This is a genomic window from Knoellia altitudinis, assembly GCF_042666355.1.
In the GTDB taxonomy this organism is placed as follows: domain Bacteria; phylum Actinomycetota; class Actinomycetes; order Actinomycetales; family Dermatophilaceae; genus Knoellia; species Knoellia altitudinis.
Genome location: NZ_JBHTDK010000001.1, coordinates 1373738 through 1486352, shown reverse-complemented (window position 1 = coordinate 1486352; position 112615 = coordinate 1373738). Strand labels below are relative to the sequence as shown.

The 112615-nt window shown below is 70.7% G+C and carries 111 protein-coding genes (2 of these 111 cut by a window edge); 71 read left to right on the top strand and 40 right to left on the bottom strand.

The genetic code is table 11. From position 1 onward, the window contains the following. Window positions 1–1197 carry the 5' portion of a cryptochrome/photolyase family protein gene (locus ACFQW8_RS07035; RefSeq protein ID WP_380086266.1) on the bottom strand. It extends 171 nt beyond the left edge of the window, so the window shows 1197 of its 1368 coding nt (coding positions 1–1197); the start codon lies at window positions 1195–1197; the stop codon falls past the left edge of the window. Then, on the bottom strand, window positions 1194–1538 hold the full coding sequence (locus tag ACFQW8_RS07030; protein WP_380086265.1) for a GatB/YqeY domain-containing protein: 345 nt from the start codon (window positions 1536–1538) through the stop codon (window positions 1194–1196). The genes ACFQW8_RS07035 and ACFQW8_RS07030 overlap by 4 nt, the downstream gene beginning before the upstream one ends. 108 nt (window positions 1539–1646) lie before the next feature. Between ACFQW8_RS07030 and ACFQW8_RS07025 the strand changes: the two genes are divergently transcribed. Next, window positions 1647–2102, top strand: a complete 456-nt coding sequence (locus tag ACFQW8_RS07025; protein ID WP_380086264.1) for an SRPBCC family protein — start codon at window positions 1647–1649, stop codon at window positions 2100–2102. 73 nt (window positions 2103–2175) lie between these two features. Here the strand turns inward: ACFQW8_RS07025 and ACFQW8_RS07020 are convergent, their stop codons facing one another. From ACFQW8_RS07020 to ACFQW8_RS07000, 5 genes are all read right to left on the bottom strand, one after another. Next, the gene (locus ACFQW8_RS07020) at window positions 2176–4398 is read right to left on the bottom strand and encodes a heavy metal translocating P-type ATPase (RefSeq protein ID WP_380088616.1); all 2223 of its coding nucleotides are present in this window, start codon (window positions 4396–4398) and stop codon (window positions 2176–2178) included. Window positions 4399–4423: 25 nt separating this feature from the next. Further along, a complete protein-coding gene (locus tag ACFQW8_RS07015; protein WP_380086263.1) occupies window positions 4424–5386 on the bottom strand; it encodes a hypothetical protein in 963 nt (320 codons plus the stop codon). Continuing rightward, window positions 5383–5595 carry a heavy-metal-associated domain-containing protein gene (locus ACFQW8_RS07010; RefSeq protein WP_380086262.1) on the bottom strand — a complete coding sequence of 71 codons (213 nt, stop codon included), beginning with the start codon at window positions 5593–5595 and terminating at the stop codon, window positions 5383–5385. The genes ACFQW8_RS07015 and ACFQW8_RS07010 overlap by 4 nt, the downstream gene beginning before the upstream one ends. A gap of 81 nt (window positions 5596–5676) precedes the next feature. Continuing rightward, window positions 5677–5985, bottom strand: coding sequence for a metal-sensitive transcriptional regulator (locus tag ACFQW8_RS07005; protein ID WP_380086261.1), 309 nt, complete (start codon window positions 5983–5985; stop codon window positions 5677–5679). 129 nt (window positions 5986–6114) lie between these two features. Continuing rightward, window positions 6115–7035 carry a pirin family protein gene (locus tag ACFQW8_RS07000; RefSeq protein WP_380086259.1) on the bottom strand — a complete coding sequence of 307 codons (921 nt, stop codon included), beginning with the start codon at window positions 7033–7035 and terminating at the stop codon, window positions 6115–6117. Window positions 7036–7045: 10 nt separating this feature from the next. On the opposite strand from ACFQW8_RS07000, the gene ACFQW8_RS06995 reads away from it, so the two are divergent. After that, window positions 7046–7360, top strand: coding sequence for a GNAT family N-acetyltransferase (locus ACFQW8_RS06995; RefSeq protein ID WP_380086258.1), 315 nt, complete (start codon window positions 7046–7048; stop codon window positions 7358–7360). 34 nt (window positions 7361–7394) lie between these two features. Here ACFQW8_RS06995 and ACFQW8_RS06990 read toward each other — a convergent pair whose 3' ends face one another. Beyond that, window positions 7395–7919: a GNAT family N-acetyltransferase gene (locus tag ACFQW8_RS06990; RefSeq protein ID WP_380086257.1), complete on the bottom strand. Its 525-nt coding sequence runs from the start codon at window positions 7917–7919 to the stop codon at window positions 7395–7397. 195 nt (window positions 7920–8114) lie between these two features. On the opposite strand from ACFQW8_RS06990, the gene ACFQW8_RS06985 reads away from it, so the two are divergent. Further along, a complete protein-coding gene (locus ACFQW8_RS06985) occupies window positions 8115–9317 on the top strand; it encodes a S1 family peptidase (RefSeq protein ID WP_380086256.1) in 1203 nt (400 codons plus the stop codon). Window positions 9318–9489: 172 nt separating this feature from the next. Here the strand turns inward: ACFQW8_RS06985 and ACFQW8_RS06980 are convergent, their stop codons facing one another. Continuing rightward, entirely contained in the window at window positions 9490–11214 is a 1725-nt protein-coding gene (locus ACFQW8_RS06980; protein WP_380086255.1) for an ABC-F family ATP-binding cassette domain-containing protein, read from the bottom strand. A 68-nt stretch (window positions 11215–11282) separates the two neighbouring features. Between ACFQW8_RS06980 and ACFQW8_RS06975 the strand changes: the two genes are divergently transcribed. Next, window positions 11283–12470 (top strand): acyl-CoA dehydrogenase family protein, encoded by a 1188-nt coding sequence (locus ACFQW8_RS06975; protein WP_380086254.1) that lies wholly within the window; start codon window positions 11283–11285, stop codon window positions 12468–12470. A gap of 72 nt (window positions 12471–12542) precedes the next feature. Continuing rightward, complete coding sequence (locus ACFQW8_RS06970) at window positions 12543–12911, top strand: tetratricopeptide repeat protein (RefSeq protein ID WP_380086253.1); 369 nt, start codon at window positions 12543–12545, stop codon at window positions 12909–12911. A gap of 94 nt (window positions 12912–13005) precedes the next feature. Here the strand turns inward: ACFQW8_RS06970 and ACFQW8_RS06965 are convergent, their stop codons facing one another. Continuing rightward, a complete protein-coding gene (locus ACFQW8_RS06965; protein ID WP_380086252.1) occupies window positions 13006–14076 on the bottom strand; it encodes a DUF6454 family protein in 1071 nt (356 codons plus the stop codon). A 228-nt stretch (window positions 14077–14304) separates the two neighbouring features. Between ACFQW8_RS06965 and ACFQW8_RS06960 the strand changes: the two genes are divergently transcribed. Further along, a complete protein-coding gene (locus ACFQW8_RS06960) occupies window positions 14305–14607 on the top strand; it encodes a hypothetical protein (protein WP_380086251.1) in 303 nt (100 codons plus the stop codon). A 143-nt stretch (window positions 14608–14750) separates the two neighbouring features. Here the strand turns inward: ACFQW8_RS06960 and ACFQW8_RS06955 are convergent, their stop codons facing one another. From ACFQW8_RS06955 to ACFQW8_RS06945, 3 genes are all read right to left on the bottom strand, one after another. Next, window positions 14751–15650, bottom strand: coding sequence for a MerR family transcriptional regulator (locus ACFQW8_RS06955; protein ID WP_380086250.1), 900 nt, complete (start codon window positions 15648–15650; stop codon window positions 14751–14753). A gap of 109 nt (window positions 15651–15759) precedes the next feature. Continuing rightward, window positions 15760–16359 carry a methylated-DNA--[protein]-cysteine S-methyltransferase gene (locus ACFQW8_RS06950; protein WP_380086249.1) on the bottom strand — a complete coding sequence of 200 codons (600 nt, stop codon included), beginning with the start codon at window positions 16357–16359 and terminating at the stop codon, window positions 15760–15762. Next, a complete protein-coding gene (locus ACFQW8_RS06945; RefSeq protein ID WP_380086248.1) occupies window positions 16356–16835 on the bottom strand; it encodes an RNA polymerase sigma factor in 480 nt (159 codons plus the stop codon). Before ACFQW8_RS06945 ends, ACFQW8_RS06950 begins: the two co-directional genes overlap by 4 nt. Before the next feature lie 76 nt (window positions 16836–16911). On the opposite strand from ACFQW8_RS06945, the gene ACFQW8_RS06940 reads away from it, so the two are divergent. From ACFQW8_RS06940 to ACFQW8_RS06920, 5 genes are all read left to right on the top strand, one after another. Beyond that, window positions 16912–17742 (top strand): glycerophosphodiester phosphodiesterase, encoded by an 831-nt coding sequence (locus ACFQW8_RS06940; RefSeq protein ID WP_380086247.1) that lies wholly within the window; start codon window positions 16912–16914, stop codon window positions 17740–17742. Between the two features lie 10 nt (window positions 17743–17752). Continuing rightward, window positions 17753–18274, top strand: a complete 522-nt coding sequence (locus ACFQW8_RS06935) for an ATP-binding protein (RefSeq protein WP_380086246.1) — start codon at window positions 17753–17755, stop codon at window positions 18272–18274. Between the two features lie 23 nt (window positions 18275–18297). Next, window positions 18298–19194, top strand: coding sequence for a DUF5926 family protein (locus ACFQW8_RS06930; RefSeq protein WP_380086245.1), 897 nt, complete (start codon window positions 18298–18300; stop codon window positions 19192–19194). A 118-nt stretch (window positions 19195–19312) separates the two neighbouring features. Further along, a complete protein-coding gene (locus tag ACFQW8_RS06925; RefSeq protein WP_380086244.1) occupies window positions 19313–20080 on the top strand; it encodes a glycosyltransferase in 768 nt (255 codons plus the stop codon). Between the two features lie 7 nt (window positions 20081–20087). Continuing rightward, complete coding sequence (locus ACFQW8_RS06920; protein WP_380086242.1) at window positions 20088–21536, top strand: hypothetical protein; 1449 nt, start codon at window positions 20088–20090, stop codon at window positions 21534–21536. Here the strand turns inward: ACFQW8_RS06920 and ACFQW8_RS06915 are convergent. After that, window positions 21475–23649, bottom strand: coding sequence for a hypothetical protein (locus ACFQW8_RS06915; RefSeq protein ID WP_380086241.1), 2175 nt, complete (start codon window positions 23647–23649; stop codon window positions 21475–21477). The genes ACFQW8_RS06920 and ACFQW8_RS06915 overlap by 62 nt on opposite strands. A gap of 98 nt (window positions 23650–23747) precedes the next feature. Between ACFQW8_RS06915 and ACFQW8_RS06910 the strand changes: the two genes are divergently transcribed. Beyond that, window positions 23748–25022 carry a glycosyltransferase 87 family protein gene (locus tag ACFQW8_RS06910; RefSeq protein ID WP_380086239.1) on the top strand — a complete coding sequence of 425 codons (1275 nt, stop codon included), beginning with the start codon at window positions 23748–23750 and terminating at the stop codon, window positions 25020–25022. A gap of 42 nt (window positions 25023–25064) precedes the next feature. On the opposite strand, the gene ACFQW8_RS06905 is transcribed toward ACFQW8_RS06910, so the two are convergent. Beyond that, complete coding sequence (locus ACFQW8_RS06905) at window positions 25065–25763, bottom strand: TMEM165/GDT1 family protein (RefSeq protein ID WP_380086238.1); 699 nt, start codon at window positions 25761–25763, stop codon at window positions 25065–25067. 19 nt (window positions 25764–25782) lie between these two features. Here ACFQW8_RS06905 and ACFQW8_RS06900 point away from each other — a divergent pair, with 19 nt between their 5' ends. Continuing rightward, window positions 25783–26196, top strand: a complete 414-nt coding sequence (locus ACFQW8_RS06900) for a DUF4446 family protein (protein ID WP_380086237.1) — start codon at window positions 25783–25785, stop codon at window positions 26194–26196. Continuing rightward, a complete protein-coding gene (gene pheA, locus ACFQW8_RS06895; RefSeq protein WP_380086236.1) occupies window positions 26193–27122 on the top strand; it encodes a prephenate dehydratase in 930 nt (309 codons plus the stop codon). Before ACFQW8_RS06900 ends, pheA begins: the two co-directional genes overlap by 4 nt. Before the next feature lie 109 nt (window positions 27123–27231). On the opposite strand, the gene ACFQW8_RS06890 is transcribed toward pheA, so the two are convergent. Both ACFQW8_RS06890 and ACFQW8_RS06885 read right to left on the bottom strand, forming a co-directional pair. Continuing rightward, the gene (locus ACFQW8_RS06890) at window positions 27232–28245 is read right to left on the bottom strand and encodes a 1-acyl-sn-glycerol-3-phosphate acyltransferase (RefSeq protein ID WP_380086235.1); all 1014 of its coding nucleotides are present in this window, start codon (window positions 28243–28245) and stop codon (window positions 27232–27234) included. A gap of 111 nt (window positions 28246–28356) precedes the next feature. Further along, a complete protein-coding gene (locus ACFQW8_RS06885; RefSeq protein ID WP_380086234.1) occupies window positions 28357–29169 on the bottom strand; it encodes a patatin-like phospholipase family protein in 813 nt (270 codons plus the stop codon). Window positions 29170–29223: 54 nt separating this feature from the next. Here ACFQW8_RS06885 and ACFQW8_RS06880 point away from each other — a divergent pair, with 54 nt between their 5' ends. Together ACFQW8_RS06880 and ACFQW8_RS06875 are read left to right on the top strand one after the other, a co-directional pair. Further along, entirely contained in the window at window positions 29224–30618 is a 1395-nt protein-coding gene (locus ACFQW8_RS06880; RefSeq protein WP_380086233.1) for an HAD-IB family hydrolase, read from the top strand. A 148-nt stretch (window positions 30619–30766) separates the two neighbouring features. After that, window positions 30767–34078, top strand: coding sequence for a DEAD/DEAH box helicase (locus ACFQW8_RS06875; RefSeq protein WP_380086232.1), 3312 nt, complete (start codon window positions 30767–30769; stop codon window positions 34076–34078). 27 nt (window positions 34079–34105) lie between these two features. On the opposite strand, the gene ACFQW8_RS06870 is transcribed toward ACFQW8_RS06875, so the two are convergent. Beyond that, window positions 34106–34786, bottom strand: coding sequence for a TetR/AcrR family transcriptional regulator C-terminal domain-containing protein (locus ACFQW8_RS06870; RefSeq protein WP_380086231.1), 681 nt, complete (start codon window positions 34784–34786; stop codon window positions 34106–34108). A 224-nt stretch (window positions 34787–35010) separates the two neighbouring features. On the opposite strand from ACFQW8_RS06870, the gene ACFQW8_RS06865 reads away from it, so the two are divergent. From ACFQW8_RS06865 to ACFQW8_RS06825, 9 genes are all read left to right on the top strand, one after another. Next, a complete protein-coding gene (locus ACFQW8_RS06865; RefSeq protein ID WP_380086230.1) occupies window positions 35011–35847 on the top strand; it encodes a mechanosensitive ion channel family protein in 837 nt (278 codons plus the stop codon). Between the two features lie 48 nt (window positions 35848–35895). Continuing rightward, window positions 35896–36723 (top strand): DUF2382 domain-containing protein, encoded by an 828-nt coding sequence (locus ACFQW8_RS06860; protein ID WP_380086229.1) that lies wholly within the window; start codon window positions 35896–35898, stop codon window positions 36721–36723. Window positions 36724–36819: 96 nt separating this feature from the next. Then, window positions 36820–37539, top strand: coding sequence for a hypothetical protein (locus tag ACFQW8_RS06855; protein ID WP_380086228.1), 720 nt, complete (start codon window positions 36820–36822; stop codon window positions 37537–37539). Window positions 37540–37553: 14 nt separating this feature from the next. Next, window positions 37554–37745: a hypothetical protein gene (locus tag ACFQW8_RS06850; protein WP_380086227.1), complete on the top strand. Its 192-nt coding sequence runs from the start codon at window positions 37554–37556 to the stop codon at window positions 37743–37745. A gap of 114 nt (window positions 37746–37859) precedes the next feature. Beyond that, on the top strand, window positions 37860–37994 hold the full coding sequence (locus ACFQW8_RS06845; RefSeq protein ID WP_380086226.1) for a hypothetical protein: 135 nt from the start codon (window positions 37860–37862) through the stop codon (window positions 37992–37994). Continuing rightward, on the top strand, window positions 37991–39037 hold the full coding sequence (locus ACFQW8_RS06840) for a lipase family alpha/beta hydrolase (RefSeq protein ID WP_380086224.1): 1047 nt from the start codon (window positions 37991–37993) through the stop codon (window positions 39035–39037). The genes ACFQW8_RS06845 and ACFQW8_RS06840 overlap by 4 nt, the downstream gene beginning before the upstream one ends. Beyond that, window positions 39034–40518 carry a glucose-6-phosphate dehydrogenase gene (gene zwf / locus ACFQW8_RS06835; protein WP_380086223.1) on the top strand — a complete coding sequence of 495 codons (1485 nt, stop codon included), beginning with the start codon at window positions 39034–39036 and terminating at the stop codon, window positions 40516–40518. Before ACFQW8_RS06840 ends, zwf begins: the two co-directional genes overlap by 4 nt. A 33-nt stretch (window positions 40519–40551) precedes the next feature. Continuing rightward, on the top strand, window positions 40552–42264 hold the full coding sequence (locus tag ACFQW8_RS06830) for an MFS transporter (protein ID WP_380086222.1): 1713 nt from the start codon (window positions 40552–40554) through the stop codon (window positions 42262–42264). 31 nt (window positions 42265–42295) lie between these two features. Then, complete coding sequence (locus tag ACFQW8_RS06825; protein ID WP_380086221.1) at window positions 42296–43018, top strand: DUF2652 domain-containing protein; 723 nt, start codon at window positions 42296–42298, stop codon at window positions 43016–43018. Here the strand turns inward: ACFQW8_RS06825 and ACFQW8_RS06820 are convergent. Beyond that, window positions 43005–44195: a diacylglycerol/lipid kinase family protein gene (locus tag ACFQW8_RS06820; protein ID WP_380086220.1), complete on the bottom strand. Its 1191-nt coding sequence runs from the start codon at window positions 44193–44195 to the stop codon at window positions 43005–43007. The two genes, ACFQW8_RS06825 and ACFQW8_RS06820, sit on opposite strands and share 14 nt — an antisense overlap. A 67-nt stretch (window positions 44196–44262) precedes the next feature. Between ACFQW8_RS06820 and ACFQW8_RS06815 the strand changes: the two genes are divergently transcribed. Then, window positions 44263–44784: a DinB family protein gene (locus ACFQW8_RS06815; RefSeq protein ID WP_380086219.1), complete on the top strand. Its 522-nt coding sequence runs from the start codon at window positions 44263–44265 to the stop codon at window positions 44782–44784. Further along, a complete protein-coding gene (locus ACFQW8_RS06810; protein ID WP_380086218.1) occupies window positions 44781–46109 on the top strand; it encodes a cation:proton antiporter domain-containing protein in 1329 nt (442 codons plus the stop codon). The genes ACFQW8_RS06815 and ACFQW8_RS06810 overlap by 4 nt, the downstream gene beginning before the upstream one ends. Before the next feature lie 21 nt (window positions 46110–46130). Here the strand turns inward: ACFQW8_RS06810 and ACFQW8_RS06805 are convergent, their stop codons facing one another. After that, the gene (locus ACFQW8_RS06805; RefSeq protein ID WP_380086217.1) at window positions 46131–46838 is read right to left on the bottom strand and encodes a DUF2510 domain-containing protein; all 708 of its coding nucleotides are present in this window, start codon (window positions 46836–46838) and stop codon (window positions 46131–46133) included. A 74-nt stretch (window positions 46839–46912) separates the two neighbouring features. On the opposite strand from ACFQW8_RS06805, the gene serS reads away from it, so the two are divergent. The 15 genes from serS to ACFQW8_RS06730 all read left to right on the top strand — a co-directional run bounded on the left by serS (window position 46913) and on the right by ACFQW8_RS06730 (window position 61111). After that, entirely contained in the window at window positions 46913–48181 is a 1269-nt protein-coding gene (gene serS, locus ACFQW8_RS06800) for a serine--tRNA ligase (protein WP_380086216.1), read from the top strand. Further along, the gene (locus ACFQW8_RS06795; protein WP_380088615.1) at window positions 48178–48609 is read left to right on the top strand and encodes a GNAT family N-acetyltransferase; all 432 of its coding nucleotides are present in this window, start codon (window positions 48178–48180) and stop codon (window positions 48607–48609) included. The genes serS and ACFQW8_RS06795 overlap by 4 nt, the downstream gene beginning before the upstream one ends. 83 nt (window positions 48610–48692) lie before the next feature. Then, entirely contained in the window at window positions 48693–50111 is a 1419-nt protein-coding gene (locus ACFQW8_RS06790; protein WP_380086215.1) for a sensor histidine kinase, read from the top strand. Next, window positions 50104–50826 (top strand): response regulator, encoded by a 723-nt coding sequence (locus ACFQW8_RS06785; RefSeq protein WP_380086214.1) that lies wholly within the window; start codon window positions 50104–50106, stop codon window positions 50824–50826. Before ACFQW8_RS06790 ends, ACFQW8_RS06785 begins: the two co-directional genes overlap by 8 nt. A gap of 34 nt (window positions 50827–50860) precedes the next feature. Continuing rightward, complete coding sequence (locus ACFQW8_RS06780; RefSeq protein ID WP_380086213.1) at window positions 50861–51766, top strand: ABC transporter ATP-binding protein; 906 nt, start codon at window positions 50861–50863, stop codon at window positions 51764–51766. Further along, entirely contained in the window at window positions 51763–52935 is a 1173-nt protein-coding gene (locus ACFQW8_RS06775; RefSeq protein WP_380086212.1) for an ABC transporter permease, read from the top strand. The genes ACFQW8_RS06780 and ACFQW8_RS06775 overlap by 4 nt, the downstream gene beginning before the upstream one ends. Window positions 52936–53087: 152 nt before the next feature. Continuing rightward, window positions 53088–54143, top strand: coding sequence for an iron-siderophore ABC transporter substrate-binding protein (locus ACFQW8_RS06770; RefSeq protein ID WP_380086211.1), 1056 nt, complete (start codon window positions 53088–53090; stop codon window positions 54141–54143). Between the two features lie 89 nt (window positions 54144–54232). After that, window positions 54233–55216, top strand: coding sequence for a FecCD family ABC transporter permease (locus ACFQW8_RS06765; protein ID WP_380086210.1), 984 nt, complete (start codon window positions 54233–54235; stop codon window positions 55214–55216). 7 nt (window positions 55217–55223) lie between these two features. Then, window positions 55224–56282: a FecCD family ABC transporter permease gene (locus ACFQW8_RS06760; RefSeq protein WP_380086209.1), complete on the top strand. Its 1059-nt coding sequence runs from the start codon at window positions 55224–55226 to the stop codon at window positions 56280–56282. Window positions 56283–56292: 10 nt separating this feature from the next. Further along, a complete protein-coding gene (locus tag ACFQW8_RS06755; RefSeq protein WP_380086208.1) occupies window positions 56293–57108 on the top strand; it encodes an ABC transporter ATP-binding protein in 816 nt (271 codons plus the stop codon). Continuing rightward, window positions 57105–57947 (top strand): siderophore-interacting protein, encoded by an 843-nt coding sequence (locus ACFQW8_RS06750; protein ID WP_380086207.1) that lies wholly within the window; start codon window positions 57105–57107, stop codon window positions 57945–57947. The genes ACFQW8_RS06755 and ACFQW8_RS06750 overlap by 4 nt, the downstream gene beginning before the upstream one ends. A 25-nt stretch (window positions 57948–57972) precedes the next feature. Beyond that, window positions 57973–58770 (top strand): HAD family hydrolase, encoded by a 798-nt coding sequence (locus tag ACFQW8_RS06745; protein WP_380086206.1) that lies wholly within the window; start codon window positions 57973–57975, stop codon window positions 58768–58770. After that, window positions 58767–59549 carry a DUF1206 domain-containing protein gene (locus ACFQW8_RS06740; RefSeq protein ID WP_380086205.1) on the top strand — a complete coding sequence of 261 codons (783 nt, stop codon included), beginning with the start codon at window positions 58767–58769 and terminating at the stop codon, window positions 59547–59549. The genes ACFQW8_RS06745 and ACFQW8_RS06740 overlap by 4 nt, the downstream gene beginning before the upstream one ends. Window positions 59550–59575: 26 nt before the next feature. After that, window positions 59576–60391, top strand: coding sequence for an RNA methyltransferase (locus ACFQW8_RS06735; protein WP_380086204.1), 816 nt, complete (start codon window positions 59576–59578; stop codon window positions 60389–60391). Window positions 60392–60475: 84 nt separating this feature from the next. Then, complete coding sequence (locus ACFQW8_RS06730; RefSeq protein ID WP_380086203.1) at window positions 60476–61111, top strand: VOC family protein; 636 nt, start codon at window positions 60476–60478, stop codon at window positions 61109–61111. A gap of 340 nt (window positions 61112–61451) precedes the next feature. Here the strand turns inward: ACFQW8_RS06730 and purB are convergent, their stop codons facing one another. Then, window positions 61452–62861, bottom strand: coding sequence for an adenylosuccinate lyase (gene purB, locus ACFQW8_RS06725; RefSeq protein ID WP_380086202.1), 1410 nt, complete (start codon window positions 62859–62861; stop codon window positions 61452–61454). A gap of 154 nt (window positions 62862–63015) precedes the next feature. On the opposite strand from purB, the gene ACFQW8_RS06720 reads away from it, so the two are divergent. Beyond that, window positions 63016–64425, top strand: coding sequence for a hypothetical protein (locus ACFQW8_RS06720; protein ID WP_380086201.1), 1410 nt, complete (start codon window positions 63016–63018; stop codon window positions 64423–64425). Window positions 64426–64434: 9 nt separating this feature from the next. Continuing rightward, the gene (locus ACFQW8_RS06715) at window positions 64435–64854 is read left to right on the top strand and encodes a hypothetical protein (RefSeq protein ID WP_380086200.1); all 420 of its coding nucleotides are present in this window, start codon (window positions 64435–64437) and stop codon (window positions 64852–64854) included. A gap of 12 nt (window positions 64855–64866) precedes the next feature. Here ACFQW8_RS06715 and ACFQW8_RS06710 read toward each other — a convergent pair whose 3' ends face one another. From ACFQW8_RS06710 to ACFQW8_RS06675, 8 genes are all read right to left on the bottom strand, one after another. Continuing rightward, the gene (locus tag ACFQW8_RS06710; protein ID WP_380086199.1) at window positions 64867–65148 is read right to left on the bottom strand and encodes a hypothetical protein; all 282 of its coding nucleotides are present in this window, start codon (window positions 65146–65148) and stop codon (window positions 64867–64869) included. Next, on the bottom strand, window positions 65139–66056 hold the full coding sequence (locus ACFQW8_RS06705; RefSeq protein WP_380086198.1) for a M56 family metallopeptidase: 918 nt from the start codon (window positions 66054–66056) through the stop codon (window positions 65139–65141). The genes ACFQW8_RS06710 and ACFQW8_RS06705 overlap by 10 nt, the downstream gene beginning before the upstream one ends. A gap of 13 nt (window positions 66057–66069) precedes the next feature. After that, window positions 66070–66414, bottom strand: a complete 345-nt coding sequence (locus ACFQW8_RS06700; RefSeq protein WP_380088613.1) for a BlaI/MecI/CopY family transcriptional regulator — start codon at window positions 66412–66414, stop codon at window positions 66070–66072. Window positions 66415–66487: 73 nt separating this feature from the next. After that, complete coding sequence (gene cydC / locus ACFQW8_RS06695) at window positions 66488–68101, bottom strand: thiol reductant ABC exporter subunit CydC (protein WP_380086197.1); 1614 nt, start codon at window positions 68099–68101, stop codon at window positions 66488–66490. Then, the gene (gene cydD, locus ACFQW8_RS06690) at window positions 68098–69684 is read right to left on the bottom strand and encodes a thiol reductant ABC exporter subunit CydD (RefSeq protein WP_380086196.1); all 1587 of its coding nucleotides are present in this window, start codon (window positions 69682–69684) and stop codon (window positions 68098–68100) included. Before cydD ends, cydC begins: the two co-directional genes overlap by 4 nt. A 17-nt stretch (window positions 69685–69701) precedes the next feature. Next, window positions 69702–70742 carry a cytochrome d ubiquinol oxidase subunit II gene (gene cydB, locus ACFQW8_RS06685; protein ID WP_380086195.1) on the bottom strand — a complete coding sequence of 347 codons (1041 nt, stop codon included), beginning with the start codon at window positions 70740–70742 and terminating at the stop codon, window positions 69702–69704. 13 nt (window positions 70743–70755) lie between these two features. Continuing rightward, window positions 70756–72228, bottom strand: coding sequence for a cytochrome ubiquinol oxidase subunit I (locus ACFQW8_RS06680; RefSeq protein WP_380086194.1), 1473 nt, complete (start codon window positions 72226–72228; stop codon window positions 70756–70758). Window positions 72229–72414: 186 nt separating this feature from the next. Continuing rightward, entirely contained in the window at window positions 72415–72804 is a 390-nt protein-coding gene (locus ACFQW8_RS06675; RefSeq protein WP_380086193.1) for a phage holin family protein, read from the bottom strand. Window positions 72805–72935: 131 nt separating this feature from the next. Between ACFQW8_RS06675 and hisC the strand changes: the two genes are divergently transcribed. Next, a complete protein-coding gene (gene hisC, locus ACFQW8_RS06670) occupies window positions 72936–74036 on the top strand; it encodes a histidinol-phosphate transaminase (protein ID WP_380086192.1) in 1101 nt (366 codons plus the stop codon). On the opposite strand, the gene ACFQW8_RS06665 is transcribed toward hisC, so the two are convergent. Continuing rightward, a complete protein-coding gene (locus tag ACFQW8_RS06665; RefSeq protein ID WP_380086191.1) occupies window positions 73946–74917 on the bottom strand; it encodes an EamA family transporter in 972 nt (323 codons plus the stop codon). The genes hisC and ACFQW8_RS06665 overlap by 91 nt on opposite strands. Before the next feature lie 72 nt (window positions 74918–74989). On the opposite strand from ACFQW8_RS06665, the gene ACFQW8_RS06660 reads away from it, so the two are divergent. Next, a complete protein-coding gene (locus ACFQW8_RS06660) occupies window positions 74990–75886 on the top strand; it encodes a LysR family transcriptional regulator (RefSeq protein ID WP_380086190.1) in 897 nt (298 codons plus the stop codon). 135 nt (window positions 75887–76021) lie between these two features. Continuing rightward, window positions 76022–79336, top strand: a complete 3315-nt coding sequence (locus tag ACFQW8_RS06655) for a S8 family serine peptidase (RefSeq protein WP_380086189.1) — start codon at window positions 76022–76024, stop codon at window positions 79334–79336. Between the two features lie 105 nt (window positions 79337–79441). On the opposite strand, the gene ACFQW8_RS06650 is transcribed toward ACFQW8_RS06655, so the two are convergent. After that, window positions 79442–80131 carry a hypothetical protein gene (locus ACFQW8_RS06650; RefSeq protein ID WP_380086188.1) on the bottom strand — a complete coding sequence of 230 codons (690 nt, stop codon included), beginning with the start codon at window positions 80129–80131 and terminating at the stop codon, window positions 79442–79444. A gap of 343 nt (window positions 80132–80474) precedes the next feature. On the opposite strand from ACFQW8_RS06650, the gene pdhA reads away from it, so the two are divergent. The 4 genes from pdhA to ACFQW8_RS06630 all read left to right on the top strand — a co-directional run bounded on the left by pdhA (window position 80475) and on the right by ACFQW8_RS06630 (window position 85380). Next, window positions 80475–81581, top strand: a complete 1107-nt coding sequence (gene pdhA, locus ACFQW8_RS06645; protein WP_380088611.1) for a pyruvate dehydrogenase (acetyl-transferring) E1 component subunit alpha — start codon at window positions 80475–80477, stop codon at window positions 81579–81581. Then, a complete protein-coding gene (locus ACFQW8_RS06640) occupies window positions 81578–82579 on the top strand; it encodes an alpha-ketoacid dehydrogenase subunit beta (protein WP_380086187.1) in 1002 nt (333 codons plus the stop codon). Before pdhA ends, ACFQW8_RS06640 begins: the two co-directional genes overlap by 4 nt. Window positions 82580–82598: 19 nt before the next feature. Then, window positions 82599–84089 (top strand): dihydrolipoamide acetyltransferase family protein, encoded by a 1491-nt coding sequence (locus ACFQW8_RS06635; RefSeq protein ID WP_380086186.1) that lies wholly within the window; start codon window positions 82599–82601, stop codon window positions 84087–84089. Between the two features lie 100 nt (window positions 84090–84189). Further along, on the top strand, window positions 84190–85380 hold the full coding sequence (locus ACFQW8_RS06630; RefSeq protein WP_380086185.1) for an MFS transporter: 1191 nt from the start codon (window positions 84190–84192) through the stop codon (window positions 85378–85380). Window positions 85381–85445: 65 nt separating this feature from the next. On the opposite strand, the gene ACFQW8_RS06625 is transcribed toward ACFQW8_RS06630, so the two are convergent. The 3 genes from ACFQW8_RS06625 to ACFQW8_RS06615 all read right to left on the bottom strand — a co-directional run bounded on the left by ACFQW8_RS06625 (window position 85446) and on the right by ACFQW8_RS06615 (window position 88504). Next, on the bottom strand, window positions 85446–87110 hold the full coding sequence (locus ACFQW8_RS06625; RefSeq protein WP_380086184.1) for an MDR family MFS transporter: 1665 nt from the start codon (window positions 87108–87110) through the stop codon (window positions 85446–85448). Continuing rightward, a complete protein-coding gene (locus ACFQW8_RS06620; RefSeq protein WP_380086183.1) occupies window positions 87107–87580 on the bottom strand; it encodes a MarR family winged helix-turn-helix transcriptional regulator in 474 nt (157 codons plus the stop codon). The genes ACFQW8_RS06625 and ACFQW8_RS06620 overlap by 4 nt, the downstream gene beginning before the upstream one ends. Before the next feature lie 75 nt (window positions 87581–87655). After that, entirely contained in the window at window positions 87656–88504 is an 849-nt protein-coding gene (locus ACFQW8_RS06615; protein WP_380086182.1) for a maleylpyruvate isomerase family mycothiol-dependent enzyme, read from the bottom strand. Between the two features lie 39 nt (window positions 88505–88543). Here ACFQW8_RS06615 and ACFQW8_RS06610 point away from each other — a divergent pair, with 39 nt between their 5' ends. From ACFQW8_RS06610 to idi, 5 genes are read left to right on the top strand one after another with little or no spacing between them, the layout of a single operon-like run. Then, window positions 88544–89347, top strand: coding sequence for a UbiA family prenyltransferase (locus ACFQW8_RS06610; RefSeq protein ID WP_380086181.1), 804 nt, complete (start codon window positions 88544–88546; stop codon window positions 89345–89347). Continuing rightward, entirely contained in the window at window positions 89344–90447 is a 1104-nt protein-coding gene (locus tag ACFQW8_RS06605; protein ID WP_380086180.1) for a type III polyketide synthase, read from the top strand. The genes ACFQW8_RS06610 and ACFQW8_RS06605 overlap by 4 nt, the downstream gene beginning before the upstream one ends. Window positions 90448–90452: 5 nt before the next feature. Next, complete coding sequence (locus ACFQW8_RS06600; RefSeq protein WP_380088610.1) at window positions 90453–90986, top strand: isoprenylcysteine carboxyl methyltransferase family protein; 534 nt, start codon at window positions 90453–90455, stop codon at window positions 90984–90986. Continuing rightward, a complete protein-coding gene (locus tag ACFQW8_RS06595) occupies window positions 90979–92013 on the top strand; it encodes an NAD(P)/FAD-dependent oxidoreductase (protein ID WP_380086179.1) in 1035 nt (344 codons plus the stop codon). Before ACFQW8_RS06600 ends, ACFQW8_RS06595 begins: the two co-directional genes overlap by 8 nt. Further along, window positions 92010–92579 carry an isopentenyl-diphosphate Delta-isomerase gene (gene idi, locus ACFQW8_RS06590; protein ID WP_380086178.1) on the top strand — a complete coding sequence of 190 codons (570 nt, stop codon included), beginning with the start codon at window positions 92010–92012 and terminating at the stop codon, window positions 92577–92579. Before ACFQW8_RS06595 ends, idi begins: the two co-directional genes overlap by 4 nt. Here the strand turns inward: idi and ACFQW8_RS06585 are convergent. Continuing rightward, window positions 92530–92958, bottom strand: a complete 429-nt coding sequence (locus ACFQW8_RS06585) for an SRPBCC family protein (RefSeq protein WP_380086177.1) — start codon at window positions 92956–92958, stop codon at window positions 92530–92532. The genes idi and ACFQW8_RS06585 overlap by 50 nt on opposite strands. 94 nt (window positions 92959–93052) lie before the next feature. On the opposite strand from ACFQW8_RS06585, the gene ACFQW8_RS06580 reads away from it, so the two are divergent. The 7 genes from ACFQW8_RS06580 (at window position 93053) to ACFQW8_RS06550 (ending at window position 99652) form a co-directional block, all read left to right on the top strand. Beyond that, on the top strand, window positions 93053–95089 hold the full coding sequence (locus tag ACFQW8_RS06580; RefSeq protein ID WP_380086176.1) for a cytochrome c oxidase assembly protein: 2037 nt from the start codon (window positions 93053–93055) through the stop codon (window positions 95087–95089). Continuing rightward, window positions 95089–95898 (top strand): carbon-nitrogen family hydrolase, encoded by an 810-nt coding sequence (locus tag ACFQW8_RS06575; RefSeq protein WP_380086175.1) that lies wholly within the window; start codon window positions 95089–95091, stop codon window positions 95896–95898. The genes ACFQW8_RS06580 and ACFQW8_RS06575 overlap by 1 nt, the downstream gene beginning before the upstream one ends. Before the next feature lie 116 nt (window positions 95899–96014). Beyond that, window positions 96015–96659 (top strand): fasciclin domain-containing protein, encoded by a 645-nt coding sequence (locus ACFQW8_RS06570; protein ID WP_380086174.1) that lies wholly within the window; start codon window positions 96015–96017, stop codon window positions 96657–96659. Window positions 96660–96679: 20 nt separating this feature from the next. Continuing rightward, window positions 96680–97492, top strand: a complete 813-nt coding sequence (locus tag ACFQW8_RS06565) for a DUF4397 domain-containing protein (protein WP_380086173.1) — start codon at window positions 96680–96682, stop codon at window positions 97490–97492. 190 nt (window positions 97493–97682) lie between these two features. Continuing rightward, the gene (locus ACFQW8_RS06560) at window positions 97683–98255 is read left to right on the top strand and encodes a class F sortase (protein WP_380086172.1); all 573 of its coding nucleotides are present in this window, start codon (window positions 97683–97685) and stop codon (window positions 98253–98255) included. A 30-nt stretch (window positions 98256–98285) separates the two neighbouring features. Beyond that, a complete protein-coding gene (locus ACFQW8_RS06555; RefSeq protein WP_380086171.1) occupies window positions 98286–98843 on the top strand; it encodes an RNA polymerase sigma factor in 558 nt (185 codons plus the stop codon). Beyond that, a complete protein-coding gene (locus ACFQW8_RS06550) occupies window positions 98840–99652 on the top strand; it encodes an anti-sigma factor (protein WP_380086170.1) in 813 nt (270 codons plus the stop codon). The genes ACFQW8_RS06555 and ACFQW8_RS06550 overlap by 4 nt, the downstream gene beginning before the upstream one ends. A gap of 5 nt (window positions 99653–99657) precedes the next feature. On the opposite strand, the gene ACFQW8_RS06545 is transcribed toward ACFQW8_RS06550, so the two are convergent. Then, window positions 99658–100068: an SAM-dependent methyltransferase gene (locus ACFQW8_RS06545; protein ID WP_380086169.1), complete on the bottom strand. Its 411-nt coding sequence runs from the start codon at window positions 100066–100068 to the stop codon at window positions 99658–99660. A gap of 3 nt (window positions 100069–100071) precedes the next feature. Then, window positions 100072–100875, bottom strand: a complete 804-nt coding sequence (locus ACFQW8_RS06540) for a PIG-L family deacetylase (RefSeq protein ID WP_380086168.1) — start codon at window positions 100873–100875, stop codon at window positions 100072–100074. Window positions 100876–101068: 193 nt separating this feature from the next. Between ACFQW8_RS06540 and ACFQW8_RS06535 the strand changes: the two genes are divergently transcribed. The 4 genes from ACFQW8_RS06535 to ACFQW8_RS06520 all read left to right on the top strand — a co-directional run bounded on the left by ACFQW8_RS06535 (window position 101069) and on the right by ACFQW8_RS06520 (window position 105294). Beyond that, window positions 101069–102517, top strand: a complete 1449-nt coding sequence (locus tag ACFQW8_RS06535) for a zinc-dependent metalloprotease family protein (protein ID WP_380086167.1) — start codon at window positions 101069–101071, stop codon at window positions 102515–102517. Between the two features lie 97 nt (window positions 102518–102614). Then, the gene (locus tag ACFQW8_RS06530; RefSeq protein ID WP_380086166.1) at window positions 102615–103997 is read left to right on the top strand and encodes an FAD-binding oxidoreductase; all 1383 of its coding nucleotides are present in this window, start codon (window positions 102615–102617) and stop codon (window positions 103995–103997) included. 104 nt (window positions 103998–104101) lie between these two features. Further along, entirely contained in the window at window positions 104102–104365 is a 264-nt protein-coding gene (locus tag ACFQW8_RS06525) for a DUF6458 family protein (RefSeq protein ID WP_380086165.1), read from the top strand. Between the two features lie 302 nt (window positions 104366–104667). Then, window positions 104668–105294 carry a hemerythrin domain-containing protein gene (locus tag ACFQW8_RS06520; RefSeq protein WP_380088608.1) on the top strand — a complete coding sequence of 209 codons (627 nt, stop codon included), beginning with the start codon at window positions 104668–104670 and terminating at the stop codon, window positions 105292–105294. 246 nt (window positions 105295–105540) lie between these two features. Here the strand turns inward: ACFQW8_RS06520 and ACFQW8_RS06515 are convergent, their stop codons facing one another. Continuing rightward, entirely contained in the window at window positions 105541–106218 is a 678-nt protein-coding gene (locus ACFQW8_RS06515; protein ID WP_380086164.1) for a response regulator, read from the bottom strand. After that, window positions 106215–107309, bottom strand: coding sequence for a sensor histidine kinase (locus tag ACFQW8_RS06510; RefSeq protein ID WP_380086163.1), 1095 nt, complete (start codon window positions 107307–107309; stop codon window positions 106215–106217). Before ACFQW8_RS06510 ends, ACFQW8_RS06515 begins: the two co-directional genes overlap by 4 nt. Window positions 107310–107465: 156 nt before the next feature. On the opposite strand from ACFQW8_RS06510, the gene ACFQW8_RS06505 reads away from it, so the two are divergent. Further along, window positions 107466–108047 carry a hypothetical protein gene (locus ACFQW8_RS06505; RefSeq protein WP_380086162.1) on the top strand — a complete coding sequence of 194 codons (582 nt, stop codon included), beginning with the start codon at window positions 107466–107468 and terminating at the stop codon, window positions 108045–108047. Between the two features lie 6 nt (window positions 108048–108053). On the opposite strand, the gene ACFQW8_RS06500 is transcribed toward ACFQW8_RS06505, so the two are convergent. After that, entirely contained in the window at window positions 108054–109925 is a 1872-nt protein-coding gene (locus ACFQW8_RS06500; RefSeq protein WP_380086161.1) for an acyl-CoA dehydrogenase, read from the bottom strand. A 177-nt stretch (window positions 109926–110102) separates the two neighbouring features. On the opposite strand from ACFQW8_RS06500, the gene ACFQW8_RS06495 reads away from it, so the two are divergent. The 3 genes from ACFQW8_RS06495 to ACFQW8_RS06485 form a co-directional block, all read left to right on the top strand. Further along, window positions 110103–110675 (top strand): hypothetical protein, encoded by a 573-nt coding sequence (locus ACFQW8_RS06495; RefSeq protein WP_380086160.1) that lies wholly within the window; start codon window positions 110103–110105, stop codon window positions 110673–110675. 192 nt (window positions 110676–110867) lie between these two features. Continuing rightward, complete coding sequence (locus tag ACFQW8_RS06490) at window positions 110868–111803, top strand: serine/threonine-protein kinase (RefSeq protein WP_380086159.1); 936 nt, start codon at window positions 110868–110870, stop codon at window positions 111801–111803. Window positions 111804–111880: 77 nt separating this feature from the next. Beyond that, window positions 111881–112615, top strand: the 5' portion of a protein-coding gene (locus tag ACFQW8_RS06485; protein WP_380086158.1) for an NAD(P)/FAD-dependent oxidoreductase. 507 nt of this gene lie beyond the right edge of the window; the window shows 735 of its 1242 coding nt (coding positions 1–735); it begins with the start codon at window positions 111881–111883; its stop codon lies beyond the right edge, outside the window.

Sequence of the window (112615 nt, the reverse complement as noted above, 5' to 3'; positions counted from 1 at the left end):
GCCGTCGGGGTCGAACTTCTCGCCCTGGGTCACGGGGTTGAAGACGCGGAAGTAGGGAGACGCGTCGGTCCCCGTCCCCGCGACCCACTGCCACCCGTGGTTGTTGGACGCGATGTCGCCGTCGATGAGGTGGTCGAGGAAGTGCCGCGCCCCGATCGGCCACCACACGTGCAGGTCCTTGGTGAAGAAGCTCGCGGTGATCATCCGGACCCGGTTGTGCATCCAGCCCTCTGCGAGCAGCTGGCGCATGCCGGCGTCGACGATCGGGTAGCCCGTCGTCCCTGTCCGCCACGCCTCGATCGCGTCGGTGGGCTCGTCATAGGCCATGCCCTTCAGGGCGTCCCGCAGGTCGTGCCATGCGCTGGACGGGTTGTGCCACAGCACATCGGCATAGAACTCGCGCCACCCGATCTCGGTGGCGTAGGTCTGCGCCCCCTCGCCACGACGACCTGCGAGGTCGGCGAGCAGGGTGCGTGGGTGGAGGACCCCCAGCTTGAGATAGGGGGAGAGCCGTGACGTCCCGTCCGTGCCGGGCACGTTCCGATCGGTCGCGTATGCCGTCAGCGCGTTCTCGAGGAACTCCCGCCACCGGGCGTGGGCACCCTTCTCTCCTGCCGGGGGAAGGTCGGGCAGGTCCGGGGCGTCGAGCGCGTCCCGGACCGCCCGGGTGGCCCTGTCGTCGTCGCCGGCGTGCCGAAGGGGCAGCTCGCCCGGGCGGGGTGCCGGCTCGGGCCAGCCGTGCGCCCGCCACGCCTTCGCGAACGGTGTGAAGACCTTGTATGCCGTGCCACTGCCGTTGAGCACGAGACCCGGCCCCACGGCATACGGGGTCCCCGTCTCGACCCACTCGACGCCGCCGGCCGCCAGGCTCTCGGCGACGGCCGCGTCCCGGCGGCGACCGAAGGGCGTCGTCTCACGGGTGACGTGGACCGACGTCGCGCCGACCCGGTCGGCGAGCTCGGGGACGACCCGGGCCGGGTCGCCCCAGAGCAGGGTCAGGGCGTCGTCGAACTCGGCACGCGTGGCCTCGAGCGTGGCAGCGAGCCAGGCGCGACGCGCCGGCCCGGCGTTGGTCCACAGTGCGGGGTCGATGACGTAGGCGACGACCAGGTCCCCGTCCGCCGCGTCACGGGCGGCGAGCAGGGCCGGGTGGTCGCTGCGGCGCAGGTCGCGGCGCAGCCACAGGAGCGAGGTCATGCCTCGATCGTGTCACCTCGGACCCCGAGGAACGCGTCGAGGACGGCGGCCTCGCGCCGGAGGTCTTCGGCCCGGTCGCGGTGTCCGTCCGCCTCGACCTCGGTCGAGGCCTCGCGGCGCTCCTCGACCTCGCGGTGCAGAAGCGCCCGCACGTCCTCGGGTGTGAGCTCACGACGTGCTGCCTCGGTCGCACCCGCTCCGATGGCGGCGCCTGCGATCGGCGAGTCGTCGGTGCCGAACGAGGCCGTCTCGACGTCATCAGTGGGGACGGCCTCGGCATTGTCGATGGCGCTGAGTGCCGAGCGCAGGGCCGAGACAGCGGCCGTGTCGCGACAGCGCATGGCTTCTTGAGGGTGGCGCGCATCGATGCGCGCACCTCGTGGACCGACGGGAGAGCAGTGGAGTCCGGCACCTGGCCATCGTGGTCGGGCGCGTGCTTCGATGAGGACATGGACAACGAGAAGCGTGTCGTCAGCGCCAGCCGGGACATCGCCGCCCCGGCCGAGGCCGTCTTCGAGCTCATCGCTGACCCACGGCGGCAGCCCGAGTGGGACGGCAACGACAACCTCGTCGAGATCATCAAGGGCGACCGCATCCGCGGCGTCGGTGAGGTCTTCGCGATGCGCACGACCAAGGGCAACCACCGCGACAACCTCGTCGTTGCCTTCGAGGAGGGGCGGCGCATCGCGTGGCGCCCCGGCAGCGAGGGCAAGGCGCCGGCGGGTCATGAGTGGCGCTGGGAGGTCGAGCCGCTCGCGGACGGTGGCTCACGGGTCACGCACACCTATGACTGGACGGAGCTCACCGACGAAGCCCGTGTGCCGCGTGCCCGGGCCACGCAGGAGCCGCAGCTGCGCGCGTCCCTCGACCGTCTGGCGACCCTCGCGGAGTCCCTCACCTCGTGACGCGGACATCGTGGATGTGCCCTGTTGCAACCGGGACGATCCACGATTTCCACGTCATGCACGGCGCGTCTGGTCACGCGTCGGCGCGAAAGCCCCTGAGCCGCAGGCTGTTGGTCACGACGAACACCGACGAGAGGGCCATCGCTGCCCCGGCGAGCATCGGGTTGAGCAGTCCGGCGGCAGCGAGCGGGATGGCCGCGACGTTGTAGCCGAACGCCCAGAACAGGTTGCCCTTGATCGTCGACAGGGTGCGGCGCGCGAGCCGGATCGCATCGGGCGCCACGCGCAGGTCGCCGCGCACCAGGGTGAGGTCGCTCGCCTCGATGGCGACGTCGGTGCCGGTGCCCATGGACATGCCGAGGTCGGCCGCGGCGAGGGCGGCGGCGTCGTTGACCCCGTCGCCGACCATGGCGACGACCTTGCCCTCGGCCTGGAACCGCTGGACGACCGCGGCCTTGTCGGCCGGCATGACGTCGGCGATGACGTGCTCGGGAGCGATGCCGACCTCGGCGGCGACGGTGCGAGCGGCCTCGCCGTTGTCGCCGGTGAGGAGGTAGGGCGTGAGACCCAGGTCGCGCAGTCGCGAGATCGCCTGTGCCGACGTGGTCTTCACCGCATCAGAGACGATGAGTATGCCGCGTGCCTGCCCGTCCCAGCCGATCACCACGGGCGTCGTGCCGTTCCGGCGGGCCTCCGCGAGGGCGGCCTCGATCTCCGGCCCGACGACGATCGACCAGTCGGTCAGGAGCTGCGGTCGGCCGATGACGGCCGCCTGGCCGTCCACCACCCCCTGGACGCCGAGCCCGTCGATGCTGGTGAAGCTCTCGACGCCGACGCGGGCGATGCCCCGGTCCTCACCGCCGGAGACGATGGCTCGGGCGATGGGGTGCTCGGAGCCGTGCTCGAGCGACGCGGCCACGCGCAGGACCTCGTCGCGGTCCTCGCCGGGTGCGGCGACGACCTCGCGCAGGGTCATCTGCCCGGTCGTCACCGTGCCCGTCTTGTCGAGAACGACCGTGTCGACCTGACGGGTCGACTCCAGCACCTCCGGGCCCTTGATGAGGATGCCCAGCTGGGCGCCGCGCCCCGTGCCGACCATGAGGGCGGTGGGCGTCGCGAGGCCGAGCGCGCAGGGGCAGGCGATGATGAGCACGGAGATCGCCGCGGTGAAGGCAGCCGTCCAACCGGACCCCGTGCCGAGCCAGAAGCCCATCGTGCCGATGGCGAGGGCGATGACGATCGGGACGAAGATCCCGGAGATGCGGTCGGCGAGGCGCTGCACCTGGGCCTTGCCGTTCTGGGCGTCCTCGACGAGCCGGGCCATCTGGGCGAGCTGGGTGTCGCCACCCACGCGGGTGGCGCGGACGAGGAGCCGCCCACCGGAGTTCACCGTGGCGCCGACGACGACGTCGCCGACCCCGACCTCGACCGGCACGGACTCACCCGTGAGCATCGACGCGTCCACGGCCGACGAACCCTCGACGACGACCCCGTCGGTCGCGACCTTCTCGCCGGGTCGCACGACGAACTCGTCACCCACTGCAAGGTCCCCCACAGGGATGCGAACCTCACTGCCGTCACGCAGGACGGCGACGTCCTTGGCGCCCATCTCGAGCAGGGCTCGAAGGGCAGCGCCCGACTGGCGCTTGGCCCGGGCCTCGGCATAGCGCCCGGCCAGCAGGAAGGTCGTCACCCCGGCCGCGGCCTCGAGATAGATGTTGCCGGCGCCGTCGGACCGCTCGATGGTGAACCGGAACGGGTGGGTCATGCCGGGGGTGCCCGCTGTCCCGAGGAACAGCGCATAGAGCGACCACCCGAAGGCGGCGAGGGTCCCGACCGAGATGAGGGTGTCCATCGTCGTCGCGCCGTGGCGCAGGTTGACCCAGGCGGCGCGGTGGAACGGCCAGGCGCCCCAGACGACGACCGGCGCGGCGAGGGCCAGGGAGGCCCACTGCCAGTAGGTGAACTGGAACGCCGGCACCATCGCCATGGCGACGACCGGCACCGTGAGCACCAGTGAGATGAGCAGCCGGTCGCGCAGGGCCCGCGTGGGATCGACGCGGTCGACGCCGGACGCGTCGCCGTTGACCTCGCCGGGAGCGGCAGGTGCGTCGGGCGCGGGAGGCAGGGTCGCGGCATACCCGGCCTGTCCGACGGTCTCGAGCAGCTGCTCAGGTGAGACGGTCTGGGGGAAGGCGACCCTGGCCTTCTCGGTGGAGTAGTTGACGGTCGCGACCACGCCGTCGAGCTTGTTGAGCTTGCGCTCGATCCGGTTGGCGCACGAGGCGCACGTCATGCCCGTGATGTCGAGCTCGATGCTCTCAGTGGGAGTGGCCACTCTGACCTCCTGCGCTGACGATGAAGGCAGCGGTGCGGACGACCCCGCCGTGCTGGAAGTCGAGGAAGAGGCGGTACGTCCCGGAGCTGGGCACGGCGGCGCCAAAGGTGATGTCGGGGCCGGGCTCCGTCGTGCCGTCGCCGGGGTGCCCCTCCGGGTGGACGTGCAGGTAGGCGAGGTCGCCGGTGCGCAGGGCGACGAGGTGACCATAGGCACCGAGGTAGGGGTCGAGGTCGGTGACCGGTCGGCCCGCGCTGCTCACCGAGAGGGTGAGCTCGGAGTCGGCCCCCGGCGTGAGCCCGCCTGCGAGAGTGACGGTGTAGCCGTCGACGGTGGCGGTGCGGACGTCCTTGGTCTGGGCGGCCACCGGCGCGTAGGCACCAGCGACGGACAGGTCGGCGCCGAGCGTCATCGGCTCGCCACCCCTGGGTGCGATGTCGGCGAAGACCCGCCACGTGCCCGGCGTCAGCGCGAGCGTCGTGCTCCAGGTGCCGTCGGCGGCCCGGGTCGGGTGGACGTGCTGGAAGCCGGAGAAGTCGCGGCGCACGGCGATGAGGTGCAGTTCCTTCTCGTGCTGCGGGGTGTATGCCGTGACCGGCTTGCCGTCCGGACCCTCCACGACGAAGTCGACGGGCGTCCGCGGACCGGCGGCGAGGTCGGAGTGGTGCAGGCGCAGGGTGTGGCCGTCCTGCGAGACCTGCAACCCGCCGGGCAGGTGGGCAGTGTGCTCGCCTTCGGCCGCGCCCTCCTCCTCGGTCGAGCCAGAGGGCGAGGCCTCGGGGCCGGCGCTGTGGCCGTGGCCCGCAGTGGCGCCGGGCACAGCGCTCGCGGGGGTCGTTTCGACCGGCCCGAAGAGGCGTCCGGCGCCGAGGGTGATGCCGAAGACCGCGACCAGCGCAGAGAGGAAGGCGATGACCCGCACCGGGGTGCTCAGGTCGCTCGTCATGCGAGGGCGTAGCCGGCTTCCTCGACGGCGACACGCACGGCGTCGTCCTCGAGCGGCGTGCTGCTCGTGATGGTGACGGATCCGGTGGCGAGGTCGACGGCGACGTCCTCGACGCCGGCGAGCTCGCTGACCTCCTCGGTGACGGAGGCGACGCAGTGGCCGCAGGTCATGCCGGTGACGGTGAAGGTCTGGGTGCTGCTGGAACTCATGGTGGCTCTCTTTCAACTTGCCGTGTGTGCCTGACGCCACGCGCTGGCGTGGGCTCAGGCACACAAGGCCGGGGGTTCAGGTCAGGACTTGACGAGGCGGGCGATGGCCTCGCTGGCCTCCTTGAGCTTGGCGTCGGCCTCGGGCCCGCCCTTGCGGGCGGCATCGGCGACGCAGTGGCTCATGTGCTCGTCGAGGAGTCCGAGGGCGACGGACTGCAGCGCCTTCGTCATCGCGGAGACCTGCGTGAGGATGTCGATGCAGTACTTCTCCTCCTCGACCATCCGCTGCAGACCGCGGGCCTGACCCTCGATGCGACGCAGCCGCTTGAGGTAGTCGTCCTTGTTGCCGCTCTCGATGTAGGCGTGCTGGTGGCTCTCGTGCTCCGTCATGCCTCGATACTATACCCCCCTTGGGTATCTGTCGAACCACGGTAGGGCAGGCCTGGGGCGGCGTCGCCGGTTGTGAAGCTCGACCCTCCCGGGCCGCCCAGGCCCTCAGGATCTCGCTGGCCTGACGCCTCAGTGGCGGCCGTCGCGGGTGCGACTGCGCAGGCGACCACCCGGCAGCTCCGGGGCGGGCAGCCAGCTGAGCCGGCCGGCATACCCGTCGACGTCGCCGAAGCGCTCAGAGCGCGACTGCCACTCATCCCGGAAGGCGACGATCTCGTCGTGGTCGCGCCCGATGAAGTTCCACCACATGACGATCGCCTCGTCGTAGGGCGTCCCACCGAGCAGCACCGCGCGGGTGGGCTCGTGGGCCACGACGGTCAGCTCGCTCCGCCCGGCGTCGACGACGCCGAGGTCGCCCCGTTCGAGTGCCTGGCCGTCGAACGTCACCCTCCCGGTGTCGATGAGCAGACCGTGCTCGTATGCCGGGTCCGCACCGAGCGTCCACGTCGCACCTTCGGCGAGCGTCACCTCGACCCCGAGCAGCGGGGTCCGGGTCGTGATCGGGGAGGTGTGTCCGGCGAGGGACCCGATGAAGACCCGGCCCTGGACCCCCTCGCCCAGCGGGACCACCGGAGCAGCGTGGTGCTGGAACTCACGGCCGAGGTCGCGGTCGGCCTCGGGCAGGACGACCCAGAGCTGGACGCCGTGCAGGGCCGTCGTCGAGGGCGTCGACACCTCGGAGTGCGCGATGCCGTGACCGCTCGTCATGAGGTTGACCTCCCCCGGCCGGACCATGGCGTGGACCCCGCCGGTGTCGCGGTGCTCGACCTCGCCCTCGAAGAGCCAGCTCACGGTCTGCAGCCCCGTGTGCGGGTGTGGCGGGACGTCCATGCCTCCGGTCGCCGCCACGTCGTCGGGCCCGTAGTGGTCGACGAAACACCAGGCCCCGACGAAGGAACGCTCGAGGTGGGGCAGCGTGCGCCTCACGGTCATGGACCGAGGGCCACCCAACGGGACCTCGCGTGGGCTGAGAACCTGGACATGCGTCATGATGACAAGCATGGCTGATGACGTCGTCGTGACGAACAACCCGGACGCAAAGCGCTACGAGGCCCACCTCGACGGGACCCTTGCGGGCTTCGCCGAGTACCAGCTCACCGACGAGCTCATCGTCTTCACGCACACCGAGGTGGACCCAGCGTTCGAGGGCAAGGGTGTGGGGTCAGCGCTCGCCCGCTACGCCCTCGACGAGGTGCGTGATGCCGGGACCCGCAAGGTGCTGCCGCTCTGCCCGTTCATCAAGGGCTGGATCCAGCGCCACCGCGACTACGTGCCGATCGTCTACGGCACCCGCCCGAGCACCGCCACCGACTGACGCGCCACCGTCGAGAGGGCCAGCAAAGGACGGCTCAGCCGGAGGGCGGTGGACCGTCGCCGCCGAGAGGCTTCTGGAACCACGCCACGTCGCGCCACTGCGCGTGCTTCCAGCCGATCCGCCGATAGGTGCCGACCGGCTCGAACCCCAGGGCCAGGTGCAGGGCCTCGCTCGCCTCGTTGGGCAGCGTCACGCCTCCGCACGCCATCCTCATCCCGAGCGACTCCATCCGAGCCAGCAGGGCGGCATACAGGGTCCGGCCCAGGCCGGCGCCGCGTGCCGTGACGTCGAGGTAGACGCTGACCTCGCACGAGTACCGGTATGCCGCACGAGCCTTGAACGGCCCACCGTAGGCGTACCCGAGGAGGGCGCCGTCCTGCTCGGCCACGAGCCAGGCGTGCCTATCCTGGGCTGCGGCGATGCGCGAGGCCATCTCCACGGCGTCCGGCGCGACCTCCTCGAACGTCGCCGTCGTGTGCTCGACGTAGTGCGCATAGATCGCCGCGCAGCCCCCGGCGTCGAGGGCCGTCGCGTCGCGCACGGTCAGCTCGGCTGTCATGGCCGACATCCTCGCCTGCCATCGTTTCGGGCACGTTGCCTGCGGTCACATCGGCGCTTGACGATGCATACACGCCCTTGACCAAGCCATGGGGCAATGGGAACGGGCCTCTGACCACCCTCAGGGCCACGCCTTCATAGCGTCGAGAGGGTCGGCGGAAACACCGCTCGGCGAACCACGACAGGAGATCCACGCATGTCTCGCAGACGTCTCACCGTCCTGGCCGGCACCCTCTCGGCCGCTGCTGCAGCAACCGCCCTCTGTGTCGCCCCCGCCGCGACCGCCGCGAGCTCCGCGAGCCCGGGACCGAGCACCGGTCCGCTCGCCGTCGACTCCGGCAGCTCCGTCGAGGAGATGTCGGCCCAGTGGCTCGCCGAGGAGAAGGGCCTGACCCTGGCGACCGCGCGGGAGCGCATCGCCGCCCAGGACAAGCAGAGCCAGAAGGCTGCCGCCCTCGAGAAGTCGCTCGGCGCCAAGGCCGTGGGCACGTGGCTCGACCAGGTCACCGGAGTGCTCCACGTCAACGTCACCGACGCAGCAGCTGCGTCGAAGGTGCGGGCGGCCGGTGCCACCGCCAAGGTCGTCGCCGCGGACAAGAGCGAGCTCGCCGCCTCCGAGAAGGCTGCCACGGCACGTGCCGGCAAGGACGTCATCTCGACCCACGTCGACCCGGTGAGCAACAAGGTCGTTCTCACGGTGCCGGCAGAGCGCGTCGCCGCGACCCGCGCCAAGATCGCCGACCCGTCGGTGACCGTCGAGGGCACGCAGGCGAAGGTCACCACCCAGGCCAACGTCTACGGCGGGCAGCAGATCGAGTTCAGCGGCTACGTCTGCTCGCTCGGCTTCAACGCCACCAAGTCCGGCGCGCCGGTCTTCATCACCGCCGGCCACTGCGCCGAGGGCAACCAGACCTTCACCCGCAACGGCACGACGCTCGGCACGACCCGCGGCTGGTCCTTCCCGGGCAACGACTACGCCTACTCCAGCCTCACCTCGAGCTGGACCGGCATCGGCGCGGTGGACATGTACAACGGCAGTGCCCGCGCCGTGACGGGATCGAGCAGCGCCACGGTCGGCGCCGCGGTCTGCAAGTCGGGCCGCACCACCGCCTGGACCTGCGGCTCGGTCCAGGCCAAGAACGTCACCGTGAACTACAACAACGGTGACGGCACCTACTCCACCGTCTCCGGCCTCACGAAGTCCAACACCTGCACCGAGGGTGGCGACTCGGGCGGCTCCTGGCTGGCCGGCAACCTCGCGCAGGGCGTGACGAGCGGCGGCGCCGGCTACGGCGTCAACGGGGTCTGCGGCCAGAAGGTCGGCCAGCCCAACGTGGCCTACTTCCAGCCGATCGGCGAGATCCTCTCGGCCTACGGCCTGGTCCTCAAGACGGCCTGACCTCGCACGAACCAACGACGCGCGTATGCCGTGTGCTCCCCTTGGGGGACCACACGGCATACGCGCGCCTGCTGCCCCATCACCCCCAACTTTCCCGCCCGGAGTGGGTTCTTCTCACCTCGCCTGACCGCCCCCATCAGGCGAGGTGAGCGCTTCCGAAGCGAAGTCGAGATCAGCGGGCGCGGCTGACCCGCGCCTCGTCCCACACCGGCTCGGGCGTCTCGACGACCCGGCCGTCGCTGCCGAAGACGAGGAAGCGGTCGAAGCCGCGGGCGAACCAGCGGTCGTGGGTCACCGCGAGCACCGTGCCCTCGAAGGCCGTGAGCGCCTGCTCGAGCGCCTCGGCCGAGTGCAGGTCGAGGTTGTCGGTGGGCTCGTCGAGGAGGAGCAGGGTCGCCCCGCTCAGCTCGAGCAGGAGGATCTGGAAGCGCGCCTGCTGCCCGCCCGAGAGGGAGTCGAAGGTCTGCTCGCCCTGGTGTGCCAGCTCGTAGCGGTCGAGGACTCGCGACGCCTCCTCGCGACCACGTCCGGTGCGGTGCTCGTCGCCCCGGTGCAGGATGTCGAGCAGGGTGCGTCCGCGCAGCTGGGGCGAGTCATGGGTCTGGGCGAACCAGCCGGGTCGGACCCGAGACCCCAGCCGCGCAGTTCCGTGGTGTCGCACCGTCTCCACGACGACGTCGCTGACCGGCTGGTGCTCCACGTCGGGGTCGCTTCCCCCGGCCGCGAGCAGCCTGAGGAAGTGTGACTTGCCGGACCCGTTCGAGCCGAGCACGGCCACGCGCTCGCCGAACCAGACCTCGAGGTCGAACGGCTGCATCAGGCTGTCGGCCGTGGGATCGACCTCCTGCGGGTTGCCCGGAGCGAGGAGCTCGACGCCGGTGCAGACGACGGCCCGCTTGGCCGTGCGCCCACCCCTGAGCCGCATCGTGACGTTCTGGGCGATGGCGACCTTCTCGGGTGGGCCGGCCTTGACGAACTTCGCGAGCCTGGTCTCGGCGGCGTGGAGCCGTGACGCGAGACCGTCGTTGAAGGCCGCCTTGGTGCGATACATGAGGACGAGCGCCTTGAGCTTGGCGTGCTCCTCGTCCCAACGTCGGCGCATCTCGTCGAGGCGGTCGTTGCGGTCGATCCGGGCCTGCTGCCACGTCTCGAAGGAGCCCGGGTGGGTCCACGACGTGGCCCCGTTGGCGCCGGGCTCGAGGGTGACGACCGCGGTGGCGACGCGGGACAGCAGCTCACGGTCGTGGCTGATGAAGAGCACCGTCTTGTCCGAGGCGATGCGCCGGTCCTCGAGCCAGCGCTTGGCCGGCACGTCGAGGTAGTTGTCCGGCTCGTCGAGGAGCAGGAGGTCGGCGGGACCGCTCAGCAGTGCCTCGAGCACCACGCGCTTCTGTTCGCCTCCCGACAGGGAGGTGACGGCGCGCCACTGGGCCCGCTCGAAGGGCATACCCAGGGCCTTGGTCGTGACGGTGTCCCAGACGGTCGTCTCGAAGTCGTATCCGCCCGCGTCGCCCCAGTCGGCCAGCGCCTGCGCGTAGGCCATCTGTGACGGCTCGTCGTCGACCTCCATGATCCGCAGCTCGGCGGCATCCACGGCCAGGGCGGTCTGGCGGATGCGTTCTGGCGCAACGGAGATGAGCAGGTCGCGCACCGTCGACTCGTCGCGGACCTTGCCGACGAACTGGTTCATCACGGCCAGCGTCCCGGACAGCGTGATCGCGCCCTCGTGGGCCGTGAGGTCGCCCGAGATGATCCGGGTCAGGGTCGTCTTGCCCGTGCCGTTGGGCCCGATGAGGGCGACCCGCTGACCCTCGCCGACGCGGAACTGGACGCCGTCGAGCAGGGGGCGTCCGTCGGGGAGCGTGAAGCCGACCTGGTTGACCTCGAGATGTGCCACGAGAGTCGAGTGTGAAGCCTGTATGCCGTCCGGCCAAGTGAGTTTGCCCGCGGGCTAGGTTGGTGGCCATGGCCACGCAGTCCCAGCACCCTCTCGACCTCTTCGACATCGACGGGCTGATCGGCGCTGACGACCGCGACATGCGCGACACCGTGCGGTCCTTCCTCGCCGCCGAGGTTCGCCCGCACGTGCCCGGCTGGTTCGAGGCCGCGTCGGTGCCGGTGCGTGAGCTGGCTCCCCGTCTGGGCGAGCTGGGCCTGCTCGGCATGCACCTCGAGGGGTACGGCTGCGCTGGGACGAGCGCCACGGCATACGGGCTGGCCTGTGCCGAGCTCGAGGCGGTCGACTCGGGAGTGCGGTCGCTGGTCTCGGTCCAGGGTTCGCTCGCGATGTTTGCCATCTGGCGGTTCGGCAGCGAGGAACAGAAGCAGGAGTGGCTGCCGCGGATGGCGGCGGGCGAGGTGATCGGGTGCTTCGGGCTGACCGAGCCGGACTTCGGCTCCAACCCGGCAGGCATGCGGACGCGTGCGCGGCGTGATGGCGAGGACTGGGTGCTCGACGGGTCGAAGACGTGGATCACCAACGGGTCCGTGGCCGACGTCGCCATCGTGTGGGCGCGCACGGACTCCAGTGATGGCGAGACGGTGCGGGGCTTCGTCGTGCCGACGTCGACCGCTGGATTCTCGGCGCCGGAGATCACGGGCAAGCTCTCGCTGCGTGCCTCGGTGACGTCCGAGCTCGTGCTCGACGGTGTGCGGCTGCCGTCGTCGGCGATGCTGCCGGAGGCCCGAGGGCTGTCCGGGCCGCTGTCGTGCCTGTCGGAGGCTCGCTTCGGCATCATCTTCGGTGCGCTCGGAGCGGCACGGGATGCGCTCGAGACCACGATCGCCTACACGTTGGACCGCGACATGTTCGACAAGAAGCTCGCGGGCTACCAGATCACCCAGACCAAGCTGGCCGACATGACGTTGGAGCTGGGCAAAGGCATGCTGCTCGCCCTGCACCTCGGCGCGCTCAAGGATGCCGGGACGCTGCGCCCCGAGCAGGTGTCCCTCGGCAAGCTGAACTCGTGCCGGGAGGCGATCGCCATCGCACGTGAGTGTCGAACCCTGTTGGGCGCCAACGGGATCAGCGGTGAGTACTCACCCATGCGTCACGCCAACAACCTCGAGTCGGTCCTCACCTACGAGGGCACGTCCGAGGTCCACCAGCTCGTCATCGGGCAGGCCCTCACCGGGCTGCCCGCATTCCGTTGATTCGCCCCGCTAGCGCTCTCTAGGTTGAGGCATAGACGAGGCTAGCGGTACACATCGACCCCAGGAGACACCATGAGTGAGGACTCGTTCGCGGCGGACTACGAAGCGGCGCGTGCGCGCTTCGGCGCGGGGGAGTATGCCGCCGCCGCGCCGCTCTTCGCAGCGCTCGTCGACCGCAGCGTGCTGGAGCCACCACTGCACGGCACCACCGAGCTGCGGCTCTATCTGGCGCGCTCCTACTACCACTCCGCCCAGCTCGCCCGCGCCGAGGAGATCCTGCGCGCGATGCTCGTGGACAACCCCGACGACCACTACGCGCTGCTGGTGCTCGGGCGGACGCTGCAGCGCCAGAGCCGTCACGAGGAGGCCAGGCCGCACCTGGCGATGGCCAAGCTGCTCGGCGGCTACGACATCGACGGTCCGGAGTTCCCCGACTCCTGACGAGCGCTCGAGGCGACCACCTCTTGCCGAACGACCCACCCAGAGGTGGTCGCCCCGCCAAGAAGTGGTCGCCTCGAGACCCGTGCCGTCCCCGTCACCTCAGCGGCGTGACGTCAGCCTCATAGGTGAGCAGCTGCGTGCCGGCGATCTCCTCGCCGTCATCGGGCGCGGCGAACAACGTGACGTGCGAGCCCGACGCGTCGAGGTCGACCGGGTTGCGCGTGACGACGTGCCCGGCAGTGGACCACAGCTGCACCGGCACCTCGTGCTCCAGCTGTCCCGTCCTCAACGACACCAGCGCGAGCCCACCGAGCTCATAGGGCGTCACCGCACCGGGCTGAGGCGGCAGCCCGGTCACGCCCGAGCAGATCGCGTGACCCACAGCCGCGTACTCGCAGTCCTGGTAGTCGAGCATGTGGTCCGGGTTGAGCCAGCGGTCGAGCTCGCGGCCCTTCGTCGTCCACTCGAAGAAGCGGCGTGAGCCCCAGGTGTTGCCGACCAGCTTGTTCGTCGACTGGTCGTGGACGATGCCGCCGATGTGGTCGTCCTCCTCGAACTCCTTGGTCACGGCCAGGGTGTCCCGGTCGATGCTGTAGATGATGGCGTGGCTGTTGGGCCGGTACTCGGCGACGGGCACCCAGACCTTCTCGTCATCGACGTCGATGCCACCGGGGTGATAGGCATCGCCTTCTCCGAGCACGATGTCCTTGAGCAGCGTGCCCTGACGGTCGAGGACGAAGAGGTGGCCGACGCCCTTGCCCGCTGAGCGGTCATATCCGTCGACCGGGCTGGGGTAGCGCACCGTCGGCTCGAGGATCTCGACCGACGAGAGGTAGATCCGGTCCTGTGTGACCTCGAGTCCCTGCGGATGATGCGTCTCGAAGCCCAGGTCGAGGGTCGCCGTCTTCTTCCAGGCCGTGCTGCGGGTGACGTTCTTGAGGGCTCCGATGACGTCCTCGTCTCGTGACGTCGTGCGAGTCACTGTGCGTATGCCGTCCTTCCCGGCCTTGTCGGCCTTGTCGGCTCCCGCCTTCGCGGCACCGTCACGCGTCGTCTGGGTCGGGGCAGACCGGTCGGCGGCCTGCGTCGTCATGACGCTGGCTGCGGGTGCGGCGACGAGCAGGGCGGCCGAGACGAGCCCGCCAACGAGCTGGGTCCTGCGCATGTCAGATCCTTCGGGAAGGGGTGGGTGAGGAGATCACACGCGACGGCGTGGTCACGCATGCCATGCCTAGCCGCCCAGCACCACCGACGGGTGAACGCCCCACGAACGATGGCGGGCGCGCTCGTGCAACCAACCTTGTACAAACCCTTGACAACCCGCAGATCGGGGAGTGTTCTGGTCTGCACGAGCCCCCGACCCCTCGGGGCCATGCAGATCACAGGAGAACTCATGATCAAGGTCGTCACCGCTGCCGCCGCCCTGGCGCTCGCCGCCACCGTCGCCGCGGCTCCAGCAGCAAGCGCCAAGCCCGACACCGGGTGCCAGCGCGCAGGTCTGGACACCCTCAAGGAGCTGGGCCTGCTCTCCACCGTCGCCCGCGACGGTCTCCCGATCAGTCTGGCCGTCGGCGCAGGAGTCGTCCCCCGCGCGGGGACGGACGTCGCCTCCCTGCCTGACCCCCTGCCCCTGAGCGTCGTCCTCGCTGACCACCGGGCGGGCGACAGCAGCCTCTTCGTCTACCCCTGGTGCTGACGCTTCGACACCCCTGAGACCTCCCTGAGAACCACCGCACCCGCACTCCTCGGCCCTCGGAGTGCGGGTGCGGTGTGTGTCGGCGCGGTGGCGCGGTGGGGTGACGCACCGACGCGCTGCTGCTCAGCTGGTGAGGCGGGCTGTCAGCTGGTGAGTCGTTGACCGCGCACGAGACCGTCCCGCAGCAGAGCGACACCAGCGGCGAGGTCGTGCCCGAGGTGCAGCGCGCCGGTGACGGAGTCCTGGTGACGGCCGCCGACAGCCACGACGATGCCGGGGGCATTCCGGGTCAGGCGGTCGACGACGGCCTGGGCGGAGACGATGTCGGCCATCCGCGGCACCGACAGCACGGCACCACCGGCGTGGCGGCCGCTGACGGCGAGCTCCCAGTCCTCGGCCGGCAGGTCGGCCCCCACGTAGGCCGTGGTGAGGCCGGCCTGGCGGGCCGCCACGCTGAACGCGAGCAGGCCGAGCTCGTGCCGCGCCCCGGACGGCAGGCCAAGCACGACGACCGGGCCGGTGGTGGCTCGCGGAGCCGCTTCGTACAGCCCGGCAAGCCGTCGTTGGATGGCATGGCTCACGAGGTGCTCGCCCGCGGCACTGAGGCGTCCGTCCGCCCACGCGGAACCGATTGCCGCCAGGACCGGCATGAGCCAGCTGCCGGCGGCCTCGGTGAAGTCGGCCGACCCGAGCCGCTGGGCCAGGATGGCGCTCACGCGCGGAGTGTCGAGGTCGCGGGCAGCGTCGAGGAGCTCGTCGAGTCCCGGTGGGGACTCGAGCTCGGCGCCCTGCGGGCCTCCCACGGGCGCACTGACGCCGCCCCCGGCCAGCCGGGACAGCGTCTCGGCCGCCGCCTCCTTGGCGGTCCAGCCGTCGTGGACGAGCGAGGCCATGATGGCCAGCGCCCGGACGTCGGCATCGGAGTAGAGGCGGTACTGACCCTCTGACCGACTCGGCGACACGACCCCGTAGCGGCGCTCCCACGCCCGCAACGTCGACAGACCGATGCCGGTCAGCTCCGCGGCCCGCTTGATCGTGTACATGGTCTGTCCACCCTAGGCCCGACACGGGCGTCCCGCTGGGCGGCTCCCCGAACCTGCCCTGTTCGGTGTCGTCCCCGGAGCCCGCACCGCCGGAAGCAGAGCACCGCGGTCAGCCCGCAGTGCGTCCGGACTCGAGCGTGAGGAGGTACTCCTTGGCAGCCGGCCCGCCGGCATACCCGCCGACGTTGCGGACGCCGCCCTCCACGGAACCGCTCGCGGGAAGCACGCGGTGGCACGGCACGAAGACGCACAGCGGGTTGGCGCCCAGGGCCGAGCCCACGGCACGCGACGCACGAGGTCGGTCGATCGCCGCTGCCAGGGCGCCATAGGTCGTCGACGAGCCGTAGCCCACCCGCGACGCCAGTGCCGACAGCACGGCGCGCTGGAACCCGCTCGCGAGAGCGAGGTCGACCGGCACGGAGAAGGCAGTCGCCCGCCCGTCGAGGTATGCCGCCAGCTCCCGGCGCGCCAGATCGAGTGGCTTCTCGTGGCGCAGGACCCGAGGCGACACGACGTCGGACAGCCGCTGCAGCCACAGCGACTCGTCGGCCTCGGACGCGACATACGCCGAGGTGACCAGTCGCCCGTCCGAACGCACCGCCAAGAGGAGGCGACCCACGGGGGTGTCCTCCACGGCATACGAGATGTCGGTCTCGGGGAGCACGGGAGGGTGCAGGTCCGGGGCGAAGGAATCAAAGGCAGTGCTCATCGAAGCTCCTCAAGGTCGAGGCGGAGGGTGGCCAGCGCGTCGGAGACGAGTCGGCGGCTCATCGCAGGGGTCGTTCCCAACGCGGCTGCGACGGCACGGTGGTCGAGGTCGGCGACGTACTTGAGCACGACCGCCTCGCGCTGCCGGGTGGGCAACCCACCGACGCGTGCCCACAACCCGTCGTCCGGTGCGGACGGGCCGGCGACGACCGGCGCCGCAGCGAGCACGGGTGGGTCCTCGTGCGCCACCGTCCGCCGACCCGCCCGGTGCGCGTCCATGGCGCACCGGTGGGTGATCGTCAGCAGCCAGCCGCGCAGGTTGCGCGTCGACGTGACCCGCGGATAGGCCGCGAGCGCCTGGGTCCACGCCTGCTGCGCGACGTCGTCGCCGAGGTTGGGTCCGGCCAGGGCGTGCGCGAGTCGGCCGACGTCGCGCCAGTGCGCGTCGACGAGGCTTTGGAACGGTGGCAGGCTCACGATCCTTCAACGGTATGCCGTGCCGTTCTGTGAGTCGCTGCTGTCACCGGTCGTGGGGCGCTGCCACGATGGACGCGTGGCCGTTCCGTACCTGGGGGAGAAGCGCGAGACCGACGGACGGCCCCGGGTGGTGGCCCACCGGGGGGCGAGCGCCCTGCAGCCCGAGCACACGCTGGCGGCCTACACGACCGCGTTCGACCTGGGCGTCGACGGCATCGAGTGCGACGTCCGGCTCACCGCCGACCACCACCTCGTGTGCGTCCACGACCGACGCGCCGACCGGACGAGCAACGGCAAGGGCGTCATCTCCACGCTCGAGCTCGCCCGGCTCGAGGAACTGGACTGGGCCAGCTGGAAGGCGCTCGACGACGGGACCGATCCCGAGGAGGCGGACAGCGACCCCGGCCGTGGCCGGATCCTCACCCTCCGTCGGCTCCTCGACTCACTCACGAGCCAGCGCCAGGAACTGCTCACGCTCATCGAGACCAAGCACCCCACCCGCTACGGCGGACTGGTGGAGCGGCAGCTCGTCACGGCGCTGCGTGACTTCGGGCTGACCAGCGGCGACCTGCCGCAGATGCCGCACGCCCGGGTCATGTCGTTCTCGCTGCTCGCCCTGGTGCGGATGCGTGGTCTCGCCCCGCGGGTCCCTCTCGTCTATCTCGTCGAGCAGTCGACGCCCCGGCTCTCGTGGGACGGGTCGCTGCCCGCGGGCGTCGACATCGTCGGCCTCGACATGCGCATCGTCCGGCGGACGCCTGCCCTCGTGCGCGCCCACCAGCGTCGGGGTCACGAGGTCTATGTCTGGACCGTCAACGACCCCGAGGACGTCGAGCGGTGCGCCGACCTGGGGGTCGACGTCATCATCAGCGATCGGCCTCGAGACGTGATGGCTCTGCTCGATTAGAGTGCCGAGCGTGACTTCACGGGACACCGACTCCGACTCCGACGAGACCTCGACGGGTGGCGACGTGACGCAGCCGCCCGCCGACGGGGTGGCGCTCGACGAGTTCGGGGGCGCCATCGGGCAGGGCCAGGTCCGCACCATCCGCGCGCCGTGGGGCCCGTCGACCGTCACGCGGGTCCGCAAGGCCGTGGTCGCCGACCTGCGCGCCCGCGACCTCGACGAGGACACCATCGACGAGTCCGAGATCGTCGTCTCCGAGCTCATGACCAACGCCATCCGACACGCCCGACCGCTCGCCGACGGATGCCTGCGCGTGCGCTGGAAGGTTCGCGGTGGGGTCGTCGAGGTCGAGGTCACCGATGGTGGTGGCGACACCGTCCCGGTCGCCGCACCTGCCGCGGTGTGGGTGTCGAGCGGGCGCGGTCTGCGCATCATTCGCTCGCTCGCCCACGAATGGGGTGTGGGCGAGGACAAGGGTGGCCAGACCGTCTGGGCCGCCATGGGCGGGCCGAGCCGGCGCCGCGCCACCTGAGCGCCCGGCTACTCTTCACACCCATGGGCAAGGCTTCGCGACGACGCAGGACCACCGACGACTCGGGCGCACCCGCGAAGCGGCAACGCTCCTCCGCCGTCCCCTATGTGAACCGTCCCTTCGAGGGGCTCCCACAGGAGACCGAGTGGGTGGCGATCCGCGAGATCCTCCCGGCCGCGACGGCGGCCGTGACCTTCGCCGACGGCAAGGCGCCCGAGGGCGCCGAGCAGGCGACCATCGCGACCGTCCTGCCGATGGCCTGGCCAGCCCTGCACCGCGCCGACGGCACCGTCATGGTCGGGACCCAGGCGGGCTCCTCGACCGGTGACCCCAGCCGCGACCTCGCCGCCCAGCTCATCGCCGGCGCCGCGGCCGAACCCGGCAGCGCCGTCCAGCACGTGCCCGCCGCGACCGCGGACACCCCGCGGCTCCAGGACGTCCTCGACCTCACGGCGCCGTTCGAGGTCGTCGTCCACGACGGCTTCGACTTCTGGGTCGACGGCCAGGAGCTCGACGAGGCCGGCCGCGCCTCGCTCGACAGCGCCAACGAGTCGGTCGTGCCGACCGTGCGCATGTCCGCGCTGACGTCGGCCTACTGGGTCCGCATCGGTGACCGCACCTACATCCGCCACGTGCTCGCCGAAGACGAGGACGTCGCCACAGACGCCCTCTCGCGGCTCCACGCCGCCGCGGAGTCAGGCCTGGGCGAGGGCACCCGCCTGCTCGGTGCGTTCCGGGCCTGCGGCCTGCTCGTCCCCGTCTTCGAGGTGCCTGCCGACACCGAACCCGCCGAGCACGAGGACGCCCTCAAGGCCTTCGGCGACCGGTATGCCGCCGCGCTCGCTTCCACGGATCCCCTCACCGCCGAGGAGCGTCGCGCGCGCTCCGGTCTCCTCAGCCGCCAGGTCACCCTGCGCTGATGGTTCACACCCTCGGCCTCGCGATCCACCCCCGACGGGAACCTCTCACTTCGCAGCACAGCCTCGACCAGGCGAACCGAGAGCAAGCCACTTCCGGCGGTCAAGGTGGGGCGAGCTGATGCGGACGGTCGCAGCGATCATCCCGTGCAAGGACGAGGCCGACCGCATCGCCGCGACCGTCGAGGCCGTCCTCCGGCTGGACGGGGTCGACCGGGTCGTCGTCGTCGATGACGGCAGCAGCGACACCACCGCTGCCGCTGCCCACGGCGCCGGTGCCGATGTCATCCGCCATGCCCGCAACGCCGGCAAGGCGGCGGCACTCGAGACGGGGGTGCGCCACCTCCGCGAGCTCGAGTCCGTCGGCGGCAGCGGAGCCCTGGACGCAGGCGACGCCCACTCGCCGCGCCACCTGCTCTTCGTCGACGGCGACCTCGAGGGGTCGGCGAGCAACCTGCACGTCCTGCTCCCGCCGGTGCTCCAGGGCCGCGCCGACATGACCATCGCGACTCTGCCGCCCCAGTCGACACGCGGTGGTGGCCGCGGCTTCGTCGTCCGTCTCGCCCGCGACGGCATCGAGCGCCTCACCGGGTGGACGGCCACGCAGCCGCTCTCCGGGATGCGCTGCCTCACGGCCGAGGCCTTCGACGCCGCGAGCCCGCTCGCGCCCGGGTGGGGTGTCGAGGTCGGTCTCACCGTCGACGTCCTCGGCGCCGGACTGCTCATCGAGGAGGTCCCCTGCGAGCTGCAGCACCGCGTCTCGGGCAAGGACTGGCGCGGTCAGCTGCATCGGGCGAAGCAGTACCGCGACGTCTGGCGGGCCCTCACCCGGCGCCGGGTGCGCAAGGCCCTCACCGAGCGTGCTCCCGGTGTCGCACACCGCTTCTGACGCGGGCGTGCCCACCACCGAGCGGGTGCGGCGCAGCCTGCTCCTTGCCTCCTTCACGCTGCTCCTCGTCGTCGGGCTGACCCTCCCGCACGCAGCAGCGCCCGACCTCGGAGCCCGTGGCTGGGCGCCCGGCACCCTGCTCCCGGTCACACTGAGCCCGGCGCTGGTCACGGCGACCCTGTGGACGGCATACACGCTCGGCGCAGCCGCCCTGGTGCTGGCCGTCACCGGTCACGGCGTCCGCGGGCGCGGCCTGCCCCGCCTCGTCGTGGGCGGTTTGGCAGTCGTCGCCGCCCTCACGACGCCGTTCGGCTCGGGCGACCACGTGAGCTATGCGGCATACGGTCGCATCCTCGCCCTCGGCGACAACCCCTGGCTGCGGTCGCCCAACACCTGGCGCGGCGGGACCGACCCGGTCGTCAGCCGGGTCGAGGCGCCCTGGACCGAGGAACCGAGTGTCTACGGGCCGTTCGCGTCGATCGTCCACGCGCTCACCTCGCTCGGCGGCGGGGACAACCTGCGCCAGACCGTGTGGCTGTGGCAGCTAGTCGTCATCGCGGCGTGGCTGACGGTGCGCTGGTGCCTGCGCCGGATGCTCCCCGGCCACGAAGGTCGGGTGGACGTCGTGTGGACGGCCAACCCGCTCGTCTTCTCCGTCGGTGTCCTCGGCGCGCACGTCGACCTGCTGGCCACGGCGCTGGTGGTGCTCGCGATCTGGGCGGCACACCGGTGGGCCGGCCTGCGAGGTGCTGCCCTCGCCGGCACCTTCGCGGCGCTCGCGCTGTCGTCGAAGTTCACGTATGCCGTGGTGCTGCTCGCGCTCCTCCTCGCCTTCCGGCAGCGGTGGTTCGCCCGCGCCGGCGTGCTGCTGGGGTCGGCCCTGGTCGTGGGCGGAGCCCTGCACGTGTGGGCCGGTCCGCACGTCTACGACCAGATCGGGCGGTCGTCGCGGGCGGTGGCGCTCGCGTCCCCGTGGCGCCTGCTCCTCGAGGCCACGGGTGGCGGCCCGACGGTGCGCTGGGTGATCTCGGTCCTTGCAGCCGTCGCGGCGATCGGGTTCGCCCTCTGCCTCGTGCGCCTCGTCCGACCGCACCGTGAGACCACCGTGGCGGCACGGGCGCTCGCCTGGGTCGTCGTCCTGACGGGGGCCTATGCACTGGCGGCGCCCTACTCGCTGCCCTGGTACGACGTCATCGTCTGGGCCGGACTGCCCGCTGTGTCCGTGGCGACGGCGGCCGTGGTCCACCTCGTCCTGCTCGCCCGGCTGTGGGTGATGACCATGGCCTACACGCCGGGACGCGTCCTCGGCATGACGCCCGCGGTCGAGGACGTGACGATGACCGTGCGGACGAACGTGGCGCCGGTCCTCCTGCTGGCCGTGTGGGTGTGGGTGCTCAGGAGCGGCGTGCGCGCCGGGTCCCGGCCACGGCCCGCAGGTCGTCCGCGAGGCTCCTGACGACGACGCTGACGATGAGGGGCACGGCGACGGTGGCACCCACGGCCGGGATCGCGGTGCCGGAGTCGTTGATGAGGAAACCGATCGTCAGGGTGATGACGAGGCCGATGAGCCCGGCGCGCAGGGTGGGTGCGGTCTCGGTGGACCTGCCGAGCCCGCGCGAACCCCAGGACGTGGGTCGGGCCAGGACATAGATGACGAAGAGGAGCGCGGCCGGCACGAGCAGCGTCAGGGGCGCGTTGCCGAGCAGGATGCTCCAGTTCTGCTCCGCCTTGCGGATGACGATGTCCTGGGCGTTGCCGTCGAGAATCGCCTGGATGAAGCGGCCGAGGTGGCTGCGGTCATCGGGCGAACGCAGCCAGTCGAGGAAGGCGATGCCGAAGAACAGCGCGGCCGACCCCAGGCCGATGAGGACGACCCGCTGCCAGGTCATCCGGAGGCCGAGGATCGACAGGATGAGATAGGTGATGCCGGGGATGAAGGCCGGTGGCCCGCCTCCGTCGGCGCCCCAGAACGGCGCGCCGTCGACGATGACGACGCACACGGCGATGATGAGGACCGCCAGGGCGGCCACCCGCGGCCGCCGGTGGCTCACGAGATAGCTCGACACCGCGGTGGCGAGCAGGATCGCGGACGTGGCGAAGAGCGCGAACGTCACGTTGCCCATGCCATAGAAGCGACCGGCGACGACCGGCTGCAGCCCCATGAGCGAGGACTGCTGGAGCCGCGACCCGGTGAGGATGTCGCCGGCGAGCACCGCCACCGTGACGGCCGAGACGAAGGCGAGCGGCCCGAGAGCCGAGCGTCCCCACGGACCGCGCAGTGCGGCATACGCGATGATCGCGACGAACAGTCCCACCGCACCGACGATCGACACCATCGGGACGGGGAAGCGCCACCAGGGCAGCAGGTTGGCGAGGAAGGTCGAGGCCGGCACGGACGCCGCGGCCACCGCGACCACGCGCACGATGCCGAGCACCCGGCGGCGGGTGTCGGGACCGCCGATCTTGCCCTTCCACACGAGGAGGACGAGCAGGTAGATGACGAGCTGTCCGTAGGCGAAGGTGTTGAAGAACGGTGGGACGAGGCTGTGCACCTCGTGGCTCGCGAGGTCGTAGTCGACGAGCTTCTGGAGCCGGTCGCGGGCGCGCTGCTCGGAGTTGTCGGGGGCCGGGTCGCTCGTCATCGTCGTGCCGCCGAGTCCGACCGGGACGGTGACGTCGGTGATCGACATGAGGGTGACGGGCAGGTCCTGCGCCTGGACGAGGCCGGGCTGGCGGGTCGACGGGGCGTTGAGCTGGCCCGGGCCGTAGTGAGGGCCGCGGGCGACCGCCAGCCGAAGGCGCTCGGTCGTGCCGGCGTCGGAGAGGCTGGCGACGATGAAGTCGGCGCCACCGGGCGCCGCCTCGATGACGGCGCCGATGCGCTGGTCGACCGCCGCGACCTGCTCGGCGCGCGTCCCGGAGACGGGCTGCTCGCCGGCGGCGATGTCGTCCGGGTCGCGCACGCTGCCCACGTCGACGATCGTCAGCGGGCACGTGTTCATGTCGACGAGGAGGTTGTCCTCGTCATAGGGCGAGTAACGGTCGGCCGTGCCCTCGGGCAGTGCGGCGGCGATGGCCGCACCCGGACCCACCGGCTTGATGCAGACCTCTGACTTCGCGGCGGCTTCGCCCAGCAGACCCAGCCTGCTGTCGAACTTGCGACCCTCGGTCGCCTGGGTCAAGGATGCCCAGCCCGGGATGACCCCGCCGGTCGGCTCGCCGATGGGGCTGCACGGCAGCTGCTTCGCCGGGCCCTCGCCCGTTCGTGGCGCGGCGGCGCGGTTGCCGGCCGACAGCCCGAGCCAGCCGTCGATCGGGCAGGTGTTCGTCTCGACCGAACGGATGGACATCGCCGCGCTGGAGCCGTCGCGCAGGAGCATCCACAGGTTGGGGGTGGCCCTCTCGGAGACGTCGGTCCACGTGATGCCGCCCGTGCCGATGAGGACCGTGGCCCCGAACGGGTCATCGGTCGCTGCCTCGGCCCGGGCCGAGGCGGGGGTCGCCAGAACGCTCAGGCCGAGCACTGTCGCGAGGACGGCGAGCAGGGCAGCGAGCGATCGACGGGACACCCGAGGGATCCTACGGGGAGGGGTTTGGCGGTGATGTGAGCAGCAGGTGAGGGGCGGGTGGAGGTCGGGCGCACCCGGCCTACGGTCACAATGGCCGGGTGAACCCGACGAGATTGATGCGCTGGCAGTGGCCCCTCGCCGTCGGTCTCATCGCGCTCGCGGCCCTGCCGGTCGTGCTGCGCTACCTCGTGTTCTGGCCGATGGACCAGTGGCAGGTCGACGTCGAGGTCTATCGCGACGCCGGTGTCTCGATCCTCACCGGCCGCCCGATCTATGCCGCGATGACGGAACCGCCGCAGCTGTTGCCGTTCACCTACCCCCCGTTCGCGGCGATCCTGGCCATGCCCTTGGCGTGGGTGCCCTTCGGCGTGGCCGGCTGGCTCTGGACCGCTGCCCAGGTCGCGGCCACGACCGCCATCGTCTGGTATGCCGGGTGGCGGCTCATCCATCGCGCGGGACCTTGGGTGCCCCTCGCGTCGGCGGCGCTGGTCGCGCCGATGCTGTGGCTGCACCCGGTCTCGGACGGCATCCGGTTCGGGCAGGTCAACGCGTTCATGGTGCTCGCCTGCCTCATGGACCTGCGGCGGCCACGACCCGGTCTGCTGAAGCGCGTGCCCCCGGGTGTGCTCGTCGGGCTGGCCATGTCGATCAAGCTGACGCCCGGGGTGTTCGTCATCCACTATCTCGTCAACCGACGGTGGCGTGAGGCGGCGACCGCTGTGGGCACCGCCGTCGGAGTGACGCTCGGGTCGTGGGTGCTGCTGCCGGAGGCGTCGTTCGCGTTCTGGGGTGGGGCGCTGCAGGACCCGGCCCGGCTCGGGCCGAACTTCGGGACCTCGAACCAGTCGATGCGCGGGTTCCTGCTGCGCGTCGGTCCCGAGGGTGGTGTGGGCACCGCGATCTGGTTGGTGCTCGTCGTCGTCGTGGGCGTCTTCGGGTTCCGGCTGGCTCGGCAGATGTGGCTGCGCGGCGACTCGATCGGTGAGGTCGCGGTCGTGGGGCTGCTCGCCTGCCTGTTGTCGCCGGTGGCCTGGATCCACCACTTCCACTGGGTCGTCGTCGTGGTCTTCGCGTTGCTGGGGGCCCAGCCGTGGAAGCGGTCGCGGGCCGGTGCCAGGTGGCGGTCGCGCCGCCTCGTGGCGGGGCTCGTCGTGTGGGCGTGGTTCCTGCTGCGGATGCCGTGGTGGGGCATCACCTATCTCGATCACCCCGAGTGGCCCGAGCTCCCGGGGCGGATCCTGCAGAACGCCGACGTCGCCGGAGGCGTGGTGGCCCTGGTGCTCCTCTGGTGGGTGGGCCGCGAGCCCGAGCGCGGGGCTCGCTCGGAGGTCCTTGCCGAGCCGACCACCTTTGCGCGAGCCGACCACCCATAGGTGGCTCCCTCACCAGGATGTGGTCGGCTCGCGCCTGCCAGGTCAGAGGATGCCGGTGATCTGGAGGACGCTGACGGCTGCCAGGACGAGGCAGACGGTGCCGCCGATGCGTCGGATCGTCGCCAGCCTGATCCGCTGGAGGAGGGTCCGGCCGAGCACGGCAGCCAGGCCCGACACCGCGGCGAGGGCGAGGAACGCACCGATGAACACCGACAGCGGGTCGTCGAACTTGGTGACCAGCGTCGCCGTGAGGATCTGGGACAGGTCACCCCACTCGGCGAGGAAGAGCACCGTGAAGCAGAAGGTCACGACCTTCCACCCCGCGAGCTGCCTGGCCGCGGACTTCGCGCCGAACTCCTCCTCGGCCTCGGCCTCCTCCTCGTCGGCCTTGCCCGCCCCGCGCAGCAGCAGCACCCCACCGACGAGGAACATCACCGCGGCGAAGATCTCGATCGGGCGCTTCGGCAGCTGCGACAGCACACCGCCGATGGCCACCGCGACGAAGGTCTGGACGAAGAACGCCGCGACGACACCGACCCACACGAGCAGCGGTCGGAACCGCGTCGACATCACCAGGGTGGCGATGAAGGTCTTGTCCGGCAGCTCGACGACGAAGATCGTCGCGAACACGATGGCGATGGTGGTGACGTCGATGCCCATGATGGCGACGAGCCTACGAGGGTGACCCGGGCACGCATCGGCCACCACCGCGGTGTGGACGGGCCCGCGGGTCGGGAGCACACGGCATACGCTGGCCGGCATGTTCGCGCCGACGGCCCTCGAGGTCCTGTTCCTCGTCGGCATGCCTCTGCTCGCCCTCGGGCTGGTCGCGGTCGTCGGTCGCCACGGCTCCCTGCGGCGCAGGGTCGAGGCGCTGGAGCGGGCACGGCCCGTGGGCGCCGGCGACCTCGAGGCCCTGCGCGCGGACATCGGCCAGGCGCTGCGGCACGTCGCGGTCGTGCGCTACGACGCGTTCGGTGACATGGGTGGGCGGCTGAGCTTCAGCGCGGCCATCGTCGACGACCGGGGCGACGGTGTCGTGCTCAGCTCGATCCATGCACGCGGCGAGTCCCGGACCTATGCCAAGGGCATCACCGGGGGCGGCTCCGACACGACCCTCACCCCCGAGGAGCAGCAGGCGCTCAGCGCGGCACGGACAGGACGGCAGAGATGAGTGCGACGCGCTACGGCTACCTCGGACCGGAGGGCACCTTCACCCAGATGGCGCTGCTGTCCTGGGCGGCGTCCCACGGAGGAGAGCAGGTGCCGTTCGGCTCGGTCGACTCGGCGCTCGATGCGCTGCGGCGCAGCGAGATCGACGCCGCCATGGTGCCGATCGAGAACTCCGTCGAGGGCGGGGTGTCGGCGACGCTGGACGCGCTGGCCTCGGGCGACCCGCTCGTCGTCATCGGTGAGGTCAACGTGCCGATCACCTTCGTGCTGGCCGCTCGTGCCGGTATGCCGCTCGAGGAGATCCGCGCTGTCGGCACCCACTCGCACGCCTGGGCCCAGGTCCGCGGCTGGATGGACGCCCGGCTCCCGGGGGCGGCCTACGTCCCGACCCTGTCCACGGCCGCTGCGGCCGCGGGCCTGGCCGGTGACGTCGAGCAGGGCTATGACGCTGCCGTGTGCGCGCCCGTCGCCGCGGCCAACCACGGGCTCACGGTGCTGGCCGACGACATCGGTGACCGTGCGGGTGCGGTGACCCGGTTCGTGCTCGTCGCCCGGCCGGGCGCGTTGCCCGAGCGGACCGGCGCCGACAAGACGACAGTCATGCTCTTCCAGCGCGACGACCGGGCGGGAGGGCTGCTCGAGCTGCTGGAGCAGTTCGCCGTGCGTGGCATCAACATGACGCGCCTGGAGTCACGTCCGACGAAGTCCACCCTCGGGTCCTACTGCTTCTCCATCGACTTCGAGGGCCACGTCCTCGACGAGCGCGTCGGCGAGGCACTCATGGGCCTGAAGCGGGTGTGTGCGGAGGTGCGCTTCCTCGGCTCCTACCCGCGCGAGGACGGCGCCCAGACCGAGGTCGCGCCCCTCACGGGTGACGAGGACTTCAGCGCCGCCCGCAACTGGCTCCACTCCCTCCGCCGCCCCTGACCACCCGTCCCGAAGTCACCCAATCGGACGGGTGGGGACGCGTTCGCCTCCCACTCTTTCGGCGGATTCCTGCGCGCCTGGTGACCGGACGCGAGCCGCTGAGGCTGGCTCAGCTCTGGCCCTCGACGGTCGTCACCCAATCGTCGATGGCCGACCACTCGTCGTTGATCCATGCCTCGATGGCCGCAGGTTCGTCGGGGACGTCGGCGGCGGCATACGTGCGCGTCTGGACGAGGAAGGGGCGGTCGGTGAACGGGATCGCCGCCCAGATCTCGCCCGGTGACGAGAGCCGACCGAACCCCGCATGCCCGACGATCATCACGTCCGCGTCGGGTCTGGCCTCCAACGACGCGACGACGCCACGGGTCTTGGGTGGGAGCGTGTTCCACAGCGAGATCGCGTGCCTGGCCCGCAGCTCCTGACCAGCCGCGCGCAGTCTTGAGATGAGGACGCGTCGGCGGTCCGGTGAGAAGTTCTGACCCTCGGGGAAGAGCAGCAGCACGTCGTCCGAGTCGAGGCCGGCGGCGAGCGCACGCACCCCCTGCACCCGGTCGTCGCCGGCGCCGCTGCGGGACGGCACGAAGTAGGAGCGCATCCTCGTGAGCAGCGTGTCGACGGTCGGATCCCACCGAAGCGCCTCTGCCAGAACGATCTTGGGCATGCGCCCGGCCGTGTGTCCGAGGAGCCAGGCCAGCGCCAGCGAGTCGCCCGGCCCGGCATGCCGCGCGAACGCGATGAGCGGCGCACCCTCGGTGCCGAAGTGCATGCGCCCGTCCAGCACGACCTCGAAGCCGGCCCACCGCTTTGCGAGGATCATCGCGCGGTTGAGGGCACCGAGGAAGACGGCCTCGTGGTCCTGCTCCCAGGTGGGGCTGTCGCCGTGGGGGTGCTTGAGCGACAGCCGCCAGCACTCCATGAGGACGCGCACGTCCACCCACACGAGCCCGACCCCGAGGCAGCTCACCCGGAACAGCCGCGCCCGCTTGTCGACGAACGAGTGGAACGCTCCGGCGACGATGACGGGCGCCGCGAGCCCGGTGAGCGCGGCGGCCCCGACCGGCCACGCGACGGCGAGGACGCGTCGCGCGAACAGCGGTGGTGCCGGGATTCCCACGAGACCCATGGCGTGAGCGTATGCCGTTCACGCACCGGCTCCGCCTCAGAACCTCTCGGTTCGCCTGACCGCGGCGATCAAGCGAAGTGAGAGCAACCCACTTCAGGCGGGAAAGGGAGGTCAGGGAGGGGACAGGTATGCCGTCGACGCGGCATACGCCTGCTCGGCACGCTCCCGCAGGCGCGAGGTGCGTCCGTAGCGCAACGCGACCGACGGCGTCTCGGGTGCCCCGCTGGGCAGCACGTGGACCTCGACGTCGTCGGGGATGCTCGCCATCTCATGGACGTAGCGGTGCCTGCGGGCGATCTCGAATGCCACGACGCCGACCTCCCACGGCCGGCGCGGTGGCGCCAACGGCTGCTCGACCCGACCGACCTGGAGGACGAAGACGCGGGTGGCTCCCAGTGCCAGCGCGCGCCCGACGGGGATCGAGTGCACCAACCCGCCGTCGAGGTAGTGCCGCCCGTCGATCTCCACTGCCGGGAAGAGCCCGGGCACGGTGCACGACGCGACGACGGGGTCGACGAGCTCGCCCGACGAGAACCACTGCGCGTCAGCGGTCTCGATGCACGCGGCCACGCACTGGAAGTCGACCTCGAGCTCCTCGAAGGTGTCGACCGGGAGGTGCTCGTCGACGATGGCCCGCAAGGGGGCGCTCGACAGGACGTGGGTCCGGAAGCGGGCGATGCGGGCCGCGGAACGCATGGGGTTGTCGAGGAAGATCCCGCTGGAACCGACCGCCTCCCACGCCTTGCCCAGGGCAACGACGCCCTCGACCGACGGGTCGGCAGCGATGAAGGCACCGTTGAGGGCGCCGATGCTCGTCCCCACGACGAGGTCGGGCTTGACTCCCTGCTCGACGAGGGCGCGCAGCATCCCGACCTGGGTCGTGCCGAGGACCCCGCCGCCGCCGAGCACGAATGCCGTCGTCATGACGCCCACCCTAGGGTCGGCGCCGGTGGGACCGGCCCGCCCTAGGGTGGGTCCATGCCCGGCGCAGCGTTCTTCGACCTCGACCGCACGCTGCTGCAGGGCGGCACCGGCCCCCACCTGTCGCAGGCGATGGTCGAGCTGGGCCTCGTGCCACGATCGCTCCCCGGCCAGGACCTGCTCTTCAAGGCGTTCGACCTCTTCGGCGAGAACCTGCCGTCGATCTTCCTCGCCCGGCAGGCCACCCTCGTCGCCCGCGGGAAGGGTTCGACGAGCTTCGACGAGGCCGCAGGCCGCGCCGCGGCGGTCATCGCGGAGCACGTCCACCCCTTCGCGCTGGCCCTCATCGAGCAGCACAAGGCCGAGGGGCGCCTCGCCGTCATGGCGACGACGACACCGACCCACCTCATCCAGCCGCTCGCCGACCGGCTCGGCTTCGACCACGTCATCGCCACCCGTTACAACACCAGGGACGACGGCACCTTCGACGGCTCGATCCGCGGTCCCTTCGTCTGGTCGACGGGCAAGCTCTCGGCAGTCAGGCACTTCGCGGCCAGGCACGACATCGACCTCACCGAGAGCTATGCCTACTCGGACTCGATCTTCGACGTGCCCCTCCTCGAGGCCGTCGGGCGGCCGGCAGCCGTCAACCCCGACCCCAGACTGAGTGTGTATGCCGTGGCTCGCCGTTGGCCGATCGTGCACTTCGACGTTTCGCCGGGTGTCCTCAAGGTCCCCGTCGTCGGGATCGAGCTGCAGAGGTTCGTGCTCGAGGTCCTGCGCTCGACGTTCTTTCCCTGTGCCCGCTTCGACCTGAGTGGCGTCGAGAACATCCCGCGCCACGGGCCGGTCATCCTCGTGGGCAACCACCGCAGCTACTTCGACGCGGTCGCCATGGCCAACGTCGTGCGGCGGTCCGGGCGGACGGCGCGGGTGCTCGGCAAGAAGGAGATGTTCGACGTCCCCGTGCTCGGGTCCTTCATCTCGGCCGCCGGTGGCATCCGGGTCGACCGTGGCGAGGGCGGCGCGGAGTCCTACGACATGGCCGCGCTGGCGCTCGAGGGCGGCGAGATGGTGGGGCTGCTGCCGCAGGGGACGATCCCGCGTGGCGCGGCCTTCTTCGACCCAGAGCTCAAGGGCCGGACCGGGGCCGCCCGCCTCGCGGCCGTGAGTCGGGCGCCGGTCATCCCCGTGGGGATGTGGGGCACCGAGAAGGTCTGGCCGCGGTCCTCGTCGATGCCCAACCTGCTCAACCTCTCGAACCCACCCAGGGTCACGATCCGCGTGGGCCCTCCGGTCGAGCTCAAGTATCGCTCGCCCGCCGCCGACACCAGGCGCATCATGTCGGCGATCTCCGAGCTGCTGCCCCCCGAGGCCCGAGAGCGCCGCGTCCCGACGGAGGACGAGCTGCGCGCCACCTATCCGGGTGGTCGGCTCCCCGACGAGTCCTGACCCCGGCCCCACTGAGCTCGTCCCCAGCGGGAGTCGTGTCCACATCAGGCGCCCGGACGCCAGGGAGAGCTGTGGATGACCGGCAGGGAATGTCCGCGGCACGGCATACCGTTGTCGTCCTGCGCGGACGAAGGAGGTGGGCAGCTCGATGACAGGCATGGAGCGGGAGGCGCACACCCTCGACGAGCTGTCCGACCGTGAGCTGGGCCGAGCCTTCGACCGGGCCACGCTCGGCCGCGCCGGCGACTACGCGCGTGCTGGTCGGGTCACGAGCATCATCGTCGGTGACGAGGGCACGAGGGCGGCGGCCAGGGTCATCGGCAACGGGCCCGGCATCTATCGCACCGAGGTGTCCCTCGCCCCCGATCCCCATGGTGAGCCGCTGCTCGAGAGCGACTGCACCTGCCCCGTGGGCTTCGCCTGCAAGCACGCCGCCGCCCTCGTCATCGCCCTGCGCACCCAGCGTCCGTGGCGCACCGACACCCCCTCGGGGTCGCAGCGGTCCACCTCGTGGCGCGACGCCCTCGGCGAGCTCCTCGACGTGCCCGAGCCCGAGCCCCAGACCGGCGTCGTCGGGCTGCTGCTCGACATGGAGACCCCACGCGGGCGGCCCTCTCCGTGGGAGGCGCGCTCGCGCACCCCGAGCATCCAGCTGCGCCCGATGATCCCCGGAGCGTCCCCGGGACGGTGGATCAAGACCGGCATCTCGTGGGAGGCCGTGGCGGGCGGCTACTACTCGTCCTACACCTTCCGCCTCGACGGTCCTCCCCTCGACGCCCTCACGGCCATCGCCGACGCCCATCGTCGCGGCAGTCGCATGGCGGGCTACGGCCGGGCGCCGGCGTCCATCCCGCTGGATCTCATGGGTCGCGGGTGGATCGACCTGCTCGCCCGGGCGCGCGACGCCGGAGTGGTGCTCCTGACCCACGCCAACAACGGTGGCGAGGTCCACCTCGAGCCCGACCAGGGGCACTTCGTGCTGGACCTCTCGCCCATCGAGGGCGGCGACGTGCGCGCGGTCCCCAGTCTCGACCTGCCCGAGGGGACGGGCGAGGTCGCCATCGTCGGTGACCCGCCGACCGGGTGGTTCCGCCAGGAGGGCCGCGACCTGCGCCTCGGTGGTTTCGGCGCCGACGTCGACGTGGCCGCGGCGCGAGTCGTCGAGCGCGGGCCGTTCACCATCCCCAGCGACGACTGGTCGAGCTTCGCCCTCGACAAGCTCGCCGTCCTCCAGCGGCGCGCGACGGTTCGCACCCACGGCGGGCTCACCCTCCCCGAGGTCGTGCCTCCGCGGCTGCACCTCCGCGTCCGCTTCGACGACAACCACATGGCTCACCTCGTCTGGTCCTTCGGCTACGGCCCGCGCGACACCCCGGTCATCGTGCCGCTCCACCGTGAGCCGTCGATCCATCGCGACCCCAGCGCCTTCCGCGACTCCGCCCGCGAGAGCGAGCTCGTGGGCGCGGTGCCAGGTCGCGACGAGCTGCCGGCCCTCTGGGATCTCACCCGCCAGGGATGGGTGCCACGAGAAGCGCTGTCCCTCAGCGGTTTTGACACGGTGGCCTTTGTCGAGCGGCTGCCCGAGATCAAGGCGCACGAGGACGTCGAGGTCGAGGTCATCGGGGAGCCGACGACCTACGCCGAGGTCACCGAGGCTCCCCGCATCGCCGTCGGCACCCAGCAGTCGAGCGAGGGCAACGACTGGTTCGACCTCCAGATCGCCGTCACCGTCGGCGGCCACGAGGTGCCGTTGTCCGACCTCGTCACCGCCCTCGCCCGCGACGAGGAGCGCATGCTCCTGCCCGACGGCGCCTGGTTCACCCTCGACCACCCCGAGCTCCATCGCCTCCGCTCCCTCGTCGAGGAGGCCAGGGCGCTGCAGGACAAGCAGACCGGCCCCTTGCGGCTGTCGGTCCTGCACGCCGGGCTCTGGGACGAGCTTGTGGAGATCGGGGTCGTCGAGGAGCAGTCCGACCGGTGGCAGCGGTCCGTGGACGCTTTGCTCGGAGTGGACGGTGTCGACGGCCCCGAGCCTGCCGAGGTGCCGAGCTCGCTCAAGGCGACCCTGCGGCCCTACCAGGAGGAGGGCTTCCGCTGGCTCTCGCTGCTCTGGGATCTCGGGCTCGGTGGCGTCCTCGCCGACGACATGGGACTCGGCAAGACCCTGCAGGTGGTCGCGATGGCCCTGCGCGCCAAAGAGCGTGGCGAGCTGACCGACCCGATGCTCATCGTCGCGCCCACGTCCGTCCTCGGCACGTGGGTCGACGAGGTGGCGAAGTTCGCGCCCGACCTCACCGTCGCCGTCCTCGACCGCACCCGCGGCAAGGCCCGGGTCCCGATGCTCGAGGCGATCTCGGGCGCCGACCTCGTCGTCACGACCTATGCCGTGGGGCGCATCGACGCCGAGGAGTTCCGGGCGGTCCCGTGGTCCGCGGCGGTCCTCGACGAGGCCCAGTTCGTCAAGAACCACCAGGCGAAGACGTATGCCGCGATGCGCCGCCTCCCGGCCCGTGTCACCTTTGCACTCACCGGCACCCCGCTCGAGAACTCGCTCATGGACCTCTGGTCGCTGCTGTCCATCGTCGCCCCGGGTCTGCACCCGAGGCCCCAGCTCTTCCGGGAGCAGTGGTCGAAGCCGATCGAGAACGGCTCCTCGCCCGAGCTGCTCGCCACGCTGCGCCGACGCATCCGCCCGCTCATGCTCCGGCGCACCAAGGAGGCCGTCGCATCCGACCTGCCGCCCAGGCAGGAGCAGATCCTCCACGTCGCGCTCCACCCCAGGCACCGGGCCATCTATGACCGCCACCTCGCGCGTGAGCGACAACGCCTGCTCGGCCTCATCGACGACCTCGACGGCAACCGGATCGCCATCCTGCGGGCCCTCACCGTCCTGCGCCAGATGGCCCTCGACCCCGCGCTGGTCGACTCCGAGGCCTACGGTGACGTCGCGCCGAGCGCCAAGGTCGAGGCCCTCGTCGAGCAGGTCGCCGAGCTCGCTGCCGAGGGGCACCGCGCCCTCGTCTTCAGCCAGTTCACCGGGTTCCTGTCGATCGTGCGAGCCCGGCTCGAGGAGGAGGGCATCGCCTACGCCTACCTCGACGGGTCCACGCGCAACCGCGGCGACGTCGTCAGGGAGTTCCGCGGGGGAGAGGCCCCGGTGTTCCTCATCTCGCTCAAGGCCGGTGGCTTCGGGCTCACGCTCACCGAGGCCGACTACGTCTTCGTCCTCGACCCGTGGTGGAACCCGGCCGCCGAGAACCAGGCGATCGACCGCGCCCACCGCATCGGGCAGACCCGGTCGGTCAACGTCTACCGCCTCGTCTCGACCGACACCATCGAGGAGAAGGTCGTCGCCCTCCAGGACAGGAAGCGCGACCTCTTCGCCCGGGTCGTCGACGACGGCGACCTGTTGTCGAGCGCCCTCACCGCTGACGACCTGCGCGGCCTGCTCGACCGCTGACAGCACTCGGTTCCGGAGGCGCGAACCTCACTGGCTGAGGGCGAGATCCATGCGTTCGAGCAGGGCCTCCAGGGCCTCTTCGAACTCGTCGTCCGTGTGGTCCTCGGACAGCTGGTCCCGCAGCCTTGCCACCGCTGGGTACCTGTCCACGTCCAGCTCGGCGTCAGCGTTCGGCAGGTCGGCGTCGCCCTCGTTCAACGGTTCCTCGACGGGTGCGGTGCTCGCGCCCTGAGCGGCGGACTCGAGGAGGAGATGGCCGAGCAGGAAGCTCGTGAAGGACCGGTAGGCGCTCACGGCCTGATCATCGGTGAAGCCACGCGACGTCAGCCCGTCGAGGAAGTCCTCGACGACGTGGAGACTGCGCAGTGGTGGTCTCAGCCATGGGGTCGCCGGGTGGCGGGTCGCGATCAGAGGGAAGGCGTTCGGGTGCTCGATCGCCAAGCGACGCACTTCGTGGGCCATCCACTGCAGGAAGGCCTGCCACCCGTCAGCCGGGTCCATGCGCCCGTCGGGGGCGACTCTCACCTCACCGACCAGCCGGTCGACGACTGCCTCGAGCAGGTCCTCCCGACCGTTGACGTACCGGTAGAGCGTCATCGCTTCGACTCCCAGGTCTCGCCCCAGGCGGCGCATCGTCAGCGACCCCGGACCGGTGGCGTCGATGATGACGACAGCCTGCTCGACGATGCGCTCTCGGTTCAGACGCACACGGCGCCCTTGCGCTTCGTCCTCGTCCAGTGTTCCTACCGTGCCCTGCTCTGCCATAGCACCCTCCGTACCCCCGTGGATTCGTCAAGCCTACGGGGCCTACGCCGTGCACGCACCAGCCGCAGGCGCGGCAACATCCCTGAAGCCAATCGGTTTTGTCCCACATCTGATGTGTAGTGTTCCCCGAGTCCACCAAAATTTACGTTGTAAATCGGAGCTCCTGAATGACTGACTCACTGGAAGACGCAGGGACTGACGCACTGCGGACCATCGCCGTGTTCCTCCCCAAGCTCGTCGTGTTCCTCCTCATCCTGATCATCGGCATGTTCGTCGCCAAGGCGATCGGCAAGGCGGTCGACAAGATCCTCGAGCGCGTCGGGTTCGATCGCGCCGTCGAGCGTGGTGGGGTCAAGAAGGCACTCGAAAAGAGCAAGTACGACGCCTCCGACATCGTCGGCAAGCTGGTGTACTACACCCTGCTGCTGTTCGTCCTGCAGCTGGCCTTCGGGGTCTTCGGTCCGAACCCGATCAGTGACCTGCTCACCGGCGTCATCGCGTTCCTGCCGAAGGCGATCGTCGCCATCATCATCGTCGTCGTTGCTGCCGCCATCGCCACAGCCGTGCGTGAGCTGCTGTCCAACACCTTGGGTGGACTCTCCTACGGCAAGACCCTGGCGAACATCGTGGCCTTCTTCATCATCGGTCTGGGTGTCATCGCGGCTCTCAACCAGGTGGGCATCGCCACCACGGTCACCCTGCCCGTCCTCATCGCCGTGCTCGGGACCATCAGCGGGATCCTGATCGTCGGTGTCGGCGGTGGACTCATCAAGCCCATGCAGCACCGCTGGGAGTCCTACCTGGTCAAGGCCGAGGGAGAGCTTCCCAAGGTCAAGGCCGAGGCAGCCAACACCCCCGGTGTCCGCGAACAGGCCGAGCAGGCCAAGAGCAAGGCCAAGCGCGAGTACGACGACTCCGGCTCGTCCGGGAGCACCTCCTCCACGCCCACCCAGGTCTTCGACCAGGGAACCGGCGAAGGCGGAAGCACCACCCCACGGCGCTGAGGTCTCAGGCGTCACCTCCCCCTGTTACACACCACGGAAGGAAGCATCATGAGCATCGACCAGAACAACATCAACGACGTCATCGGTCGGGACGTGCACGGTTCGGACGGCGAGAAGATCGGTCAGGTCGGCCAGGTCTACCTGGATGACGAGACCGGCAAGCCCGAGTGGGTGACCGTCATGACTGGCATGTTCGGCACCAAGGAGAGCTTCGTCCCGGTCGCGCAGGCGCAGTTCTCGGACGACGGACTCCGCGTCCCCTACGACAAGGGCACCGTGAAGGACGCACCCCGCGTCGACGCTGACCAGGGTCATCTTTCCCAGGACGAGGAAGCGGAGCTCTACCGCCACTACGGCCTGGACTACTCCGGGGACAGGTCGGACTCCGGACTTCCCGATCGCAACGACGGCGGCCGCGGCACCGACGTGGACGAGACCGTCGGTCACGACACGTCCGGCCCGACCACGGACGACGCCATGACGCGCTCGGAGGAGCAGCTCAAGGTGGGCACGGAGAAGCGTGAGACCGGTCGCGCGAGGTTGCGCAAGCACGTGGTGACCGAGGAGCAGACCGTCACGGTCCCGGTCACCCGCGAAGAGGTCACCATCGAGCGCGAGCCGATCACGGACGCCAACCGTGACGAGGCCATGGCCGGCCCGGACATCTCCGAGGAGGAGCACGAGGTCGTCCTGACCGAAGAGCGGCCCGTCGTGGAGAAGGAGACCGTCGCGGTCGAACGAGTCAAGCTCGGCAAGGAGACAGTCACCGACCAGGAGCAGGTCAGTGAGTCCGTCCGCAAGGAGCAGATCGACACCGACGGTGTCGAGGGCGACACGCCTGGCCAGTCCGACCGAGGCGACCAGGGCCGTCGCTGAACCGGCACACCCGTCCTGCCCGCAGCCAAGGTCTATCAAGGACCCACGGCTGCGGGCAGGACCCCAAGGCGCTCGAGCGCCCGGAAAGGAAAGCCCATGAGCACCAGTGCAGATGCCGACGGCGGGCGTGACCCGCGCCGTTCGCACGCAGGTGGGGACCGTGACCCACGCGAGCGCGCTGACCTGAGCGACAACGCCACAAGGCACATGAGCGATCGTGACCGCCATGGGGCCAGTACGGCCGAGACGGTGAGCCGACACGACGTCGTGAATGCCGAGAAGGAACAGTTCGGTGGGATCAAGATCGGGTCCGCCTTCTTCGGGTGGCTCACCGCCACCGGAACGGCCGTCCTCCTGACCGCCTTGTTGGCGGCCGCTGGGAGCGCCGTCGGGGTGGCCACCGGCACCGACGTCGACGAGGCCACCGACCAAGCCGCAAGTGACCCCACGACGGTCGGGCTGGTCGGCGGCATCATCCTGCTCGTCGTGCTGTTCATCGCCTATTACTGCGGCGGGTACGTAGCCGGGCGGATGGCCCGGTTCGACGGTGCCAAGCAAGGCATCGCCGTGTGGCTCTGGGCGCTGTTCATCGCGGTCGTCGTCGCCGTCGTGGGCACTGTGGCCGGCAGCGAGTTCAACGTGCTTGCCAACCTGAACAGCTTCCCCCGCATCCCCGTCGGGGAGGGTGACCTGTCCACCGCCGGCATCATTGCCGCCGTCGGTGTCGCGGTCACCAGCCTGGCCGGCGCCATCCTGGGCGGCCTTGCAGGGATGCGTTTCCACCGGAAGGTCGACAGGGTCGGACTCGGCGACTGACGAGCCGTAGCCCGATGGCTGCCCTTCCGGGCGTCATCGACATGCTCGCGAACCGTGGGGACGACGACGAGGCCGACCGGGCCCAGTCGGATCTGCCCGATCAGGTCGACACGGAGCAGCACTCCGACGAGCTGTCCGCGCTCGGCATCGACCCCAAGGACCTCTTCGGTGGAGCCGGCGGCATGGGCGCCAAGCTCGGACTCTAGGCGTCTCAAGCAGACCACGGGGTGGCACCCCTCCGAAAGAAGGGGTGCCGCTCACCGGGCCAACCGCAGGCTCGCGTACGAGAGCCAGCTGGACGGCATACGCATCTCCACGTCGTGCCGATGCAGCACGCGCTTGCGAAGTCCGACGTCCTCGACGAGTCCATCGAGCACAACGGGTCCGGGCTCTTCGCCTGCCCGCCCGGACTGGGCGACGGCGACGACTGGGGTGTGCAACTCTTCGGTCCATGACCGAGGAGCCGGATGCGCCGACCGCCGTCGAGGAGACGCTGATGCGTGGCGTGCGCCGGGTGGCAGGTGTTGCCGACAGCCTCGTCCACCACCCCGTCCCCAACAGCGCGCGCGCCTTCGTCAACGCCTTCATCGGCGACCGGCTCGACACCTCAGGCTCGGCCCTCTCGCACGGCATGGGCGTCCGGGTGCGGGGTCGGGTGGTCGACCTCACCGATGACGGTGTGGCACAGGCCTATCCGGACGCGAGCGGCGAGGTGGTCGTCCTCGTCCACGGGCTGCTGCTCACCGAGACGGCTTGGGATGCCGGCCGCTTCGGCGAGCGACTGAAGGAGGAGCTCGGCTTCACGCCGGTCGCCGTCCGCTACAACACCGGGCTGCGGATCTCACGCAACGGCCACGAGCTCCAGCGCCTCCTCACCGCGCTCGTCGCCCACTGGCCCGTGCCGGTCACCCGACTCGTCCTGGTCGGGCACTCCATGGGCGGACTCGTCATCCACAGCGCCCTCGCCCAGGCCGAGGTCGAGGCGGCCGGCGGCAGCGACTGGGTGAGTCGGGTGAGCGACACGGTGACGCTCGGGGCGCCACACCTCGGGGCATCGCTCGAGCGGGGCGTCAACCAAGCTGCCAGGGTGGCGGGCGCGCTCCGCCAGGTGCGGCCGCTGGCCCGGGCCCTCGGCATCCGCAGCGTCGGCATCCAGGACCTGAGGCACGGCAACATCCTCGAGCAGGAGTGGCACGGTCTGGACCCGACCGACCACCGAGGGCGACGGGTCGACGTCCCTCTGCACCCCGGCATACGCCATCTGGCCGTCGTCGGACTGCTCGGCAAGAAGATCGACGGCAGGGTCGCCCGGCTGTTCGGAGACGGCATGGTCACGGCCGCGAGTGCGCGCGGGTCCGGTCGTCGGGGACCCGAGGGCAGGCGGTTCGCGCAGGAGGACGTCGTCGTCCTCCCCGGAGTGAGCCACATCGCGCTCGTCCACGACCCGACCGTGTATGCCGCCGTGCGGGATCGTCTTGCTGCCAGAGTGGACCCATGAGCGAACAGACGACCGCCCCGACGACCGTCATCCTCTTCGGTGCGACGGGAGACCTGGCCAAACGCAAGCTCATCCCAGGGCTGCTGCACCTCTTCCAGTCGCGGTTGCTCGACGACCTGCGCATCGTCGGCACCTCCCTCGACGAGCTGAGCAGGGACGACTTCCGGGAGCTCGCGCATGCGGCGATCAAGGAGTTCTCCACGCGCGTCCTCGACGAGGACGAGTGGAACGAGTTCGCCCAGCGTCTCGACTACGTCCCGCTGTCGGCCGGCCCCAAGGCCCTCGGTGACGCGGTGCGGGCCGCCGAGGAGCTGCTGCCGGGCGACTCCGAGCTGCGGCTGCACTACCTGTCGGTCCCTCCGAAGGCCGCACTCTCCGCCATCCAGACCATCGCCGAGGCCAAGCTCGTCGACCACAGCCGCATCGTCATGGAGAAGCCGTTCGGGACCGACTACGCCTCGGCGGTCGAGCTCAACCGCCGGGTGCACGAGGTCTTCCGCGAGGAGCAGGTCTTCCGGATCGACCACTTCCTCGGCAAGGAGCCGGCCCAGAACATCCTCGCCTTCCGCTTCGCCAACGGGCTGTTCGAGCCGATCTGGCACCGCAACTCCATCGCCCACGTGCAGATCGACGTGCCCGAGACCCTGGGGTTGTCGACGCGCGGGGACTTCTACGAGAACACCGGCGCCTACCGCGACATGGTCGTCACCCACCTCTTCCAGATCCTCGCGTTCACCGCGATGGAGCCACCGACCTCGCTCGAGCCCGACGCCATCAGCCGCGAGAAGAACAAGGTCTTCGAGTCGATGCAGCCCATCCATCCGGGCGACGTCGTGCGGGGCCAGTACTCCGGCTACCTCGACGAGCCGGGGGTGGCGCCAGACTCCGACACCGAGACCTACATCGCGCTCAAGTGCTACATCGACAACTGGCGCTGGGCCGGGGTGCCGTTCTTCCTGCGCACCGGCAAGCGGATGGCCGAGGGGGCGCGCATCATCTCGATCGCCTTCAACGAGCCGCCGCAGTCGATGTTCCCGCCCGGCTCCGGCGTCGGCGACCACGGACCCGACCACCTCACCTTCGACCTCGCCGACCGGGCGCGCATGTCGCTCTCGTTCTATGGCAAGCGACCCGGGCCGGGAATGAAGCTCGACAAGCTGTCGATGCAGTTCGCGATGCAGGAGACGACGTGGGCCGGCGCGGTGCTCGAGGCCTACGAGCGGCTCATCTATGACGCGGTCCGGGGCGACCACACGCTCTTCACGTCGGCCGAGGGCATCGAGCGGCTGTGGGAGGTCAGCCAGCCGCTGCTCGACAACCCGCCCGTCGTGCGGCCCTATGCGCCGGGCACCTATGGACCGAACCAGATCCACCAGCTCGTGTCGCCGCACACGTGGCGGCTGCCCTTCGAGCGCAAGTGGCGGGAGAAGACTCCAGACCCGGGGCCGCGGTCGCCCGCCGAGGGTGGCGCGCGAGGCTAGTCACCACCCCACACGGACCCCTAGAGTCCGCTCATGGGCGCCAAGGTGACCCCGAACAGGCTCGGGATGGCCGCGGCTGCCTTCACGAGCAACGCCCGCAACCCCGATCTGCGTCGAGCCCAGCTGAGCTTCCTCGGGGCCTGGACCGCCGAGTGGGCGTTCACCGTGGCGCTCGGGATCGTGGCCTACCGCCATGGTGGAGCCGTCGCCGTCGGGTTGGTCGGCCTGCTGCGGATGGTGCCCGCCGCGATCGTCGCCCCCCTGCTGTCGCCCCTCGCCGACCGAGGTCGCCGAGAGCGCGTCCTCGTCGTCGTCTCCGTGATCCGGGGAGTGGCCACCGGTGGGGCCGCCGTCGTCGCAGCCCTCGGCGGCTCGCCCCTCGTCATCTATGCCCTCGCCGTGCTGTCGACGATCGTCGCGACCCTCTATCGTCCCGCGCACTCCGCGCTCCTGCCCTCGCTGTGCCACACCGGCCATGAGCTGGCCAGCGCCAACGTCGTGCGCGGGATGCTCGACTCCGCCGCCACCCTCACGGGTCCGCTGCTGGCGGCCGTGCTCCTCCGTTTCTCCGGTGTCGACGTCGTGTTCGCAGTGGCGGCGGGCGCGTCCTTCGTGGCCGCTGCGCTGGTGCTGCGTCTGGACTACGAAGCCCCCCCGCGCCCGCCGGCGGCGACGCGGCCCAACCTGGTCCGAGAAGGTGTGGAGGGCCTGAGGGCGGTCCGGCAGAGCCGTGACCTGACCCTCATCCTGGGGCTCGCCGCGGCCCAGTCGTTCACCCGCGGCGCGCTCACCGTGCTCTCGGTCGTCGTCGCCATCGAGCTCCTGGGCACCGGCGAGCCGGGCGTCGGTGCCCTCATGACCTCCGTCGGGGTGGGCGCGGTCCTCGGCTCGCTCGCAGCCTCGCTCCTCGTCGGGACCGGTCGCCTCGGTGGCTGGTTCGCCCTTGGGGTCGCCCTGTGGGGGGCGCCCCTTGCGGTCGTCGGCGTCGTGCCCCTCGAGTCGGTGGCCCTCGTCCTGCTGGCCTTCGTCGGGGTCGGCAACGCGCTCATCGACGTCGCGGGATTCACGCTCATCGGCAGGCTCGCACCGGACGAGGTCCTGGCCCGCGTCTTCGGCGTGCTCGAGAGCATCGTCGCGGTCTCGATGGGCCTGGGCGCCCTCGCGGCATCCCTCCTCGGCGAGGGCTTCGGTGTCCGCACGGCACTTCTCACGATCGGGTCGCTGTGCCCGCTCCTCGCCGCCTTGTCGTGGCGGCGGCTGCGGCTGCTGGACCGGTCCGTCGGGGATCTCGACAGTGACGTGCAGCGGCTCCAGAACGTGCCGATGCTCCGGACCCTGCCCCTCCCGGCGGTCGAGCAGCTCGCCCGGGGGCTCGAGCCGGTCACGACGACTTCTGGGGGCGTGGTCTTCCGCCAGGGTGACGTGGGTGACCGTTACTTCCTCATCGCGTCGGGGGAGGTCGACGTGGTGGGAGACGGGCAGGTCGTGGCGACCCTCGGGCCCGGTGAGGGCTTCGGTGAGATCGCCCTGCTGCGCAGCACTCGCCGCACGGCGACCGTCGTCGCCCGGAGCGAGGTCGGCCTCCTGGCACTGAGCTCGGAGCGGTTCATCGCCGTGGTCCTCGGCTATGCCCCGAGCGCCCAGGAGGCGACGGTGGCCGTGGACGGCCTGCTCGAGCGGTACACGCCCGGGGACTCGGACGTGGTGCCGCGCACTCAGCCGACCGAGGATCCGCCGAAACCGTGAGACGCCAGCAGAGTTGATGGGACGGTGAGGCATGGAGCCCCAGCGAGCAGTGCTGCTGATCGCCGACATCAGCGGATACACCGAATACATGAGCACCCACCGGATGAGCCTCGCGCACGCCGAGGTCAACACCGCGCGCATGCTCGACAAGATGATCGATGCCGCCCCCGGCTACGACCTCATCGAGATCGAGGGCGACGCCGCCTTCCTCTCGCGTCCGGCCGGCCCGGGCGGGACCACGAGCGCCGACGAGGCCACGGTCGCAGAGATCCTCGACGTCGCGGCGTGGATGCACAGTGCCTTCCACCGCGAGCGCGAGTACGTCGCGAAGAACCTCTGTCCGTGTTCTGGGTGCAAGGAGGCGACCAACCTCAAGCTCAAGTTCGTCGCACACGTCGGCGACGTCGCCACCCAGACGATCCGGCAGCGCCGCAAGCTCGTCGGGATCGACGTCATCCTCGTGCACCGCCTGCTCAAGAATCCCGTGAACATCCCTGAGTACGTCCTGATGTCCGAGGAGCTGTATCGACTGGCGGACCCGGGGCTGGCCGACAAGGTTCACGAGATCACCCCGGACCTCGAGGGTCTCGGCCAGGTCCGCGCGTTCTATCTCGACGTCCACACCCTGGAGGCCCGGCAGCCCGCACTGGCGGCGCCGTCGTGGCCGGGCCGGCTGGGGCGGACCTTCTCGGCGGCCGGCAAGGGTATGCCGTACATACTCGGCCTGCGCCGCCCCCGTGTCAGGACTCCGTGAGGACCGGTGCGCCGGTGCGGACGATGAGCGCCTTGGGGCGCACCTCGAAGCGGACCCGCTTGGCCTGGCCGATGACGTCGCCGTCGATCTCGACCATCTGCGGCCCGTCGAGCGAGACGAGGATCGACTGGCAGCGGTAGCGGTCGAGCTTGGGGTGGTTCTGGCCCCGTTTGGCGAGGACGTGCACGGCGACCCCGGCCCACCCGACGATGCCCTTGGGGGTGATCGCCACGACGTCGAGGATGCCGTCGTCGATCTCGGCGTCGGGCATGAGGGTGATGCCACCGGTGAGTCGACCGCAGTTGCCCACGACGATCGTGCGGGCCGTGTGGCGGATGGGCTCCCCGCCGTCGATCCGCAGCCGCGTCGCGAACCGCGCACCCAGCAGGTTCTTGGCGCCGCTCGCGACGTAGGCACCCCAGCCGATCCGGGCCTTGGCCTCCTCGGAGGTCGCGTGCATGATGCTCGCGTCGAGGCCCAGTCCGGCCATGACGAGGAAGGCGTGCTGGTTGGGCGCCGGGTCGGAGCCGTGGGTGTCGTCAGCGCCGACGTCGGGCTCCGTCGGTCCGTCGTGAGCGGGATCGAGCTCGGTGACCGAGCGCTGCTCGGGCGTCGGGTCGAGGGTGGCCCACCCGATGTCGATGTGACGGTTGCGGCCGGTGAGGGCCACGTCGAGGCCCTCGACCAGGTCGAGCGGCAGGTCGAGGTTGCGACCGAGGAGGTTGCCCGTGCCCGCCGGGATGAGCCCCATGGGCGTGGAGGTGCCGGTCAGCACGTGGGCGACGGAGCGCACCGTGCCGTCGCCGCCGATGGCGCAGACCAGGTCGACCCCGTCCGCGAGCGAGTCCCGCGCCTGACCGAAGCCGGGGTCCTCGATCGTCGTCTCGCGGATGATGGGTGCATCCCAGTCGCCGTGCGCGAGGACGGTGCTGGTCACGAGCGCCCGGGTTGCTGCAACATCGACGAACTTCGTCGGGTTGAGGATGACTGCCACCTGCTTCTTGGGCGGGAGCGGGGCGTCCTCGTGCTGCGCCGGGCGGAACGACGAACGGGTCGGTCGTTTCGGTGAGGCGTGGCGTCCGCTGGACCGACTCACCCTCATCGCAAGGGCCGCCCCGGCCCCGATGAGCAGCAGGAGGGCGAGGATGGCGGCGATCGCCGGCCAGGAGTCGGTCACGTCAGGGACCGTACCCCAAGGTCAAAGCCTCAATCGCCACGTCCGGCATCCGCCTAGTCTTGTCGACATGAGCGACATCGTCCCTGACGACAAGGACTGGACCTGGACCCTCGAGCGGGCGTGCCCCGACTGCGGTTTCGACGCCGCAACAGTGGAAGCCGCCGACATCGCGGGTCTTGTCACGGCATACACCGCGCCGTGGAGCGAGATCCTCGCCCGACCGGATGCGGCGACGCGGCCGGAACCCACCACGTGGTCCCCGCTGGAGTACGCCTGCCACGTCCGTGACGTGTGCGACCTCTTCGCCGCGCGGGTGCAGATCATGCTCGACGAGGACGGTGCCCGGTTCGCGAACTGGGACCAGGACGTGACGGCGGTCGAGAGCCGGTATGCCGAGCAGTCCCCGACCGTCGTCGCCGACGAGATCCCGGTCGCCGCGGCCCGTCTCGGCAACGCGTTTGCCGGCCGGTCAGCCGCCGAGTGGGAGCGGCGGGGGTTGCGGTCCAACGGTTCCGAGTTCACCGTGCTCACCCTCGGACGCTACGGCCTGCACGACCTCGCGCATCACCTGTGGGACGTGCGCGCATGAGCCCAGCCTGGATCTATGTCGCCCTCGGGTTCGCGCTCTTCCTGGCCGTGATCCTCCCCCCACTGCTCGACCGCTGGAAGGTCAACGCACCGATCGTCCTCGTCACCCTCGGGCTCGTCGTCGGACTGCTGCCGGGCTTTCGTGACCTCGACCTCGACCCGGTGAACCACGGGGAGGCAGTCACCCACATCACCGAGTTCACCGTGCTCGTCTCGCTCATGGGCGTCGGTCTCGCGCTCGACCGACCGCTGAGCTTCCGCGACCTCAACTCGTGGCGCACCTGGTCACCCACGTGGCGTCTGCTCGGAGTCGCGATGCCGCTGACCATCGCCGGGGTGGCGCTTCTCGCGTGGGGGCCGTTCGGCGTGGCTGCACCTGCCGCGCTCCTGCTGGGCGCCGCCCTCGCGCCCACCGACCCGGTGCTTGCGTCCGACGTGCAGGTCGGCGGCCCCAACGCGGCCGGCAGCCCGGACGGGGAGGGCGACGAGGAGATCGACGAGGAGGACGAGGTGCGTTTCGCGCTGACGAGCGAGGCCGGGCTCAACGACGGGCTGGCCTTCCCGTTCGTCCACGCCGCGATCTTCCTCGCCACCGTCGGCGCCTTCTCCGAGTGGGGCCCCCGGTGGGTCGCCTGGGAGGGGGTCGGCAAGATCGTCCTCGGAGTCGCGGTCGGCGTGGCTCTGGGTTGGGCCGTCACCCGGTTGGCGTTCACGGCCAAGTCCGAGGACGTGCGGTTCGCCGCCACGGGTGAGCCGCTCGTCGCGATCGCGGCGCTGCTCGCGGCCTACGGCGTGGCCGAGGTCGTCGGCGGCTACGGGTTCCTCGCGGTCTTCTCCTGCGCCATGGCAGTCCGCAGCTTCGAGCGCGCGCACTCCTACCACCACGACATGCATGAGGTCATCGAGAGGCTCGAGCGGCTCCTCACTCTCATCGTGCTGCTGTTGCTCGGCATGGCCCTGACCAACGGCTTGCTCGCGAACCTCGACTGGCGTGGTGTGGCGTTGTCCCTCGCCCTGCTGCTCGTCATCCGACCACTCGCCGGCCTGGCGTCCTTCCTCGGGCATCGCCGGTCGCGAGGCCTGCAGGGCTTCGACAAGCGCGAGCGGGCCGTGGCGGCCTTCTACGGAGTCCGCGGCATCGGCTCGCTCTTCTACCTGGCGTATGCCGCGACTCACGCCGAGTTCGAGGAGATCCGGTGGCTGTGGTCGGTCGTCGCGTTCACGGTGGTCGTCTCCGTGTATCTCCACGGGTTCACGGCACCGATCGCGATGGCTTGGCAGGAGCGTGGCGACCAGGCACGACGCCGCGCGAACGCCCGCTCCTGAGGTCACGTCTCTTCCCGTGCCTCAGGCCGCAGAGGCATTGAGCTCACGGGCGATGACGTGGACGACAGCACCGAGCAGGGGGGCCATGGCCGCGTTCGCAGCCAGGAGCCACGCCGCCAGGGTGTCCCCCTCGACACCGAGGAACCACAGGAGGAGCAGACCTCCAGAGGACAGCGCCCACACCCACGCCCAAGTGTGGATGACCCACGGTCGGGACCTGTCCAGCGACGTCGGACAGCCGCTGCGTCCACCCCGGACGCGACCTGCGCTCGCCCAGATCTGGCCGAAGAGCTGGAAGGGCAGGATGACGTGGAGGATCGGGATGAACCAGGCCACGCAGAGCCACACGGGATCCAGGGTGAGGTCCATGCGGTCCACGTATCGAGAGCTGGCCACCGTGAACGCCCAGATCCCGACCACGAGGACAAGCACCATGACTGCGGTCGCGGCCAGCTGGGTCAGCGCATCGAGGGCCAACGAATGCGCCGAGGTCGAGACGTCCACCACGAACAGCGTGGACAGCATCACGCTCATGAGCCCGCACACGGCATAAAGGCCTCGCGTGGCCCCGCGGAACCACGTCGGCAGGTCGGGCCGCGTGGCGGTCAGGGCGTCGATGGTGTGCCCGGTCCACCGGGCTCCGTCCCAGTAGCGGAACGTGCCGCGCAGTTCGGGGTCCGGGGCCCAACGGGCGGGGTTGTGGCCGGGGGTGGGTCGGGTCGTCGTCATGGCAGTGAGTGTGGTCGGACCGACGAGACCGGCCGTGGACTTTTCCACAGGCAGTCCTCGATAGGCTGACGCGCGTGATCGATCTCAAGCTGCTCCGCGAGAACCCCGACCGAGTGCGCGCCTCGCAGCGGGCCCGGGGTGAGGACGAGGGTGTCGTCGACGCCGTCCTGGCCGCGGAGGAGAGGCGCCGCTCGAGCCTCACCGCCTTCGAGCAGCTGCGCGCCGAGCAGAAGGCGATGGGCAAGCAGGTCGCCCAGGCCCAGGGCGACGAGAAGCAGGCCTTGCTCGCGCGCACCAAGGAGATCTCCACCCAGGTCAAGGAGAACCAGACCGCTGCCGACGAGGCCGCCGCCGAGCTCGCGACCCTCCAGCGCAGCATCGGCAACGTCATCGAGGACGGTGTCCCGGTCGGTGGCGAGGACGACTACGTCGTGCTCGAGGAGGTCGGCACCCCCAGGGACTTCGCGGCCGAGGGCTTCGAGCCCAAGGACCACCTCACCCTCGCCGAGGGCCTGGACGCCCTCGACATGGAGCGCGGCGCCAAGGTGTCCGGCTCGCGGTTCTACTTCCTCAAGGGCGTCGGGGCGCGGCTCGAGATGGCCATGCTCCAGCTCGCGATGCAGCGCGCCATCGAGGCCGGGTTCGTCCCGATGATCACGCCGACACTCGTCAAGACCGAGGTCATGGCCGGCGCCGGCTTCATCGACCATCACGCCGACGAGGTCTATCGCCTCGAGGCCGACGACCTCTACCTCACCGGCACGAGCGAGGTCGCGCTCGCGGGCTACCACGCCGACGAGATCATCGACCTCGACAAGGGCCCGATCCGCTTCGCCGGGCAGTCGACCTGCTACCGCCGCGAGGCCGGCAGCTATGGCAAGGACACCCGCGGCATCATCCGCGTCCACCAGTTCAACAAGATCGAGATGTTCGTCTACTGCCGTCCCGAGGACGCGGACGCCGAGCACCAGCGCCTCCTGACCTTCGAGAAGGAGATGCTCGACCTCATGGAGCTGCCCTACCGCGTCATCGACACCGCCGCTGGCGACCTCGGCGGCCCGGCTGCGCGCAAGTTCGACTGCGAGGCATGGGTGCCCACCCAGGGACGGCACCGTGAGCTGACGTCGACCTCGAACTGCACGACGTTCCAGGCCCGTCGCCTCAAGACCAGGTACCGCGTCGAGGGCGGCGGGACCAACGTGGCCGCGACGCTCAACGGCACCCTCGCCACGACCCGCTGGCTCGTCGCAATCCTCGAGAACCACCAGCAGGCCGACGGTTCGGTCGTCGTGCCAGCCGCGTTGCGCCCGCTCGTCGGGCTTGACGTCCTCACTCCCGCCTGACAGTGAGTGCTCGACCGGGCTATCGCTTCATCCCGACCGCGCCCTCCCCGGAGGCCTACTGCGAGCTGCGGCGAGCAGCCGGACTCTCACCCAAGACGTTGGCGCAGGCCTCGGCAGCGATCCCCGGCTCGTGGGCGGCCTGTCACGTCGTGCACGAACCCACCGGTGACGCGGTCGCCATGGGCCGCGTGATCGGTGATGGCGGCTGGTACTTCCACATCGCAGACATGGCCACCCACCCGGACCACCAGCGGCTCGGCCTCGGAGCGCGGGTGATGGAGTGGCTGCTGGACTCCATCCGGGCGGCGGTGGAGGACGAGCCGTACGTGACCCTCATGGCCGATGAGCCCGGTCGCCCGCTCTACCGACGCTTCGGGTTCCAGGAGACGGCGCCGACCTCGATCGGCATGAAGCTCACGACGCTCTGACGGTGTCCCACAGGCGAATCGCGGGAACCGGTCCGTCTCGCGACGGATCCACCCATCGCCCCTCCGTCCCTAGGCTGAGCGGTATGCCGTCCGCCCGCCGATCGCTGTCGACCACCGTCGGCGACTTCTTCGCGATCGACGACGACTGGGAGCGCCCCGCCACACCCATCGCGCGGCGGGACTGGGTCGTGGGGTTCGTGCTCTCGGTCGTGGGGATCCTCTTCCTCGAGCTGGGGCGCAGCGTCACCGAGATCAGGGCGGGTGGGCAGCCGCACTGGGTGCAGTGGTCCGCGATCGTCACCGGCGCCATGCTCATGGTCTGGCGCCGTCAGCACCCGATCCTCGTCGGCTTCCTCGCGGCCGCCCACATGTTCATCGTCGGCGTCACCATGCCGATGATCATGGGGCAGATCGCTCTCCAGATCGTCTACTTCGTCGCGATCTATGCCGCGGTCGCCTATGCCCGGCACCGTCGCTCGGCCCTCCTCGTCGTCGCCGGGATCACCGTCTTCATGCTGCTCTGGGTGGGCTGGCAGCTGGCCATCGGCGGAGGCGTCGCCGAACTCACCGAGGACGCACGGGCCGACGGCGCCGACGGGTGGTTCAGCCCCACCGTCGGAGCGGTGGTCACGACGCTGGCCGTCAACGTCCTCTACTTCGTCGGGGCCATCCTCGTCGGCCAGATCGCCTGGCGCGGGGCTCGTCAACGGGCCCGCCTGGAGGAGCAGGCGTCGACGATCGCGGCCCAGGCCGAGGCGCTCAAGCGACGCGCCGTCGTCGACGAGCGCCTGCGCATCGCCCGGGAGCTGCACGACGTCGTCGGACACCACGTCTCCGTCATCGGGATCCAGGCCGGGGCCGCTCGTCGGGTGCTCGACAAGCACCCCGACGAGGCCGCGAAGGCGCTCGGTCAGATCGAGGAGAGCTCGCGTGACGCCGTCTCGCAGATGCGGGGGCTGCTCGGGACGTTGCGGGACATCCAGGAGAGCGCGGACCTCGACCGGGCACCGGCTGGTGACGGCACCCCGACCCCGCGTGGAGCAGAGGGCGGTACGCCCTCCGGTTCGCGCAGCCCCGAGCCGACCCTCACGGACCTGCCGACGCTGGTGGCCGAGCGCAACGCGAACGGGTTGCGGACGGCATACCGGCTCGTCGAGACACGCGACGGGGCGCACGCGCGCGTCGCGCCACCCATCGCCCTGACGCTGTACCGGATCGCCCAGGAGGCCCTCGCCAACGTCACCCGGCACTCCACCGCGACGAGCGCCGACGTCGTCCTGCGCGTGGTCGAGGGCGCTCCCACCGGCGGCTACGCAGAGGTCGAGGTCCTCGACAACGGGCGCGCGCGGGTCGGGACCTCCGGCTCCGGACTCGGGCAGCTCGGCATGCGGGAGCGCTCGGCGTCCCACAAGGGCACGGTCGAGATCGGTGCCCGTCCCATGGGTGGCTACCGTGTGCGGGTGCGCATACCGCTGGGGGAGAGGGACGTCGCGGATGTCTGAGCCGGGGGCCGGACCGCCGATCCGCGTGCTCATCGTCGACGACCAGCACCTGGTGCGGTCCGGCTTCACGATGATGCTGTCCGTCGAGGACGACATCGAGGTGGTCGGCGACGTCCAGAACGGCGAGCTCGCCCTGACCGCAGCCCGCGAGCACGCACCAGACGTCATCCTCATGGATGTGCAGATGCCGGTGATGGACGGCATCGAGGCGACCCGCGCGATCGTCGCCGCGGACCTCGGCCGTGTCGTCATCCTCACGACCTTCGACCGCGACGACTACCTCTTCGACGCCCTGCGCGCGGGCGCCAGCGGCTTCCTCCTCAAGAACTCCGACCCCGAGCAGCTCGTCGACGCCATCCGGTCCGTCGCGGGAGGGCACGCGCTCCTCGCTCCCGAGGTGACCACCCGGGTCATCGCGGCCATGGTCGGGACCGCAGGAGGAGCCACTGCAGTCCCAGCGTCGACCTCGCTCGGCTCGGCGGACCAGCTCTCCCGGCTCACCGACCGCGAGCTCGAGGTCCTCACGCTCATGGGCCGCGGACGGTCCAACGCCGAGATCGCGGCCGACCTCTTCCTCGGTGAGGCCACCGTCAAGACCCACGTCTCCAACTGCCTCGCCAAGCTGCACTTGCGGGACCGGGTCCAGGCCGTCGTCTTCGCCTACGAGGTGGGTCTCATCCGTCCGACGGAGAGTGGCAGTCACCCGCTCGGCTGATCCCGCACGGATCGCTCCGACCTAGCGTGGAGCCATGACACAGAGACACCACGGATCGGTCATCGAGGTCGACGGGCTGTCGCGCTCGTTCGGGGACCTCAAGGCCGTCGACGACGTGAGCTTCACCGTGCCGGGCGGCCTCATGACCGGCTTCGTCGGGGGCAACGGTGCGGGCAAGACCACGAGCATGCGGATGATCATGGGCCTGCTCGCCACCCACGCCGGGGAGGTCCGCTGGGACGGGCGGCCGATGACCGCCGCCGACCGGCGCAACGTCGGCTACATGCCCGAGGAGCGCGGCCTCTATCCCAAGCAGAAGGTCCTCGACCAGCTCGTCTACCTCGGGGAGCTCTCGGGCATGACGCCCGGCTCCGCGAAGGCCGCGGTCATGGACAACCTCGCGCGCTTCGGCCTCGAGGACCGCTCCGGCGAGAAGGTCGAGAAGCTCTCGCTCGGCAACCAGCAGCGCGTGCAGATCATCGCCGCGCTGATGACCACCCCCGACGCGCTCATCCTCGACGAGCCGTTCTCGGGACTGGATCCGCAAGCCGTCGACTCGATGGTGGACCTGCTGCGCGAGCACACCGCCCGCGGCATCCCGGTCCTCTTCAGCTCCCACCAGCTCGAGCTCGTCGAACGCCTCTGCGACCGCCTCGTCGTCCTGGCCAAGGGACGCGTCGTCGCAGCCGGGACGGTCTCCGAGCTGCGCAGCGGAGGACCCGAGCGCTACCGGCTCACGCTCGGCGGTGACGCGGGCTGGGTCCGCGACCACCGCGGCATACACGTCCATGACGTCGACGGGACCACGGCGCTCCTCGAGTTCGTCGACGCCGGCGCCCGCACCTCTCTCCTGCGCGCCGCCGTCGACCGCGGTGACGTCGTCGACTTCGCCCGCCAGGTCCCTGCCCTGTCCGAGATCTACCGAGAGGTGACCGCATGAGGTCCAACGCCTGGATGATCGTGGCTCGCCGCGAGATCGTCAGCAAGCTCACCGACCGCACGTTCGTCGTGGGGACCCTCGGCCTCATCGCCATCCTGGCCGGCGTCCTCGGTGTGCAGGCCTTCATGGCCGACCGGGCGAGCGAGTATGCCGTCGTCACCAGCTCCAGTGCGGCACAGGGCATGGCCGAGCGGGTCAAGACCGTCGCCGAGGCGGAGGACGACAAGGTGCGGGTCACCCTCTCACGGGCCCCCGATGACGCCGCCGCCACCCGCGAGGTGCGCAGCGGTGACGCGGACGTGTGGCTGCACGAGGACGGGGACGAGGGCTGGAAGCTCACGGGCCTCGACGAGGTCCCGGGAGACGTGACGACGCCGGCGACCGACGCCATCCGCGACGCCACCCTCACGGCCAACGCCGCCTCCGCCGGGACCACGGTCGACGCGCTCACGCGTGGATCCGCCGTCACCACAGGCATCCTCGAGGGCGACGCCGACCGGGCAGGCGTGGCCAAGGTCGTCGGCTTCGCCCTGGCCATGATGTTCTACCTGGCCTCGTTCACCTTCGGACTGGCGCTCGCCAACAGCGTCGTCGAGGAGAAGGCCAGCCGGATCGTCGAGATCATCACGACGAAGATCTCGGTGCGGGAGCTGCTCGCCGGCAAGGTCATGGGCAACCTCACGCTGGCGTTCGCCCAGATGGCGCTCTTCGTCGGGGTGGGGCTCGTCGGCCTGACCTTCACCGAGTACGACCGCTTCCTCCCGGCGATCTCCGGGGCGGTCGGCTGGTTCGTCGTGTTCTTCGTGATCGGGTTCGGCCTGCTCGCCTGCCTCTGGGCCGTCGCCGGAGCCCTGGCCAGTCGCACCGAGGACGTCCAGTCGACGTCGACGCCGCTGACGATGCTCACGATGGCGATGTTCTTCGCCGCGCTGCTCGTCGACGGGACGGCGAAGACCGTGCTGTCGTTCGTGCCCCCGTTCTCGTCGATCATCATGCCGATGCGGGTGCTCGAGGGGAGCGCGTCGTGGTGGGAGGCGCTCGTCGCCCTGGCGATCCTCGTCGTCACCGCGGGTCTCATCGTTCAGGTCGCGGCGCGTCTCTACCAGCGCTCCCTGCTGCAGACCCAGGGCCGGCTCAGCATCAGGCAGGCGTGGTCGACGCCGACCTGACGACCTCGACCTGGGTGTGGTGCCCGTCCGGAGCGGCCGGGCACCACGCCGGGCGGACGGGATTTGACAAGGTGAGGCTCGCCTAAATTAGGGTGGCCTTACTCAGTGTCGCCGCGTGCTCCTCCGCGGCCCCGAAACCACCAGAAGGCCTGATGCACACACGCAGATCGCTCGTCACCGTGCTCGCCACCGGCGCCGTGGCCCTTGCCCTCACCGCCTGCTCCACCGGTCCCACCGCGGAGGCCTCGGCCGACCCGGCGACAGCGACCTCGTCCTCGGTCGACAAGGACGCGTTCCCCACGACGGTCAAGCATGCCTTCGGTGAGACCACGGTCTCGGCCGAGCCCAAGCGCGTCGCCACCGTCGGCTGGAACGACCAGGACATCGTGGTCTCGCTGGGTGTCCTGCCCGTCGGCGCCACCAAGATCACCTGGGGCGGCAACGCCGGGGGCTCGACCGACTGGTTCGACGCGGGGGTCGCCAAACTCGACCCCAAGGCCGAGATTCCCCGCTACGACGACACGGCCGGCGTGCCGTTCGACAAGATCGCGGCCACCAAGCCCGACCTCATCCTCGGCGTCAACTCGGGCATCACCCAGGAGGACTACGACAAGCTCTCCAAGATCGCCCCGACCGTGGCCTTCCCCGGCGAGGCCTGGGGCACGTCCTGGGAGGACAGCGTCAAGCTCGTCGGCCAGGCGCTCGGACGCAGCACCCGGGCGACCGAGGTGACGGCCGAGACCAACAAGCAGATCGACGACGCCGTCGCGAAGTACCCCCAGATCAAGGGCAAGTCCGCGGCCTGGGCGTGGTTCACCCCGACCGACCTCTCCGTCGTCAGCCTCTACACGAGCCACGACCTCCGGCCGCAGATCCTGCGTCGCTTCGGCATGACCGACGCGCCGACCGTCACCTCGCTGAGCAAGGGCAACAAGCAGTTCAGTGCGAACCTCTCGGCCGAGAAGTCCTCGACCCTCGCCGCCGACGCCCTCATCTTCTACGTCGAGAAGCCCGAAGAGGTCGACACCCTCAAGAAGCACCCGCTCCTCGGCCAGATCCCGGCCCTGAAGTCGAACCACTACGTCGCGTCCGCCGACAACGCCACCGCGCTGACGATGTCCTCGCCGTCGCCGCTCTCGATGCCGGTCGCCCTCGAGAAGTTCCTGCCCAAGATCGCCTCCGCGGTGGACGGAACTCCGGCTCAGTGACGGTCCGGGCCATCGAAGCGCCCGGTATGCCGCACCTCAGGCCGGCTGCCCCGGCTCACCTTGCAGGGAGGGTGGGCCGGGGTGGTCGTGTGCCCGTCGCCGCCATCGTCGTCGGCGGGGTCCTCGCCGTGGCGGTCGCCGCGGCGCTCTCCCTGCTCGTCGGGACCCAGTCGGTCCCGCCGTCCGAGATCGCCGCTGGCGTGCTGGGTGACCCGGTCACGGCGCAGGTCCGGGGCATCGTCGACTCCCGCATCGACCGCACGCTCATCGGGCTCGTCGTGGGGGCCGCGGTCGCCATCTGTGGGGTCGTCCTTCAAGGCCTGACCCGCAACCCGCTCGCCGAGCCGGGCATCCTCGGCATCAACTCCGGCGCCGCACTCGCCGTCGTCATCGGCATCAAGGTCTTCGCCCTGTCGGGTGTCGGCGGCTACGTCTGGTTCGCCCTGGCCGGCGCGGTGGTCACAGCGGTCGTCGTGCAGCTACTCGCGCTCCTCGCGCCCGTCCGGGCCCAGCCCGTGACGATGGCCCTGGCGGGTGCCGCCGTCATGGCGACCTCGACGAGCATCGTCGGCGCCATCCTCGTCTCGGACCAGGGCGCCCTCGACGTCTTCCGGTTCTGGCAGGTCGGGTCGGTCGCCGGCCGCGACGCCGGGATCGTCCTCGACGTCGCACCCTTCCTCGTCATCGGCTTCGCCCTCTCGCTCGCGTCGGGCTCGCTCCTCAACACGGTGGCCCTGGGTGACGACCTCGCTCGCGGCCTCGGCCAGCGGGTCCTGCTGCACCGGCTCCTCGCGGCCACCGGTGCGATCCTGCTCGCCGCGTCCGCCACCGCGCTCGCCGGTCCGATCGCCTTCGTCGGCCTCGTCGTCCCGCACGTCGTCCGGGCCCTCGTGGGACCGGACCACCGACGCATCCTGCTCGGCACGCTCTTCGCCGGGCCGGTGCTCGTCGTCGCCGCGGACACCATCGGTCGTGTCGTCGCCGCCCCCTCCGAGGTCCAGGCCGGCATCGTCTGCGCCGTCGTCGGCGCACCCTTCCTCGTCGGCCTCGTCCGTCGGATGAGCGTGGCATGAGCACCGCATGAGCACCCTCTCGCTCGCCGAGTCCGAGGCGACCCTCCTCACCCTGCGTGCCGTCCGCCGCGGGGTGCGTCGCCGACAGCTCCTGCTCCTCGTCGGGCTCGGCGCCCTCGTCGTCGCCCTCTTCCTCGCCCGAGCGCTCCTCGGCGACTACCGCGTGTCGTTCGTGGACGGCATACGGATGATCTCCGGGACCACCATCCCCGGTGCGTCGTTCATCTTCATGGAGTCGACGCTGCCCCGCGCCTGCATGTCGGTCCTCGCCGGCGCGGCCTTCGCCTCCGCGGGCGCAGCGTTCCAGTCGATGCTGCGCAACCCGCTGGCGAGCCCGGACGTCCTCGGCATCAACCTTGGTGCGAGCGCGGCAGCAGTCTTCGCGGTGGTCCTGCTCGGATGGACCGGTATGCCGGTCGCGCTCGTCGCGTTCGCCGGTGCGGTTGCCGTCGCGGCCACCATCCACGGCTTCGCCGGCCGCGGCGGGGCGGCCACCGGCCGGATGATCCTCGTCGGGGTCGGCCTTGCCGCCGTCCTGAGCTCGGTCGTGCACTGGGTGCTGCTGCGCGCCGACATCTACCGCGCGCAGGACGCGCTCGTCTGGCTCACCGGCAGCCTCGGGTCGGTGTCGTGGAGCGAGATCGTCCGCCTGGGCGTCGTCGTGGCCATCGGCCTGCCGCTCCTCACCCTCGTCACCCGGCAGCTCGGGGTCCTCGGACTCGGCGACGACCTCGCCGCCGGCCTCGGCGTCCGGGCGCACCGACTCCGCATCCTCATCACGGGCCTCGTCGTCCTGCTCACCGCCTCGGCGACCGCCGTCTGCGGACCGATCGCGTTCGTCGGGTTCCTCAGCGGACCGATCGCGCGACGCCTCGCCGGGGGCCGGACCTCGGTGCCCGCCGCGGCCCTCGTCGGTGCGGCGATGGTGCTCGCCGCCGACTACGTCAGCGCCTACGCCGACCCGAACACGGCCTACCCCGTCGGTGTCGTCACCGGCCTCGCCGGAGCCCCCGTCCTCGTCTGGCTGCTCGTCGCCGGCCGTCGCACCATCCAGGAGAAAGCATGAGCGAGACGCCGTGACCGACACCCTCCCCGTGACCTCGACCCTGACCGCCGAGTCGCTCACGCTCGCCTACGACAGGCGCGTCGTCGTCGAGGGCCTCGACCTCGTCGTCCCCTCCGGTCGGGTGACGGCGATCGTCGGGCCCAACGGCTGCGGCAAGTCGACCCTGCTGCGCGGACTGTCGCGGCTGCTGGCGCCGAGTGCCGGGCGCGTCCTCCTCGACGGCCAGGTCATCGGTGAGCTGGCCACCAAGGAGGTCGCCAGACGACTCGGTCTGCTCCCGCAGCAGCCGATCGTCCCCGAGGGCATCACCGTCGCCGAGCTCGTGGAGCGTGGCCGCCACCCGCACCACGGGCTCTTCAAGCAGTGGTCCCGCGAGGACGAGTCGATCGTCGCGCGCGCCCTCGAGGTGACCGAGCTGGTCCACCTCGCCGGCATTCCTGTCGACAGCCTCTCCGGAGGTCAGCGGCAGCGGGCCTGGATCGCCATGGCCCTGGCGCAGCGCACCCCCGTGCTCCTCCTCGACGAGCCGACCTCCTTCCTCGACATCGCCCACCAGATCGACGTCCTCGAGCTCGTCCGTGACCTCAACGCCACCGAGGGCACGACCGTCGTCATGGTCCTGCACGACCTCGCCATGGCGGCCCGCTACGCCGACCATCTCGTCGCCATGTGCGACGGCGCGATCGTCGCCGAGGGCCCGCCCGCCCAGATCGTCACCCCAGAGGTCATCGAGTCGGTCTTCGGCATCGCGGCATCCGTCGTCGCCGACCCGACCACCGGTGACCCCGTCGTCATCCCCCACCGCAGGAAGCGAGAGAAGTCATGACCGTCCTCGACCGGGTCGCCATGAAGGCCGCCACCGCCTACGCCCGCCTCACCATGGCGTCACCGATCTATCGCGAGAGCGACGCCCAGTTCGAGATGACCGTCGCCGCGGTGAGCGACCTGGGTGGCGGCATGCGGCGAATCACGTTCTCCGCAGAGGAGTTCGCGAACTTCCGGCTCGTCGGCTGCGATGAGTACTTCGGGCTCCTCATGCCGCGCCGCGGCGCCGCCCTCACCCTCCCCGACGGTTCGCGCGAGAACGTCCGCGCCGCCATCGCCGACATGCCGGAGGCCGAGCGGCCCGACCTGCGCTGGTACACGATCCGCGCGCACCACGCCGTCAACAGGACCATCGACGTCGACATCGTCACCCACGGCGACTCCGGCCCCGGGTCCGCATGGGCCTGCGCCGCCCAGGTCGGCGACCGCGTGGGCTTCCGGTCCGGTGGCGCCCTGTTCCGTGGCCACGAGTGCGACGGCCCGGTCCTGTTCGTCGCCGACGAGACCGCCCTTCCCGCGTTGGCCGCCATCGTCGACGCCCACCCGACCGTCCTGGACCGAGCCACCTTCCACGTCGAGGTGTCCGACGAAGCCATCCTCGCGGCATACCCCCTCGGCGGAGCCGAGGTCACGGTGCACGTGCGCACCGACGGCATCCCCGGCTCGGTCGTCCTCCCGGCGCTGCGCGACGCCCAGCTCGGCAAGCTCGACTACGCATGGCTGTGCGGTGAGTCCGGCATGGTCACCGAAGGCCGACGCCACCTCGTCAAGAGTGTCGGCGTGGACCGGCGGCAGGTGCTCTTCTCCGGCTACTGGAAGCTGGGGCAGGAGCGCGGCTGACGGTCGCGGTGGATAGGTTGGCGCCATGACGGCCACCCCCCACCTCGTCGCGCTCGACGTCGACGGCACGACGATCAACCACGCCGGTGAGATGTCCTCGGTGGTCCATGCCGCCGTGCGCGCCGCCGTCGACGCCGGCCACCACGTGACCATCGCGACCGGCCGCTCCATCGTCGCGACGATGCCGATCCTGGCCGAGCTGGGGATCGAGACCGGGTATGCCGTGTGCTCCAACGGCGCGGTCACCCTGCGTCTCGACCCTGCCCTGGAGCGCGGCTACGAGGTGACCGAGGCCGTCACCTTCGACCCGGCGCCCGCTCTCAACCTGCTGCGTGAGGCGTGGCCAGACTCCGTAGTCGCCGTCGAGGACCTCGGCGTGGGCTTCAAGGTCAGCGCGCCGTTCCCGGAGGGCGAGCTCGGCGGAGACCAGGTCGTCGTGCCGTGGGCCGAGCTCGTGGCCGAGCCCGTCACCCGCGTGACCTTCCGCGACCCCGCCGGGACGGCCCAGGACTTCATGGACCTCGCCGAGCGGATCGGCCTGCACGGCGTCAACTACGCGGTCGGGTTCACCGCCTGGCTCGACATCAACCCCGAGGGCGTGAGCAAGGGTTCTGCACTCGAGCTCGTGCGGCGGCACCTCGGTGTCGAGCCGGCACACACGGTCGCGGTGGGGGACCAGCGCAACGATCTCGAGATGCTCCACTGGGCCGCCCGGGGCGTGGCGATGGGCAACGCACCCGACGAGGTCAAGGCCGCCGCGGACGAGACAACCCTCGATGTCGACGACGACGGCCTCGTTCCTGTGCTCCAATCACTCCTGTGAGTGACACTGCGCGCAAGGTCGGCGACCACGACATCATCGAGAAGGGCGCGCGTCTGGGATTCGTGATGAGCGGGGTCATCCACCTCGTCATCGCGTGGATCGCCCTCAAGGTCGCGTGGAACTTCGGCGGTGGGTCGGACAGCGCCGACAAGTCCGGTGCCCTCGCGACCTTCGCGGGAGGCACGACCGGGCCGGTGCTCCTGTGGCTGACCGTGATCGGCTTCGTGCTCCTCGCGATCTGGCAGGCGAGCGAGGCGGTCGTCGGCCGACACGGGAGTGAGGCGAGCGACCGCGCCAAGGCAGGTGGCAAGGCGTCGATGTACCTCTTCTTCGCCTACTCCGCCTACGCCCTCACCAAGGGCGCCACCTCCTCGGACGAGCAGAAGACCGATGAGGCCACAGCCGGGCTGATGTCGAGCCCGGGAGGGCGGGTCCTCGTCGGGGTCGTCGCTCTGGCCATCCTCGCGGCGGCTGCCTATCACGTGTGGAAGGGCTGGACCAAGGGATTTCTCGAGGAGCTGCGGACCCACCCGGCACCGTGGGCCGTGAACGCCGGCCGAGCGGGCTACGTGGCCAAGGGTGTCGCCCTCGCCGTGGTCGGCATCCTCTTCGGGTCGGCCGCTCTGTCGTCCAGGGCGGCAGATGCGGGTGGGCTGGACGCCGCGCTCAAGGAGCTGCGTGACCAGCCGTTCGGGCCCTACCTTCTCACCGTCGTGGCGCTGGGCATCGCTGCCTACGGCGTCTACTCCTGCGTCAAGGCGCGGCTCGCCAAGCTCTGACCCGCCCGTCGCCCACAATGGCGGGTATGCCGTCCCGTCCCGATCTCGAGATCACCTCGCCTGCCAACCCGCGCCTCAAGCAGCTCGTGGCGCTGCGTCGCCGTCGGGCCCGCGACGAGGCCTCGGTGACGGTCGTCGAGGGGTTCGAGGAGCTCGGGCTGGCACTGGACGCCGGGGTCCGACCGCGTGCGCTCTTCTACTCACCCGAGCTCATGCTCGACGCCGACGAGCAGCTGCGGGTCGTCGACGACCTCCGTGCCTCGGGCGTCGAGGTCGTGAGGGTGTCACGGCCGGCGTTCGAGAAGGTGGCCTACCGCGAGGGGCCGGACGGGTTCATGGCCCTGGTGCCCGCCGTTCGTGCCGGGCTCGGCGAGCTCGACCTGCCGCCCACTCCGCTGCTGCTCGTGTGCGAGGGACTGGAGAAACCCGGAAACCTCGGGGCCATGCTGCGCACCGCCGATGCGGCCGGTGTCGATGCCGTCATCGCCGTCGACCCCGTGACGGACTGGGGCAACCCCAATGTCATCCGTGGCTCCAAGGGGACGGTCTTCTCGGTTCCGGTGGCCAGCGCCACGCTCGGTGAGACGCTCGCCTGGCTGCGGCAGCGCGGCATACGCATCGTCGCGACGACCCCCGACACGGAGCTGCTGCACACCGACGCCGACCTCACCGGGGGGGTCGCGATCGCGGTCGGCACGGAGAAGTTCGGGCTGACCGACGAGGCCCTGCGAGCGGCTGACCTGCGGGTTCGCGTTCCCATGCACGGACAGGTGAACTCGCTCAACGCCTCGGCCGCCGCCGCGATCGTCGTCTACGAGGCATTACGCCAACGCCGTTCGTGACGAGAGCGTGGCTGGGAGTCACTGCTTCCCCGTCAGTCACACCCGTGTCAGGAGCACCCCCTGAGGTGTGTCACGATTATCGGCATGCGAGTCGACCATGTTGTCTATGCCGCAGAGAACGACGGGGCGCGAGCCACGGCTGCACGTCTGGCCGAGCAGCTCGGGGTAGCAGCCGTCGACGGGGGTGTGCATCCGCGCTTCGGGACGCGCAACGTCATCCTTCCCCTCCTCGGTGACCGTTATCTCGAGGTCGTCGAGGTGCTCGACCACCCCGCGTCCGACAAGGCGCCCTTCGGCCAGGTCGTGCGCGCCCGCTCCGCGGCCGGCGGTGGCTGGCTCGGGTGGGTCGTGAGCGTCGAGGACATCTCCAAGCAGGAGCAGCGGCTCGGTCGCGACTCGGTCACGGGCAACCGTCACCGGCCCGACGGTGTCGAGCTCCGCTGGAAGCAGCTGGGCGTCAAGGGCCTCCAGTCCGACCCCCAGCTCCCCTTCTTCGTCGAGTGGGCCGAGGGCACCCAGCACCCGTCGGGCGTCGGCGCCACTCAGGTGGCACTGCGATCGGTGGAGATCGCCGGCGACCCCAACCGGGTGCGTGACTGGGTCGGTGTCGACGAGGACTACGTGCCCGCCGACGTCGACTTCAACTTCGTGGCGCCCCGCGGCACGCCCGGCATCCTGTCGGTGACCTTCGAGACCCCTTCGGGTCCGGTCACCGTCTGACCAGCCTTTTGCGGCATACCGAAGTGCCCCGCCTGCGACCACGGTCCGGCGGGGCACGTCGTTGTCCAGGTGAGTCAGCGCCAGGCGTTCGTGAACCACGAAGTTCCTCGTGCGGAGCATGACCAGCCTTCATCCCCGGCTTGCGCGAATCGCCCGCGAACAGGACGGACTCATCACCCGTGCGCACGCGGTCAGCCGCGTTCGGCGCGAGCTGCACAGGGCCGCTTGAGACGAGCCGACGGCATACCGACATGGTTCGCGACCAGCAGGGGACTGGTGAGCCCGATCGGTCCGGTTTGCGAACGCCAGCTCGGTTCGCGAACCGGATTGCCCGAGCTCGTCAGTCGAGGTGGTCGACCAGGGTGGGGGCGATCCCGACGTAGGTCTGGGGAGTCATCGCGGCGAGGCGCCGCTCGACCTCCTCGGGCAGACCCAGACCCTTGACGAACTCGACCAGCTCCGGCTGGCCGATGCGCCGGCCACGGGTGAGCTCCTTGAGCCGCTCGTAGGGCTCCTCCATGCCGGGCACTCCTTGGGCGCCGAGGGCACGCATCGCCGACTGGATCGGCTCGCCGAGGACCTCCCAGTTGCCCTCGAGGTCGCGGTCCATGGCTTCGGGAACGGCGTCGAGACCGGCCAGGCCCCGGGTGGCGTTGTCGAGCGCCAGCAGCGAGTGGCCGAAGGCGACACCGATGTTGCGCTGCATCGAGGAGTCGGTGAGGTCACGCTGGAGGCGGGACTGCACGAGGGTCGAGGCGAGGACGTCGAGGAGGGCGTTGCTGACCTCGAGGTTGGCCTCGGCATTCTCGAAGCGGATGGGGTTGACCTTGTGCGGCATGGTGCTGCTGCCGACGGTGCCCTGGCCGCGGACCTGCGCGAAGTAGCCCATGGAGATGTAGGTCCAGACATCGGTGCACAGGTTGTGCAGCACCCGGTTGAAGCGGGCGATGTCGGCATAGAGCTCGGCCTGCCAGTCGTGGCTCTCGATCTGGGTGGTCAGCGGGTTCCAGGTGAGGCCGAGGCCCTCGACGAAGCTCTCGCTGATGTCCTCCCAGTCCGCCTCGGGCACGGCGGCGACGTGGGCTCCGTAGGTGCCGGTCGCGCCGTTGAGCTTGCCGAGGAACTCGGCGTCCTCGATGCGCCGAAGCTGACGCTGGAGGCGCCACGCGAGCACGGCGAGCTCCTTGCCCAGGGTGGAGGGCGTCGCCGGCTGGCCGTGGGTGTGCGAGAGCAGCGGCACCGCGCGGAGGTCGGAGGCCATGGTCGACACGGCCTCGACGAGGGCGTTCGCGCGCGGGAGCCAGACGTCCTCGACCGCGCCCTGCACCATGAGCGCGTAGGACAGGTTGTTGATGTCCTCGCTCGTGCAGCAGAAGTGGATGAGCTCGGCCAGGCCCTTGTCGGACTCGGACGGGGCGACCTCGGCGAGGCGCTTCTTGAGGAAGTACTCGACCGCCTTGACGTCGTGCTGGGTGACCTTCTCGGTCTGCGACATCTCGGCGATCTCGTCGGGGCCGAAGTCCTCGACGATCCGGCGCAGGCTCGACTTCTCGTCGTCGGTGAGCGCGCGCACGCCCGGGACGACCTGGTGGTCGGTGAGGTGGATGAGCCACTCGATCTCGACATGGATCCGCTGCCGGTTGAGCGCCGGCTCGGACAGGTGGTCGACGAGGGGCGCCACCGCGCCGCGATAGCGACCGTCGAGGGCGCCGAGCGCGATGGAGGGAGTGACGTCAGCGAGGGAGCCCATGGGTGCATTCTCCCATCGACGCGGACGGTGCCGATCCCGGTGCCCTGCGTTCTGACACCCCGAAGACGCTCGCCCCTCAGCATTCCCAGATTTGTGACACTTGCTCCCAGCTCCCAGCTCCCAGCTGCCGGGGACCGAGGAGTGGAGGGGGCACATGAGCACCGAGCCAGACGCGTCACGCGCTGCCACGCGTGGTCAGCTGATCGCCGTCATGGCGTGGTGCCTGCTTGCTGCCTTCGGGCCGGTCCTGACGCTGGCAGCTGCTTCCTACGGGTCGTCGGTCCCCTTCGTCGTGGCGATGATCCTGCAGGTGGCCGCCCTCGTGTGGGTCGGCCGCATCGCGTGGTCGTGGCGGGATCCGCCGCGCGGCGCTCGGGCCATGGACTTCGTTCTGGGGGCCGTGGTGCTCGTGACCGGCGCTGTCGCCCTGGTGCTGGTCAGGGAGGTCGCGCAGAGCTTCGGCATCCGGGGCAGTGCCCTCCCACGCGTCCGGAGCGGGATCGCCGACCCGGTGGACTTCGCCTACCTCGGCGCAACGGGGGTGGTCGTGACCCTGATGGGGGCGGCGGTCGTCCTCCTCCTGCTCATGGCGCGGAGCACGGCGTCGGTGCGTGCCGTGTCGCAGAGCGCTGGCGAGAGCTCTGGCGAGGCGATCGACGCGGTGGAGGCGCTGCTGGCCGTCCCGGCGCAGCCTCGCCAGACCCTGGCGGTGACCTCGGCGAGGGATCCGTTCCTGCGCCGGCTGATGGGTCGCTCCGCGTGGATCCTCTTCGGAGTCTGCGCCGCCCTGAGCGTGCCCGGGCTGTGGCTCGTGGCCGCTGACTACGAAGGCAGCCTGGAGCTGGTGGGTGGGGTCGTCCTCTACATCGGTGTGCCGGTGACGGCCTGGGCCGTCCTGCAGTCGGTGTGGCGCCGCGACGAGGACTTCGGCGTCGCGGTCCCCGCACTGCTCCGCAGCATGGTGGTGCCGGTCGTCACCGCCCTCCCGATCGGGTTGCTGCAGCTGCTCCTCGTCCACCTGCCGGTGTTTGCGGATCGAGTCCGCTCCTACCAGCGACCCGATGAGGTGTACGAGGGCCACTACTGGTTCCCGCTCGAGGACGAGTCACTGTTCACGGCGTTGGCCCTCGACCTGACCTTGGGTGGCGTGGCCATGGCGGGAGTGGCGGGGCTCGTCGTGGCGGTCTTCCTGGTGCTGCCGATCACGTCCTTCCGTGATCCTGACCAGCTCATGAGGGAACAGGGCATGAGTGGGAGCCGGGAGCACCGCGCGCGCAACGTTGCGGCGGCGCGAGTCCTGGCGCTCGGGCTGCCCCTGGCCTTCGTCGTGCCGGCGCTTCTCGTCGGCACCGACCCCGGCGACACCAGACGATGGATCGCCATCGCGCTCGCGGTGGTGGGAGTCGGAGCCCTCTACTACGTCTGGCGGAACCAACGCGTCGACCTCGCAGCGCGTGCATCGGGGCGGATGCCCATGGGCGTCCTCAACCCGGACGACCGCCGGCGACTGGACGACGCCACTGACGCGTCCGGCAGCGGCAGTGGCCCAGCGACGCCGACCTAGACTTCGCAGGTGTCCCCCTCCACGCCTGCGCCCAGCGAGTCCGCGCCGGCGCGCACCGAGGCCGTGCGACGGCTGCTGAACTCGGAGCACTTCGCGAGGAGCCGACGCTTCGCCGACCGGCTCGACACGGACCCGGTGCTGCTGGAGGAGCTGCTCGACCTCGTCCGTGTGCGGCGCGTCGAGAACGACCCGCGGCTCGCACCCCTCGCCGGGCGCATCGCCCGGGCCGTGGACTGGCTGAGCGGGCCGGCCCGCGTCGGGGACGACTCGGCCGCCCTCACGGCTCGACGCCGCATGACACTTGCCGCCCTCTGCTACCTCGTCGAGTTCGACGACGTCATCCCTGACGGTGTCCTGGGTGGGACGGTCGACGACCACATCGTGCTCGACGTCATCCTCGGCCAGGCGCTGGACCCCGACGAGATCTGACCCTCGCGCTGGTCACCGGACGACCCACTCCCACACCGTCCACAGTCCGATGCCGATGAGGGCGACCAGTGACAGGGCGAGACCCACCTCGGCATAGGTCTGGTCGAACGAGGCGTCGCCTCCACCACCGGTGGTCCATGTCGAGGTCGGCGAAGTCGGCAGCGCTGAACCGCTGGGCCCGGCGCAGACCACCGAGCCCCGGTATGCCGTCCGCCCGCCGTCCACGTGACCTACGACGTCGCGCGCTGAGCCGACGCCCGACGGTGCTCGGCGGTCAGCACCGGTCAGCGCCACGCGAGCCAGAGCAGGAGCAGCGGCAGCACGACGACGGCACCGGCATACAGGTACATCAGGACGACCACGGGTGCGGCGAGCGCGGGCTGGGCAAGCAGGCGCATGCGCGCAGCGGTGGTGCCCTCGCCCGCGACTCCGAGACTCGCCTCGGGCGCCTGGCCCTGCGCGAGAGTCAGGAGCGCCCGAGCGGTGGGGACCGGGCCGGAGGAGCGCACGGCAGCGCGGTCGGCCAGCGCCTCGACGAGGAGCCGCACCTCGCGCAACGCCGCGGGTGAGCGCACTGGGCCGGGCACCGAGTGGTGGAGGACCGTGAAGTACTCGATGAGGAGGTCGTGCCGGCCACGGAGGTGGGCGCGCTCGTGGGCGAGCACGGCCTCGAGCTCGTCGGTCGGCAACGCAGCCAGTGCGCCCTGGGTGAGGACGACCCGCGACCGGCGGCCGGGCAGGCAGTAGGCCGTCGGTGTCGCGTGGTCGAGGATGCGTATGCCGTCCGCTCGCCCGCCGTCGTCGGGCTCGGCAAGCACATCGACGAGCTCCCGGTGGCGGGCCCTTGCGGCTCGGAGGCGAGTGCCGATGCGGTGTCCCGACAGGAGGAGTCGGCCGAGTACCAGGAGCGCCAACGCAGCCGCGGTCCCGAGGACGATCCAGCGTCTGTTCTCCATCCACCAGAGCGTGGTGGCGCAGTCATCCTGGCTGCTGCACGCGATCCAGCCGTACGTCGTGTTGTCCAGATACCCCAGTGCCGCCGGCGCAGCGAAGAGGGCCGCGAGCACCGCCGAGAGCGAGACCGCCTGCCACGCCACGAGGGCGGGTCGCGGTGCCCGGCGGAAGGCGACGAGGCGCGCCATGACTCGCGGAGCGACTCCGGCGAGGACGACGGCAAGGCCGGCGAGGAGGAGGGCGTACACGTGCGCCGAGGCCTCAGCCGCGCCGCTGCTCGACCTCGGCCAGGGCCGCGCGCAGGTCGTCGAGCTCCTCGGGCGTGGCGCCGTCGAGGAAGTGCAGCAGGGTTGCCCGACGGTCACTCGCGTCCCCGAGCGAAGCCCTCATCGTCTCCGCGGTGAGCGACTCGCGCGTGCCTGCCGGGGTGTAGCGCCAGGCCCGGCCGTCGCGCTCGCGGGTGACCAGACCCTTCTTGGACAGGCGGTCGAGCACGGTCATCACGGTCGTGTAGGCGAGGGAGCGGTCCGCCGGCAGGGCCTCGAGCACGTCGCGCACGCTCGCTCCCTCGGGCCGCCGTCCCGACGCCTCCCAGAGCTGCTCCATGACGGCTCGCTCGAGGTCGCCGAGTCGGGGAGCCGATGGCGTGGAGGGCGTAAATGGCGTGGCGGGCACGGCTTCAGTCCTTGCGGGTGGGCGTGAGATCGATGACCTGGTCGACGGCGTCGAGCCCCTCGTGACGATGGCTGACGACGACCACGGTACGCCCGGACGTGGCCGCCCAGACGTCACGCATGACACTCGTCGCCGTGGCGTGGTCGAGGTGGGCCACGGGCTCGTCGAGGAGGATCACGGGACGTCGTGACAGGACCGCTCGGGTGAGCGCGAGCCGGGCCCGCTCGCCGCCGGAGACCCCCCGCCCGCCCGATCCGATCCGGGTGCCCAGTCCGTCGGGCAGGGCGTCGAACCAGCTCTCGAGCCCGCAGACCCGCAGCGCGTCGACGAGGTCCTGATCGCTCGCGTCCGGCTGTGCGAGAGCGAGGTTCGCACGCAGGTCAGCCGCGAAGACGTGTGGCTCGTCGTCGACCACGGCCAGCAGCTCGCGCACCGCGTCGGCCGCGAGCTCGGTGACATCCCGACCGTCGACGAGGTATCGACCCGATGCCGGGTCGAGGGCCCGCGCGAGGACGGCGAGGAGCGTGGACTTGCCCGACCCGTTGGCGCCGACAACTCCCACCCGACGCCCGGGCGCGAGGTCGAGGTCCACCGGTCCGACGTCCACCCGGCCCTCGACCCACCCTGCCGAGACGCCCTCGAGACGCAGGTGCGGCGCGGTCGAGGACTGCCGTCCCCGGCCGACATCGGCCACCGCGGCGGTCTGGTCGAGCAGGGTCTCGACTCCGGCCCGACTCTGCTCGGCCCGGGCCTGGGCCCGCACGGCGTCGGCGAAGGGCAGGACGGTGTCGGCCAGGGCCGCGGGGACGACGACGAGCAGAGCCGTGACGGCGCTGGGCAGCTCGGCCCGGCCGGCGATGACGGCCATGACCACCGTGGTGACGCCGGTGAGGACGAGCACGCCGCCCGTGACCAGCGCCCGGCCGCGGCTCTGCGTGCGCAAGGCCCGGGCAAGGCCGGTGTGCGCCGCGTCGAGTCGGGTGAGCACGTCACCTGCCGCTCCGATGGCCTGCAGCCGTGGCGTATGCCGTGCCACGAGCTCGGCAGCTCGGCTCACCTCTGCGCGGGCCGCTCCGAGGAGGGGCTGCGCTTCGCGTTCGAGGGCCAGGCCCCAGCGGGCGAGCAGGACCACGAGCGCCGACCAGGTCGCGACGAGGACTCCCGCCCCTGGCTCGAGGGCCCCGGTGAGGAGGATGGCGAAGAGGGCCGCGACACCGGCCGAGAGCACGGGGACCCGCACCCGCACGTGGGACTCGACGACGTCGGTGAGGTCGTCGACCACACCGGCGAGCACGGCACTGCGCGAGCGGCGGCCGAGGCGAGCCGGAGTCAGCGGGATGAGGGCGGCATACACCTCCGTACGTGCTGTCGCGAGGTCCGCGAGGGCGGAGTCGTGCGAGCGGAGCCGCTCGAGGTGACGGAAAAGGGGGCGCGCCATGCCGAAGGCGCGCACGCCGACGATGGCCGTGAGCAGGGTGAGGATGACGGGGCGCTCGGCGGCGCGCACGATGAGCCAGCCGGAGGTCGCGGTGAGTGCGACGCCTGAGGTCAGCGCGAGCCCTCCCCACAGTCCGGCGAGCGCGGCGGGCCGGCGCCCCGTTTGCTCAAGGACGGTCATGACGTCGCCTCAGCCAGCGTGTGCCCCAGCCGCAGGTGGCGCTCCGCGACCGCGACCAGCTCGGCCGCGTGGGACACGGCGAGGACGCAACGGTCGGTCGCGAGCTCACGGACGAGGTCGAGGACGAGCCGCGTGCCGTCCTCGTCGAGGTGGGCGGTCGGCTCGTCGAGCAGGAGGACGGGCGCGTCGGACAGTGCGGCCCGGGCCAGACCCAGGCGGAGCCGCTGACCGGCCGAGAGCCCGAAGCCGTCGTCCCCGAGGCGCGTCTCGAGCCCGTCGGGGAGCGAGGCGACGAACTCGTCGAGACCTACCCGGCGCAGCGCCGCCCACGGCTGCTGACCGGTGAGGTCGGCGTCGGTGCCGAGTCGGAGCGCCTCCTCGATCGTGCCGTCCGGCAGGAACGGCCGCTGGGTCACGTAGTGCACCCGTCCGGTCGAGATCGTGCCCGCAGTCAGCGTCCGCAGTCCGGCGACGAGGTCGAGCAGCGTCGACTTCCCGACCCCGGACTCACCCGTGATCACCGTGAGTCCGATCCCCGCGGTCAGCGTCACGCCGTCGAGCACGAGCGCCTCCGACCCCGGATACGCGTAGCCCACCTCCTCCACGACCACTTCCGACCCACTGCCGGCTCGGTGCACCCGGTGAGCCGAGGTCTCGAGCTCGGTGAGGATGTCGTCGATGGCGGTGGCACCGTCGGCCGCGGCGTGGAACTCCGCCCCGACCCGACGGATCGGCCAGTAGGCCTCCGGCGCGAGGAGGATGGCGAGCAGACCGGCCTCCAGCGTCATGGATCCATGGGTGAGCCGCAGCCCGACCGACACCGCGACGATGGCGACCGAGATCGTCGCGAGCAGCTCCAGCGCCGCCGAGGACAGGAAGGCCAGCCTCAGGGTGCGCATCGTCGCCGCTCGGTGCTGCTGCGACACCGCCCGGACGACATCGACCTGCGGACCGGCGCGCCCGAACGCCACGAGCGTCGGCAGCCCGCGCATGACGTCACCAAAGTGCCCGGCGAGCTGTTCGAGCGCCCGCCAGCGACTCATCGTGTCGTCCTGCGTCGTCCTGCCGATGAGGGCCGCGAAGAGCGGCAGCAGCGGCAACGTCACGACGACGATGACTGCACTGAGCGGGTCGACGACCACGAGCGCCGCGACGGCGAGCACGGGCACGACGGCACTGGCGACGAGGGCCGGGAGGTAGCGGGCGGCATACGGTTCGACAGCGGCGGCTCCCTGGACTGCGAGGGTCGACGCCTGCTCCGCCTCGGGTCGCGCCTCGGCCGGCGCGCTCGACCAGCGAGCGAGCAGCTGCCGCCGAAGGGCCGAGCTGACCGCAGTCGCCGTGCTGGCGCCGATCCGCTCGACGAGCATCGCCAGTGCCGCCCGCACGACGAACGCGACGGTGACCCACATCGCACTGCGCTGCCAGCTGCCCTGTGCCACGAGGTCGGTCACCAGACGAGCGAGAGCCACAGCCAGGGCGATCGCGGCGGCGCCCTGGCCGGCGGCGACGACGGCAAGGGTGGTGACCGGACGCCGAAGGGCCGGTGCCATGTTGAGCAGTTGACGATCGAAGGGCTTCATGCGTGTATGCCGTCCGCTCACTTCACGAGCGCGGGTGCGCCCAGGAGCTCGGTGGAGAGCCGTCGCCGGAAGACCCAGTAGGTCCAGGCCGTGTAGAGGAGCACGATCGGCGTGAAGAGCAGGGCAGCGACCGACATGATCTGCAGCGTCATGGGAGTGCTCGCAGCGTTCTCGATGGTGAGGGAGGCGCCACCGGGCAACGTCGTGGGCATGACCGCCGGGTGGAGCGCGACGAAGTAGGCCGCGGAGATGCCGACCCAGGCCAGGGTCGTGCCGGCGAAGGCGACCCGTTCGCGACTCGCCCGGCTCGCCGCGAGCCCGCCGACGAGGGCGGCCCCGGCCAGTGCCGTCAACGAGAGGACTGGCCCCGACCCGTCGACGCCGAGGAGCCAGCCGAGCAGTGCGATCACGAGGACCACGGCCACCAGGCCCGATCGGGACGCAGCCCGGGCGGCCTCTGCGCGCAGGCTCCCATCCGTCTTGAGGGCGAGGAAGCAGGCCCCGTGCGTCACCGACAGTGCGACGAAGGCGGCACCACCGAGCAGGCTCGGCAGGTTGAGCAGCGTCCCCAGCGAGCCGACGAACTCGAAGTCGGCGTCGAGGGGGACACCGCGCACGAGGTTGGTGAGCGAGAGCCCGACGAGGAAGGGGGCGGCCACCGAGCCGCCGATGACGGCCGCGTCCCACTGTCGGCGCCAGCTGTCGTCGTCACGCTTGTGGCGGTACTCCAGGCCCATGTTGCGGACGATCAGGGCGACGAGCAGAGCCAGGAGCGGGAGGTAGAAGGCCGAGAACATCGAGGCGTACCAGTGGGGGAACGCGGCGAAGGTGGCACCCGCGGCGGTGATGAGCCAGACCTCGTTGCCGTCCCAGTGCGGGCCGATCGTCGTGAGCATGACACGCCGCCGCTTGTCGGCGTCGTCCGCCCCGGTGCCGACGTGAGGTCGGCGACCGAGGACGGGCAACAGTGCGCCGACCCCGAAGTCGAAGCCCTCGAGGACGAGGTAGCCGGTCCACAGCACCCCGATGAGGATGAACCAGATGAAGGCGTAGTCCATGTCGAACCTCTCGTCAGTAGGAGAACTGCAGTGGTGCGTCCTCGGCGGGCGCGGCGGCCGGCTCGTGGAAGGGCTCCGCGCCGTGGGCGACATACCGAAGGAAGAGACGCACCTCGACGACGGCGAGCCCGGCATACAGCAGGGTGAAGACGGTCATCGACGTCCAGATCTCGGCCACGGACATCGATGGCGAGACGCCGAAGGCGGTCGTCATCAGCCCGTTGACGAGCCACGGCTGTCGACCGGTCTCGGTGAAGATCCACCCGAAGCTGTTGGCGAACAGGGGCAGCAGCGGCGCGGCGACCGCGGCCCACAGCCACCACCGCGACGACGGGGCCCGAGTCGAGCCGCGGGTCATCCACAGCAGCAGTAGCGACAGGCCGATCGAGGCGAAGCCGAGCCCCATCATGAGGCGGAAGGTCCAGTAGGCGAGCGGCACGTTGGGGGTGTAGTCCGCGTCACTGTCGGCCGCGACCGCTGCCACGTCGGGGCCGTAGGTGCGTTCGATGCCGGCGACCATCTCGGCGTTGCGCGCCTTGATCTCGTCGATGCCCTCGACGCGACCGTCGGGGTTGCCGGTCGCCATGAACGCAAGGACCTTGGGCACCTTGATCGCGAAGACCTCCTCGGTGCCGTCGAGCGAACCGATGGTCAGGATCGAGAACCCGGCACCGGTCTCCGACTCGTACAGCGCCTCCGCCGCAGCCATCTTCATCGGCTGGACCTCGGTCATGATCTTGCCCTGCACGTCACCGGTGACGACGACGCCAATGCTGGCGACGAGGGTGAGGACCGCGCCGAGACGGGTGGCCTTGCGATACATCGGGACGTCGGCTGCGTCGCCGGCCCCGGTCGCGGCCGCGCGCCGCCACAACCAGACACCCACGCCCATGACCACCGCTCCACCGACCATGTACGCCGAGGTGATGACGTGGGGGAACGCCACGAGCTGGACCTTGTTGAGCAGGATGGCGAGGAAGTCAGTCATCTCGGCGCGCCCCGACTCCGGGTTGTAGCGGAAGCCGACGGGGTTCTGCATGAAGGAGTTCGCCGCGAGGATGAAGTAGGCCGACAACAGCGTGCCCACGTGGACGACCCACATCGTCGCCGCGTGCAGCTTCTCCGGGATGCGTCCCCACCCGAAGATCCACAGGCCGAGGAACGTCGACTCGACGAAGAACGCGAGCAGGGCCTCGAGGGCCAGCGGCGCTCCGAAGATGTCACCGATGAAGCGGGAGTAGTCCGACCAGCTCATCCCGAACTGGAACTCCTGGACGATCCCGGTGACGAGACCGAGGGCGAAGTTGATCGTGAAGAGCTTGCCCAGGAACTTGGTCAGGCGCAGCCACTCGGGCCGGCGGGTCCGCACCCACGCGACATGGGTGACGGCGACGACGAAGGACAGGCCGATCGTCACCGGCACGAAGAGGAAGTGGTAGACGGTGGTGATCGCGAACTGCCATCGCGCGAGGTCGACGGGCTCCATGGCTCTCCTACGGGTTGCTTCCCTGGGATGCGAGGCTCTACTACAGTCGATAGTAATACGACAGGGCGTAGTAGATCAAAGGCGACGTCACGTCGCGCTGGGGGCAGACGCGACGACCCGCGCACCGATCGGTGCGCGGGTCGTCGAGGTCGGCGCGTCAGGCGCCAGCAGTCTGGGCGGCGGGCCTCAGTCGTCGTCGCCGTCGGGCAGGACGACGCTGAGCAGCCAGGACACGACAGTGATGATGACGGCGCCCATGACGGCGTCCCAGAAGAACTCGTCGATCGTGAACGCCAGCCCGATGGGGTCGGCGATCCACTCGGTGATCTGCAGCATGAACGCGTTGACGATGAACGTGAACAGCCCCAACGTCAGCACGATCACCGGGAACGACAGGAACTTGGCGATGGGCCGGATGACGGCGTTGACGAGGCCGAAGACGAGGGCGACGAGCACGATCGTCACGACCTTCTTGGTCCACTCGTCTTCGGTGCCGAAGCTGATGCCGTCGAGCAGGCCGGCGGCCGCCCAGAGAGCGACGGCGTTGATGAGGACTCGGATCAGGAAGTTCTGCACCGGCACATGCTCCCACGTCCGGCGTTCCCCCTGACGTCGGCTCGGCCCGGAAATCTCGGATCGGACGTGTTGCAACAGGTGCAGATCCGAGATTTCTGCGTCATGCGGGTGTGGCCCCTACAGTGACCAGCATGACCGACGGCTCCACCTCGACCCCCGCCTCGCAAGTCCGCCTCCGGAAGGCGCTCGACGCGGTTCCGGCCTACGTCGCAGGGCGGCCGGCGGAGGCCCAGGCCGGCATCACGGCCTACAAGATCTCGTCGAACGAGAACCCCTACCCGCCGCTGCCGTCCGTCCTCGACGTCGTGCGTGAGCAGGCGGGACAGATGAACCGCTACCCCGACATGGGTGTCACCGCTCTGACCGAGGCGATCGCCCAGCGGCTCGACGTGCCCGCCGCGCGCGTCGCGACCGGGCCGGGAAGTGTCGGCGTCCTCGGCCAGGTCATCACCGCGTTCTGCGACCCGGGCGACGAGGTCGTCTTCGCGTGGCGCAGCTTCGAGGCGTACCCGATCCTCGTCGCCCTCGCCGGCGCGACGCCGGTCCAGGTGCCGCTCACCAGCGAGGCACGTCACGACCTCGACGCCATGGCCGACGCGATCACGGACCGCACCAAGGTCGTCCTCGTGTGCACACCCAACAACCCGACCGGTCCCAGCGTGCGGACCGCGGAGCTCGAGGCGTTCCTGGACCGCGTCCGGGACGACGTCCTCGTCGTGCTCGACGAGGCCTACCTCGAGTTCGTCACGAGCGACGACGCGCCCGATGCCGTGGCCATCCACCGGGCCCGGCCCAACGTCGCCGTGCTGCGCACCTTCTCGAAGGCCTATGGCCTCGCGGGTCTGCGGATCGGGTATGCCGTGGCGCACGAGCCCGTGGCCGAGGCCTTGCGCAAGGCGGCCATCCCGTTCGGTGTGAACTCCCTCGCGCAGGTGGCGGCGATCGCCTCGCTCGAGGCGTTCGACGAGCTCGACGTCCGGGTCAAGGAGCTCGTCACGGAGCGGGCCAGGGTCGTCGCCGAGCTGGAGCGTCAGGGCTGGGAGCTCCCGGACACCGACGCCAACTTCGTGTGGTTCCCGATGGGTGAGCGCACGGCCGAGTTCGCCGCCGCCTGCCAGGCTGCGGGCCTCACCGTCCGGCCCTACGGCACGGACGGGGTGCGCGCGACCATCGCCGAGCGTGAGGCCAACGACCGGCTGCTCGAGGTCACGGCTGCCTTCTCCCGCGACTGACCACGTGCGGAGGTCGGCGTATGCCGGCCGCCCGCGGTGATGAGGACGCCCACCACGACGACGGCGCACCCGAGCCACTCGAGCGCCGTCGGGCGTTCGCCGAGGACCACCCAGGCCGCGGTGAGGCCGGTGACGGGCACGAGCATCGAGAACGGCGCGACGGTGCCCGCCGGGTGGCGGGCCATGAGCCAGGACCAGATCCCCGTGCCCACCACGGTCGCGACGAGGCTCGTGTAGAGCAGCCCGGCCACGGCGGCTCCACCCACGGACGTGCCCACTGAGGTGAGGGAGTCGAGGATCCGGTCCGGCCCCTCGACGACGAGGCTCAGCGCGAGCATGGGGAGTGGTGGCACGACGCTCATCCACATCGTGAGGCGGAAGGGCTGCGCCGTCCGGGCTCGGCGCACGGCTAGGTTGCCGAAGGCCCAGCCCAGGCCCCCGAGCACGGTGAGGACGAACGGCCACACGGCCGACACGTCGCCGCGCTGGGAGCCGACGACGGCGAGGCCCGCGATGGCGACGAGGACACCCAGACCACGCCGAGGTGACAGGTGCTCGCCGAGCAGTGCGCCGAGCACGACGGTGAAGGGCGCGGAGCTCTGGAGGACGAGCGAGGCGAGCCCGGCCGGCATACCCGTCGCCATGCCCCAGTAGAGAAACGCGAACTGCAGGACCCCGAAGCCGAGTCCGTAGAGGAGCACCCAACGCCAGGCGACGTCGGGCCTCGGCACGAAGAGCACCGCAGCGAGCGCCAGCGGGAACCAGCGCAGGGCGACGGTGAAGAAGGGTGGGAACTGCTCGAGGGAGGCGTGGATGGCGATGAAGTTCACCCCCCAGAGGACGGCGACGAGCACGGCGAGGAGGCGGTGGCGAGTGGGCACGGGTCCAGCGTGGACGGCATACATTGCTTCGGTCTACTGATTCCTTCTTGATTGTGTGCTTAGGCTTCCTACATGGACGCTCGCCACCTCACCCTCCTGCGGGAGCTCGCCGACCGAGGCAGCGTCGCCGCCGCGGCGGCCGCGACCCACCGCACCGGCTCCGCGGTCTCGCAGCAGCTGCGCACCGCGGAGCGAGATCTCGGCGTCCGTCTCGTCGAACCCGTGGGCCGCGGACTGCGGCTCACCGACGCAGGGCAGCTCCTCGCCGCAGGCGCCGTCGACGTCGAGGCCGCGCTGGCCCGGGTCCAGGCCCAGCTCGACGAGTTCCGGGGGCGACCCACGGGGACGGTGCGGATCGCGGCGCTGACGAGTGCGGCCGAGTTCCTCGTGCCGCCAGCCCTGATGTCGCTCGCCGCCGAGGGGATCGAGGTCGAGCTGAGCGACACGGACGTCTCGGAGGAGGACTATGCCTCGCTCGCCGCCGACCACGACATCGTCATCGGCCACAGCCTCCTCGGCGCCATCCCTCGGGGCGCCGAGCAGCTCGTCCACACCGTGCTGGCCCGCGAGCCCCTGGATGTCGCGCTGCCGGCCGACCACCCGCTCGCCGGCAAGGCGCACCTGGGACCCCGGGACGTCGTGGACGAGCCGTGGATCGGCGTCCCCGTCGGGTATCCGTTCGCGACCGTCCTCGACGCGGTCGAGTGGGCGACCGGACGGCCGGTCAGGGTGGTCCAGCGCGTCCGCGACAACCGGGTGGTCGAGGCGCTCGTGCACGCCGGCGCCGGCCTCGCCCTGCTCCCGCGGTTCACGACCCGTCCCAGGGAGGGTGTCGTCCTGAGGCCGCTGCGCGGTGTCAACGCCCGACGGTGGGTCGTTGCACTTTCGCGCCCGGACCGGGCAGAACGTGCCGTCGTGCGCCGTGGGAACGCCGTTCTTCGTGATGTCGGGCGGCTCACGTACACGTAACGCACAGATTTCTTTGCTGTGGGTCTGGCGGGTCGCGGATTGACGGGTAACACTGTCTGCACCCGTGCGCGACCGCGCAGCGGTGAGTTGTGGGCCCAACGAGGCGCCCACGACCTGATGAGAGGACCACCCGACGTGACCCGACGCCCCCTGCGCCGTAGTTTCACGACGATCGCCGGAATCGCAGCCGCGGCACTTGCCGCAACGGCTGCGGCCCCCCACTCGGGAGCAGCACCCGGAGATCGTGAGATCACCGTCTCGAAGGCGCCCAACGCGCAGTCGCAGACCACCAAGGTCAAGAAGGCCAAGCCCGCCGACAAGCTCGGCCGGCACGACCGCGACCTGCTCGAGAAGGCCGTCGACGCGAAGACCTCCCGCGTCGTCGTCATGATCTCGACCGACAAGGGCAAGACTGCCGACGCCGTCAAGGCCATCAGGGCCAGCGGTGGCGTTGTCGCCACCGTCAACGACCGCGTCGGCTACATCAGCGCCAGCGTCCCGACCGACAAGGTCGACGCCGTCGCCAAGAACGCGTCCATCGTCGCCGTCGACCTCAACGAGCGCATCGCGCTGCCCAGGCCGGAAGCCGAGAAGGCGTCGGGCGCCGTGGCTGCTGCGGCGACTGGTCCCGGCGCCGGCACGCCGGACGACAACCCCTACATGCCCACGCGTGACATCGGCTCGATCGCCTTCAAGACGGCGAACCCGACCTACGACGGACGCGGCACGACCATCGGTGTCCTCGACTCCGGTGTCGACCTCGACCACCCCGCACTCCAGACGACCTCCACGGGGGAACGCAAGATCGTCGACTGGGTCACCGCCACGGACCCCCTCCTCGAGGGTGACGGCTCCTGGCGCGCCATGCTCACGACCGTGACCGGCCCCTCCTTCACCATCACCGGCACGGGCGATGGGATCGGCACCTACACGGCACCGGCGGGCACCTACAAGTTCCAGCGCGTGGCCGAGAACATCTCGACCGCCTCCGAGGCCGCGGGTGACTTCAACCGTGACGGGGACACCAGCGACCGCTGGGGCATCCTCTACAACGAGAGCACCCACGACATCTGGGTCGACGCGAACAAGGACCTCGTCTTCTCCGACAGCGAGAAGATGCGTCCCTACAAGGAGAAGTTCGACATCGGGCACTTCGGTGTCGACAACCCGGCGACCGCGATCGCCGAGTCGATGCCGTTCGTCGTCGAGTACCGCGAGGACGTCGACCTGACTCCTGCCGGTCTCCCCGGCCAGAAGGCGGACTTCGTCAACATCGGGGTCGTCGAGTCCGCCCACGGCTCGCACGTCGCCGGCATCGCCGCAGCGCACTCGCTCTTCGGTGGCGCCATGGACGGCCAGGCGCCCGGCGCCAAGGTCGTCTCGAGCCGCGCCTGCTCGTGGGGTGGTGGCTGCACCGCAGTCGCACTGACGGACGGCATGGAGGACCTCGTCGCCAACCGCGGCGTCGACGTCGTCAACATGTCGATCGGTGGCCTGCCCGCCCTCAACGACGGCAACAACGCCCGTGCCCGTCTCTATGACGCCCTCATCGCCGAGTACGGCGTGCAGATCGTCATCTCCGCCGGCAACAGCGGCCCGGGCATCAACTCCATCGGTGACCCGTCGGTCGCCACGGACGTCATCTCGGCCGCCTCCTCGATCACGAAGGAGACGTGGAAGTCCAACTACGGCGCCGACGTGAGCTCGGCCGTCGCCCTGCACAACTACTCCTCGCGCGGTCCGCGTGAGGACGGTGGCTTCAAGCCCAACGTCATGGCACCGGGTTCGGCCGTCTCGTCGATCCCGACCTGGCAGCCGGGTGGTCCGGTCGCCGAGGCCGGCTACGCGCTGCCCCCGGGCTACGCCCACTTCAACGGCACGTCGATGGCGTCCCCGCAGACGGCAGGCGCCACGGCCCTGCTCCTCTCGGCCGCCAAGGCCACTGGTGTCGAGGTCACTCCTCGCCAGATCCGTGACTCGATGTACACCACGGCCGACTACAAGGCCAACGTCGAGGCCATCGGCCAGGGCGCCGGTCTCGTGGACGTCCCCAACGCCTGGACGCTGCTCAAGACGCGCCCCTCCTCGCAGGACTACACGGTGACGGCTCCGGTCTGCACCCCGCTGTCCGGCTTCCTCGCGACGCCGCACCAGGGCACGGGCCTCTACAACCGCTGTGACGCGGCTGCCGGTGGCATCACCTCGGGTGTCGAGAAGAACTACGTGGTGAAGTCGACCCGCACCTCCGGGGTCAAGGGCAACGTCAGGCACAGCCTCCGTCTCGTCGGCAACGACGGCACGTTCAAGCTGCCCGTCTCGCAGCGTCCGCAGCCGCTCGGTGGCACGGTCGACATCCCCGTCACGGTCAAGACCTCGACGCCGGGTGTCCACTCGGCGATCCTCGAGATCGACGACCCGGCCACGTCGGTCGTCGACAAGCGGGTGCTGCTCACGGTCGTCCTCGCGCAGGACGCCAAGGCCCCGTCGTTCGCGGTGTCCAAGACGGGCACGGTCGAGCGCAACCTCTACCAGCGTCTGTTCGTCAACGTGCCGGCCGGCGCCAAGGCGCTCCAGGTCAACCTCGGCAACCACGCCGACGGGTCCCAGATCCGCTGGATCGCCTACAACCCCTATGGCAACCCGGTGGAGTCGACGAGCTCGCTCGTGTGCTTCTCGAACTACAACGCCGGTGGCGGATGCAACCCCACGTCGCGCAGCTACTCCAACCCGCTCCCGGGCATCTGGGAGCTCCAGGTGGAGGCGCGTCGCACCACGCCGACGCTGAGCAACCCGTTCAAGCTCACCGCCAGTGCGCAGGGCGTCGTCGTGAACCCGGCCACCCAGACCGTCGCCTCGGCGAAGGTCGGGGTTCCCACGCCGGTGTCGTGGACGGTGACCAACCAGTTCGCTCCGGTCACCATCGCGCCCAAGGGTGGGCCGCTCGGCTCGGCCGTCGCCGGTCGCAAGACGATCGCCAACCACGAGCTGCAGAAGTTCACGGTGACCGTCCCCGCGGGCGCCACCAAGCTCGTGGCCAGCATCGGCAACCCGTCCGACCCGGCTGCCGACCTTGACCTCACGGTCAAGAACTCGGCCGGCACGGTCGTGGCCCAGCAGGCCGACGGTGACAGCGAGGAGGCCGTGACGATCAGCCAGCCGAACCTGCCCGCTGGGACCTACACAGTGGAGGTTGACGGCTACTCGGTCCCGAGTGGCTCGACGCAGTACGACTACCTCGACGTCTTCTACTCGACCGGACTCGGCACCCTCACGGTGCCGGCGACGACGACCGAGCTCGCGACGGGTGCCTCGGCGCCGGTCACGGGTCAGGTCACCGCCGCATCCGTTCCGAGTGCGGGCCGTCAGGTGTCGGGCGAGATGCAGGTCCTCTCCACCGAGGGCGCGCTCCTCGGCACGGGTCAGGTCCTCATCGGCTCGGTCACTCCGTGACCTCTGCCTGACCAACGCGAGGGCCCCGCAACGAGCATTCGTTGCGGGGCCCTTCGCTGTCCGCGCGCACTGAGCTGCGCCTGCGCACGCGCCCAGGTGCGCCGGTCAGCGGACGGGGGAGGCCGACTGGACCTCGAAGACCTGACCCTGCTGGCAGGTCGTCATGATGTTGTCCACGGGCCGTCCCGTCACCCTGACCCGGCCGTCGGGCACCGCGACCGGACCGACGAGGACGAACGCCCCTGCGTCGGTCTGCAGCACCCGGCACCCGGCCTCGACCCCGTCGGACACGACTCCGGTCAGCGTCATCACCTGACCGGCCGGGCTCAGGGTCGGGTGCGGCACGGGGTCGTCAGCCATCCGGACGGAGGCGTCCCTGACGTAGTAGGGCAGCGCCTCGGAGCAGTTCGGGTCCATGCTGTCCATCGCGGCTCCTTGGATGACGTATGCCGTGCCGGCAGTGAGGCCCTTCGTCTCACCGATGAGGACCCACAGCCTGCCGTTCTGCTCGTTCTTGAACACGATGCACCCGTCCTCGATGGATGTCACCCGTCCGGACATCACCGTCGGCCGCGCTCGACCGCTCGGCGGCATCGTCGCGCCGCTCGTGCCGGAGGATGACGGGGTCGGCGTCGGCGATGCCGAGGGTGTGGTGGACGTGGTTGCCGATGGGCTCGCAGTGCCTCGGTCGTCCCGGACCCGTGGTTCCTCCGAACCACAGGCGGACAGGAGGGCGACAGCGCACAGGGCACTCACGGCATACCCGGTCGGTCCTCGGCCCACGGAAGTTCGCATACCCATGAACCTAGGACGTCCCGAGGTGGGGCGCGGTTCCGTGACCGGCGCGTTTGGGAGGCAGCGCCACCCTCGCGGTACGGTTTGGCCCAGCAGGCTTGGTGAGCGCCTCACACCCCGAGGAGCTCCCAGACACCGCCGTCCGGGCCGCGCGCGCACGAGCGTGTGGAGCCGGCGGCCCGAGCCGGGCGTTCGCCACGAACGGACGTCCCAGGGAACAGGAGTGCCCGTGAGCGACACCGATGTCGCAGCAACGCCGCCCGCCGGCGGAATGGACCACCACGTCTCGGTGGACCCGGCAGCAGCGCCCCCGCCCCGCGCGGCGGCCGATGGCGGCCCCGACATGATCCAGCTCCTTACTCCCGAGGGAGAGCGCGTCCCCCACGCCGAGTACGACGCGGTCATCGACGCCCTGAGCCACGACGAGCTGCGCGACCTCTACCGCGACCTCGTGCTCGTCCGCCGCGTCGACCAGGAGGCCACGGCCCTGCAGCGTCAGGGCGAGCTCGGCCTCTGGGCCTCGCTCCTCGGCCAGGAGGCCGCCCAGATCGGCGCCGGCCGCGCGATGCGCACGCAGGACCACTGCTTCCCCGGCTACCGCGAGCACGGCATCGCGTGGACCCGTGGCGTGGACCCGATGCGCCTCATCGCCATGTATCGCGGCGTCGACAAGGGTGCCTGGGACCCGGCCGAGTTCGGGTTCCACCCCTACACGATCGTCATCGGCAACCAGAGCCTGATCGGCACCGGCTACGCCATGGGCATCCAGCGCGACGGCGCCGTCGGCACGGGCGAGACCGAGCGTGACGCCGCGGTCATCGCCTGCATGGGCGACGGGGCGACCGCGCAGGGCGACAACAACGAGGCCTTCGTCTTCGCGGGCGTCTACAACAGCCCGGTCGTCTTCTTCTGCCAGAACAACCAGTGGGCCATCTCCGAGCCCAACGACCGCCAGACCCGCGCGCCGATCTACAAGCGCGCCGACGGCTTCGGCTTCCCTGGCCTGCGGGTCGACGGCAACGACGTGCTCGGTGTGTATGCCGTCATGACCACGATGCTCGACCGTGCCCGTTCCGGTGATGGTCCTTCGCTCATCGAGGCCTTCACCTACCGCATGGGCGCCCACACGACCTCGGACGACCCGACGAAGTACCGCGTGTCCGCCGAGGTCGAGGTCTGGAAGCTGCGTGACCCGGTCGCCCGCTACAAGCGCTGGCTCATGAGCGAGGGCATCGCCGACGCCGACTTCTTCGACTCCGTCGAGGCCGAGTCGGACGCGCTCGGTGAGCGGGTCCGGGCTGACACGGTGGCGATGGCCGACCCCGACGTCGACGACATCTTCGACCAGGTCTACGTCGAGCCGCACCGGCAGGTCGAGGACGACAAGGCGGCCTTCACGGCATACAGCGCCTTGTTCGAGACCGAGACGACGGAAGGGGCACGCGCGTGAGCACCCCGGCTTCCACCACGACCAGGACGACCATCGCCAAGGCCCTCAACGCCGGCCTGCGCAAGGCCATGGAGAAGGACCCCAAGGTCATCCTGCAGGGCGAGGACATCGGCAAGCTCGGTGGCGTCTTCCGCATCACCGAGCACCTGCAGAAGGACTTCGGTGAGGACCGGGTCATCGACACCCCGCTGGCCGAGTCCGGGATCATGGGCACCGGGATCGGCCTGGCCCTGCGCGGCTACCGTCCGGTCGTCGAGATCCAGTTCGACGGGTTCGTCTATCCCGCGTTCGACCAGATCGTCTCGCAGCTGTCCAAGCTGCACTCGCGCTCGCGCGGCGCCATCAAGGTGCCGGTCGTCGTCCGCATCCCCATGGGTGGTGGTATCGGCGCGGTCGAGCACCACAGCGAGTCCAACGAGGCCTACTTCGCGCACACGCTCGGGCTGCGGGTCGTCTTCTGCTCCAACCCCGAGGACGCCTACTGGATGATCCAGCAGGCGATCGAGTGCGACGACCCGGTGATCTTCTACGAGCCCAAGCGCCGCTACCACGAGAAGGGCGAGGTCGACTTCGACGCGCCTGCCGCTCCGCGTGACCTGTTCTCGGCGCACACCGTGCGTCAGGGCACGGACGTCACGCTCGCCTGCTGGGGCCCCATGGTCAAGGTCTGCCTCGACGCCGCCCAGGTCGCGGCTGAGGAGGGGCGCTCGATCGAGGTTCTCGACCTGCGCTCGATCAGCCCCCTCGACATCGACGCCATCACCGCCTCGGTGAACCGGACGGGCCGGCTCGTCGTCGCCCAGGAGGCACCGTCGTTCGTGTCCGTCGGCTCCGAGATCGCGGCACTCGTCACGGAGCGCTGCTTCTACTCGTTGGAGGCCCCGGTCATCCGGGTCGCCGGCTGGAACGCGCCCTACCCGGCGTCCAAGCTCGAGGAGCACTACCTGCCCGACCTCGACCGCGTGCTCGACGGTGTCGACCGCGCCCTGGCCTACTGAGTCTGAGGAGACACAACACATGGGTGTCAAGCACTTCAACCTCCCTGACCCCGGCGAGGGCCTGCTCGAGGCCGAGATCGTCACCTGGAACGTCAAGGTCGGCGACACCGTCAAGGTCAACGACATCGTCGTCGAGATCGAGACCGCCAAGTCGCTCGTCGAGCTGCCCATCCCGTGGGCCGGGACGGTGTCGGCGCTGCTGGTGAGCGAGGGCGACGAGGTCCAGGTCGGCACGCCGATCATCTCCATCGACGACGGCCAGGGCGCTGACTCCGCGCCCGCCACCGTCCCCGACGTCCAGGCCGGTGCGCAGAGCTCGGTGGAGGTCGGGCCGGGCAACGCCGCTGCGGCTGCCGACGCCGAGGTCGAGGAGGAGCCGCTCAAGACGCTCGTCGGCTACGGCCCCAAGGCGGGCGGCAGCTCGCGTCGTCCCCGAAAGGCCGCCGCTCCGGTGGCCGCGGCCGCTGCTCCGCCAGCGCCCGCCCCCGAGCCGATCGTTCCGGTGGCACCTCCCGCGCCGGCCGGATCGGACGCCAAGGTGCTCGCGAAGCCGCCGGTGCGCAAGCTCGCCAAGGACCTCGGCGTCGACCTCGCCGCCGTGGCTGCCACGGGTGACGGCGGCGTCGTCACCCGGGCTGACGTCGAGGGGTATGCCGCAGGCGCCCCTTCCGCGGGCGGCGCACCTGCCGCTTCGGCAGGTGCCGCAGCCTCACCGACGGCGGCACCGGCGGCCGGATCCGGTTCTGGCACAGCGGCATACGCTGCATCTGGCTCGGGCATCTTCGCCGGAGGCGAGCGCGAGGTCCGCGTGCCCATCAAGGGCGTGCGCAAGATGGTCGCCCAGGCGATGGTCGGGAGCGCGTTCACGGCTCCGCACGTCACCGAGTGGGTCACCGTCGACGTCACCGCCACCATGGACCTCGTCGCGAAGCTCAAGCGCGACAAGGAGTTCAAGGACGTCAAGGTCACGCCGCTGCTCATCCTCGCCAAGGCGATGCTCATCGCTGCCCGCCGCAACCCCGAGATCAACGCGGCGTGGGACGAGCAGGCGCAGGAGATCGTCCTCAAGAACTACGTCAACCTCGGCATCGCCGCGGCCACCCCGCGGGGGCTCGTCGTCCCCAACATCAAGGACGCCGACCGGCTCACGCTGCGCGGGCTGGCCGAGGCGATCGGCGCGCTCACCGCGACCGCCCGCGAGGGTCGCACCCAGCCGGCAGAGATGTCCGGTGGCACCGTCACGATCACCAACATCGGTGTCTTCGGCATCGATGCGGGCACGCCGATCCTCAACCCCGGCGAGGCCGCGATCCTGGCGTTCGGCACGATCAACCGTCGTCCGTGGGTCGTCACCGACGAGTCCGGCGCCGAGACCATCGCGCCGCGTTCCGTCACCACGCTCGCGCTGAGCTTCGACCACCGGCTCGTCGACGGAGAGCTCGGGTCGCGCTACCTCGCCGATGTCGCCGCCATCCTTGAGGACCCGTCGCGGGCCCTCGTCTGGGGCTGACGCCCACCTGGCACGGCCACTGCACCGTAGGTGGGGATCGCCCCACCTGCGGTGCGGTAGCCGCATCGGGAGGTGGCTGACCGCGTGACAGAGTTGGCCCGTGCTCTCGACCTATCGCCCGCTCTTCGCCATCCCCGGAGCCACTCGGTTCCTCGCCGCGAGTGCGCTGTCGCGTGTGGGCGGTGCCATGTTCGGCGTCGCCATCATCGTGATGATCGCGACCCGGCGAGACAGCTATGGCCTGGCCGGCGCGATCTCTGCCGGCGGGATCGTGGTGCTGGCCCTGGCCGGGCCGATCATCGGTCGTCTCGTCGACAAGCGTGGGCAGCGTCGGGCCTCGATGCCCTTCGTCCTCATGACCTTCGTCGCCGGTCTGCTCACGGTGGCGCTGTCCGCTACCGGTGCACCGGCGTGGACCCTCTTCGTGGGGTATGCCGTGTCGGCGTTCCTCCCCGAGATGGGGCCGATGTCCCGCGCCCGCTGGGCGCACCTGCTGCAGGACGAGCCGGACGCCCTGCACGCCGCGATGTCGCTCGAACAGGTCGTCGAGGAGGGCGCGTTCGTCCTCGGGCCGGTGCTCGGGGTGCTCGCTGCCACGGCGCTCTTCCCCGAGGCCGGGCTGCTGCTCGCCTACATCGTCTTCACCCTCGGCGCGGTGCTCTTCCTCCTCGAGCGCCGTTCAGAGCCGCCGGTCGTCCCTCACGACGAGCGTCCCCACGGCCTCGCGATCGGGCGTCCCGGTGTCGCCGCGGTGGGCGCCGCGCTCTTCATGGTGGGCGCGGTGTTCGGTGGCAACGAGGTGGTCGCCGTGGCGGTGGCCGACGAAGCCGGTCGCACCGGCATGAGCTCGGTCATCCTCGGTGCCTTCGCCCTGGGTTCGGCCCTCGCCGCGATCGTCTTCGGCACGCGCAAGTTCACCGGCTCCATCGCGCGACGGTTCGTCTGGTGCGCCCTGGCGATGTTCGTCCTCGAGTTCCCCGTCCTCTTCATCGACGACCTGTGGGGGCTGACCGCGATGATGTTCGTCGCCGGGTCCGCCACCGCGCCGACGCTCATCACCGGCATCACCCTCGTGCAGCACCTCGTGCCGCGGGCCTTCATCACCGAGGGCATGGCCGTGGCGATCACCGGACTGCTCGTCGGTCTGGCCTCGGGAACTGCGCTGAGCGGCATACTCGTCGACCGATGGGGTGCCCACGAGACCTATGCGCTCCCGGTGGCTGCCGCGTTGTCGTCGGCGCTCATCGCCGCGGCGTGGGGACGCCGGATCGGCCGCGCCACCCGCGCCTAGACCCACGCCTCGTGTGCGTGAGGCCACGCCGGAGCGCGGCCTCAGACACACGAGGCGAGGGGGGTTCAGGCCTGGGCGGCTGCTTCGGCGTCGGCGTCGGCGCGCTCCTGGTAGGCCGAACCCTTGCGGAGCTCGACCTCGGGCAGGAACCACATGACGACGAAGCCGATCACCATGACGCCGGCTCCGACGAGGAAGACGTGGTCCATCGCCTCGGAGAAGCCCATGAGGAACGGCTTGGCCAGGCGCTCGTCGAGGTTCGTGAGGAACGAGCTGTCCTGCAGCACACCGCTGCTCGCGGCCGCCGAACCCCCGCCACTGGCCTGTGACTCGGCGAGCTGCTTGGCGAAGGCGGCGTTGGCCGGGTCGCGCAGCGCCTCCTGGAACTGCGGGGTGGGCCCGATGGTCCGCATGGCCGAGGCGATCTTGTCCGGGACGAGCGAGAAGAGGATCGACAGGAAGACCGCGGTGCCGATGGTGCCGCCGATCTGACGGGTGAACGTCGCGGTCGAGGTGGCGACCCCGATCTGCTGTGGCGGCACGGCGTTCTGGACGGCGAGGGTGAGCGGCTGGAAGTTGAAGCCGAGGCCCAGGCCGAAGAAGACCATGACGACCATCGTCTGCCACAGGGGAGTGTCGAAGTGGACGAAGTGGAAGGCGAAGAGCGACACGACGAGCAGGGCGACGCCGACAACCGGGAAGATCCGGTAGCGGCCGGTGCGGCTGATGACCTGACCCGACACGATCGAGCCCGACATGATGCCCAGGGTCATCGGGAGCAGCAGCAGGCCGGCCTCGGTGGGGGAGGCGCCCTTGACGATCTGGAGATAGAGGGGCAACGAGGCGAGCCCGCCGAACATCGCGATCCCGATGAGGACGGAGGCGGCCGAGGCCACACCGACGGTGCGGTTGCGGAACATCGCGAGCGGCAGGATCGCCTCCTCGCCCATGCGGGCCTCCTGCCAGAAGAACGCGACGGCGGCCACCGCGCCGACGGCATAGCAGGCCATGGCGTTGCCCGAGGCCCACCCCCACTCGCGACCCTGCTCGGCGACGAGCAGCAGCGGCACCAGCGAGACCGACAGCAGGGCGGCGCCGGTCCAGTCGATCCGGTGGTCGAGCCGCGTGTGGCGCAGGTGCAGCGTCTTGGAGACGAGGACGAGGGCGGCGATGCCGATCGGGACGTTGACGAGGAAGACCCAGCGCCAGCCGGTCACGCCGAGGATCTCGTCGGCGCCGGCGAAGAACCCGCCGATGACCGGGCCGAGCACCGAGGACGTGCCGAAGACGGCGAGGAAGTAGCCCTGGTACTTCGCGCGCTCGCGCGGCGGCACGATGTCACCGATGATCGCCAGGGCGAGCGAGAAGAGGCCACCGGCGCCCAGTCCCTGCACCGCGCGGAACGCCGCCAGCTGGAGCATCGAGGTCGAGAAGGTGCAGAGGACCGAGCCGAGCACAAAGATCGTGATGGCCGTGACGAAGAACCTCTTGCGGCCGTAGATGTCGGAGAGCTTGCCGTAGAGCGGCGTGACGATCGTGGCGGTGATGAGGTAGGCGGTCGTCGCCCACGCCTGGTGCTCGAGGCCCTTGAGGTCGTCGGCGATGGTGCGGATCGAGGTGGCGACGATCGTCTGGTCGAGAGCGGCGAGGAACATGCCCGACATGAGGCCGACGAGGATCGTGACGATCTGCCGGTGGGTCAGAGGTTGCTCCGGTGAGGTGGCGGTCATGCGAGGTCCTTGGGCGTGAGGAGGGGGTGGGCCTCGACGTCGTCGGCGAAGCGGGTGAGGAGGGAGTCGAAGGTCGCGAGGTCGGCATCGGACCAGTCGTGGACGACCTCGGCGAGCCAGGTGTTGCGGCGGTCGCGGATGTCGGTGAGCAGCTGGCGCCCGTCGTCGGTGAGGGTGAGCATCTGCGCGCGTCCGTCACTGGGGTCGGCGACCTTGGCGACGAGGCCCTGCGTGACGAGGGCGCTGACCTGGCGGCTCACCGTGGAGATGTCGAGATGGACGCGCTCGGCGATCTCGGAGACCCGTCGTGGCTCGTCGCGCAGGTTGAACATGAGCGGGTAGCCGATCGGGTCGACCTTGGCGTGCACCCGGGGTGCTCGTTGCCGGACGACGCTCATCAGCTTCAGGGAGCGCACGAGGGCGTCACCGAAGGCGGAACGAGCCACGGACGGTTCGGTTGCTTGCGGCATACAAGCAAGTGTGCACCCGAATGGTTGCAGAGCGCAACCGTCGGGCTCGGCCGGTGTCGCTGGGGTCCGGTCGAGTCAGGGAGCGATGACGAGGGCGTCGAGGACGCGGCGGGCGATGTCCTCGTCCCCGACCACGGTGTAGTGCGTGTCGTCCGTCGAGACCCGACCGGCAGCCCGCCGGGTGGCCGCCTGGGTCGACAGGGTAATCGTCGTGCTGACCACGTCGGGATGCACGACCGTGTCGCCGGAGAAGAGGGGTATGCCGTGCGGCTTGCCGTCGCGCTCCTCGACCCGCACGCCGGCCCGGCCCACGACCGGGCCGGTGAGGTCGAGGATGACGGCCTGCCCGGCCGGAACCTTCGCCGTGCGGGCCACGACCTTGGGCAGGGAGGCAAAGATGGCCTGCACGGTGAGAGCGGCGCCCGGCGTGTCCAGGTTGCCGGGCCGTCCGAGGGCGCCGCGGATGTCCTGCTCGTGCACCCACAGGTCAAAGACCCGGTTCTGCATCAGCCCGAGCAGCGTGGTCGAGCCGAACGGCCCGAGGGCGGGGTCGTCGGGGGAGGTGGTCTCGGCCTCGAGATGGGCGATCCGGGCGTTCACGAGGTCGTCGAGCTCCTCGAGGAGCTCGTCGAGGGAGCGGTCCCGCCGGGACTCCAGGTACTTCTCGACCACGGTGCCCAGCCCGCTCCGGACATGGGCCCGATCGCTCACGTCGAGCTGGGGGAGCGGCTCACCCTGGACCCAGGCCTCGAGGCTCACGACGTGGGCGAACTGGTCGTGGACGGTCCACCCCGGGCAGTCCGTCGGGCGATCCTCGTCGCCCTCGCGCAGCGAGTGGCCGAGGTCGACGATCGCCTGCAGCGTGTGCGAGTAGGCCGCGGTGAGCGCGGGCAGGTCCTCCGGGGCGGCGGGGTGCAACGTCATGCACCTGACCCTAACCACTGGATGCCTAGGCTGACGGCCATGAGGAAGACCGCACTGGCTCTCGCACGGGCCGCGCACGCCGGTCCGGCCCTCGCCGTGACCGTGCTCTCCTGCCTCCTGGGGGTCGCGGCCGATCTCTCTCCGTCGCAGGTCGCGATGGTGACCTCGGCGGTCCTCGCGGGGCAGCTCTCGGTCGGCTGGTCCAACGACCTGCGCGACCGGGCCCGTGACGCCGCGGTCGGACGCTCCGACAAGCCCCTCGCCAACGGTGAGGTCGGCGTGTCGACCGTGCGGGCCGCGTGCGCGCTCGCCGTCGCCGCCACCGTGGCCCTCTCGCTCCTGTGCGGTGTGCTCGCGGGGGCGGTGCACCTCCTCTGCGTCGCCTCTGCGTGGACCTACAACCTGTGGCTCAAGGGGACCCTCGCGTCGTGGCTTCCGTATGCCGTGTCCTTCGGTGGTCTGCCGGTCTTCGTCGAGCTCGTCGTCGGCTCCCTCCCGCCGGTCGAGGTGGTCGTCGGCGGGGCGCTCCTCGGAGTCGCCGCCCACCTGCTCAACGTGGTGCCCGACCTGGCGCAGGACGCGGCCACGGGGATCCGCGGCCTGCCACACCGTCTGGGGGCCCGCACGAGCGTCGTGGTGGCGGTCGGTCTGCTCGTCACCGTGACGGGCCTGCTGCTCGCCACGGACACGGTGTCGGGACGACTCGATGGCCCTGTCGTCGTCGTCGTGGGCGCGACCGTGGCAGTGTTGGCAGTGCTCGCCCTGGTCGGCTCCGGCCGGGTCCCCTTCCTTGCCGCCATCGGCATCGCGTTCACGGACGTGATGACGCTGGTGGCCCGGTGAACCGTTCCCGCTCGGATCGAGGCAATTTGCACACTCGACTGCTCTCCGTCGGCACCTCGCTCCCGCCACACCGCCATCGCCAGGACGACATCACCGATGCCTTCGCCAGCGTGGTCGTCGAGGCCGGTGCCAGCGAGCGGCTGCTGCGCTCCGTGCACGCCAACGCGGGCGTGGAAGAGCGTCACCTCGCCCTCCCTCTGGCCGACTATGCCGGCCTGCGGGGGTTCGACGAGGCCAACGACCTCTTCCTCGAGCACGCCGTCGCGCTGGGCGCCCGGGCCCTCGAGAAGGCCCTGGCGGGAGCGGGCCTCGTGCCTGCCGACGTCGACCTCATCGTCTCGACGACCGTGACCGGGCTGGCCGTGCCCTCTCTCGACGCCCGCATCGCGGCCGTCGTCGGGCTGCGTGAGGACGTCAAGCGGGTGCCGATGTTCGGCCTCGGCTGCGTCGCCGGGGCTGCTGGTGTCGCTCGGCTGCACGACCACGTCCTCGGCCACCCGGACGACATCGCCGTGCTCGTGGCCGTCGAGCTGTGCTCGCTCACCGTCCAGCGCGAGGACCCGAGCGTGGCCAACCTCGTCGCGAGCGGCCTCTTCGGTGATGGTGCGGCAGCGGTCATCGTGGGTGGCCCGGCCCGCGACTCCCGCATCGAGGTCGTCGACAGCCGCAGCCGGCTCTATCCCGACAGCGAGCGCACGATGGGCTTCGACATCGGCGCGACGGGACTGCGCATCGTCCTCGACGCCCAGGTGCCGACGATCGTCCAGCGCTATCTCGGTGGGGACGTCGACCGGTTCCTCGCCGACCACGGCCTCGTCCGCGAGGACATCGGATGGTGGGTGTGCCACCCCGGAGGCCCCAAGGTCATCGACGCCGTGCGCGACAGCCTGGGCGTCACCGACGAGGACGTCGAGCTCACCCGGAGCAGTCTTGCTCGGATCGGCAACCTCTCGTCCGCATCCGTCCTCCACGTGCTCGCCGACACGCTCGCGCTGCGCCCACCACGACCGGGGACGCACGGCGTGCTACTGGCGATGGGTCCGGGCTTCTGCTCCGAGCTCGTCCTCCTGCGCGCCACCGGCGAGGACGGCGAGGCGTGAGCACCCTGACGGCGTTCGTCGTGCTCGTGCTGCTCGTGGCGCTCGAGCGTCTGGCCGAGCTGGTCGTCTCGAAGCGCAATGCCGCGTGGAGCCTGTCGCGGGGCGGTGTCGAGACCGGTCAGGGGCACTACCCCGTGATGGTGGTCCTGCACACCGGGTTCCTGGTGGCGATGCTCGCCGAGGCGTTCATCCGCCGGCCCGAGGTGCCCTCGGCGCTGGCGTGGTCGATGCTCGTGGTGGTCCTCGCCGCCCAGGCACTGCGGTGGTGGTGCATCCTCACCCTCGGGCGTCGCTGGAACACGCGGGTCATCGTCGTCCCCGGGCTGGCGCCGGTCCGGTCGGGTCCCTATCGCTGGTTGAGCCACCCCAACTACGTCGCCGTCGTGGCCGAGGGGGTCGCGCTGCCGCTCGTCCACGCCAGCTGGGTCACCGCCCTCGTCTTCACCCTCGCGAACGCCGCGCTGCTCACGGTGCGGCTGCGCGCCGAGAACGCCGCGCTCGCGACCCTTCCGGCGCAGGAGAGGGCGACGCATGCGTGACCTCCTCGTCGTCGGCGGCGGCCCGATCGGTCTGGCCACTGCCCTGTATGCCGTCCGTGCCGGTCTCGACGTGACCGTGCGTGAGCCGCGTTCCGGGGTGATCGACAAGGCCTGTGGTGAGGGGCTCATGCCCGGAGCGGTGGCAGCGCTCGACGACCTCGGCGTCCGCCTGCACGGGACGCCGATCACCGGCATCCGCTACCTCGACAGCCACCGTCACGTCGACGCCGAGTTCACTGCCGGGACCGGGATGGGGGTGCGCCGCACCGAGCTCCACGCGGCCCTCCTCGAGCGCCTCCGCGCGACGGCGGTCCGCGTCGTGGAGTCCCCGGTCGCCCATCTGGAGGACCGTGGTGACCACGTGCTCGTCGACGGCGAGCTGGTGCGTCACGTCATCGCCGCCGACGGACTGCACTCGACGGTGCGACGGCTCACCGGCCTGGATGCGCCCCGCTCGCAATCGCGGTCGCCGTCACGCCGCTATGGGCAGAGAGTGCACGTCGCGTGCCCGCCCTGGACCTCGTTGGTCGAGGTGCACTGGGCTGCGTGTGGCGAGGCCTACGTGACGCCGGTCGGCCCGGGTGAGGTCGGGGTCGCGGTCCTCAGTGCGCAGCGCCGCCCCTTCGAGGAGCTGCTCGAGAGCTTCCCACTCGTCCGCGAGCGGATCGCCGGTCGCTCCCGGTCGTCGGTGCGCGGAGCCGGGCCCCTGCGTCAGCGCTCTCGTCGCCGCGTGCAGGGTCGGGTGCTCCTCGTCGGCGACGCAGCCGGCTACGTCGACGCGCTCACCGGCGAGGGACTCGCCATCGGCATGGCGCAGGCCGCAGCGGCGGTGGACGCGGTCGTCTGTGGTGACCCTGCGGCATACGAGCAGGCATGGCGACGCATCCGTCGCCGCCACGACGCCCTCACGCTCGGACTCGTCACGGCCACGCGCCTCTCGGTCGTGCGACGGGGGCTCGTCCCCGCGGCCCGGGTGGCTCCCGCGGTGTTCCGCGCCGCCGTCAACCAGCTGGCGCGACCGGCATGACCGACCGTCATGATGGCGTCCCTGCAGTGACCCCCTCCGACGAGATCGAGCGGGTCGTGCTCCTGGCCGACGACGGGACCCCGATCGGGACGGCCCCCAAGGCCGACGTGCACCACCTCGACACCCCGCTGCACCTCGCCTTCTCCTGCTACGTCCTCGACCCACAGGGGCGGCTGCTCCTCACCCGGCGGGCGTGGTCGAAGCGGACCTGGCCAGGCGTGTGGACCAACAGCTGTTGCGGGCACCCGGCGCCGGGTGAGCCACCGGCCGACGCGGTGCGACGCAGGGTCTCGCAGGAGCTTGGCACCGGGATCGAGGCGCTGCGCCTCGTGCTCCCCGACTTCCGCTATCGCGCCGTCATGGACGACGGCGTCGTCGAGAACGAGGTCTGCCCCGTCTTCTTCGCCACCTGCCCCAACCCGGAGTCGCTCTCGCCGGACCCGTCCGAGGTCGCCGAGCACGAGTGGGTCGACTGGACGGCGTTCCGCGACGACGTCCTCTCGGGGCGGCGAGAGGTCAGTCCGTGGTGTCGCCTCCAGCTGATCGAGCTTGCGCAAGATCCCTGACCCGGCGCAGGCCGAGCCACAGGACCGGGGCGTACGCCGTCGCCCACCAGGGCGCCGTCATCTCGACCCGGCAGCCGCCCTCTCGTGCCCGGACGGAGTGGCCCGTGGCGGGCAGGCCGGCCACGTGCCAGGACCACTGCCGGAGAGGTCCGGTCTCCTCCCAGGCGTCGATCCTGAAGGGGAGGCCGGGGCCGACCGGGGTCCAGACCGTGCCCGTCGCGCCGGGGCCGATCCGTCCGCCTGAACCGTCGACCTGGGCCCGTCTCACGGTGGGCCCCCATCGCGGCCACTGGTCGACGTGGACCAGCAGGTCCCAGACGGTCTCGGGTGCGGCGGCGACGTCGAGCCCGAGGGTGAGCGGTGGCGGCGAGAGCTTCACGTGGCCACTCTCGCAGGCGCTCGCCCCACACGGTCCACGGACGCGGTCCGGGGTCCGACCTCGCTGGTCAGCCCGTCTGCCTACGCTGTCTGCCATGACCACCGCCCCTGCCACCGCCCGCACCGCCTTGGGCCCGGTGGCGGTCGTCACCGTGAGCGGGCTCGTCGTGACCCTCGTCGCCGCGTCCCTGGCGGGCGTCCTCGCCCCCCTCGTGCTCGATGACCCCGGACCCCTGGTCCGCTTCGCCCTGCCCTTGGCGCGGGTCGTCAGTGACGTCTCCTCGGCAGTCACGCTCGGCCTCCTCATCCTCGCGGCCTTCCTCGTGCCGGAGCGCAGGACGACGGAGCGGCGCATCCAGGCGGCTCGACTGGCAGCCGTCACAGGAGTCATCTGGTTCGTCGCCGCCGGTCTCGGCGTCCTTCTCACCTTCGCCTCCCTGGCGGGCCTCGGCCTGGGCGACCCCGAGCTGGGGCGTCAGTTCCTCACCTTCGTGTGGTCCCTCGAGGTCACGCGCGTGCTGTCGATCTCGACGGCGGTGGCACTCGTCGTGACCGGTGGGGCGCTGCTCGCCCGGACGCGCCCCGCCTTCGCCTGGCTCGCTGCCCTCACCCTCGCCGGCATTGTCATCATCGCCCTCACCGGCCACTCGGCCGGCAGCGCCAGCCACGAGGACGCCGTGAACTCCCTCGGCGTGCACCTCATCGGTGTGACCGTATGGGTCGGTGGACTGCTCGCCATCGCCCTCATGCGACCACGGATCGGCCAGGACCTCGGCGCGACGGTCTCGCGCTACTCGGTCCTGGCGGGCTGGTCGTATGCCGCGGTCGCCGTCACCGGGTTGCAGCAGGCCGTGATCCGGCTGGGCTCGTTCTCGGGGATCAGCTCCGCCTACGGCGCGATGGTCGTCGCCAAGACCGCGATCCTCGTCGTGCTCGGCGTCATCGGTTGGCAACAGCGTCGCCGCGTCATCGCCACCATCAGCCAGGGCGGCAACGGCTTCGCCCGCCTCGTCCTGCTCGAGCTCGCCCTCATGGCAGCAGCCATGGGACTCGGCGCGGTCCTCGGCCGCACCCCGCCGCCCGTGCCCGACGCCGAACAGTCCCCGAGCGCGGTCCTCTCGATCACCGGCTTCCCCGACCCCGGGCCGATGGCGGCCGCCGACTGGTTCACCGCGTGGCGCCCCAGCTGGCTCATGGTCGCCATCGCCGTGCTGGCCGTCGGTCTGTATGCCGTGGGCGTCACGCGTCTCTCACGCCGGGGTGACGCGTGGCCGGTCCACCGCACGATCCTCTGGACGCTCGGCTGGGTCGCCTTCGTCTGGGCGACGAGCGGCGCGCCCGACGTCTGGGGCCGCGTCCTCTTCTCGGTGCACATGGTCATGCACATGGTCATCGCGATGCTCGTGCCGCTGCTCCTCGTGCCGGCCGCGCCGCTGACCCTCGCGCTGCGCGCACTGCCGGCCCGCCAGGACCGCACGTGGGGGCCGCGTGAGGTCATCCTCCAGGTGGTGCACTCGCGGGCGATGAAGGTCCTGGCCAACCCCGTGGTCGCTGCTGTGCTCTTCTTCGGCAGCCTGGCGGCGTTCTACTGGTCGCCGCTGTTCGAGCTGGCGCTGACGACCCACTCCGGCCACCTGCTGATGCTCGCCCACTTCTTCCTCACCGGGTACCTCTTCACCTGGGTGCTCATCGGCATCGACCCGGGGCCGCCGAAGTGGTCACCGGCCATGCTCCTGCTCATCCTCTTCGCCACCATCTCCTTCCACGCGTTCTTCGGGGTCGCCCTCACCGGCACCAAGTTCGTCCTCGCGCCCGGTTTCTTCGAGCAGATCAACCTCCCGTGGGGGCCGCCGCTGCTGGCCGACCAGGAGCGCGCCGGCGAGATCGCGTGGGGCTTCGGTGAGGCGCCGACGCTCATCCTCGCGGTGCTCGTCGCGCGGCAGTGGTTCCGCCGGGACCGCCAGGAGACGGTGCGACTCGACCGGCAGGCCGACCGCGACGACGACGCGGCACTGCGTGCCTACAACGAGCGCCTCGGCCGACTCGGTGGCGAGACGAGGACCGGCAGGACCAGGACCGGCAGGACCATGACTGGCGAGACCATGACTGGCGAGACCGAGGGGAGGAGCTGATGCGGGCCGCGATCGTCCAGCTGGCCTACGGTGACGCCGAGACGATGCCCGAGCGGGTGGAACGGGTCTGTGCGCTGGTGCGCGACGTCGCGGCCGAGCACCGACCCGATCTCGTCGTCCTCCCCGAGCTGTGGGGTCCGACCGGGTTCGACTACCGACGCTGGGAGGGCCTCGCCGAACCGCTCGACGGACCCTGGGTCGAGGCCATGACGCAGCTGGCCGCCGACACCGCGACCACGCTCCATGCCGGGTCGTTCATCGAGCGGTTGGCCGCGCCCGGGCCCGATGGTCGAACGCTCGCGAACACGTCGCTGCTTCTCACCGCGGACGGTGGGCGGACGGCATACCGCAAGATCCACCGCTTCGGCTTCGGCTCGGGTGAGCCCAAGCTCCTCGAGGCCGGCGCTGACGTCATCACAACCCAGATCGCCTCTGGCACAGCGGAACCCGTCACGGTCGGGCTGTCGACCTGCTACGACCTGCGCTTCCCCGAGCTCTATCGCCAGCAGCTCGACGCAGGGGCACAGGTCTTCGTCGTCCCGGCCGCGTGGCCCGCGGCGCGGGTCGCGCACTGGACCCTGCTGGGTCGCGCCCGTGCCGTCGAGGACCAGGCCTTCGTCCTCCAGTGCAACACCGCCGGAACCCACGCCGGCACCGAGATGGGCGGTCGCAGCCAGGTGGTCGCCCCCACCGGCGAGGTGCTGGCCGAGGCCGGCGTCGACGAGGAGGTCCTCGTCGTCGACATCGACCCGGCCCTCGTCACGAGCACGCGCGCCGGGTTCCCGGTCCTCACCGACCGCAGGCTGTAGCCCGGACCTCAGGCGGTGTTCGAAGAACACGAGGCCTGAGTGCATCCGTGGAGGGGGGTGAGCGAGAAGTAGTGGTGGGACGCATCCAGCGCCCACGACGAAAGGGATCGCCACCGATGACAACTCGCAGGTACATCTCAGCCCTGGCTGCGGCCGGCCTGTCCACCCTGTTCATGGCTTCGTCCGCCGCGGCGACACCGACCGGCTCGACCGCGACCGGCACCAGGAGCCTCGCTGCCGTCCTCACCGCAGACGGCAACCAGTTCGACCGGAACTGGTACGACTACGACATCACCACGGAGGCCGTCCTGGCCGTCCTGGCGAACAAGCCGGACAGCCCGGTGGGTCTGCTCACCGATGGCTCGGTCGCACTGACGGCGTTCATCCCCAACGACCGGGCCTTCCAAGCGCTCGTCGCTGATCTCGCCGGATCACGACTGTCCTCCGAGAAGGCGGTCTTCGACGCGGTTGCTGGTCTGGGCATCGACACGGTCGAGACGGTCCTGCTCTACCACGTCATTCCCGGGGCCACCCTCACCTCCAAGCAGGCCGCCGCCGCCAACGGGACGACCCTGACGACCGCGCAGGGCGGGACCATCGGCGTCCGCGTCTACAGCCGCTGGCTGCCGGTCATCGAGCTGCGGGACAAGGACGGCGACGACCGCAACCCGTTCCTCAACCCCTTCGCGCTGAACATCAACAAGGGCAACGCGCAGATCGCCCACGGCATCACCGCAGTCCTTCGCCCCGTCAACCTCTGATCCCGGAACTGGAGAAAATCATGAGATACACACGACAGCTCGCCATCATGGCCGTCACGACAGGGATCGCCGCGGCTCTGAGCGCTCCCGCGCACGCGGCGGATGCACGCGTCTCGATCCTGCACGCCGTCCCAGGCGCCACGGTCGACGTCTATGCGAACGGGGACGCGATCCTCGAGGACTTCAAGCCGGGCACGCTCACCGACCCGCTGACCCTGCCGGAGGGCTCCTACGACCTCAAGGTCACAGCGGCCGGAGCCGGACCGGACGGTGCCGCCGTCATCGAGGCCAACGACGTCGCCGTCCCGGGTGGGGCCAACGTCACGGTGGTCGCACACCTCAGTGCGAGCGGGACACCGGCTCTCACGCCCTTCGTCAACGACACCGCTCCCACGAAGGCAGGTCAGGCGCGGATCACGGTCCGGCACACCGCCGCTGCGCCGGCGGTGGACGTTCGTGCCGACGGTGAGGTGGCGTTCGTCAACCTGACCAACCCCAAGGAGGACAAGGCCGACCTCGCTGCCGGCTCCGTGGCTGCCGATGTCGTGCTCGCCGGGACGGACACCGTGGCGATCGGTCCGGCCGACGTCGATCTCAAGGAAGGGACGAACACCATCGTCTATGCCTGGGGCTCCGCCGCTGACGACAACCTCGAGCTGGCCGTCCAGACCATCACCGGGCTGCACAGCGCTCCGGCAGGCGTTCCCAGCGGATCCGGCGGTCAGGCATCGGACAGCTCGTGGATGTCGTTCGGCATCCCGGGTGCCGCGGCACTTCTCGTCGCGGGTGCCGCCCTCGCCCTGACCCGCCGCCGCGAGGAAGTGCGCGCCTGAGGTGATCCTGCCCGTCAGCTCCGGACGAGGGAGAGCGGTCATCGTCATCGGGAGTGCGCTTCTCGCAGCAGCCCTCGCGTACGGCGGCCAAGCCACCCTGTCCTCTCCGAGGATCACCGACCCTGCCGACTCTGCGGCGGCTCTCGAGCCGTCGCCGGAGTCGGCAGGGTCGACGGTCACGTCCCCTCCCGTGACTCCCTCCCCGTCGACGTCGGCCGTGGTGCGACCCTCACCGCGCGGCCCGAGCCCGACCCCGAGCCCGAGCCCGGTCGTCACGTCGTCACCCAAGGCGGGGGCCTCCCGTCCGCCCGGCAGGGTCTCGACGGCGTCGTTCCGGGTCGAGATCCCGGAGATCGACGCCGTGCTTCCGGTCGTGCCCGTCGGCGTGGCCGAGGACGGCCAGATGGCCCTTCCGGATGACCCGAGCACGGCGGGGTGGTACCGGTTCGGACCGGGTCCCAAGGACGACAGCGGGGCAGCCGTCATCTCGGCCCACGTCGACTCACGCGACGAGGTCGGCCCGCTCGCGCGGCTGAACCGGCTGGATCGAGGAGACCGGATCGTGGTGACGGTCGATGGCACCGGGGTCGACTATGTCGTCGAGCGGGTTGACCAGTACGCCAAGACGGCCCTGGACGTGGACGCGCTCTTCTCCCGCACCGGACCTGCGCGCCTGCATCTCGTCTCCTGCGGTGGCGAGTGGGACCCGAGCGCGAGGCACTACGAGGACAACGTCGTCGCTGTCGCCAGGCGTGCATCGTGATCGGCGGTGTCCCCTATCGTGGTGCCGGTGGTGAGTGATGCACGAGTCTCGGGCGGCGACTCCGAGCTCATGCAGCGTGTCAGCGACAACGACCGCGACGCGCTCGCGGAGGTCTACCAGCGATTCGGTGGGCTCGTCCACACCATCGCGCTGCGTTCGGTCGGCGAGCATCACGACGCCGAGGACATCACCCAGCAGGTCTTCCTCGCGCTCTGGAGGAGCCGGGGGCGGCTCGACACGTCGACCGGTTCGCTCGCCGGCTGGCTGGCCACGGTGACGAGGCGTCGCTGCGCCGACCACCACGAGGCTCGCGCCCGCAATGCCCGCCACGAGCAGATGCTGGCGGCCCAGGGGCCGGAACGGCCGCGAGCGCCCGACCCGGAGGACGCTGCCGAACGCGTGCTCCTCGCGCACGAGCTGGCCGCCCTCGGGGACCCGCGGGCCACGATCATCCGGATGGCGATCATCGAAGATCGCCGACAACAGGACATCGCCGAAGCACTCGACCTCCCTCTGGGAACTGTGAAGAGCCACATCCGCCGCGGGCTCCTTGACCTGCGATCCCGCCTCAAGGAGGTGACGCCATGAGAATCGCCCGCAGCCCGTCCGATGGCCACATCGCCGACGATCGCCTCGTCGACCTGGCGCTGGACGCCACGGCGTCCGGCCCGGAGGACGCCCACCTCGGCTCGTGCTCCCTCTGCGCCGACTTCCTGGCCTCACTGGTACGCACCGTCGCCGTCACACGTGAGGCGGCGCAGGTGGAGATCGTGCCGCCGCGTCGAGACCTCTGGGCGAGCATCGACGCCGAGGTACTGCAAGAGGGCCAGCCAGACGTTGGTGTCGGTGTGCGGGCCGACCGCGTGGCACCTCGCAATGCCGCGCCCAGGCCCAGCTCCACTCGGGCAGCCTCGCGTGGTGACGATGTGGTCGCAACCCCACGCAGGCGACCGGCTCTGGCCTGGCTCGCCGCCGCTTGCGCGGCCGGCGTCCTGCTGGGTGTGGGAGGGTCCGTCGTCGCCGAGCGATTCAGCAAGGACGAGCCCGTGCCGACGACGACGGTCGCCACAGCCCAGCTGGACACCCTCGACACAAGGCAGTGGCTCGGTTCGGCGGCCGTGGTCGAGAGGGGTGGGGGAGTCAACCTCGAGGTGACCGCGCAGGTCCGTGACCCGGGCGATGGCTACATCGAGGTGTGGCTCCTCAACCGCGACGGCAAGCGCATGGTGTCCGTCGGAGTCCTGGGCTGGCCGGGGGAACCCGGATCGTTCTCCATCTCTCGCAGGCTCCTCGACGAGGGCTATGTCGTCGTCGACATCTCACGGGAGCAGTTCGACGACCGGCCCCAGCACTCGGGAGAGAGCATCGTGCGAGGAACTTTGACGACGCCCGGCTGACGGGTCTACGAGCGGGTCGAGGTCGTGGGGTCGATGAGGATCGGGGCGCCCTCGACGAGCATCGCCCGCAGGCTGGCGAGGGCGTCGTCTCGACGCTGCGGGTGGCGACCGTCCAGGACGCCGACGCGGCACGCAAAGGCGAGGTCGTAGGGCGCTTCGCCCGGCTCCAGCCGGGCGTCCTCGACGGCGACCTGCCTGACCTCGAGCACGCCGGCCGCGATCTCGTCGGCGCACGCGCGGCGGGTGAGCTCGACACCCTTCGGGGAGCGGTCGACCACGAGGACGAAGCCCTCGCCGATCCGGCGAGTCACCTCACGAGCGGCCGCGCCCGGAGCGCCGCCGACCTCGAGCACGCGCATCCCCGGCCTGAGCTCCAGTGCGTCGACAGCGTCGCGCAGACGCGGTGACAGCGCCACCCGTCAGGCCTCGAGGTCGGCGAAGGGCCACCCGTCGACCATGCCCGGCTCGCGGCCCGGCTCGATGTAGAACTCGGTGCCGAACCACGCCAGGAAGGTGTCGGGCGGCAGCTGCAGCATCATGCCGACGTCGCTCACCTGGCTCGCGTGCGACGCGAGTGCCGCCCGCTTGGAGTCGATGTCGGACGACACGTCGACGTGCCAGTGGATCTGGGCCTCGGGAGTGCCGATCGGCTCGCCGTCCTCCATCGGCTGGTCGGGATCGAACGCTCCCTCCTCACCGGCGGCCTGGGCTGCCTCCCACCCCGCGCGCATGGCGTCACGGTTCATCGTCGTCTCGAGCAGGCGCGGTCGCTGCGCCGCCAGGTCCGCCGCCCGGTGGCCGACGTGGTGCACCTTGACGTGGTCGGGGTGGCCGTAGCCGCCGTGCCAGTCGTAGGTCACGAGGACGTCGGCGTCCTCCTCGTCGAGCACCTGGACGAGCCGGCCCGCGGCCTCGTCGAGGTCGGCGCTGTGGAAGGACTGCTCATGAGCGTTCTGCTCCCAGCCGTGCATCCCTGAGTCCTGGTAGCCGAGCCACACGATGCGCTCGGTGCCGGTGACGCGCGCCGAGGCCTCCGCCTCGGCCCGACGGAACTCCGCGAGGGTCGTGCCCTCCGGTAGGTCCTCCGGGGCGGAGCCGTGCTCGCCGCCCGTGCCGTAGACGACGACGACGCGGTGGCCCTCACGGGAGAGCCGGGTCATCGAGCCGGAGGTCGAGGAGGCCTCGTCGTCGGGGTGGGCATGGAGGAAGACGATCGTGGCCATGGAACCATCCTGCCCGCCGGCACCGACAGCGCCGAACCGGCCCCAGGAGGCCTCCGGGCTGCGGTCGAATTCCCACGGACCCGAGTAAAAGTCTGGTCAGGAAATGCCCCGGACCCTAGCGCCGGGACGTCGGCGTCGCCCACCCTTCGGAGGGGCCATCTCCCTCAACCCCTGTCCGAGAGGCGACACCAACATGTCGAGAACCAGCCTTGCAGTCATCGTCGGCGCCAGTGCCGCACTCGTCCTTCCTGCCGCCGGCGCCGTGGCTGTGCCGGGCGCAGTCGACCCGGTGCCGGGCCAGCGGGGTGTCGCCGCCCTCGTCGACCGGCCGATGCCCGGTGCCCAGGCTGGGCGCGTCTTCGCCGGACGGCTCGACGAGCTGGCCCGCCACAACGGGATGCGGACCGCCGAGCTGCGCGAGGTCCTGACCAAGGACCGCACCGCCTGGGTGGACCAGGACGCACGGCTCTACTACGTGGAGCCGATGAGCCCGGAGATGCAGGCCCGGGCAACGGCCGGTGACAAGGCGAACGCCAAGAAGCCGCCCCAGCCGCCGCAGCCTCCCACAGGGGCCGGCCCGGTCGCACCGGCGCTGTCCAGCCTGCCGGGCGCGAGCAAGGTCATCTACATCGACTTCAACGGTCACACGATCTCCGGCACGGCGTGGAACGCCGGTGGTGGACCTGCCTCGGTCAACGTCACGCCCTATGACACCGACGGTTCCCCCTCGACGTTCAGCGCTGCCGAGAACGCCGTCATCACCGAGACCTGGCAGCGGATCGCGGAGGACTACGCGCCCTTCAACGTCAACGTCACCACGGTCGACCCGGGCGCCGACGCCATCAACCGGTCGAGCACGGCCGACGCCAACTACGGCTCGCGTCTGCTCATCGACCCGACGTCCTGGTACCAAGCGGGGTGCGGCTGTGGCGGCGTGGCCTACGTCGGGGTCTTCGACTCGGCCAACAACGGCTACAACCAGCCGGCGCTCGTCTTCACCCAGGGCGTCGGCAACGGGGCCAAGAACATCGCCGAGGCCGGCAGCCACGAGGTCGGCCACAACCTCGGTCTGAGCCACGACGGCACCGCCACGGTCGGCTACTACACCGGGCACGGCGCCTGGGCCCCGATCATGGGCGTCGGCTACAGCAAGGCCATCTCACAGTGGAGCAAGGGCGAGTACGCCAACGCCAACCAGCACCAGGACGACATCGTCGTCATGGGCCAGAACGGTGCGGCGGTCAAAGCCGCCGACCATGGCACCACGACCGCGACCGCGACTGCGATCACGCCCGGGACGACCGCCACGGGTGTCACGACGACGGCCGCTGACGTCGACCACTTCCGGGTGCAGCTCGCCGCGGGATCACACACCTTCACGGCCTCGCCCGCCGCGGTCGGCGCCAACGTCGACGTCGAGCTGACGGTCCTCGACAGTGCCGGTGCAGAGCTGGGGAGGTGGAACCCGGCCTCGGGGCAGACCTCGGCCAGCACGGCGACCGGGCTCGGTGCGACGGGCACGCTCACCCTCGCAGCAGGCACGTACTACGTGCGCGTCGACGGTTCCGGCTTCGCCGACCCGTTGACCACCGGCTACACCGACTACGGCAGCATCGGCGCGTTCAGCGTCCGGGTCGACTGACACCAGTCCGTCGCCGTCCACCCGGAAGCGGGGTCCTCTCCTTCGAGAGGGCCCCGCTTCGTCGTGCGGTGTGGCGACCCCTTCCTAGGATGGGTGGATGAGTGATCGCAGCGCTGCCGTCGCCGAGCTCGTCGCCTCCCTGCCGGAGGGGGTGGTGGCGACGGCGCCCGAGGCGCTGGAGAAGTACCGCCAGGACTGGGCGAGGGACCCGGACGCCGGTATGCCGTGTGCCACCGTTCGCGCCGAGACGGCCGAACACGTGCAGCTCGCCGTCCGCTGGGCGGCGAGTCACGGCATACCCGTCGTTCCACGGGGGGCGGGCAGTGGCCTGAGCGGCGGGGCCTCCGCGATCGAGGGTGGGCTGGTCGTGAGCCTCGAGCGGATGACCGCCATCGAGATCGACCCGGCTGCGCGCTGCGCCGTCGTCGAGCCTGGCGCCTTCAACGCCGCCGTCAAGAAGGCCGCCGCCGAGCACGGTCTCTGGTACCCACCGGACCCGAGCTCGTTCGAGATCTGCTCCATCGGCGGCAACGTCGCGACCAACGCGGGCGGTCTGTGCTGCGTGAAGTACGGCGTGACGACCGACTACGTCCTCGGGCTCGACGTCGTCCTCGCCGACGGGCGCCTGGTCGCGTTGGGAGGCAAGCGGATCAAGGACGTCGCGGGTCTCTCGCTGCTCAAGCTCTTCGTCGGCAGCGAGGGCACGTTGGGCATCGTCACCCGAGCGACGCTGCGCCTCGTGCCTGCGCAGCTCGCACCCTCGACGCTCGTCGCGACCTTCGACTCGGTGCGCGCCGCCGCGGAGGCGGTCGTCGCCATGGGCCGGGTCGTGCGAGCCTCGATGGTGGAGCTCATGGACAAGCCCACGGTCAACCAGGTCGAGGACTTCGCGCCGATGGGTCTGGACCGGGAGCGTGCCCTGCTGCTCGTGCAGTCCGACGCGCCCGAGGGAGCCCGCGCCGCCGAGATGGCGGTCATCGAGCAGGCCTGCGTCGACGCCGGCGCCGCCGAGGTGTTCGTGACGCACGACCCGGTCGAGGGCGAGTCGTTCGTGCGTGCCCGACGGCTGGCATTCCCTGCTGCGGAGGCTGCCGGTTCCCTGCTCCTGGAGGACGTCGGGGTCGAGGTGCCGCTCCTGCCCGACCTCGTCGCAGCCGTGGAGCAGATCGGCGTCGACCGGGGCGTCGACATCGTCGTCGTCGCCCATGCCGGCGACGGCAACACGCACCCGATCGTCATGTACGACGCTGCCGACGCCGACTCGACGACCCGGGCCCGGGCAGCGTTCGAGGAGATCCTGACAGCGGCCATCGAGCTCGGCGGCACGATCACCGGTGAGCACGGTGTCGGGCGCCTCAAGCGGGACGCGCTGCCGGCGATGCTCGGCCCCGACGTCATGGAGCTCAACCACCGCATCAAGGACGCCCTCGACCCCGACGGCATCCTCAACCCCGGGGCGGTCCTCGTCCCCCTGCGCTGAACCGGAAAATGAGCCCTGCCGCAAATCCGCAGGTCAGGGAGACTTGGGGCTTAGAATTGAGCAGATCCGGGCCTCAGCCCCGGACCCGGCCACAAGGAGTGACCATGTACATCGGACTCGGAATCGTCCTGTTGGTACTCGGTGCCATCTTCGCCTTCGACGTCATCACCGTGGACATCCCAGGCATCGACCAAGGTGCCCTCGGCTGGATCCTGCTCGCTGCGGGTCTTCTCGCCATCCTGCTCTCGCTCGCCATGCGCAGCCGCACCCGCCCGACCGGCTTCACGACGACCCGCTCCTCGCAGGTCGACCCGGCCTCGGGTTCGCGGGTCGAAGAGACCCACGTGGATCCGGACCGCCGCATCTGAGGCGAGCCACACGGCATACCCGCGAGACCCCGGTGACCGCACGGTCACCGGGGTCTCGCGCGTCCTGCGGCCACCCGAGGGGGAGTGCTCCCCATCGACAGACGTGCTGGGCGCTGGAAGGGTTGGCACCAGAGCGGATCGGGGGATCCGCGAAGCTCGAACAGGGAAGAGTCGAGCGACAGCACGGGGCGCCCACCCTGGGAGGGGAGAGTGGGCGCCCCGCCGCTGTCCCCCTGGCGCCGCGACTTCTCGAACCCCGACCACATGTCGACGTCGAGGTCTACCGTCGAAGGGTGGCCGAGATGAACATGAACGTCATCATTCACACCGCGGTGCGCCGTGACCTGACCCGCTTCGAGTCCGCCCTGCGGAGCTTCCCGGACGGGAGCGGTGCCCGAGCCCAGCAGCTGCGTCGCGCCTGGGCCACTCTCGACCGGCAGCTCCACCATCATCATGAGTCCGAGGACGCCTACGTGTGGCCCTATCTGCGGGGGTTGGGGGTCGCCGACCCCGCGCTGCTCGACTCCATGGAGAGCGAGCACCGGGCGATGGCTGATGGTCTGGGCGCGGTGGCGGACGCCCTCGATGCCCTGGTCGCTGATCCGAGCAGGGCCCGCGCCATCGCTGCCGCCGACACCGTCGCCGAGACTGCCCGGGTCACCAACACCCACCTGGTCCACGAGGAGCAGGACGTCATGCCCATCATCATCGAGCGGGAGCACACTCCCGAGTGGAAGACGGTCGAGAAGCAGCTCCGCAAGGGTGGCCCCGTGATGGCGGGTGAGCTGTTTGCGTGGCTGGAGGACGGCGGCGACCCTGTGGCGCTCGCGTCCCTGCGCGCGACCGTGCCAGCGCCGGTGCGACTCGTCCTGAGTCGCTTCGTCGGTCGGGCCTACCACCGCGAGGTCGCGCCCGTCTGGAGGGTCTGAGGACGGACTCGGGCCCGGTGGGTCAGTTGCGGAAGGCTCGACCGAGCACGGTACCGAGGGAGATCGTGCCCCCGTCGAGGTCTCGCCCATGTTGACGGCCAGGTCGAAGCCCAGCGTCGTGATCGTGGACCAGGCCGGGGCGTCGACCGTGCCGGCTCCCGCCATGGCTTCGGCGTTCAGTGCGGCGAAGCGTCGGCCTGGGTGAGAGCGTCACCGGCTGCCGGATGGGCACGAGAGGACTTCATGTCAGGGAGGGGTGCGGCCGTTGGCTGTCGGCGAGCCATTCGGTCCGTGGCCAGCGCGGTAGGCCAGCACCACAGCCTGGAGCCGGTCCCGCACGCCGAGCTTGGTGAGGATCCGCGCGACGTGGGTCTTCACCGTGCCCTCCCCGATGTAGAGCCGCGCCCCAACCTCCGCGTTGGAGCAGCCTTCGGCCATGAGGGTCAACACCTCGCGTTCGCGCTCGGTCAGCGTGGCGAGCTGTCCGGTGTGCGGCGGGTCAGGGCGCCGCGCGAGCTCGTTGACGATGCGCCGGGTCACCGACGGCGCGAGCACCGCGTCCCCGGCTGCGGCCGCACGGATCGCGTCCACGAGCCGGGCGGCTGGTGCGTCCTTGAGGAGGTAGCCGCTCGCGCCGGCGCGAAGGGCTGCATGGACGAGGTCGTCGTGGTCGAAGGTGGTGAGCACGACGATGCGCGTGGGTGAGCCTGCGCTCGCGAGGCGGCTCGCCACCTCGAGCCCGTCAAGGCCGGGCATGCGGATGTCGAGCAGCACGACGTCCGGAGTGGTGTCGGCCAGCATCGTCAGGGCAGAGGTTCCATCGGCCGCCTCACCCACCACGTCAAGGTCGGGCTCGGTCCCCAGGATCATCCGCAGGCCCGAGCGCACCAGCTCCTCGTCGTCGACGAGCGCGACCCGGATCACGCCCGCACCAACGGCATGCGTGCCCTGACCTCGAAGCCGCCGTCATCCCGGGACCCGGCCTTGAGGCTGCCGCCGTACAGCGCGACGCGCTGACGCATGCCGACCAGTCCCCGTCCGGTGCCTCCGTCGTTGCCTCCCCGGCCATCGCCGCCCCGACCGTCGTCGACCACCGTCACCTCGACCGCGTCATCCTCGTACAGGACCGTGAGGACGACCTTCGCTCCCGGACCGGCGTGCTTGAGGGCGTTGGTGAGGCCCTCTTGGGCGATCCGGTATGCCGCGAGGTCCACACCCGCCGGGATGTGTGCGTGCGACCCCCGCACCGTGAGGTCGACGGACAGTCCCGCCGCGCGGACGTCGGCGACGAGCTCGCTGAGCCTGGCGAGGGAGGGCGGTGGGTCGACCGAGGCGGAGTCGTCGTTCTCGAGCAGGCCGAGCAACCGGCGCAGCTCCGCGAGACCTTCTCGGCTGAGCCGCTCGACCGAGGCGAGCGCCGTCCGCGCAGCTTCGGGGTCCCGGCTCAGCACCCTCTGGCCCGCCTGGGCCTGGACGACGGTCACGGCGAGGCTGTGCGCGACGAGGTCATGCAGCTCGCGCGCGATGCGGTCCCGCTCGCCGGCTGCGGCGCGGTCGACGAGCTCCTGCGTCTCCTCCTGCCGGGTGCGGACCCAGTGGCCGAGACCGACGAGCAGCGCGAGGATCACCCAGGCGGGCACCACCTCGTCCAGCGGTGCACCAGAACGCAGTCGGGGCAGATCGGCGGCCAGAGCGGCTGCGTAGATCCCGACGACACCGAGCAGCAGCGCCGGGCCGCTGGCGTAGCGCCCCAGGCCGTAGGCCGCGACCAGCACGGCGAACCACGCCCCGCCGCCGCCACCGCCGAGGGCGAGGTCCGTCGATGCCGCGCCCACGACGACGAGCACCACCGCGACGGGACGGCGGGGGAGGAGCAGGAGGGGAAGGGTCATGGCGACCGCGAGCATGACTCGCATCCAGCGACCATCTGCGCCGGCCCGCCAGGCGGTGGCGACACCGAGGGCCACCAGCGCGAGCACCAGCGCCACGAAGGCGATGCGCACGAGCCGCGTCATCTCTCGAGACTAGGGCTCCTGCGTGCCCGTGACATCTGTCCTGAGAGAGATGCCCAAGGTCTGTCCCGAGCCGGACGACGCAGGCGCCTCCGCTGCCTAGCGTCGAGGGACCGGACGTCGGACCGCCGCCGTCCACGACCTGTCGAGGAGACAGCCATGAGTTCCCTCATCCGTTCAACCGTCGCGGCCCTGCTCCTTGCCGGGCCGGTGGCCATCCAGCTCGTGGCGCCGCAGCTCGGCGAGTCCCGCGCCGGGAACGTCCTCTTTGCCGTCTCCCAGGTCCTTGGTTGGTTGCTTCTGGCGACGGTGTGCCGAGCGCTCGCGCCCGCCCTCCCCGGTCGCGCCGGACGTGTCGGCCGGCGGCTCCTCGTCGCAGGCACCCTGTCCGAGGTCGCTTTCGCCCTCGCCTACGGGACGCTCGTCCTCGTCGGCGCCGACGAAGGCTCGGCGTTCCTGCTCTTCGCGCTCGGCTTCCTGCTCCTCACGGTGGGTGGCATCACGTCGGGCGTCGTCGCCATAAGGCGCGGCTGGAAGGCCCTCGGGGTCTCGCTCGCCGGGGTCGTCGTCCTGGGCCTGCTCGCGAACGTCGTTGGCGACACGTGGTGGCACGACCTCTTCCTCCTCACGCACTACGTGGGATGGGTCGTCGTCGGACGGTTCGTGCCGTCGGTCCCGGCAGAACGCGGTATGCCGTCCGCGCAAGGTGCGCGGACGGCATACCGGACGGTTCGAGGGTGACTCGGATCAGAAGGCCGACTCCGGCACGTCCATGAGCTCGTTGTCGGTGGCCTCGGCCATGGTGCGCTCGGCGGCGAGGCGCGGGAGGACCTGGCGGGCGAAGAACTGCGCGGCCGCGACCTTGCCGGTGTAGAAGTCGCGGTCCTTCTCGCTGACCTCACCCTCGAGGGCCTTGAGCGCGACGTCGGCCTGGCGCAGGAGCAGCCAGCCGACGACGAGGTCGCCGGCACCGAGGAGGAGGCGGGTGGTGTTCTGCCCGACCTTGTAGAGGTTGGTGATGTCACCCTGCTGGCGCGGGTCCGACTTCATCAGCTCGCCGACCATGTAGCCGAGGATGCCCTGGACGTTCTCGAGGCCCTCGCCGAGGAGCTCGCGCTCGCGGTCGAGCCTGCCGCCGTGGCCGCCAAGGTCCTTGGCGAACTCCTGGATCTGCATCGACAGCGTGGTCAGGGCCTGGGCCTTGTCCTTGATGATCTTGCGGAAGAAGAAGTCGAGGCCCTGGATCGCGGTCGTGCCCTCGTAGAGGGTGTCGATCTTGGCGTCGCGGACGTACTGCTCGACCGGGTAGTCCTGGAGGAAGCCGGAGCCGCCGAACGTCTGGAGCGACTCGGTGCCCAGCAGCACCCAGGCGCGCTCGGACCCGAGGCCCTTGACGATGGGCAGGAGCAGGTCGTTGACGCGGTTGGCCTGCTCGGCGGGTGAGCCGTGCTCGAGCTCCTCGGCGCCGGTGCGGAGCTGCTCGGTGTCGACGATGTCCTGCTGGGCGGCCGTGTAGAGGACGAGTGCGCGCAGGCCCTCGGCGTAGGCCTTCTGCAGCATGAGGCTGCGGCGCACGTCCGGGTGGTGCGTGATCGTCACGCGCGGGGCGGACTTGTCGGTCTGCTGCGTGAGGTCGGCACCCTGGACGCGCTCCTTGGCGTACTCGAGCGCATTGAGGTAGCCGGTCGACAGGGTCGCGATCGCCTTGGTGCCGACGAGCATGCGGGCGTTCTCGATGACGCGGAACATCTGGGCGATGCCGTCGTGCACGTCGCCCAGAAGCGTTCCGGTGGCGGGCTTCTCGCCGCCGAAGGTGAGCTCGCAGGTCGTGGAGACCTTGAGGCCCATCTTCTTCTCCACGTTGGTGACGTAGACGCCGTTGCGCTCGCCGAGCTCGCCGGTCTCGAGGTCGACGGCGTACTTGGTGAGGATGAAGAGCGACAGGCCCTTGGTGCCGGGGCCCGCGCCCTCGGGACGGGCAAGGACGAAGTGGACGACGTTGTCGACCATGTCGGACTCGGCACTGGTGATGAAGCGCTTCACACCGGTGACGTCCCAGGTGCCGTCCTCGTTCTGCGTGGCCCTGGTGCGGCCGGCGCCGACGTCGGATCCCGCGTCGGGCTCGGTGAGCACCATCGTGCAGTGCCAGTCCTTCTCGACGATCCAGCGGGCGAGCTTCTTCTGCTCGTCGTTGCCGAGGATGTGGAGGAGCTTGGCGAATCCGTAGGACGCGTTGAACATGAGCAGGGCCGGGTTCGCGCCGAGGACGAGCTCGTTCATGGCCCAGCGCAGGCTCGGCGGGGCGACGGTGCCGTCGAGCTCGGCGGGCAGGTCGATGCCCCAGAAGCCGCTGTCGCGATAGGCCTTGTAGGACTTCTTGAACGACTCCGGCATCGTCACGGCCTGCGACTCCGGGTCATAGACCGGCGGGTTGCGGTCGGAGTCCTGGAACGACTCGGCGATCTCGTTCTCGGCCAGGCGGGTCAGCTCCTTGAGCATCTCGCGCGCGGTGTCGGTGTCGAGGTCCTCGTAGGGGCCGTGACCCAGGACGGCGTCGCGACCGAGCACCTCGAAGAGGTTGAACTCGATGTCGCGCAGGTTGCTCTTGTAGTGGCCCATGCGTCCATGGTGCTACCCGCGAGTAGGGCCGGGCAAGGCCGTGGTCGGCTTTGTGACTAAGCGCACGCTTAGTGGGCTGCGTCACGGGTCGCGGGCTGACGGCATACGGGCAATGCAGGGGTATGCCGTGTGTGCCGGTCGTGGAGACCGGCACGGCGGTGTGGTTCGCTGAGTCCCATGCCTGCCGACCGTCCCGAGACCGACACCCCGACCGACGCCGACACCCCCAGCGAGGGTTCGGGCTCCGTCGTCGCGGAGGCGACCCGGGCGATCGAGCGGCAGCAGCTCTGGGTGGCCCGTGACCTGCTGGCCGCCCACGTCCGCGAGGGGCGTGACCTGGAGGCCCTGCGGCTGCTCGGCGAGGTCCACCACGGCATGGGTGACCTGCCCGCCGCCGGGGCGGCGTGGTTCGGCGCCGGCGTCAGGGGGCCCGAGGTCGAGGCGGCCGTCGCTGCGTGGCGCGAGGCGCACGGTGACGACTTCGGCGCGATGTGGCGCTCGTTGCCGCGCTCGGTCCGGCAGGAGCCACGCTCCAAGAAGGTCGAGGCACTCCGGGACAAGGCGCTCGAGGCGCGGCAGGCCGCCGGTGAGTCGAGTGACCCGGCCGGCAGCTCGGCGTCGGGGGACACCGCCTCGGGTGGCGGCATCGACGCGGCCCAGGTCATCGCCTGGGTGATCGCCGCGCTCGTCGTGGTGTGCGCCATCGTCGGGCTGGTGCAGATCCTGCGCTGGATGGTCCCCGGCAGCTGAGAGGCGCAGCAGGGGGCTGCTCATGCGTCGTGCTCTGACGCCCGCTGCAGACCTGCGACCTGCGACAATGGTCTCCAGTCATCCCTCCGCTCTGGAGGGGTCGCAACCGCTCAGGACCCTCGTGACCACTGTCTGCCCCTGCCACCCGACGCCCGGCGCACCTCGCGCCATGGTCGCCCCGGCTCCCCGCTCATGAACTACGTGTCCGGGCTGCTCCTGACCGAGCGATACCGCCTCGAGGAGCTCATCGCCGAGGGCGGGATGGGTCAGATCTGGCGCGCCCTGGACGAGAGGTTGAAACGGCCCGTCGCCGTCAAGGTCCTGCGTCCCGGCACCAGCAGCGACGAGGCCTTCGTCGAGAGGTTCCGCGTCGAAGCAGTGAACTCCGCCGCCCTCCAGCACCCCAACATCGTCACCGTGCACGACTTCGGCGAGGGAGAGCAGTCGGCGTTCCTCGTCATGGAGCTGATCGAGGGCAGGCCGCTGTCGTCGGTCATCGCCGAGCGGGGTCCCCTGCCCGCCGAGGACGTCACGGAGATCCTCCACCAGACCGCGTTGGCCCTTCATGCTGCTCATGAGGCCGGTGTCGTCCATCGTGACGTCAAACCGGCGAACATCGTGGTCGACGACGACGGCTACGCGCGGCTGACGGACTTCGGCATCTCCAAGGCGATGTCGGGCTCTGCCCTGACCCAGACCGGCGAGATGCTGGGCACGGCCCACTACCTCGCCCCAGAGCAGGTGCAGGGCCGTCCTGCCACACCTGCCTGCGACATCTATGCGCTGGCGGTCGTCGGGTTCGAGATGATCACCGGCACCCGTCCGTTCGCCGGCGAGTCCATGGTCACCACTGCGCTCGCGCACGTGGGTCAGCCCGCCCCGGAGCTGCCGGCAACCGTGCCCGAGCCCCTGCGCACGACCGTCCTGGCTGGTCTGGCCAAGCTGCCCGAGCAGCGCCCGGCGGACGCCGCGGCCTTTGCGGAGGCCCTGCGCCTGCCGGCAGGGACGGCACCGGCCCACCTGGTCGAGGGGGCACTGAGCGCCGTCAGCCCCGTGGTGGCCGGGCTCTCGGGCGGGATGTTCACCCCCTACCCCCCGGCGCGGCTCGACACGGCCTCGCAGGCCTGATCACCGTCCCGGCTCCCGCTGGCCGCCGGTGTGGAGACGGTGCGGCACGGCATACGCCGGCTTTGAAAGGGTGAGGCGTGAGCACGATCGTCATCGGTGGCGGGATCATCGGCCTGACCACTGCGTACCACCTCGCTCGCGAGGGGGAGTCGGTGTCGGTCGTGGATGCCCGGAGCCCGGGCCTGGGTGCGTCGGACGTCAACGCCGGGTGGGTGGTCCCGGCGGTGAGCGGACCCGTGCCGGCCCCGGGCATGGTCCTCGCGTCGATGAGATGGATGCTCCGGCGGGACGGCCCGCTGTCGATCCGGCCCTCCCTGCACCCTGAGTTCGTGCGCTTCATGCTGGGCATGTGGCGGCACTCGAACGCGCGGGACCACCGGCGGGGGTTCGAGGCACACCTGCGGTTGGCTGATGGCAGCATGGCGATGCTCGACGAGTACCGCGCCGACGGCATGGACTTCGAGATGCACAAGGGCGGGCTGCTGCTCGCGTTCCTCGACGAAGCGCACCTCGAGCACTACGCCGACGACCTCGAGCTGGTGGCCGGGTACGGCATCGAGTCACGGGTCCTCCTCGGCGACGCCGTGCGTGAGCAGGAGCCGCTGCTGGCGGACCGGGTTCGCGGTGGCATCCACTTCCCGCACGAGCGGTATCTCGACCCGGGTGCGCTGGTCGCGGCGCTCCGGCTCCGCCTCGACGCACTGGGTGTGGAGGTCGTCGAGGGCGCGCCCATCGACGACGTGGTGCTGCGCGGTGACCGGGTGACGGCCGTCGTCTCGCGTGGGCGACGGTTCTCGGCGGACAACGTCGTG

Coding starts and splice junctions, on each gene's coding strand:
- ACFQW8_RS07030 (WP_380086265.1), bottom strand. CDS start 1,538: ATGCGCTGTCGCGACACGGCCGCTGTCTCGGCCCTGCGCTCGGCACTC.
- ACFQW8_RS07025 (WP_380086264.1), top strand. CDS start 1,647: ATGGACAACGAGAAGCGTGTCGTCAGCGCCAGCCGGGACATCGCCGCC.
- ACFQW8_RS07020 (WP_380088616.1), bottom strand. CDS start 4,398: ATGACGTGCGCCTCGTGCGCCAACCGGATCGAGCGCAAGCTCAACAAG.
- ACFQW8_RS07015 (WP_380086263.1), bottom strand. CDS start 5,386: ATGACGAGCGACCTGAGCACCCCGGTGCGGGTCATCGCCTTCCTCTCT.
- ACFQW8_RS07010 (WP_380086262.1), bottom strand. CDS start 5,595: ATGAGTTCCAGCAGCACCCAGACCTTCACCGTCACCGGCATGACCTGC.
- ACFQW8_RS07005 (WP_380086261.1), bottom strand. CDS start 5,985: ATGACGGAGCACGAGAGCCACCAGCACGCCTACATCGAGAGCGGCAAC.
- ACFQW8_RS07000 (WP_380086259.1), bottom strand. CDS start 7,035: ATGACGCATGTCCAGGTTCTCAGCCCACGCGAGGTCCCGTTGGGTGGC.
- ACFQW8_RS06995 (WP_380086258.1), top strand. CDS start 7,046: ATGGCTGATGACGTCGTCGTGACGAACAACCCGGACGCAAAGCGCTAC.
- ACFQW8_RS06990 (WP_380086257.1), bottom strand. CDS start 7,919: ATGACAGCCGAGCTGACCGTGCGCGACGCGACGGCCCTCGACGCCGGG.
- ACFQW8_RS06985 (WP_380086256.1), top strand. CDS start 8,115: ATGTCTCGCAGACGTCTCACCGTCCTGGCCGGCACCCTCTCGGCCGCT.
- ACFQW8_RS06975 (WP_380086254.1), top strand. CDS start 11,283: ATGGCCACGCAGTCCCAGCACCCTCTCGACCTCTTCGACATCGACGGG.
- ACFQW8_RS06970 (WP_380086253.1), top strand. CDS start 12,543: ATGAGTGAGGACTCGTTCGCGGCGGACTACGAAGCGGCGCGTGCGCGC.
- ACFQW8_RS06965 (WP_380086252.1), bottom strand. CDS start 14,076: ATGCGCAGGACCCAGCTCGTTGGCGGGCTCGTCTCGGCCGCCCTGCTC.
- ACFQW8_RS06960 (WP_380086251.1), top strand. CDS start 14,305: ATGATCAAGGTCGTCACCGCTGCCGCCGCCCTGGCGCTCGCCGCCACC.
- ACFQW8_RS06955 (WP_380086250.1), bottom strand. CDS start 15,650: ATGTACACGATCAAGCGGGCCGCGGAGCTGACCGGCATCGGTCTGTCG.
- ACFQW8_RS06950 (WP_380086249.1), bottom strand. CDS start 16,359: ATGAGCACTGCCTTTGATTCCTTCGCCCCGGACCTGCACCCTCCCGTG.
- ACFQW8_RS06930 (WP_380086245.1), top strand. CDS start 18,298: ATGGGCAAGGCTTCGCGACGACGCAGGACCACCGACGACTCGGGCGCA.
- ACFQW8_RS06925 (WP_380086244.1), top strand. CDS start 19,313: ATGCGGACGGTCGCAGCGATCATCCCGTGCAAGGACGAGGCCGACCGC.
- ACFQW8_RS06900 (WP_380086237.1), top strand. CDS start 25,783: ATGTTCGCGCCGACGGCCCTCGAGGTCCTGTTCCTCGTCGGCATGCCT.
- pheA (WP_380086236.1), top strand. CDS start 26,193: ATGAGTGCGACGCGCTACGGCTACCTCGGACCGGAGGGCACCTTCACC.
- ACFQW8_RS06890 (WP_380086235.1), bottom strand. CDS start 28,245: ATGGGTCTCGTGGGAATCCCGGCACCACCGCTGTTCGCGCGACGCGTC.
- ACFQW8_RS06885 (WP_380086234.1), bottom strand. CDS start 29,169: ATGACGACGGCATTCGTGCTCGGCGGCGGCGGGGTCCTCGGCACGACC.
- ACFQW8_RS06880 (WP_380086233.1), top strand. CDS start 29,224: ATGCCCGGCGCAGCGTTCTTCGACCTCGACCGCACGCTGCTGCAGGGC.
- ACFQW8_RS06875 (WP_380086232.1), top strand. CDS start 30,767: ATGACAGGCATGGAGCGGGAGGCGCACACCCTCGACGAGCTGTCCGAC.
- ACFQW8_RS06865 (WP_380086230.1), top strand. CDS start 35,011: ATGACTGACTCACTGGAAGACGCAGGGACTGACGCACTGCGGACCATC.
- ACFQW8_RS06860 (WP_380086229.1), top strand. CDS start 35,896: ATGAGCATCGACCAGAACAACATCAACGACGTCATCGGTCGGGACGTG.
- ACFQW8_RS06855 (WP_380086228.1), top strand. CDS start 36,820: ATGAGCACCAGTGCAGATGCCGACGGCGGGCGTGACCCGCGCCGTTCG.
- ACFQW8_RS06850 (WP_380086227.1), top strand. CDS start 37,554: ATGGCTGCCCTTCCGGGCGTCATCGACATGCTCGCGAACCGTGGGGAC.
- ACFQW8_RS06840 (WP_380086224.1), top strand. CDS start 37,991: ATGACCGAGGAGCCGGATGCGCCGACCGCCGTCGAGGAGACGCTGATG.
- zwf (WP_380086223.1), top strand. CDS start 39,034: ATGAGCGAACAGACGACCGCCCCGACGACCGTCATCCTCTTCGGTGCG.
- ACFQW8_RS06830 (WP_380086222.1), top strand. CDS start 40,552: ATGGGCGCCAAGGTGACCCCGAACAGGCTCGGGATGGCCGCGGCTGCC.
- ACFQW8_RS06825 (WP_380086221.1), top strand. CDS start 42,296: ATGGAGCCCCAGCGAGCAGTGCTGCTGATCGCCGACATCAGCGGATAC.
- ACFQW8_RS06815 (WP_380086219.1), top strand. CDS start 44,263: ATGAGCGACATCGTCCCTGACGACAAGGACTGGACCTGGACCCTCGAG.
- ACFQW8_RS06810 (WP_380086218.1), top strand. CDS start 44,781: ATGAGCCCAGCCTGGATCTATGTCGCCCTCGGGTTCGCGCTCTTCCTG.
- ACFQW8_RS06805 (WP_380086217.1), bottom strand. CDS start 46,838: ATGACGACGACCCGACCCACCCCCGGCCACAACCCCGCCCGTTGGGCC.
- ACFQW8_RS06790 (WP_380086215.1), top strand. CDS start 48,693: ATGCCGTCCGCCCGCCGATCGCTGTCGACCACCGTCGGCGACTTCTTC.
- ACFQW8_RS06785 (WP_380086214.1), top strand. CDS start 50,104: ATGTCTGAGCCGGGGGCCGGACCGCCGATCCGCGTGCTCATCGTCGAC.
- ACFQW8_RS06780 (WP_380086213.1), top strand. CDS start 50,861: ATGACACAGAGACACCACGGATCGGTCATCGAGGTCGACGGGCTGTCG.
- ACFQW8_RS06775 (WP_380086212.1), top strand. CDS start 51,763: ATGAGGTCCAACGCCTGGATGATCGTGGCTCGCCGCGAGATCGTCAGC.
- ACFQW8_RS06770 (WP_380086211.1), top strand. CDS start 53,088: ATGCACACACGCAGATCGCTCGTCACCGTGCTCGCCACCGGCGCCGTG.
- ACFQW8_RS06760 (WP_380086209.1), top strand. CDS start 55,224: ATGAGCACCCTCTCGCTCGCCGAGTCCGAGGCGACCCTCCTCACCCTG.
- ACFQW8_RS06750 (WP_380086207.1), top strand. CDS start 57,105: ATGACCGTCCTCGACCGGGTCGCCATGAAGGCCGCCACCGCCTACGCC.
- ACFQW8_RS06745 (WP_380086206.1), top strand. CDS start 57,973: ATGACGGCCACCCCCCACCTCGTCGCGCTCGACGTCGACGGCACGACG.
- ACFQW8_RS06735 (WP_380086204.1), top strand. CDS start 59,576: ATGCCGTCCCGTCCCGATCTCGAGATCACCTCGCCTGCCAACCCGCGC.
- ACFQW8_RS06730 (WP_380086203.1), top strand. CDS start 60,476: ATGCGAGTCGACCATGTTGTCTATGCCGCAGAGAACGACGGGGCGCGA.
- purB (WP_380086202.1), bottom strand. CDS start 62,861: ATGGGCTCCCTCGCTGACGTCACTCCCTCCATCGCGCTCGGCGCCCTC.
- ACFQW8_RS06720 (WP_380086201.1), top strand. CDS start 63,016: ATGAGCACCGAGCCAGACGCGTCACGCGCTGCCACGCGTGGTCAGCTG.
- ACFQW8_RS06700 (WP_380088613.1), bottom strand. CDS start 66,414: ATGGAGCAGCTCTGGGAGGCGTCGGGACGGCGGCCCGAGGGAGCGAGC.
- cydC (WP_380086197.1), bottom strand. CDS start 68,101: ATGACCGTCCTTGAGCAAACGGGGCGCCGGCCCGCCGCGCTCGCCGGA.
- cydD (WP_380086196.1), bottom strand. CDS start 69,684: ATGAAGCCCTTCGATCGTCAACTGCTCAACATGGCACCGGCCCTTCGG.
- cydB (WP_380086195.1), bottom strand. CDS start 70,742: ATGGACTACGCCTTCATCTGGTTCATCCTCATCGGGGTGCTGTGGACC.
- ACFQW8_RS06680 (WP_380086194.1), bottom strand. CDS start 72,228: ATGGAGCCCGTCGACCTCGCGCGATGGCAGTTCGCGATCACCACCGTC.
- hisC (WP_380086192.1), top strand. CDS start 72,936: ATGACCGACGGCTCCACCTCGACCCCCGCCTCGCAAGTCCGCCTCCGG.
- ACFQW8_RS06660 (WP_380086190.1), top strand. CDS start 74,990: ATGGACGCTCGCCACCTCACCCTCCTGCGGGAGCTCGCCGACCGAGGC.
- ACFQW8_RS06650 (WP_380086188.1), bottom strand. CDS start 80,131: ATGCGAACTTCCGTGGGCCGAGGACCGACCGGGTATGCCGTGAGTGCC.
- pdhA (WP_380088611.1), top strand. CDS start 80,475: ATGATCCAGCTCCTTACTCCCGAGGGAGAGCGCGTCCCCCACGCCGAG.
- ACFQW8_RS06635 (WP_380086186.1), top strand. CDS start 82,599: ATGGGTGTCAAGCACTTCAACCTCCCTGACCCCGGCGAGGGCCTGCTC.
- ACFQW8_RS06625 (WP_380086184.1), bottom strand. CDS start 87,110: ATGACCGCCACCTCACCGGAGCAACCTCTGACCCACCGGCAGATCGTC.
- ACFQW8_RS06620 (WP_380086183.1), bottom strand. CDS start 87,580: ATGCCGCAAGCAACCGAACCGTCCGTGGCTCGTTCCGCCTTCGGTGAC.
- ACFQW8_RS06615 (WP_380086182.1), bottom strand. CDS start 88,504: ATGACGTTGCACCCCGCCGCCCCGGAGGACCTGCCCGCGCTCACCGCG.
- ACFQW8_RS06610 (WP_380086181.1), top strand. CDS start 88,544: ATGAGGAAGACCGCACTGGCTCTCGCACGGGCCGCGCACGCCGGTCCG.
- ACFQW8_RS06595 (WP_380086179.1), top strand. CDS start 90,979: ATGCGTGACCTCCTCGTCGTCGGCGGCGGCCCGATCGGTCTGGCCACT.
- idi (WP_380086178.1), top strand. CDS start 92,010: ATGACCGACCGTCATGATGGCGTCCCTGCAGTGACCCCCTCCGACGAG.
- ACFQW8_RS06580 (WP_380086176.1), top strand. CDS start 93,053: ATGACCACCGCCCCTGCCACCGCCCGCACCGCCTTGGGCCCGGTGGCG.
- ACFQW8_RS06575 (WP_380086175.1), top strand. CDS start 95,089: ATGCGGGCCGCGATCGTCCAGCTGGCCTACGGTGACGCCGAGACGATG.
- ACFQW8_RS06570 (WP_380086174.1), top strand. CDS start 96,015: ATGACAACTCGCAGGTACATCTCAGCCCTGGCTGCGGCCGGCCTGTCC.
- ACFQW8_RS06565 (WP_380086173.1), top strand. CDS start 96,680: ATGAGATACACACGACAGCTCGCCATCATGGCCGTCACGACAGGGATC.
- ACFQW8_RS06550 (WP_380086170.1), top strand. CDS start 98,840: ATGAGAATCGCCCGCAGCCCGTCCGATGGCCACATCGCCGACGATCGC.
- ACFQW8_RS06540 (WP_380086168.1), bottom strand. CDS start 100,875: ATGGCCACGATCGTCTTCCTCCATGCCCACCCCGACGACGAGGCCTCC.
- ACFQW8_RS06535 (WP_380086167.1), top strand. CDS start 101,069: ATGTCGAGAACCAGCCTTGCAGTCATCGTCGGCGCCAGTGCCGCACTC.
- ACFQW8_RS06530 (WP_380086166.1), top strand. CDS start 102,615: ATGAGTGATCGCAGCGCTGCCGTCGCCGAGCTCGTCGCCTCCCTGCCG.
- ACFQW8_RS06525 (WP_380086165.1), top strand. CDS start 104,102: ATGTACATCGGACTCGGAATCGTCCTGTTGGTACTCGGTGCCATCTTC.
- ACFQW8_RS06520 (WP_380088608.1), top strand. CDS start 104,668: ATGAACATGAACGTCATCATTCACACCGCGGTGCGCCGTGACCTGACC.
- ACFQW8_RS06510 (WP_380086163.1), bottom strand. CDS start 107,309: ATGACGCGGCTCGTGCGCATCGCCTTCGTGGCGCTGGTGCTCGCGCTG.
- ACFQW8_RS06505 (WP_380086162.1), top strand. CDS start 107,466: ATGAGTTCCCTCATCCGTTCAACCGTCGCGGCCCTGCTCCTTGCCGGG.
- ACFQW8_RS06500 (WP_380086161.1), bottom strand. CDS start 109,925: ATGGGCCACTACAAGAGCAACCTGCGCGACATCGAGTTCAACCTCTTC.
- ACFQW8_RS06495 (WP_380086160.1), top strand. CDS start 110,103: ATGCCTGCCGACCGTCCCGAGACCGACACCCCGACCGACGCCGACACC.
- ACFQW8_RS06490 (WP_380086159.1), top strand. CDS start 110,868: ATGAACTACGTGTCCGGGCTGCTCCTGACCGAGCGATACCGCCTCGAG.